The organism is Stenotrophomonas sp. STEN031, from assembly GCF_056759975.1.
The window spans coordinates 1-113,068 of record NZ_JBRREA010000005.1; the positions used below are offsets into that span (position 1 = coordinate 1).

General features: G+C 63.2%; 110 protein-coding genes and 2 pseudogenes (1 of these 112 cut by a window edge). 32 read left to right on the top strand and 80 right to left on the bottom strand.

Translation table 11 applies throughout. The features are described from left to right. On the bottom strand, positions 1-1,336 hold a 1,336-nt coding region (locus ACVOLQ_RS03280), incomplete at its 3' end, for a cobalamin-dependent protein (protein WP_481527052.1). A 304-nt stretch (positions 1,337-1,640) separates the two neighbouring features. Here ACVOLQ_RS03280 and ACVOLQ_RS03285 point away from each other — a divergent pair. Then, positions 1,641-2,738, top strand: a complete 1,098-nt coding sequence (locus tag ACVOLQ_RS03285) for a Glu/Leu/Phe/Val dehydrogenase dimerization domain-containing protein (RefSeq protein ID WP_481527053.1) — start codon at positions 1,641-1,643, stop codon at positions 2,736-2,738. A 79-nt stretch (positions 2,739-2,817) separates the two neighbouring features. Here ACVOLQ_RS03285 and ACVOLQ_RS03290 read toward each other — a convergent pair whose 3' ends face one another. Continuing rightward, the gene (locus ACVOLQ_RS03290; protein WP_481527054.1) at positions 2,818-5,667 is read right to left on the bottom strand and encodes a S8 family serine peptidase; all 2,850 of its coding nucleotides are present in this window, start codon (positions 5,665-5,667) and stop codon (positions 2,818-2,820) included. Positions 5,668-5,859: 192 nt separating this feature from the next. Here ACVOLQ_RS03290 and ACVOLQ_RS03295 point away from each other — a divergent pair, with 192 nt between their 5' ends. From ACVOLQ_RS03295 to ACVOLQ_RS03310, 4 genes are all read left to right on the top strand, one after another. Continuing rightward, positions 5,860-7,035, top strand: a complete 1,176-nt coding sequence (locus ACVOLQ_RS03295) for a thiolase family protein (RefSeq protein WP_313170644.1) — start codon at positions 5,860-5,862, stop codon at positions 7,033-7,035. 121 nt (positions 7,036-7,156) lie between these two features. Next, on the top strand, positions 7,157-7,498 hold the full coding sequence (locus tag ACVOLQ_RS03300) for a hypothetical protein (protein ID WP_057626557.1): 342 nt from the start codon (positions 7,157-7,159) through the stop codon (positions 7,496-7,498). Between the two features lie 346 nt (positions 7,499-7,844). After that, positions 7,845-8,240 carry a hypothetical protein gene (locus ACVOLQ_RS03305; protein ID WP_481527055.1) on the top strand — a complete coding sequence of 132 codons (396 nt, stop codon included), beginning with the start codon at positions 7,845-7,847 and terminating at the stop codon, positions 8,238-8,240. Positions 8,241-8,400: 160 nt separating this feature from the next. Then, complete coding sequence (locus ACVOLQ_RS03310; RefSeq protein ID WP_481527056.1) at positions 8,401-10,098, top strand: diguanylate cyclase; 1,698 nt, start codon at positions 8,401-8,403, stop codon at positions 10,096-10,098. Between the two features lie 213 nt (positions 10,099-10,311). Here ACVOLQ_RS03310 and ACVOLQ_RS03315 read toward each other — a convergent pair whose 3' ends face one another. The 9 genes from ACVOLQ_RS03315 to rlmD form a co-directional block, all read right to left on the bottom strand. After that, positions 10,312-11,970: an acyl-CoA dehydrogenase family protein gene (locus ACVOLQ_RS03315; protein WP_481527057.1), complete on the bottom strand. Its 1,659-nt coding sequence runs from the start codon at positions 11,968-11,970 to the stop codon at positions 10,312-10,314. 62 nt (positions 11,971-12,032) lie between these two features. Beyond that, on the bottom strand, positions 12,033-13,271 hold the full coding sequence (locus tag ACVOLQ_RS03320) for an FAD-dependent oxidoreductase (protein ID WP_481527058.1): 1,239 nt from the start codon (positions 13,269-13,271) through the stop codon (positions 12,033-12,035). Positions 13,272-13,349: 78 nt separating this feature from the next. Beyond that, positions 13,350-13,556 carry a transcription antiterminator/RNA stability regulator CspE gene (cspE, locus tag ACVOLQ_RS03325; RefSeq protein ID WP_057506519.1) on the bottom strand — a complete coding sequence of 69 codons (207 nt, stop codon included), beginning with the start codon at positions 13,554-13,556 and terminating at the stop codon, positions 13,350-13,352. 90 nt (positions 13,557-13,646) lie between these two features. Further along, positions 13,647-14,399 carry an S-methyl-5'-thioinosine phosphorylase gene (locus ACVOLQ_RS03330; RefSeq protein WP_481527059.1) on the bottom strand — a complete coding sequence of 251 codons (753 nt, stop codon included), beginning with the start codon at positions 14,397-14,399 and terminating at the stop codon, positions 13,647-13,649. Between the two features lie 95 nt (positions 14,400-14,494). Next, complete coding sequence (locus ACVOLQ_RS03335) at positions 14,495-15,049, bottom strand: hypoxanthine-guanine phosphoribosyltransferase (protein WP_481527060.1); 555 nt, start codon at positions 15,047-15,049, stop codon at positions 14,495-14,497. Further along, a complete protein-coding gene (nagZ, locus tag ACVOLQ_RS03340) occupies positions 15,049-16,056 on the bottom strand; it encodes a beta-N-acetylhexosaminidase (RefSeq protein ID WP_481527061.1) in 1,008 nt (335 codons plus the stop codon). The genes ACVOLQ_RS03335 and nagZ overlap by 1 nt, the downstream gene beginning before the upstream one ends. A gap of 79 nt (positions 16,057-16,135) precedes the next feature. Beyond that, complete coding sequence (locus tag ACVOLQ_RS03345; protein WP_313401108.1) at positions 16,136-16,828, bottom strand: DsbA family oxidoreductase; 693 nt, start codon at positions 16,826-16,828, stop codon at positions 16,136-16,138. Positions 16,829-17,058: 230 nt separating this feature from the next. Further along, positions 17,059-17,544 carry a CYTH domain-containing protein gene (locus tag ACVOLQ_RS03350; RefSeq protein WP_481527062.1) on the bottom strand — a complete coding sequence of 162 codons (486 nt, stop codon included), beginning with the start codon at positions 17,542-17,544 and terminating at the stop codon, positions 17,059-17,061. A gap of 3 nt (positions 17,545-17,547) precedes the next feature. Next, positions 17,548-18,888: a 23S rRNA (uracil(1939)-C(5))-methyltransferase RlmD gene (gene rlmD / locus ACVOLQ_RS03355; protein WP_481527063.1), complete on the bottom strand. Its 1,341-nt coding sequence runs from the start codon at positions 18,886-18,888 to the stop codon at positions 17,548-17,550. A 124-nt stretch (positions 18,889-19,012) separates the two neighbouring features. Here rlmD and ACVOLQ_RS03360 point away from each other — a divergent pair, with 124 nt between their 5' ends. Then, entirely contained in the window at positions 19,013-19,726 is a 714-nt protein-coding gene (locus ACVOLQ_RS03360; RefSeq protein ID WP_313170629.1) for an Hpt domain-containing response regulator, read from the top strand. A gap of 267 nt (positions 19,727-19,993) precedes the next feature. Here the strand turns inward: ACVOLQ_RS03360 and recO are convergent, their stop codons facing one another. The 9 genes from recO to rpoE form a co-directional block, all read right to left on the bottom strand. Then, positions 19,994-20,719, bottom strand: a complete 726-nt coding sequence (gene recO, locus ACVOLQ_RS03365) for a DNA repair protein RecO (RefSeq protein ID WP_481527064.1) — start codon at positions 20,717-20,719, stop codon at positions 19,994-19,996. 241 nt (positions 20,720-20,960) lie between these two features. Beyond that, positions 20,961-21,863: a GTPase Era gene (era, locus tag ACVOLQ_RS03370; protein ID WP_313170626.1), complete on the bottom strand. Its 903-nt coding sequence runs from the start codon at positions 21,861-21,863 to the stop codon at positions 20,961-20,963. Further along, positions 21,860-22,537: a ribonuclease III gene (gene rnc, locus ACVOLQ_RS03375; protein ID WP_313170625.1), complete on the bottom strand. Its 678-nt coding sequence runs from the start codon at positions 22,535-22,537 to the stop codon at positions 21,860-21,862. The genes era and rnc overlap by 4 nt, the downstream gene beginning before the upstream one ends. Further along, entirely contained in the window at positions 22,527-22,898 is a 372-nt protein-coding gene (locus tag ACVOLQ_RS03380) for a DUF4845 domain-containing protein (protein ID WP_313170624.1), read from the bottom strand. Before ACVOLQ_RS03380 ends, rnc begins: the two co-directional genes overlap by 11 nt. Before the next feature lie 29 nt (positions 22,899-22,927). Further along, positions 22,928-23,731 carry a signal peptidase I gene (gene lepB / locus ACVOLQ_RS03385; RefSeq protein WP_313170622.1) on the bottom strand — a complete coding sequence of 268 codons (804 nt, stop codon included), beginning with the start codon at positions 23,729-23,731 and terminating at the stop codon, positions 22,928-22,930. Positions 23,732-23,839: 108 nt separating this feature from the next. Further along, positions 23,840-25,630, bottom strand: coding sequence for a translation elongation factor 4 (lepA, locus tag ACVOLQ_RS03390; RefSeq protein ID WP_481527164.1), 1,791 nt, complete (start codon positions 25,628-25,630; stop codon positions 23,840-23,842). A gap of 159 nt (positions 25,631-25,789) precedes the next feature. Beyond that, entirely contained in the window at positions 25,790-27,310 is a 1,521-nt protein-coding gene (locus ACVOLQ_RS03395; protein ID WP_313495512.1) for a DegQ family serine endoprotease, read from the bottom strand. Between the two features lie 128 nt (positions 27,311-27,438). Further along, the gene (locus tag ACVOLQ_RS03400; RefSeq protein ID WP_481527065.1) at positions 27,439-28,335 is read right to left on the bottom strand and encodes a sigma-E factor negative regulatory protein; all 897 of its coding nucleotides are present in this window, start codon (positions 28,333-28,335) and stop codon (positions 27,439-27,441) included. After that, positions 28,332-28,952, bottom strand: a complete 621-nt coding sequence (gene rpoE / locus ACVOLQ_RS03405) for an RNA polymerase sigma factor RpoE (protein WP_313170618.1) — start codon at positions 28,950-28,952, stop codon at positions 28,332-28,334. Before rpoE ends, ACVOLQ_RS03400 begins: the two co-directional genes overlap by 4 nt. 236 nt (positions 28,953-29,188) lie before the next feature. Here rpoE and ACVOLQ_RS03410 point away from each other — a divergent pair, with 236 nt between their 5' ends. Then, a complete protein-coding gene (locus tag ACVOLQ_RS03410) occupies positions 29,189-31,252 on the top strand; it encodes a 3-hydroxyacyl-CoA dehydrogenase NAD-binding domain-containing protein (protein ID WP_481527066.1) in 2,064 nt (687 codons plus the stop codon). A gap of 257 nt (positions 31,253-31,509) precedes the next feature. Here ACVOLQ_RS03410 and ACVOLQ_RS03415 read toward each other — a convergent pair whose 3' ends face one another. The 3 genes from ACVOLQ_RS03415 to ACVOLQ_RS03425 form a co-directional block, all read right to left on the bottom strand. Next, positions 31,510-32,484 carry a cation diffusion facilitator family transporter gene (locus ACVOLQ_RS03415; RefSeq protein WP_313170615.1) on the bottom strand — a complete coding sequence of 325 codons (975 nt, stop codon included), beginning with the start codon at positions 32,482-32,484 and terminating at the stop codon, positions 31,510-31,512. Between the two features lie 80 nt (positions 32,485-32,564). Next, complete coding sequence (dsbG, locus tag ACVOLQ_RS03420) at positions 32,565-33,371, bottom strand: thiol:disulfide interchange protein DsbG (protein WP_481527067.1); 807 nt, start codon at positions 33,369-33,371, stop codon at positions 32,565-32,567. Positions 33,372-33,394: 23 nt separating this feature from the next. Further along, a complete protein-coding gene (locus ACVOLQ_RS03425; RefSeq protein WP_481527068.1) occupies positions 33,395-34,192 on the bottom strand; it encodes a prolipoprotein diacylglyceryl transferase family protein in 798 nt (265 codons plus the stop codon). A gap of 136 nt (positions 34,193-34,328) precedes the next feature. Between ACVOLQ_RS03425 and ACVOLQ_RS03430 the strand changes: the two genes are divergently transcribed. The 7 genes and pseudogenes from ACVOLQ_RS03430 (at position 34,329) to ACVOLQ_RS03460 (ending at position 44,942) form a co-directional block, all read left to right on the top strand. Then, positions 34,329-35,762 (top strand): GGDEF domain-containing protein, encoded by a 1,434-nt coding sequence (locus tag ACVOLQ_RS03430; protein WP_313494303.1) that lies wholly within the window; start codon positions 34,329-34,331, stop codon positions 35,760-35,762. Between the two features lie 97 nt (positions 35,763-35,859). Further along, positions 35,860-36,981 carry a metallophosphoesterase gene (locus ACVOLQ_RS03435; protein WP_481527069.1) on the top strand — a complete coding sequence of 374 codons (1,122 nt, stop codon included), beginning with the start codon at positions 35,860-35,862 and terminating at the stop codon, positions 36,979-36,981. Positions 36,982-37,190: 209 nt separating this feature from the next. Further along, positions 37,191-38,600, top strand: a pseudogene (locus tag ACVOLQ_RS03440) (DcaP family trimeric outer membrane transporter). Between the two features lie 106 nt (positions 38,601-38,706). Further along, positions 38,707-40,056: an arginine/agmatine antiporter gene (adiC, locus tag ACVOLQ_RS03445; protein WP_481527070.1), complete on the top strand. Its 1,350-nt coding sequence runs from the start codon at positions 38,707-38,709 to the stop codon at positions 40,054-40,056. A 29-nt stretch (positions 40,057-40,085) separates the two neighbouring features. Beyond that, a complete protein-coding gene (locus tag ACVOLQ_RS03450; protein WP_481527071.1) occupies positions 40,086-42,374 on the top strand; it encodes an Orn/Lys/Arg family decarboxylase in 2,289 nt (762 codons plus the stop codon). 331 nt (positions 42,375-42,705) lie between these two features. Continuing rightward, positions 42,706-43,611: a cation diffusion facilitator family transporter gene (locus ACVOLQ_RS03455; protein ID WP_481527072.1), complete on the top strand. Its 906-nt coding sequence runs from the start codon at positions 42,706-42,708 to the stop codon at positions 43,609-43,611. Further along, positions 43,608-44,942 carry an amino acid permease gene (locus ACVOLQ_RS03460; RefSeq protein WP_481527073.1) on the top strand — a complete coding sequence of 445 codons (1,335 nt, stop codon included), beginning with the start codon at positions 43,608-43,610 and terminating at the stop codon, positions 44,940-44,942. The genes ACVOLQ_RS03455 and ACVOLQ_RS03460 overlap by 4 nt, the downstream gene beginning before the upstream one ends. A 238-nt stretch (positions 44,943-45,180) precedes the next feature. Here ACVOLQ_RS03460 and ACVOLQ_RS03465 read toward each other — a convergent pair whose 3' ends face one another. Then, complete coding sequence (locus ACVOLQ_RS03465) at positions 45,181-45,975, bottom strand: M15 family metallopeptidase (protein WP_481527074.1); 795 nt, start codon at positions 45,973-45,975, stop codon at positions 45,181-45,183. Positions 45,976-46,235: 260 nt separating this feature from the next. Here ACVOLQ_RS03465 and ACVOLQ_RS03470 point away from each other — a divergent pair, with 260 nt between their 5' ends. Both ACVOLQ_RS03470 and ACVOLQ_RS03475 read left to right on the top strand, forming a co-directional pair. Continuing rightward, positions 46,236-48,308, top strand: a complete 2,073-nt coding sequence (locus tag ACVOLQ_RS03470; protein WP_481527075.1) for a YadA-like family protein — start codon at positions 46,236-46,238, stop codon at positions 48,306-48,308. A gap of 290 nt (positions 48,309-48,598) precedes the next feature. Continuing rightward, the gene (locus ACVOLQ_RS03475; protein WP_481527076.1) at positions 48,599-48,754 is read left to right on the top strand and encodes a hypothetical protein; all 156 of its coding nucleotides are present in this window, start codon (positions 48,599-48,601) and stop codon (positions 48,752-48,754) included. 63 nt (positions 48,755-48,817) lie between these two features. Here ACVOLQ_RS03475 and ACVOLQ_RS03480 read toward each other — a convergent pair whose 3' ends face one another. Beyond that, a complete protein-coding gene (locus ACVOLQ_RS03480) occupies positions 48,818-49,405 on the bottom strand; it encodes an ankyrin repeat domain-containing protein (RefSeq protein ID WP_481527077.1) in 588 nt (195 codons plus the stop codon). A 118-nt stretch (positions 49,406-49,523) separates the two neighbouring features. On the opposite strand from ACVOLQ_RS03480, the gene ACVOLQ_RS03485 reads away from it, so the two are divergent. Beyond that, positions 49,524-49,979 carry a GIY-YIG nuclease family protein gene (locus ACVOLQ_RS03485; protein WP_481527078.1) on the top strand — a complete coding sequence of 152 codons (456 nt, stop codon included), beginning with the start codon at positions 49,524-49,526 and terminating at the stop codon, positions 49,977-49,979. Here ACVOLQ_RS03485 and mobF read toward each other — a convergent pair. After that, positions 49,969-52,797 (bottom strand): MobF family relaxase, encoded by a 2,829-nt coding sequence (gene mobF / locus ACVOLQ_RS03490; protein ID WP_481527079.1) that lies wholly within the window; start codon positions 52,795-52,797, stop codon positions 49,969-49,971. The two genes, ACVOLQ_RS03485 and mobF, sit on opposite strands and share 11 nt — an antisense overlap. Positions 52,798-52,860: 63 nt before the next feature. Here mobF and ACVOLQ_RS03495 point away from each other — a divergent pair, with 63 nt between their 5' ends. Continuing rightward, positions 52,861-53,343: a GIY-YIG nuclease family protein gene (locus tag ACVOLQ_RS03495; RefSeq protein WP_481527080.1), complete on the top strand. Its 483-nt coding sequence runs from the start codon at positions 52,861-52,863 to the stop codon at positions 53,341-53,343. Between the two features lie 393 nt (positions 53,344-53,736). Here the strand turns inward: ACVOLQ_RS03495 and ACVOLQ_RS03500 are convergent. The 9 genes and pseudogenes from ACVOLQ_RS03500 to ACVOLQ_RS03540 form a co-directional block, all read right to left on the bottom strand. Then, a pseudogene (locus tag ACVOLQ_RS03500) lies at positions 53,737-55,218 on the bottom strand (helicase HerA-like domain-containing protein); the annotation flags it as partial. After that, a complete protein-coding gene (locus ACVOLQ_RS03505) occupies positions 55,196-55,960 on the bottom strand; it encodes an ankyrin repeat domain-containing protein (RefSeq protein ID WP_481527081.1) in 765 nt (254 codons plus the stop codon). The gene ACVOLQ_RS03505 and the pseudogene ACVOLQ_RS03500, both read right to left, overlap by 23 nt. A 240-nt stretch (positions 55,961-56,200) precedes the next feature. Next, positions 56,201-56,398, bottom strand: coding sequence for a hypothetical protein (locus tag ACVOLQ_RS03510; protein ID WP_481527082.1), 198 nt, complete (start codon positions 56,396-56,398; stop codon positions 56,201-56,203). Between the two features lie 148 nt (positions 56,399-56,546). Next, positions 56,547-57,041 (bottom strand): hypothetical protein, encoded by a 495-nt coding sequence (locus tag ACVOLQ_RS03515; protein ID WP_481527083.1) that lies wholly within the window; start codon positions 57,039-57,041, stop codon positions 56,547-56,549. Positions 57,042-57,152: 111 nt separating this feature from the next. Next, on the bottom strand, positions 57,153-60,104 hold the full coding sequence (locus ACVOLQ_RS03520; RefSeq protein WP_481527084.1) for a TraM recognition domain-containing protein: 2,952 nt from the start codon (positions 60,102-60,104) through the stop codon (positions 57,153-57,155). A 15-nt stretch (positions 60,105-60,119) separates the two neighbouring features. Further along, on the bottom strand, positions 60,120-60,455 hold the full coding sequence (locus ACVOLQ_RS03525) for a hypothetical protein (protein WP_481527085.1): 336 nt from the start codon (positions 60,453-60,455) through the stop codon (positions 60,120-60,122). 66 nt (positions 60,456-60,521) lie between these two features. Further along, positions 60,522-61,715, bottom strand: a complete 1,194-nt coding sequence (locus ACVOLQ_RS03530) for a hypothetical protein (RefSeq protein ID WP_481527086.1) — start codon at positions 61,713-61,715, stop codon at positions 60,522-60,524. 61 nt (positions 61,716-61,776) lie between these two features. Continuing rightward, the gene (locus ACVOLQ_RS03535; protein ID WP_481527087.1) at positions 61,777-62,421 is read right to left on the bottom strand and encodes a hypothetical protein; all 645 of its coding nucleotides are present in this window, start codon (positions 62,419-62,421) and stop codon (positions 61,777-61,779) included. Positions 62,422-62,452: 31 nt separating this feature from the next. Then, positions 62,453-62,851: a hypothetical protein gene (locus ACVOLQ_RS03540; RefSeq protein ID WP_481527088.1), complete on the bottom strand. Its 399-nt coding sequence runs from the start codon at positions 62,849-62,851 to the stop codon at positions 62,453-62,455. 769 nt (positions 62,852-63,620) lie between these two features. On the opposite strand from ACVOLQ_RS03540, the gene ACVOLQ_RS03545 reads away from it, so the two are divergent. Next, positions 63,621-64,676 (top strand): hypothetical protein, encoded by a 1,056-nt coding sequence (locus ACVOLQ_RS03545; RefSeq protein WP_481527089.1) that lies wholly within the window; start codon positions 63,621-63,623, stop codon positions 64,674-64,676. A 58-nt stretch (positions 64,677-64,734) separates the two neighbouring features. Beyond that, entirely contained in the window at positions 64,735-65,604 is an 870-nt protein-coding gene (locus ACVOLQ_RS03550) for an HNH endonuclease (protein ID WP_481527090.1), read from the top strand. Here the strand turns inward: ACVOLQ_RS03550 and ACVOLQ_RS03555 are convergent. From ACVOLQ_RS03555 to ACVOLQ_RS03570, 4 genes are all read right to left on the bottom strand, one after another. Next, positions 65,598-66,164 (bottom strand): hypothetical protein, encoded by a 567-nt coding sequence (locus ACVOLQ_RS03555; protein WP_481527091.1) that lies wholly within the window; start codon positions 66,162-66,164, stop codon positions 65,598-65,600. The genes ACVOLQ_RS03550 and ACVOLQ_RS03555 overlap by 7 nt on opposite strands. Before the next feature lie 35 nt (positions 66,165-66,199). Continuing rightward, positions 66,200-66,775 (bottom strand): ParA family protein, encoded by a 576-nt coding sequence (locus ACVOLQ_RS03560; RefSeq protein ID WP_481527092.1) that lies wholly within the window; start codon positions 66,773-66,775, stop codon positions 66,200-66,202. 120 nt (positions 66,776-66,895) lie between these two features. Then, positions 66,896-67,414 carry a hypothetical protein gene (locus tag ACVOLQ_RS03565; RefSeq protein ID WP_481527093.1) on the bottom strand — a complete coding sequence of 173 codons (519 nt, stop codon included), beginning with the start codon at positions 67,412-67,414 and terminating at the stop codon, positions 66,896-66,898. Continuing rightward, positions 67,411-67,599, bottom strand: coding sequence for a hypothetical protein (locus ACVOLQ_RS03570; RefSeq protein WP_481527094.1), 189 nt, complete (start codon positions 67,597-67,599; stop codon positions 67,411-67,413). Before ACVOLQ_RS03570 ends, ACVOLQ_RS03565 begins: the two co-directional genes overlap by 4 nt. A gap of 254 nt (positions 67,600-67,853) precedes the next feature. On the opposite strand from ACVOLQ_RS03570, the gene ACVOLQ_RS03575 reads away from it, so the two are divergent. Then, positions 67,854-69,848 (top strand): type 4 pilus major pilin, encoded by a 1,995-nt coding sequence (locus tag ACVOLQ_RS03575; RefSeq protein ID WP_481527095.1) that lies wholly within the window; start codon positions 67,854-67,856, stop codon positions 69,846-69,848. A gap of 42 nt (positions 69,849-69,890) precedes the next feature. On the opposite strand, the gene ACVOLQ_RS03580 is transcribed toward ACVOLQ_RS03575, so the two are convergent. From ACVOLQ_RS03580 to ACVOLQ_RS03650, 15 genes are all read right to left on the bottom strand, one after another. Next, on the bottom strand, positions 69,891-70,805 hold the full coding sequence (locus ACVOLQ_RS03580; RefSeq protein ID WP_481527096.1) for a hypothetical protein: 915 nt from the start codon (positions 70,803-70,805) through the stop codon (positions 69,891-69,893). A gap of 87 nt (positions 70,806-70,892) precedes the next feature. Next, complete coding sequence (locus tag ACVOLQ_RS03585) at positions 70,893-71,333, bottom strand: DUF6573 family protein (protein ID WP_481527097.1); 441 nt, start codon at positions 71,331-71,333, stop codon at positions 70,893-70,895. Positions 71,334-71,594: 261 nt separating this feature from the next. Beyond that, on the bottom strand, positions 71,595-72,080 hold the full coding sequence (locus tag ACVOLQ_RS03590; RefSeq protein WP_481527098.1) for a hypothetical protein: 486 nt from the start codon (positions 72,078-72,080) through the stop codon (positions 71,595-71,597). Between the two features lie 68 nt (positions 72,081-72,148). Next, positions 72,149-72,823 carry a hypothetical protein gene (locus ACVOLQ_RS03595; protein WP_481527099.1) on the bottom strand — a complete coding sequence of 225 codons (675 nt, stop codon included), beginning with the start codon at positions 72,821-72,823 and terminating at the stop codon, positions 72,149-72,151. 468 nt (positions 72,824-73,291) lie between these two features. Next, entirely contained in the window at positions 73,292-74,131 is an 840-nt protein-coding gene (locus tag ACVOLQ_RS03600; RefSeq protein ID WP_481527100.1) for an ankyrin repeat domain-containing protein, read from the bottom strand. A gap of 66 nt (positions 74,132-74,197) precedes the next feature. Continuing rightward, complete coding sequence (locus ACVOLQ_RS03605) at positions 74,198-74,422, bottom strand: hypothetical protein (RefSeq protein ID WP_481527101.1); 225 nt, start codon at positions 74,420-74,422, stop codon at positions 74,198-74,200. Positions 74,423-74,564: 142 nt separating this feature from the next. Beyond that, positions 74,565-74,819, bottom strand: a complete 255-nt coding sequence (locus tag ACVOLQ_RS03610) for a hypothetical protein (protein WP_481527102.1) — start codon at positions 74,817-74,819, stop codon at positions 74,565-74,567. Positions 74,820-75,065: 246 nt separating this feature from the next. Then, positions 75,066-75,563, bottom strand: a complete 498-nt coding sequence (locus ACVOLQ_RS03615; protein WP_481527103.1) for a hypothetical protein — start codon at positions 75,561-75,563, stop codon at positions 75,066-75,068. Then, positions 75,550-75,894, bottom strand: coding sequence for a hypothetical protein (locus tag ACVOLQ_RS03620; RefSeq protein ID WP_481527104.1), 345 nt, complete (start codon positions 75,892-75,894; stop codon positions 75,550-75,552). The genes ACVOLQ_RS03615 and ACVOLQ_RS03620 overlap by 14 nt, the downstream gene beginning before the upstream one ends. Before the next feature lie 230 nt (positions 75,895-76,124). Beyond that, positions 76,125-76,328: a hypothetical protein gene (locus ACVOLQ_RS03625; protein ID WP_481527105.1), complete on the bottom strand. Its 204-nt coding sequence runs from the start codon at positions 76,326-76,328 to the stop codon at positions 76,125-76,127. A gap of 32 nt (positions 76,329-76,360) precedes the next feature. Next, positions 76,361-76,858, bottom strand: a complete 498-nt coding sequence (locus tag ACVOLQ_RS03630; protein ID WP_481527106.1) for a hypothetical protein — start codon at positions 76,856-76,858, stop codon at positions 76,361-76,363. Between the two features lie 266 nt (positions 76,859-77,124). Next, entirely contained in the window at positions 77,125-77,619 is a 495-nt protein-coding gene (locus tag ACVOLQ_RS03635) for an ABC transporter permease (protein WP_481527107.1), read from the bottom strand. 134 nt (positions 77,620-77,753) lie between these two features. Further along, positions 77,754-78,065, bottom strand: a complete 312-nt coding sequence (locus tag ACVOLQ_RS03640) for a hypothetical protein (protein ID WP_277434258.1) — start codon at positions 78,063-78,065, stop codon at positions 77,754-77,756. 21 nt (positions 78,066-78,086) lie between these two features. After that, entirely contained in the window at positions 78,087-79,208 is a 1,122-nt protein-coding gene (locus tag ACVOLQ_RS03645) for a hypothetical protein (protein ID WP_481527108.1), read from the bottom strand. Then, positions 79,205-80,062 (bottom strand): hypothetical protein, encoded by an 858-nt coding sequence (locus tag ACVOLQ_RS03650; protein WP_481527109.1) that lies wholly within the window; start codon positions 80,060-80,062, stop codon positions 79,205-79,207. Before ACVOLQ_RS03650 ends, ACVOLQ_RS03645 begins: the two co-directional genes overlap by 4 nt. Before the next feature lie 143 nt (positions 80,063-80,205). On the opposite strand from ACVOLQ_RS03650, the gene ACVOLQ_RS03655 reads away from it, so the two are divergent. Further along, a complete protein-coding gene (locus tag ACVOLQ_RS03655) occupies positions 80,206-80,556 on the top strand; it encodes a helix-turn-helix domain-containing protein (protein ID WP_481527110.1) in 351 nt (116 codons plus the stop codon). Between the two features lie 24 nt (positions 80,557-80,580). Beyond that, positions 80,581-80,922 carry a hypothetical protein gene (locus tag ACVOLQ_RS03660; protein WP_481527111.1) on the top strand — a complete coding sequence of 114 codons (342 nt, stop codon included), beginning with the start codon at positions 80,581-80,583 and terminating at the stop codon, positions 80,920-80,922. Between the two features lie 99 nt (positions 80,923-81,021). On the opposite strand, the gene ACVOLQ_RS03665 is transcribed toward ACVOLQ_RS03660, so the two are convergent. From ACVOLQ_RS03665 to ACVOLQ_RS03690, 6 genes are all read right to left on the bottom strand, one after another. Next, positions 81,022-81,207: a hypothetical protein gene (locus ACVOLQ_RS03665; protein ID WP_481527112.1), complete on the bottom strand. Its 186-nt coding sequence runs from the start codon at positions 81,205-81,207 to the stop codon at positions 81,022-81,024. Further along, complete coding sequence (locus tag ACVOLQ_RS03670) at positions 81,204-81,395, bottom strand: hypothetical protein (RefSeq protein WP_277433441.1); 192 nt, start codon at positions 81,393-81,395, stop codon at positions 81,204-81,206. Before ACVOLQ_RS03670 ends, ACVOLQ_RS03665 begins: the two co-directional genes overlap by 4 nt. Continuing rightward, entirely contained in the window at positions 81,392-81,622 is a 231-nt protein-coding gene (locus ACVOLQ_RS03675; protein WP_481527113.1) for a hypothetical protein, read from the bottom strand. Before ACVOLQ_RS03675 ends, ACVOLQ_RS03670 begins: the two co-directional genes overlap by 4 nt. Then, positions 81,603-81,974, bottom strand: coding sequence for a hypothetical protein (locus ACVOLQ_RS03680; RefSeq protein ID WP_481527114.1), 372 nt, complete (start codon positions 81,972-81,974; stop codon positions 81,603-81,605). The genes ACVOLQ_RS03675 and ACVOLQ_RS03680 overlap by 20 nt, the downstream gene beginning before the upstream one ends. Before the next feature lie 190 nt (positions 81,975-82,164). Continuing rightward, positions 82,165-82,356 (bottom strand): hypothetical protein, encoded by a 192-nt coding sequence (locus ACVOLQ_RS03685; protein WP_481527115.1) that lies wholly within the window; start codon positions 82,354-82,356, stop codon positions 82,165-82,167. A gap of 49 nt (positions 82,357-82,405) precedes the next feature. Further along, positions 82,406-82,612, bottom strand: a complete 207-nt coding sequence (locus ACVOLQ_RS03690) for a hypothetical protein (RefSeq protein ID WP_133320387.1) — start codon at positions 82,610-82,612, stop codon at positions 82,406-82,408. A gap of 388 nt (positions 82,613-83,000) precedes the next feature. Here ACVOLQ_RS03690 and ACVOLQ_RS03695 point away from each other — a divergent pair, with 388 nt between their 5' ends. Then, positions 83,001-84,122 carry a COG3904 family protein gene (locus ACVOLQ_RS03695; protein ID WP_481527116.1) on the top strand — a complete coding sequence of 374 codons (1,122 nt, stop codon included), beginning with the start codon at positions 83,001-83,003 and terminating at the stop codon, positions 84,120-84,122. Positions 84,123-84,131: 9 nt separating this feature from the next. Here the strand turns inward: ACVOLQ_RS03695 and ACVOLQ_RS03700 are convergent, their stop codons facing one another. Then, a complete protein-coding gene (locus ACVOLQ_RS03700; RefSeq protein ID WP_481527117.1) occupies positions 84,132-84,626 on the bottom strand; it encodes a hypothetical protein in 495 nt (164 codons plus the stop codon). Next, a complete protein-coding gene (locus tag ACVOLQ_RS03705; RefSeq protein ID WP_481527118.1) occupies positions 84,599-85,519 on the bottom strand; it encodes a PDZ domain-containing protein in 921 nt (306 codons plus the stop codon). The genes ACVOLQ_RS03700 and ACVOLQ_RS03705 overlap by 28 nt, the downstream gene beginning before the upstream one ends. 184 nt (positions 85,520-85,703) lie before the next feature. Here ACVOLQ_RS03705 and ACVOLQ_RS03710 point away from each other — a divergent pair, with 184 nt between their 5' ends. Genes ACVOLQ_RS03710 through ACVOLQ_RS03720 form a run of 3 tightly spaced genes read left to right on the top strand, consistent with a single transcriptional unit; the run spans position 85,704 to position 90,775 of the window. Continuing rightward, a complete protein-coding gene (locus ACVOLQ_RS03710) occupies positions 85,704-89,102 on the top strand; it encodes a UvrD-helicase domain-containing protein (RefSeq protein WP_481527119.1) in 3,399 nt (1,132 codons plus the stop codon). Between the two features lie 3 nt (positions 89,103-89,105). Further along, the gene (locus ACVOLQ_RS03715; protein ID WP_481527120.1) at positions 89,106-89,957 is read left to right on the top strand and encodes an HNH endonuclease; all 852 of its coding nucleotides are present in this window, start codon (positions 89,106-89,108) and stop codon (positions 89,955-89,957) included. After that, positions 89,954-90,775, top strand: a complete 822-nt coding sequence (locus ACVOLQ_RS03720; protein ID WP_481527121.1) for a GIY-YIG nuclease family protein — start codon at positions 89,954-89,956, stop codon at positions 90,773-90,775. The genes ACVOLQ_RS03715 and ACVOLQ_RS03720 overlap by 4 nt, the downstream gene beginning before the upstream one ends. Before the next feature lie 253 nt (positions 90,776-91,028). Here the strand turns inward: ACVOLQ_RS03720 and ACVOLQ_RS03725 are convergent, their stop codons facing one another. The 6 genes from ACVOLQ_RS03725 to ACVOLQ_RS03750 all read right to left on the bottom strand — a co-directional run bounded on the left by ACVOLQ_RS03725 (position 91,029) and on the right by ACVOLQ_RS03750 (position 95,898). Next, on the bottom strand, positions 91,029-91,661 hold the full coding sequence (locus ACVOLQ_RS03725) for an ankyrin repeat domain-containing protein (RefSeq protein WP_481527122.1): 633 nt from the start codon (positions 91,659-91,661) through the stop codon (positions 91,029-91,031). Then, complete coding sequence (locus ACVOLQ_RS03730; protein ID WP_481527123.1) at positions 91,661-92,056, bottom strand: hypothetical protein; 396 nt, start codon at positions 92,054-92,056, stop codon at positions 91,661-91,663. The genes ACVOLQ_RS03725 and ACVOLQ_RS03730 overlap by 1 nt, the downstream gene beginning before the upstream one ends. A gap of 2 nt (positions 92,057-92,058) precedes the next feature. Further along, a complete protein-coding gene (locus ACVOLQ_RS03735) occupies positions 92,059-92,571 on the bottom strand; it encodes an H-NS family nucleoid-associated regulatory protein (protein ID WP_481527124.1) in 513 nt (170 codons plus the stop codon). A 99-nt stretch (positions 92,572-92,670) separates the two neighbouring features. After that, positions 92,671-92,958: a hypothetical protein gene (locus ACVOLQ_RS03740; RefSeq protein WP_481527125.1), complete on the bottom strand. Its 288-nt coding sequence runs from the start codon at positions 92,956-92,958 to the stop codon at positions 92,671-92,673. 74 nt (positions 92,959-93,032) lie between these two features. Continuing rightward, on the bottom strand, positions 93,033-94,007 hold the full coding sequence (locus tag ACVOLQ_RS03745; protein ID WP_481527126.1) for an SOS response-associated peptidase family protein: 975 nt from the start codon (positions 94,005-94,007) through the stop codon (positions 93,033-93,035). 13 nt (positions 94,008-94,020) lie between these two features. Beyond that, on the bottom strand, positions 94,021-95,898 hold the full coding sequence (locus ACVOLQ_RS03750; RefSeq protein ID WP_481527127.1) for a DUF262 domain-containing protein: 1,878 nt from the start codon (positions 95,896-95,898) through the stop codon (positions 94,021-94,023). Between the two features lie 274 nt (positions 95,899-96,172). Here ACVOLQ_RS03750 and ACVOLQ_RS03755 point away from each other — a divergent pair, with 274 nt between their 5' ends. Then, a complete protein-coding gene (locus ACVOLQ_RS03755; protein ID WP_481527128.1) occupies positions 96,173-96,520 on the top strand; it encodes an HNH endonuclease in 348 nt (115 codons plus the stop codon). A gap of 132 nt (positions 96,521-96,652) precedes the next feature. Further along, on the top strand, positions 96,653-97,225 hold the full coding sequence (locus ACVOLQ_RS03760) for a hypothetical protein (RefSeq protein WP_481527129.1): 573 nt from the start codon (positions 96,653-96,655) through the stop codon (positions 97,223-97,225). Positions 97,226-97,231: 6 nt separating this feature from the next. Here the strand turns inward: ACVOLQ_RS03760 and ACVOLQ_RS03765 are convergent, their stop codons facing one another. Continuing rightward, a complete protein-coding gene (locus tag ACVOLQ_RS03765) occupies positions 97,232-100,168 on the bottom strand; it encodes a UvrD-helicase domain-containing protein (RefSeq protein WP_481527130.1) in 2,937 nt (978 codons plus the stop codon). Positions 100,169-100,361: 193 nt separating this feature from the next. Between ACVOLQ_RS03765 and ACVOLQ_RS03770 the strand changes: the two genes are divergently transcribed. From ACVOLQ_RS03770 to ACVOLQ_RS03780, 3 genes are read left to right on the top strand one after another with little or no spacing between them, the layout of a single operon-like run. Beyond that, complete coding sequence (locus ACVOLQ_RS03770; RefSeq protein ID WP_481527131.1) at positions 100,362-100,823, top strand: LexA family protein; 462 nt, start codon at positions 100,362-100,364, stop codon at positions 100,821-100,823. Further along, positions 100,823-101,668, top strand: a complete 846-nt coding sequence (locus ACVOLQ_RS03775; RefSeq protein WP_481527132.1) for an HNH endonuclease — start codon at positions 100,823-100,825, stop codon at positions 101,666-101,668. Before ACVOLQ_RS03770 ends, ACVOLQ_RS03775 begins: the two co-directional genes overlap by 1 nt. Next, a complete protein-coding gene (locus tag ACVOLQ_RS03780) occupies positions 101,668-102,930 on the top strand; it encodes a Y-family DNA polymerase (protein ID WP_481527133.1) in 1,263 nt (420 codons plus the stop codon). Before ACVOLQ_RS03775 ends, ACVOLQ_RS03780 begins: the two co-directional genes overlap by 1 nt. Before the next feature lie 23 nt (positions 102,931-102,953). On the opposite strand, the gene ACVOLQ_RS03785 is transcribed toward ACVOLQ_RS03780, so the two are convergent. The 11 genes from ACVOLQ_RS03785 to ACVOLQ_RS03835 form a co-directional block, all read right to left on the bottom strand. Further along, positions 102,954-103,760, bottom strand: coding sequence for a hypothetical protein (locus tag ACVOLQ_RS03785; RefSeq protein ID WP_481527134.1), 807 nt, complete (start codon positions 103,758-103,760; stop codon positions 102,954-102,956). A 396-nt stretch (positions 103,761-104,156) separates the two neighbouring features. Next, positions 104,157-106,541: a DEAD/DEAH box helicase family protein gene (locus ACVOLQ_RS03790; RefSeq protein ID WP_481527135.1), complete on the bottom strand. Its 2,385-nt coding sequence runs from the start codon at positions 106,539-106,541 to the stop codon at positions 104,157-104,159. Then, on the bottom strand, positions 106,531-108,501 hold the full coding sequence (locus ACVOLQ_RS03795; RefSeq protein ID WP_481527136.1) for a site-specific DNA-methyltransferase: 1,971 nt from the start codon (positions 108,499-108,501) through the stop codon (positions 106,531-106,533). Before ACVOLQ_RS03795 ends, ACVOLQ_RS03790 begins: the two co-directional genes overlap by 11 nt. A gap of 325 nt (positions 108,502-108,826) precedes the next feature. Further along, complete coding sequence (locus ACVOLQ_RS03800; protein WP_481527137.1) at positions 108,827-109,222, bottom strand: hypothetical protein; 396 nt, start codon at positions 109,220-109,222, stop codon at positions 108,827-108,829. Between the two features lie 207 nt (positions 109,223-109,429). Further along, a complete protein-coding gene (locus ACVOLQ_RS03805) occupies positions 109,430-109,909 on the bottom strand; it encodes a JAB domain-containing protein (RefSeq protein ID WP_478060886.1) in 480 nt (159 codons plus the stop codon). Positions 109,910-110,119: 210 nt separating this feature from the next. Further along, on the bottom strand, positions 110,120-110,395 hold the full coding sequence (locus ACVOLQ_RS03810) for a hypothetical protein (protein ID WP_481527138.1): 276 nt from the start codon (positions 110,393-110,395) through the stop codon (positions 110,120-110,122). After that, the gene (locus ACVOLQ_RS03815; RefSeq protein WP_478060882.1) at positions 110,392-110,898 is read right to left on the bottom strand and encodes a hypothetical protein; all 507 of its coding nucleotides are present in this window, start codon (positions 110,896-110,898) and stop codon (positions 110,392-110,394) included. Before ACVOLQ_RS03815 ends, ACVOLQ_RS03810 begins: the two co-directional genes overlap by 4 nt. After that, positions 110,895-111,287: a hypothetical protein gene (locus ACVOLQ_RS03820; protein ID WP_481527139.1), complete on the bottom strand. Its 393-nt coding sequence runs from the start codon at positions 111,285-111,287 to the stop codon at positions 110,895-110,897. The genes ACVOLQ_RS03815 and ACVOLQ_RS03820 overlap by 4 nt, the downstream gene beginning before the upstream one ends. A 147-nt stretch (positions 111,288-111,434) precedes the next feature. Next, complete coding sequence (locus tag ACVOLQ_RS03825) at positions 111,435-111,653, bottom strand: hypothetical protein (protein WP_254573925.1); 219 nt, start codon at positions 111,651-111,653, stop codon at positions 111,435-111,437. Between the two features lies 1 nt (position 111,654). Further along, positions 111,655-112,449 carry an outer membrane lipoprotein gene (locus ACVOLQ_RS03830; protein ID WP_254573924.1) on the bottom strand — a complete coding sequence of 265 codons (795 nt, stop codon included), beginning with the start codon at positions 112,447-112,449 and terminating at the stop codon, positions 111,655-111,657. Between the two features lie 66 nt (positions 112,450-112,515). Continuing rightward, positions 112,516-113,068, bottom strand: partial view of an ArdC family protein gene (locus tag ACVOLQ_RS03835; RefSeq protein ID WP_481527140.1) — the 3' portion only. 473 nt of this gene lie beyond the right edge of the window; the window shows 553 of its 1,026 coding nt (coding positions 474-1,026); its start codon lies off the right edge, out of view — the gene reads right to left on this strand; it ends in the stop codon at positions 112,516-112,518.

Here is a 113,068-nt window from a genome sequence, read left to right on the forward strand (position 1 = left end):
GGGGGTGTTGTGGGGGTTGCGTGTTGGGGGTGTGTTGATCACGCCGTGTCACTCGTGGTGGTTTTCCACAACATCGGCCCCGCTCCCCGGGTTTTTTATCGCGCTTCTCGCGCAACAAACGGCACAGGTTGGCGAACATCCAGCTGATGCCCGGATCATTGAACTGGCTGGCAATCGTCGGGTACACCGGCACGTCTTCGTCCTTCATGCTGAAGGCTGTGCGATTGCGCTTCCATTGCTTGCGCACATCACGCAGGGCGTCCTCGGCGCCGCGCTTGTCGAACTTGTTCAATACCACCAGTTCGGCGTAATCGAGCATGTCGATCTTTTCCAGCTGGCTGGGCGCGCCGAAATCGCTGGTCATCACATACATCGGGAAGTCGACCAGATCGACAATCTCCGAATCGCTCTGGCCAATACCGGCGGTCTCGACGATCACCAGATCGAAGTGCAGCGACTTCAGGAAACCAATGCAGTCACGCAGCACCGTATTGATCGCCGCATGCTGCCGGCGCGTCGCCATCGAGCGCATATAGACGCGCCTGGAGCGCAGTGAGTTCATGCGGATGCGGTCGCCCAGCAGCGCACCACCGGTGCGGCGACGGGTCGGGTCGACCGAGATCACCGCAATGCGCATCTGCGGGAAGCTGGCCAGGAAGCGATTGAGCAGCTCATCGGTTACCGACGACTTGCCGGCACCACCGGTGCCGGTGATGCCGACCACCGGCGTATTGCCCGCCGCCAGCTGCCACTGCTTGCGCAGGTGCAGCAGCTCCGCCTCCGAATGATTGCCATCCTCCAGCGCCGACAGCACCCGGCCAATACCGATTTCATCCTCTATCGCCGGGGCGTCCGCGCTGTCATCACGCGCGGCGGCCTCGCGGGCCTTGCCCGCGCGCGCCACCACGTCCTCGATCATCTCCACCAGCCCCATCTTCATACCGTCGTTGGGGTGGTAGATGCGCTCCACGCCATAGGCCTGCAGCTCGCGGATCTCTTCCGGAGTAATGGTGCCACCACCACCGCCGAATACCTTGATATGGCCGGCGCCGCGTTCGCGCAGCATGTCGACCATGTACTTGAAGTACTCCACATGCCCGCCCTGGTAGGACGACAGTGCAATCGCGTCGGCATCTTCCTGCAGCGCCGCGCGCACCACGTCTTCCACGCTGCGGTTGTGGCCGAGGTGGATCACCTCCGCACCCTGCGCCTGGATCAGCCGGCGCATGATGTTGATCGCCGCGTCATGGCCATCGAACAGACTGGCGGCGGTGACAAAGCGCAGCGGGGTGGTCTCAGGCTGGGCCTGCGGGAGCTGGGAGGCGGGGGTACTCATGGGCCGTGCAACATCCGGTTTCTGTTGAAACCGATCATAGAACCGCCAGCCCTGCAGGTCAGGTTGCAGCGCAGCGTGACCTTTTGCCGGTTTGCGCTATCGATGGCTACAGCAGGCGCCGTTTCCGGCAAAGCGAGCTACCACCGCGGGTAGCCCCTGCCTGAACATTCCTTCGGCGGGAATGGATTAGAATGGCGCATCCGCGACCCGTCACCACCCCGACGAAGTCGCATTTTTTGTTTTCCGGCCAGCCATTTGGCCACACGATCACTGACGTTGTGGCAAACACGCCATCGGAGCCCGCATGTTGTTCGACACCCTCGAGACCTCCGGCCATGAGCAGGTCCTGTTCTGCCAGAACCGCGACGCCGGCCTGAAGGCCATCATTGCCATCCACAACACCACCCTCGGCCCGGCCCTGGGCGGCGTACGCATGCGTCCCTACGCCAACACCGATGACGCGCTGCGCGACGTGCTGCGCCTGAGCCGCACCATGACCTACAAGAACGCCCTGGCCGGGCTGAATGTGGGTGGCGGCAAGGCGGTGATCATCGGCGACCCCAAGACCGCCAAGAGCGAAGTCCTGTTCCGCGCCTTCGGCCGCCAGGTTGAAGCCCTCGCCGGCCGCTACATCACTGCAGAGGACGTGGGCACCGACGTCAACGACATGGAGAACATCTACCTGGAGACCGGTTATGTGACCGGCGTACACCAGGTCCATGGCGGCTCCGGCGACCCGGCCCCGTTTACCGCTTACGGTGCGCTGCAAGCGCTGATGGCCTCGGTCAAGCGCAAGTTCGGCCACGAGGAAATCGGCAAGCTCAGCATCGCCGTACAGGGCCTGGGCCATATCGGCATGGAGCTGGTAAAGCTGCTGCGCGAGCGCGGCGCCAAGCTCTACGTCACCGACCTGGACCCGGTGCTGGTACAGAAGGCCGTGTCTGAATACGGCTGCGAAGCGGTCAAGCCCGACGCGATCTATGACGTGGCCGCTGATGTATTCGCGCCCTGCGCGATGGAAGGCGCCATCGACATGGCCACGCTTGAGCGGCTCAAGGCCAAGGTCATCTGCGGAACCGCCAACAACCAGTTGGCCAGCCATGCGGTCGGCGACGAGCTGTACAAGCGCGGCGTGCTGTGGGCGCCGGATTACGCGGTCAACGCCGGTGGCGTGATGAACGTGTCGCTGGAGATCGATGGCTACAACCGCGAGCGGGCGATGCGGCTGATCCGCAGCATCTACCACAACCTCGACAAGATCTTCGACCAGTCCGAGCGCGATGAGGTCTCCCCGCAGCGCGCGGCAGATCGTATTGCCGAGGCCCGGCTGGAAGCGATCGGCAAGCTGAAGATGCCGATGGGCCGTTCGGTGCCGCGCATGAACCGCCTGCGCGGCGAGTAAGCCGCACCGTCAAAACACGGAAGGCGGGCGATCCTCTCGCCCGCCTTCTGCTTTTCAAACGGCCAGGACGGCCGCCGGATCAGAACGCCTGTTGCAGCCGCATTGAGACCTGCCGGTTGTCGCCACGCGGGCCGAAACGTTGGTCGTAGCCCAACGACAGCCGCGTATTGCGCGCCAGCCACGAATCCACCGACAGGCCAAACAAGCCGCCCGAACGCGATGGCTGCAAGCCGGCGATCGGCGCCCAGGCATCCACGCCCACGAAACTGGCATCCAGGCTCAGGCCATTTCCTCCTATTGCCTGCTGCCACTCGGCATAGCCGTTGAACGCCACCCGCTTCCACAGATACTGGCCCCGCAGGCCCGCCAAGGCCTGCACGCGGCTGCTGCTCCAATCATCGGCGCGCAGGCCGAAGCCGTAACCGCCCTGCTCGTTGAACGCGCCACCGTCGATGCGGATGTAATCTGCCCCCAGATACGGCGTCAGTTGCGCCGCACCGCGCCCCAACCGATACCCGGCCTCGACGCTGCTGGAGAGGAAGTTGCCGTTGTAACGCGCATGCACGCCACTGCGCCCAGCGCCCAGCAACAGGCCTCGATCCAGTGCGCGCTGGTACTGGCCAAACCCGGCCTGACCCAGCACATAGGCATCACCGCGCTGCCAACCGGCGTAGAGCTGGGACTGGGTCTGACGGTCGCGGCTACGGTCCTGCGCCACACCACCGCTGGCATTGGCGCGGGTTTCACCGAACGCGAAGCCCAGTACTGCGTTGCTGGACAGCGCGGTTTCGCCACCCATCATCCAACCGCCGACGCTGTAGTCGCTGCCCAGATATCCGCCCTGCCCGCCACCGCCAAGGCTGCGCATCCAAACGCCATTGGCTGCCGCCCCTGTGGCGCCCTCGGCAAACTGGCTGGACAACGCGCGCCGGTTCATGTCGATGCTGTCAAAGGTCATTGCCGTGGCGGTGGCATGAGCCTGCCCCGAGAGACTTTCCAGGCTCTTGGCCAAACCGGCAACGCCGCCGCCAACACCTTGCACCGCTGCCGCCGCCGCACCGAATGCCGTGGTCTGCAGGCCGGAATCCGCATCCAGCACTTCGAACGCCTGCTCCACCCGCTGTGCCGCCGACATCGCGCGCAGGCCCACGTTGGCCGTGCTTGCCATCGCGGTGACGCTTACACGGTCCAGCTGCAACCAGGCATTGTTGGCGTCATAGCCATACTGTGTCTGCAGCAAGGTAACGCCGGTGCTGCCGGTAGCCGGGGTCGCGAACTGGCCGCTGATACCTCCACCTGCATGCAGGAGGTCCTGGCGGCGACCATCCTGCGGCACATAGCCAGTGACCGCTCCGTTGACATTCACTCCGCCATCCAGGGTGGCGGTTCCCGTCACCTGCAAGGCGTTGGAACCCAACGCCACCATCAGCTGCGCGCCCGGGCGCTGCACGTAATTGCCCTCGATCGTTGCCGAGCCTTGATTGCTGAGCACGATGACACTGGCGCCGTTGTCCACGTTGCCGACCACACGCGTGGTGCCCCCCATGAACTGAAGCGCGGCAAGACTGGGGTTGGTCTGGGCATCGATGCTGACGTTGGAACGGATCGAGCCACCGTCCTGCAGCGCAAGCGTGCCCTGCTGGATGCGGGTGGCACCGGCATAGGTATTGGCCGCGGCCAAGCCCAGCGAGCCACTGCCGGATTTCACCAGGCCGCCGGCGCCGCTGATCGGATTGCTCCATACCGAATTGAGCCCGAGCTGATTCACATCGACCTTGATATCTCCCCAGTCGGCCTTGCCGGGCCCCTTCACCGCCTTGCCCACGTTGAGCAGGCCATAACCGAACACGGCATCCGGTCCGGCCGCACCCAGGTCGGTCGCAGTACCCAGCAGGGTCTGCCGGACCAGGTCGTTGTTGAAGTAGGGGAATGCCTGCCACACCAGCGCCGCCGCACCGGATACCAGCGGTGCCGCGTACGAGGTGCCGCTGCCATAGTAATAGGTCAGGTTGCTGGCGGTGCTGTTATGGCCGATGAATGCCGATGTGCCCGGTGCCACCAGGCAATAATTCTGGGCCACACCGCAGGCGTTGGAGTAGGACGCCAGGGCCGTCGGGTTGGCCGTGTCCAGGGCGGCCACCGCCAGCCAGCCCCGTTCCAGGTCAGCTGCCGGATAGGTGTTGTTGGCGCCTGCCTTGCTCGGCAACGCCGCCATGTCCGAAGGGTTGGATTTGGATTCGTTGCCGGTGGCGAACACCACCAGCCCGTCATTGTTGTTGATGAAAGGACGGTATTCGTTGGCGATATCCGCCGTTACATTCGGGCGGGTCCAGTACAGGCCACCCCAGGAATTGTTCATGATGCGCATGCCATCGCGGATCAGGTCCGCATGGATCGCAGCCATGCCCAGCGCGCCGGTCACCTCGTTGCCTTTGCCGGAGCCGTCATCGGTTGGCGACTTGTCGGCAATGATGCGCGCCGACAGGATCTGCGCGCCCGGCGCGACACCACCCGGCCACTGCCCGGTCGGCGCACCCGCAGCCAGTTGCGCCACCGTGGTGCCATGACCCACCACGTCATCCACCAACAGGTTGTTCTGGGTCGAACTGATGTAATTGCGGTTGACCAGTACCCGCCCGGCCAGTGCCGGGTGGTTGCGCATCACTCCGGAGTCGATCACGCCGATGCGGTAGCCCGCACCGGTCAGGCCCATCGCGTGCGCGGCCGCGGTATTGGTCAGCGCCAGGTGCGCGTCAAAGGCCGGCTGGGGAGTTGTCGGCGGCGTCACCGGCGGGGTGGTGGGTGGCGGGGTTACCGGCGGGGTCACCGGCGGCGGATCGGACTTGGGACCACTGCCACTGCCGCAAGCGGCCAACGCCAATGCCAACGAACTGGCCAGCGCACTGCGCACCACACTACTACTCACCATTGCACTCCTCATTGCCTTTCTCTCCGTCCTGTGGATGATCCGCCAATTCAGGTACTACCTGTTCCCGGCGTTGCTGCGGCGACCTTCTATACTGCAACGACAATCCATTGTCCGTGGGGATGTGCCGTTGGTCCAATGTGCCCGGCCCTGCAGACGTTCGATAATTGCCGCAAGGTATAACCGAGATTGCTCATGTCTGACATCGTCATCGCCGCCGCCAAGCGTACCGCCATTGGCTCCTTCCTTGGCCAGTTCAACGGCGTTCCCACCCCGACCCTCGGTGCAGCCGCGATCAGCGCGGCCATGCAGCAGTCCGGCATTGCTGCCAGCGACGTATCCGAAGTCATCATGGGCTGCGTGCTGCCCGCCAACCTGGGCCAGGCACCGGCCCGCCAGGCCGCGCTCGCCGCCGGCCTGCCGACCAGCGCCGGCGCCACCACCCTCAACAAGGTCTGCGGTTCCGGCATGAAGGCCATCATGCTTGGCCACGACCTGATCAAGGCCGGTTCGGCCAGCATCGTCGTTGCCGGCGGCATGGAGTCCATGTCCAACGCCCCGCACATGCTCCCCAACTCGCGCACCGGCAATCGCTATGGCAACTTCCAGGCGGTCGACCACATGGCATGGGACGGCCTGACCAATCCCTACGATGGCCAGGCCATGGGCGTGTTTGCCGAGGCCACCGTGGCCAAGTTCGGCTTCACCCGCGAGGAGCAGGACGCTTACGCCATCGAGTCGGTGACCCGTGCCCAGGCCGCGCAGGCCAATGGCGCGTTCGCTGACGAAATCGTCGCGGTCAAGGTTGCCACCCGCAAGGGCGAGGTGGAGTTCAACCAGGACGAGCAGCCGGGCAAGTCGGACATCAGCAAGATCCCTACCCTGCGTCCGGCCTTCAAGAAAGACGGCAGCGTCACCGCCGCCAGCTCCTCCAGCATTTCCGACGGTGCCGCCGCTGTGGTGCTGCTGTCGGCCGACGATGCCGCCAGCCGCGGCGTGCAGCCGCTGGCCCGCATTGCCGCCCATGCCACCTTCTCTCAGGAACCGGAATGGTTCACCACCGCTCCGATCGGTGCGATCAGCAAGGTGCTGGAAAAGGCAGGCTGGAGCGTCGCCGACGTCGATCTGTTCGAGATCAATGAAGCGTTCGCCGTGGTCGCGATGGCACCCATCCGCGAGCTCGGTATTCCGCACGCCAAGATCAACGTCAATGGCGGTGCCTGTGCATTGGGTCATCCCATCGGTGCTTCGGGTGCCCGCTTGGTGGTTACGCTGGTAAATGCATTGCGCACGCGCGGCCTCAAGCGTGGCGTTGCATCCCTTTGCATCGGCGGCGGCGAAGCAACCGCCATCGCCATTGAATTGATTTAATTGGGAAATCTCAGATTTTTTCAAACCTGAATGCGGGACCGCTTGACAGCCGAAATGGGCTTGTCATCATGTTCCCGGCGCGCAATGGCGCGTTGCCTAATTTCACGACGAGGATTCACAAATGAGCATCAACAAGCTGCTGATCGCAATGACCCTGGGTCTGGCCCTGACCGCCTGCTCGAAGCAGGAGCAGGCTGCTGACGCCGCCGCTGACGCCAACCAGGCTGCTTCGGAAGCACAGGTCGCTGCTGACCAGGCTGCTACCGCCGGCGCTGCTACCGCCGACGCTGCCCAGGCTGCTGCTGACACCGCCGCTACCGCTGCTGACGCCGCTGGCGAAGCTGCTGGCGCCGCTGCTGCTGCCACCACCGACGCTGCTGCTGGCGCCGCTGCTGACGCTGCCAAGGCTGCTGAAGACGTGGCCGGCCAGGCCAAGGACGCTGCTGAAGAAGCCAAGAAGTAATAACTTCTGCTTCCAAGTGAGTCTGGAAAAGCCGCTGGTTCGCCAGCGGCTTTTTCTTTGCCTCCGAATCCTGCGCGACAACGCACCCGAACGCGTCGCCAGCCTGCACCTTCCTTCGCCTGCTGCAATCCCGCCCCGCTACCGCGCGGCAAACTTCCCCCACACGCCGCATCGGTCACCGTCAGTCGATGGCAGAAGCTTGCGGCCACGTCTGCGCAAGCCAACGTTCCGCCAGCGCGCCTACAACCTGCCCGGTTGCCCCAGGCTTGGACCGGTGGCGTCTTGACGTGATCTGAATACGTCAGCCCATACGCTGTTTGCATTGGCCCCCTCACAGGAGAATGCAATGAAGCCATTTGTCCCCATGCTGGCCGCAGGCCTGGTCCTGGCACTGGCAGGCTGCAACGACCGCAATGCCGAGCAGGCCAAACAGGACGCCGCCGCCGCGGCAGAACACGCAGGTGATGCCGCTAGGAACGCGGCAGAGTCGGCCGCCGATGCCACCCGCGATGCAGCCGACTCGGCTGCTGCCGCTACCCGCACCGCCGCCGCCGAATCGCAGCAGGCGCTGGACAAGGCCGCCGACGCCACCAGCAAGGCCGCCGAAGATGCATCCGTGGCAGCCAAGGATGCCACTGCCGATGCCAGTGCGGCTACCGCCAACGCTGCACAGAAAGTGGCCGATGAAGCCCATGACGCCGCCAAACAGGCACGCGAAAAAGCGAACGAAGCCAAGCATTGATAGACTCCGCCACGCAGCCGTCCGCGTACGGACGACTGCGTGGCAGTCGCGCGGGAAGCGCGGTGCCACCGGGGGCCGGATGCAAACCATCCAGGCTGGCAGGTGATCAGCGCGACAGGCAGCACGCGCGCCTCACCTTGATCAGGCGGTCAGGGTCGCGATGCAGAAACGCACAAGCAGTAAACTCGCGCTGATTTTTTCCGCGCTGGTATTCGTCGCAATTGGCGTAGGCGTTTTCATCGGCGCACGTCGCTTCATCGCCGATGCACAACTGGTCGCCCATACCCATGAAGTCATCAGCAGCATCGACGAAATCCAGTCGATGGTGCTTGACGCCGAATCTGCCGAGCGCGGCTACCTGTTGACCGGCAGCCAGGCCTACCTGCTCGACTACGACGCGAGCGTGGAGCGCCTGCCACTGCTGTTGAGCAGCCTGTCCAAGGCGGTCTCCGACAACCCCGACCAGGTGCGCAACGCGCGCAAGCTCAATGAGCTGGTCAACCAACGGCTGCAGCAGATCCAGCACGTGGTCGACATCTACGACAGCAACGGCCTGGAGGCAGCGCGGGCAGCCATCAACCAGACCGCCTTCCGCACCACCAGCGCCATCCGCGAACAGGTGCGGACCATGGTCGAGGAGGAACACCAGCGTCTGGTCGAACGCGCCGCCAGTTCCCGCCGCAGCGCCGACCTGCTGCTGGGGCTGGCCTTTGCCGGCATACCGTTCGGCCTGGCCGTGGTCGCCTCTGTCTACGGCATTCTGCTTTCCGAGTTGCGCCGCCGCACCCGCGCGGAAAAACGCGCGGCCCATGCCAGCCAGCAGCTGGCGGACAACCTGCAACAGATCGAGCGTTCCAGCGCCGACCTGCAGACCCTGGGCCGTTACACAGGCCTGTTGCAAAGCTGCGCCAACCCCGAGGAGGCACTGGAAATCAGCGCCCGCACGCTGCAGGCATTGATGCCGAACGTCGCCGGCTCGGTCTATCTGCTGCGCGCCTCCAATGACCGCGTCGAGAACATTGTCAGTTGGGGCAGCCCCTTGGTGGAAACCGCCGCATTCCTCTCACCCAGCGACTGTTGGGCGCTGCGACGTGGACAGCCGCACGTGATCGATGACCTGCTGCGCGACGCCGGCTGCCCACATATCAGCCGACCGGAACCGGGTCACTGCGTGGCCAGCGTCTGCATCCCGATGTCGGCACAAGGCGTGCAGATCGGTTTCCTGTTTCTGTCCGGCCCAGGTCCCGGGCCACTGCCGCGCCTGAACATCGCCGAATCCGCGGTTGAGCAGCTGTCACTGGCGCTGAGCAACCTGCGCCTGCGCGAATCCCTGCGCCTGCAGTCCATCCGTGACCCGCTCACCGGGCTGTATAACCGCCGCTACCTGGAAGAATCGCTGACCCGAGAAATCGCCCGCTGCGGTCGCCGCGACTTTCCGTTGTCGGTGATCATGCTGGACGTGGATCACTTCAAGCAGTTCAACGACACCCACGGCCATGGCGGCGGTGATGCCTTGCTGGCTGCCATCGGCCAACTGCTGGGCTCACGCCTGCGCGGCGAAGACATCGCCTGCCGCTATGGCGGCGAGGAATTCACCGTGATCCTGCCCGAGTCGGACAGCAGCAATGCGCTGCGCCAGGCCGAGGAACTGCGCCTGGCGCTGTCGCAGATGAGCGTCCCCTTCTCCGGCAAGACACTGCCACCGATCACCATCTCGCTGGGCGTGGCAACTTACCCCGTCGATGGCGTGGCCGGTCTTACCTTGCTGCGCAAGGCCGATGCCGCGCTGTACCGGGCCAAGCGCAGCGGCCGCAACCAGGTACTGCGCTTCGACCCGGCACTGGATGGCGCCGGCTGACCAGGGCTGCGGCGGCGCGCGTTGCAGGAAAGCCGTGAGCGGCGTAGATGGCTGCCGTACGCGGCGGCCTTGATTCTGCGTTTGCGGGCTTGCTCGCGGCTTCAATTGCTGTCGGCTTCGCGGCTTACGCCGCCCCCACAAGGCGACGTCTGCAAGCCGGCATTCTGCAGCTGCAAGCTGATTAGCGGCTGCAATTGCTACTGGCTTCGCGGCTTACGCCGCTCCTGCAGCCGCTGCCATCGGCAAGGCGCGGGCCAATATGTCCGCGAACGGTGTATCCGCCTGCAGCTGCCCATACACCGCCTGTGACCGGCGCAGCCGCGAACACACGAAGGCCTGCGCCAAGGGGCTGTCCGCACGCAGCAACATCGCCGCCTGCAACAACACCGCGATATCCACCACCAGCGTGCGCGCATCGGCCTGTAACAACTCAGCCCCTTGCAGCCGTCCCAACAGCGCCTGCAGCGACTGGTCGTAGACGTCACTGCGACCGGCAACCTGCTGCAACTCGGCCTGCAAGGCCACGCGGGTTTCGGGCTCACGCTGCAGCGCGCGCAGCACGTCCAGGCATTGCACGTTGCCGCTGCCTTCCCAGATCGAGTTCAGTGGCGCCTGCCTATATAGCCGCGGCAGCATCGATTCTTCCACATAGCCGGCACCGCCCAGGCACTCCTGTGCTTCATTGACGAAGCCCGGTGTGCGCTTGCATATCCAGAACTTGCCGATGGCCGTGGCAATGCGTGCGAACGCTGCCTCATGTGCTTCCCGCGGCGCACGATCCACGGCGTGCGCCACCCGCATCGCCAGGGTGGTCGCCGCTTCCGACTCGATTGCCAGGTCACTCAGTACGTTGGCCATCAACGGATGCTCGACCAGGCGCTTCCCGAAGCTGTACCGGTGCCGTGCATGATGCAGCGCCTGCGCCAAGGCCATGCGCATCTGCGCGGCCGAGCCGAGCATGCAATCCAGGCGGGTCAGCATCACCATCTCGATGATGGTGGCCACGCCACGTCCCTCCTCGCCGACGCGACGTGCCCAGGCACCGCAGAACTCCACCTCGCTGGAGGCATTGGCCCAGTCGCCGAGCTTGTCCTTCAGGCGCATCAGATGGAAGTTGTTGCGGCGCCCGCAGGCCAGCCGACGCGGCATCAGGAAGCAGCTCAAACCACCCGGTGCCTGCGCCAGCACCAGCCAGCCATCGGACATCGGCGCCGAGAAGAACCACTTGTGCCCGACCAGGCTGTATTCGCCCTCGCCCGCCAGCGGCGTTGCCAGCGTGCTGTTGCTGCGCACATCGGAGCCGCCCTGCTTCTCGGTCATGCCCATGCCGACGGTGATGCCCGGCTTGTCACCAATGGGCAGGTCCCGCGCGTCATAGAACGGGGCCGCCGCCTTGCCAGCCCATTCCGCCAATGCTGGTTCCTGCCGCAGCACCGGCACCGCCGCGTGGGTCATGGTCAGCGGACAACTGGTCCCCGCTTCGGCCTGGCTGTGCAGATAGCTCAAGGCCGCACGTGCCACATGCGCGCCGGGCTGGGGCGTGCGCCAGGACAGGCCGGCCACGCCACGGGTCTTCGCCGAGGCCATCAGGCGGTGGTAGGCCGGATGGAAATCGACGGTATCGATCCGGTTGCCCTGCGCATCGTGGGTGCGCAACAACGGCCGCTGCCGATTGGCATCGAAGCCGATCCGGTACAGCTCGCCACCGGCCAGCACGCCGTAATGCTGCAATGCCGTGGCAAAGGCGTCCGCGCCTTCGCGTTGCACGCACTGCTGCAGGGCCAGGTCGTCCTGCCACAGATCGCGCTCGGCGAACGGTGGCGGCTGATTGTCGACCACGTGGGTTTCAAACGGTGGCGGCTGCGGCAGCATGGCGGCGACTCGTATGGGACCACCCTTGATTCTGCCGCAAGCACCCACCGCCCGCGCGTTGTTCAGTGCTTTTCTGCGACTTCGGCCATTGCCGCGATGAAATCGTCCTGCAGCGCCAGTTTGCCGAACAGCCCGTGCTGGGTGCCGCTCAGCACCCGCAGCATGTGGCCACGGCCGCCGGGCATGCGCCCCATGGGCTTGAACAGCAGGTCGCGACCCGTGGCGATCCAATCGTGGTCGGATTGGAAGATCGGGGTCAGCCAGCGGCTCCAGAACTGGTACAGCCAGACATGCGCCTTGCGTGAATGCTGGTAACGCGCCAACGCCGCCTCGATATCCTGCTCCGCGCGCAGGGCATCGCGCAGCGCCATGGCATCCATCAGCGCCATGTTGACGCCCTGCCCCAGCTGCGGGCTCATCGAATGCGCGGCATCCCCGGCCAATACCAGGCGTCCGCGGTACCAGCGGTCCATCACCGCATCGCGGTAGCTCGCGCGCGCCAGCTGTGCCTGCACACTGACCCCGGCCAGACGCGCGCGCGCTTCCGGCCATAACGTGGCGATCTCATCCAGCCACGGCTCCAGCCCATCGCGTTCCCAGGCCTGGAAACCATCGCGCGGCAGACTCCAGAAGAAACTCAGCCGTTGTTCGCTGTCACCGGGGCGGGTGCCCACCGGCAGCAGGCCTATCATCTTGCGCGCCGCCACATAGCGCTGGCGCAGCTCATCGCCGTGCTGCCAGTCGCCGCGCGGCAGCAGGCACCATAGCGCGCCCCACGGGTAGATCCGGTCGAGCTTGGTGCCCTGCACCTGCGCGCGCAGCCCGGAGCCCGAGCCATCGGTGGCGATCACCAGGTCGAACGGGCCGTGCCAACGCCCATGCTGGTCCTGCACGCGCTGCAGGGATTCATCGATGGCGCTGATACGGCTGTCCACGTGCAGTGCGGGGCCCGCATCCCAGGCCGCATCCAGCAACGAGAACAGCGCCCCGCGCTGCATCCCCACGCCACACAGACGCGCGTCCAGACCGGCATAGGTCATGTCCATCACCGCCCGGCCGCACGGGGTTTCACCGTACAGGCGGCGGACCACCGCGCCATGTTCCAGCACCTGCGGCATCAACTGCATCTGCCACAGCGCCTGCAGGCCGCTGGGTTGCAGCAGGAAGCCGGCGCCTACCGGTCCCGGCGTCGCCGCCTGCTCGAACACCTGCACCCGGTGCCCATCGCGCGACAACAGTACGGCCAGGGCCTGGCCGGCCGTGCCATAGCCGACAATGGCGATATCCAGTGTCCTGTTCATTGCAGTCCCTCCCTGGGTGGCTGCCTTTGCTAAAAAAAAACCCCGCCGAAGCGGGGTTTTTCCGCACAGCCGGGTGGATCACTCAGCCGGCGTAATGTTCGAAGCCTGGGCACCCTTCGGGCCCTGGGTCACGTCATAGCTGACGCGCTGGCCTTCCTGCAGGCTGCGGAAGCCCTTGGAATTGATCGCAGAGAAGTGCGCGAAGACATCGGCGCTGCCGTCCTCCGGTGAGATGAAGCCAAATCCCTTGGCGTCGTTGAACCACTTGACGGTACCGTTCGGCATGGTGATGCGAGACCTTGTTCGATGAATGGATTGATGCACGCTGAATGAAGCGCACTGGCGGAGTATGCAAAGCTTAAGCCGGGATGACAATCACCCCCGGGCCAATTCACCCACCAAAGTCGGCAAACCAGACGAAGCTGCGTCCACATTGGCCAGCACTTCGGCCATGGTGATCTCCCCCGCATCGCCACAGCCGGCGGCCCAATTGGCGACGATGGCCAGGCAGGCGTAGTCCAGCCCCAACTCGCGCGCCAGCCCAGCCTCCGGCATGCCGGTCATGCCGACCAGATCGCAGCCATCACGGCGCATCCGGGCAATTTCAGCATTGGTTTCCAGGCGAGGCCCCTGGGTCGCGCCATAGCAGCCACCGTCCTTGATGGTCACGCCCTTGGCCGCGGCCGCCGCCAATACCTGGGCACGGAACGCCGGGGTGTAGGGATGGCCAAAATCGACATGCAGCACCTCGCTGCCTTCCTCCTCGCTGAGCGTGGAAATCCGACCCCAGGTGTAGTCGATCAACTGGTCCGGGCAGGCCAGTACGCGCGGACCGAAGTCGTCACCGATACCGCCGACGGTGTTCAGCGCCAGCACCCGACTGGCCCCCAACTGCTTGAGGGCAGCCAGATTGGCGCGATAGTTGATCTTGTGCGGGGGGATCGAATGGCCTTCGCCATGCCTGGCCAGAAACGCCACGCGCTGGCCGTTCAGCAGGCCAACCCGGACCGGGCCCGAGGGCGCGCCGTAGACGGTTTCCACTTCATGGGTCTGGACGTCGTCCAGCGCGGCCAGCTTGTACACGCCGGTACCGCCAATAACGGCCAGGGCGATAGGTTCCATGCTCATTCCTGATGTTCTCGTTGGGCACGCGTGGGCCACGCCCTTGGCGTGGCCCAGCCGCGATCAGAGCGAAAGCCGATGACAAGCATCGGCCACCGCTATTACTGCTTCATTGCGTAGATAGCCGGCAGCGAGCGCAGCGATTCGTTGACATCCATGCCGAAGCCGAACACGAAGCGATCAGGCAGCTCGATGCCGGCATAGTCGGCCTTGACGCCCGGCAGGCAGCGGTCGTGCTTCTTCACCGTCAGCACGGCGATGCGCACATCGGTGGCGCCCTGCTCCAGGCACCACTCACGCACGCCCTGCAGGGTGAAGCCTTCGTCCAGGATGTCGTCGACCAGGATCACCCGGCGGCCGAACAGCGCCGACACCGGGCGGTGCTTCCACACCAGCTCGCCGCCGCTCTCACCGTGGTAGCGCGAAGCCTGCATGTAGTCGAACTGCGCGTCCTGGCCGCGCGCGCCCAGTTCCAGCGCCAGCTGGCCGGCGAACGGCAGCGCGCCGTTCATGATCGAAATGAACACCGGCACTTCGCCCTTGTAATCGCGCGCGATGGCGTCGGCGATGCCGGCGATGGCGGTGTCGATGGTGGGGCGGTCGACCAGCAGGTCGGCCTGGGCCACGGCTTGTTCAAGAGTGAGTTTGCTGGACATCAGGCGGTTCTTCCAAGGTTTTCAAACAGATGATTACAGGTATCAGTGTGGCGGGCATCGGCCAGCAGGCCGCCCCAGCCCATCGCCCCGTGGCCGATCAGGCTCAGCACGGCGGCGGTGTTCAGGCGGCGGCTGGCCACTGCCTGCAGGGATTCCTCGACCAGCTCCGGGTGGCAGACCAGCACCACGTCACAGCCGGCATCCAGGTGCGCATCGACGCGGCCCTTGACCCCACCGGCGGCGAACGAGGCCGCCATGCCGATATCGTCGGAGAACACCACGCCGCGGAAGCCCAGCTGCTCGCGCAGGATCTGGTTGATCCAGCGCGGCGAATAGCCGGCCGGTTCCGGCGCCACCTGCGGATAGATGACGTGCGCCATCATCACCGCATCGGCGCCGGCGGCAATGCCGGCCTGGAACGGTATCAGGTCATGGGCCTGGATTTCCGCCAGCGAGCGCGGGTCCACGGCGGTATCGACGTGGGTATCCTCGCGCACCGTGCCATGGCCGGGGAAATGCTTGAGGGTGGCAGCCATGCCCACCGAATGCATGCCGCGCACATAGGCAGCGGTCAGCGCTGCCACCACCTGCGGGTCTTCGCCGAAGGCGCGGTTGCCGATGGCCAGGTTGCCGTGGCCCACATCCACCACCGGCGCGAAGCTCAGGTCCAGACCGCTGGCGCGGATCTCGCTGGCCATCAGCCAGGCATGCTGCTCGGCCAGCGCCAGCGCGCCCTCAGGGTCGGTCGCATAACGCTTGCCGAGGCCATCGAGCGGCGGCAGTTCGGCATAGCCCTCGCGGAAGCGCTGCACACGGCCGCCTTCCTGGTCCACCGCCAGCAACAGCGGGCGGGCGGTAGCGGCACGGATGGCCGCGCTCAGCTCCGCCACCTGCGCGCGCGAGGCGAAGTTGCGCTTGAACAGCACCACCCCGGCCACGGCGTCGTTCTGCAGCCAGTCGCGCTCCTGGGCGGTCAGTTCAGTGCCGGCAACGCCGATCAAAAGCATGCAAGGACTCCAATCCGCCGCAGGCTGCGGCGTAGCTGCGCATTGTCGCAGATGGCGCCGGTCGCGTCAGAGCCTGCGTTCAGATGCTGCAGCCCTCCGGGCCGCAGGCCTGTTCATCGCCGCTGGCGGCGGCCGGCGCCTGCTCGGCGGCGATCTTGCGCAGCACCTGGGCAAACACTTCCGGGGCCTGGCCGCCCTGCACGGCGTATTTGCCGTTGATCACGAAGGTCGGCACCGACTGGATGCCCAGCGCCTGCGCCTGGCCGAGCCCGGCCTGGACCTGGGCCAGGCCCTCGTCGGAGGCCAGCATGGCCTGCACCCGCTCGGCGGGAATGCCACCGACGGCGGCCGCGGCCACCAATACCTGCGGATCGGCCAGGTTGCGGCCTTCGGCGAAATGCGCGCGGAACAGTGCCTCACCGACCTGTTCCTGCACCCCGCTCTGCCCGGCCAACCACAGCAGCCGATGCGCCGGCAGCGTGCTGACCTTGACCTGGCCCTTGTCGAAATCCATCGGCAGACCTTCGGCCTGGGCAGCGCCCTGGGTCTGCGCCAGCATCTGGTTGGTGCGCTCGATGCCACCAAACTTGGCCGCATAGGCCTCGCGCAGCGGCACCGGGGTGGTATCGGCGGTGGGGTCGAGCAGGAACGGATGCCAGTGCACGTCGACCTCCGGTGCGTCCTCACCCAGCAATTCCAGTCCACGCTGGAAGCGATGCTTGCCGATCCAGCACCAGGGGCAGACCACGTCGGACCAGATATCGATGCGCATGAGGGTTCCTAGATTCGAATGTAGTGCCGAGCCATGCTCGGCAGCGGCCTTACCGATAATGCCAATGGTAGTGCCGAGCCATGCTCGGCTGAAGCCTGGCCGGTAATGCCTCTGCCGAGCATGGCTCGGCACTACAGGGTTTGCTTGTTAAGCCCCTGCCGAGCATGGCTCGGCACTACAGGGTTTGCTTGTTAAGCCCCTGCCGAGCATGGCTCGGCACTACGGGCACTTCACCACTGGTTGTACGGCTTCGATGCCAAGGCCAGGTTGTAATAACGCAGCTCGTCGGTGACTTCGGCGCCCGCCCAGTCCGGCTTGTCGAACACCTGGTCGGCACTCTCCAGCTCCACTTCGGCCACCACCAGCCCGGCGTTGTCACCGAGGAACTCATCCACTTCCCACAGCAGGCCGCCGTGCTGCACCAGGTGGCGGCGCTTGTCGATCAGCCCACCGACGCACAGCGCCAGCAGCTCGCGCGCCTCGTTCACCGGCACCGGGTACTCAAACTCCTGGCGGGTATGGCCCAGCTCGCGCGACTTGATGTTCAGGTAGGCCGCCTCGCCCTGGATGCGTACCCGCACCGAGGCCTTCTGCGCGCCGCTGTCCATCGACGCCATGTCATTGATATAGCCCTGCGCCATCGGGATGACGGCGTGCGCAGCCGCACGCCAGCCATCACCGGTCACCAGGAACTTGCGTTCGATCTCGATGCCCATCGCTTACTTCTTCTCGAATACAGCAATGCTTTCCACGTGCGCGGTATGCGGGAACATGTCCATCGCACCGGCCGACACCAGGGTGAAGCCCTGCTCGTTGACCAGGTAGCCGGCATCGCGGGCCAGCGAGCCCGGGTGGCAGCTGACATAGACGATGCGCTTGAACTGTTTCAGCGGCAACTGCTTCAGTACATCGATCGCGCCCGAACGCGGCGGGTCGAGCAGCAGCTTGTCGAAGCCCTGTTTCATCCACGGCGCATTGCTCTGGTCCTGGGTCAGGTCGGCGGCATGGAACTCGGCGTTGGCCAGTCCGTTGCGCTGCGCATTCTCGCGGGCGCGCGCCACCAGGCCGTCATCGCCTTCCACGCCCACCACTTCGCGCACGGTACGCGCCAGCGGCAAGGTGAAGTTGCCCAGCCCGCAGAACAGGTCGAGCACGCGCTCGTCGGCCTGGCCGTCCAGCAGGGTGAGCGCATGCGCGATCATCTTCTCGTTGAGCTTGGCATTGACCTGGATGAAATCCAGCGGACGGAACGCCAGCTCCACATCCCACTGCGGCAAGGCGAACGACAATGCCACGCCTTCGGCCGGCCACAGCGGCGCCACCGTGTGCAGGCCACCGGACTGCAGGTAGATCGCAAAGCCATGTTCCTGGCCGAAGCCGATCCAGGCCTGCTTGTCGGCATCGCTCAGCGGCTGCAGATGGCGCACGGTCAGGGCGATGGCGGCATCACCGGCGATGAACTCGATCTGCGGGATATCGCGCTTGCCGTCCAGGGTTTCGATGAACGCGGACAGCGCGCCGACCTTGCTGCCGATCTCCGGGATCACCGTAAAACACTGCGACAGGTCGGCGACGAAGCGCGGATCCAATTCGCGGAAACCCACCAGCGTCTTGTCCTTCTTCTCGACGCGACGCACCGAGAAGCGGCCCTTGCGGCGATAGCCCCAACTGTCACCCACCAGCGCCGGCAACACCGTGCCCGGGCTGACATGGCCGATGCGGGTCAGGTTGTCGGTCAGCACCTGCTGCTTGGCCACGATCTGCTGCGACTCTTCCAGATGCTGCAGCACGCAGCCGGCGCAGACGCCGAAATGCGGGCAGCGCGGCTGCACGCGTTCCGGCGAAGCCTTGAGCACTTCCACCGTCTTGGCTTCGTCGAAATGCCGGCTTTTGGCGGTCTGTTCAGCCATCACCGTTTCACCCGGCAAGGCACCGCTGATGAAGGTGACCTTGCCACCCTCGCCTTCCCGGCGGGCAACGCCACGGCCATCGTGGCTGAGGTCGAGGATGTCGGTCTGGAACGGGGTTTTGTCTATGCGGGGGGATCTGGATCGGGCCACGTGGCAACAGGCTGCGGGCAAAAGGGCGGCCATTGTCGCAGATGCGCCACTGGAACACCCCGATGGCTTGCAGATCGCCACGCCCCCGCTAATATGCGGGTGACAGCTGACATGGAGGCAGCAGATGAATACGCATCACCAAGGAAACCCGCCGCGCCTGTTGCTGGTCGAGGATGACATGACCAGCCAAGGCTTCTTCCAGTTCGTGCTGGAATCGCTACCGGCCAAGGTTGATATCGCAGAATCCTGCGCCAGCGCGCTGCGTCTTGCACAGAACGGAAACTACGATCTGTGGCTGATCGACGTGAACCTGCCCGACGGCAACGGCGCCAGCCTGTTGCGCAGCCTGCATGAGCAGCACCCGCGCACCGTGGCACTGGCACACACCGCCGACACCAGCCTGGAGTTGCAGCACACACTGCAGCAGGCCGGATTCCAGGAGACCCTGGTCAAGCCTATCAGTCGCGATGCGCTGCTCAAATGCGTGCGCCGTGCGCTGGCCAAGGCACCTGCAAAAGCCGACGGGGTCATTGCCGATGCCGCACCGGACTGGGACGAATCGGCCGCAATGAGCGCATTGAACGGGCAACAGGCGCACGTGCGTGCATTGCGCGAGCTGTTCCTCTCCGAGCTGCCGGGCACGCGTGATGCGGTCAGTCATGCACTGGAAGAACACGACGATAAAACCCTGCACGCACAGCTGCACAAGCTGCAGGCCAGTTGCGGTTTTGTGGGAGCGTCGCGGCTGGCGTACGCGGTGCGCCAGCTGAATCACGATCCCGCATCCATGCAGGCACGACAGCAGTTCGGCAGCGCCGTCAGCGCTTTGCTGCGCTGATTGGATGTAGTGCCGAGCGATGCTCGGCAGGGTTGCTACCGGGGAAGCCTCTTGCCGAGCATGGCTCGGCACTACAGGGGTTGGATCTTGTGCAAAGCCCTTGCCGAGCATGGCTCGGCACTACAGGGGCTGGATCTTGTGTAAAGCCCCTGCCGAGCATGGCTCGGCACTACAGGGGTTGGGTTTTGTGTAAAGCCCCTGCCGAGCATGGCTCGGCACTACTGGGGTTGGGTTTTGTGCAAAGCCCTTGCCGAGCATGGCTCGGCACTACGGTTGCGGACGGACGAGATCACCCAGCATTTCCCAGGACTTGAGCCCGCGCCCGCCCAGATGGTGCAGCAGCACCGCGCGCATCTGCAGACGCAGGCTGGCAACATCACTGTTGCCGGGGGCCTGGTCTTCGGCGAGGGCCAGCAGCGCGGTGCCAGTAGCCAACCCGCGCCGCTCGTTGCTGCCACGCTCGCTGAGCAGGCGCAGCGGCCCTTGCAAGGGGTCAAGCCGATAGCGTGCGGCCGGATCGATCGGCTCACCGTCGGCGGCGCAACTCCAATCGAATCCAAAGCCCAGCGCATCCAGCAGGTCACGCTCGAAGCGGCGCAACGCCCAGGCCAAGCTGTCCACTTCTTGCAGGTGCTGGCGCAATTCGCCATAGGCTTCGTACAGCTCCGGCAGCGGGTCCTGCCGCGGCGTCAGCCGCATCACCAGTTCGTTGATATAGAACCCCGCCAGCATGGCGTGGCCGTGCAGCCGCGGCGCCACGTCCTGGCTTTCGGCCCGGCGCAGCTGCGCCAATTCACCGCTTTGCTGCGCGTCGAACCGGATCGCCTGCAGCGGCTGCAAGGCCGCGCGCAACGCCTGTTTCTTTGGCCCCTGCACACCGCGCGCCAGCAGCCCCAGGCGGCCGTGCTCCAGGCTCAACACTTCGACCAGCAGGCTGGTCTCGCGCCAGGGCCGGGCATGCAGCACGTAAGCGGGCTGGTCTTCGATGCGCATCTCAAGGCGGGGAGTCGGAAATCGAGAATCGGGAGTCGGAGCAGCCCTTCACCTTGAACAAGCCGGCTTCCTTCAGACGCCCTCGCGGGAGGCCATTGCTACGAAAGTGCGTCGTCGCAGCATCGGCCTTCATCGCGCAACCTGACCTGTTACATGCCAACTAACAGCCGGGATCGCAAGTTGCAGCAGAACCAGGCCGTTTCCATTCCCGGCTCCCCACTCTTCATTCCCGGGTCAAGCCTTACTGCTCGCCGTATCCGAAGGCCTTCAGCGCCGCCTCGTCATCCGACCAGCCCTCACGCACGCGCACCCAGGTCTCCAGGAACACCTTGGCACCAAACAGACGCTCCATCTGCAGGCGCGCCTTGCCGCCGATATCCTTCAAACGGGTGCCGCCCTTGCCAATGACAATCGCCTTCTGGCCTTCGCGCTCGACCCAGATCACCGCGCCGATACGCAGCAGCGCGCCGTCTTCGGCGAAGCGTTCGATTTCCACGGTGGTGGCATACGGCAGCTCTTCGCCCAGCTGGCGCATCAACTGCTCGCGGACCAGCTCGCCTGCGAGGAAGCGCTGGCTGCGGTCGGTGATTTCATCTTCGCCAAACATCGGCGGGCCTTCCGGCACCAGCCCGATCAGGTCACGCACCAGCGCATCCAGGCCGTTGCGCTTCAGCGCCGAAATCGGGTGCACGGCGGCGAACTCGCGACCGACGGTGATTTCCTGCAGGAACGGCAGCAGCGCGCCCTTGTCCTTGAGCCGGTCAACCTTGTTGACGATCAGCACGACCGGCACGCCGGCGTCGCTCAGCACATTGAACGCCAAGGTGTCTTCTTCGTCCCAGCGTCCGGCTTCGATCACCAGCAGGCCAACATCCACGCCTTCCAGCGAGGCGCGCGCGGCACGGTTCATCACCCGGTTCATCGCGCGCTTCTGCTGGCGATGCAATCCAGGGGTGTCGACCAGCACCAACTGGCCTTCCGGATAGGTGGCGATGCCGAGCAGGCGGTGACGGGTGGTCTGCGGGCGGTTGGAGACGATGCTGACCTTGGCGCCGACCAGGGCGTTGGTCAGGGTCGACTTGCCGACGTTGGGGCGGCCGATGACCGCGACGCTGCCACAGCGATGAGAGGAGGTGTCGTTCACTTGGAATCCAGTTGCTCTATTGCGGCAGCTGCCGCCTGTTGTTCGGCCAGCCGTCGCGACGTGCCTTCGCCTTCGGTCGTTACGGCAGGGTCAGCCACGCAACAGCGCACATGGAAGTGCTTGGCGTGGTCGTCGCCGGTCTCCGATACCAGCTCGTATACCGGCAAGGGTTTCTGCCGGGCCTGCAACCATTCCTGCAGGCGGGTCTTGGGATCTTTCTCGGGCTTGCCGACCGGCACTGCCGACAGCGAGGCCTCGAACCACGGCATTATGCGCGCGCGACAGGCTTCGAAACCGGCATCCAGGTAAATGGCGGCGACCACCGCCTCGACGGTGTCGGCCAGAATCGAATCGCGGCGGTGGCCGCCGGACTTCATTTCGCCCGGGCCCAGCGTCAAGCGCTCGCCCAGCTCCAGGCTGCGTGCGATCACCGCCAGTGCAGCCTCGCAGACCAGGGCCGAGCGGGCACGGGTCAGCGCGCCTTCGTCGGCCTTCGGCCAACGCGTGAACAGCGCTTCGGCGATCAACATGTTGACGATGCTGTCGCCAAGGAACTCCAGGCGCTCGTTGTGCGGCGCACCGGCACTGCGATGGGTCAGGGCCTGCTTCAGCAAACCCTGATCCTTGAATGAGTGACCGATCAGGTCACCCCGTTGGAACGTTCTAGTCAACACTGCTTCCAGTCAATTCCTGCGAATTCTCGAAGTTGCCGACGATGTCCAGGTTGGCCACCAGCGGACGGCGTACTTCGTACTTTACGTTCATGCGGACGCCGCCTTCGATACGTTCGAACTTGATGTCGTCACGCGTCACCGACTCGGAGCTGTTGATGTCCATGCGTTTGAAGAACAATTCCAGCGCCTTGTTCGGATCCGAACTGCCCGGCTCCTTGGCCAGCGACTTCATCGACGTCTTGACCGCGTAGAACTCCTGGTACATCGGGAACAGCTTCATGCCGATGTACAGCGCGAAACCGACCACCGCCAATACCATCAGGAACGAGGTCAGGGTCATACCTGCTTGCTTGTGCTTCATTGCGATCTCCCCAGAAACGCGTTGTCCACTCATTGAATGCCCGTCCCGATACGTGACGGTTCGAAACTACCCTTGCAGAACCAGCCTTCACAGTTCAGCCAGATCAGGAACGCCTTGCCGCGCAGATTCTCTTCCGGCAGGAAGTGCGTCTGGGTCCAGAAGCGACTGTCCTCGCTGTTGTCGCGATTGTCACCCATCACGAAGTAATGGCCATCCGGCACCACCCAGTCACCCTGGCCGCGCGGGTCGGCACGCCCCAGCAGCTCCAGCACCGTATGGCTGCGGCCCGGCAACTGCTCGGTCAACAGCGAGGCACCGGTCATTTCCGCGCCACGCCCCTTGCCGACGTACTCGCCACGGTCTTCGTAGACCATCGGCACGCCGTTGATCGACAAGGTATCGCCGTGGAAGCCGATGCGGTCGCCCGGCAGGCCGATCACGCGCTTGATCCAGTTCTGGTCCGGTGCATGCGGCGGCTTGAACACCACCACGTCGCCGCGCTTGGGCTCGGCCACCGGGATGATCTTGGTGTTGGTGATGGGCAGGCGGAAGCCGTAGGAGAACTTGTTGACCAGGATGAAATCGCCGATCAACAGGTTGGGCATCATCGAGCTGGAGGGGATCTTGTACGGCTCGGCGACAAAGCTGCGCAGGATCAGCACCACCGCCAGTACCGGGAAGAACGCACGCGAGTAGTCCACCACCACCGGCTCTTCGCTGTCCAGCAGGCTGGCTCTTTCGGCGCGGCGCTTGCGCAGGTACAGCTTGTCCAGCAGCAGCACCAGGCCCGAACCCAGGGTCAGCACTACCAGGATGATTTCAAACCATTTCATTCATGTTCCTTCGGAATGGGAATGGGGAATGGGGAGCAGGCAATCGCGCAGTCCAAAGCGGGTCCGCTCTGCCATTACGATTGCCCATTCCCTACTCTCGATTCACTGTTACTTGTCCATCTGCAGCACAGCAAGGAAGGCTTCCTGCGGAATCTCCACACGGCCCACCTGCTTCATGCGCTTCTTGCCTTCCTTCTGCTTCTCCAACAGCTTCTTCTTGCGCGAAACGTCGCCACCATAGCACTTGGCCAGCACGTTCTTGCGCATGGCCTTGACCGTGGTGCGGGCGATGATCTGTGCGCCGATCGCGGCCTGGATGGCCACGTCGAACATCTGCCGGGGGATCAGGTCCTTCATCTTCTCGCACAGCTCGCGGCCGCGGCGATCGGCGTGGCTGCGGTGGGCGATCAGCGACAGGGCGTCAACCTTGTCACCGTTGATCAGCACGTCCAGGCGCACGAACGGGCCGGCCTCGAAGCGCACGAAGTGGTATTCCAGCGAGGCGTAGCCACGGCTGACCGACTTGAGCTTGTCAAAGAAGTCCAGCACCACTTCGGCCATCGGCAGCTCGTAGCTGATCTGCACCTGGCTGCCCATGTAGTTGATGCCGATCTGGGTGCCACGCTTCTCTTCGCACAGCTTGATGATGCTGCCGATGTAGTCCTCGGGGGTGAGGATGTTGGCGCGGATGATCGGCTCGCGGATCTCTTCGACCTGGTTGACCGGCGGCAGCTTGGCCGGGTTGTCCATCATCACGATGGTGCCGTCGCTCTTGAGCACCTCGTAGATCACCGTCGGCGCGGTGCTGATCAGGTCGAGGTTGTATTCGCGCTCCAAGCGCTCCTGCACGATCTCCATGTGCAGCATGCCAAGGAAGCCGCAACGGAAGCCGAAGCCCATCGCCTCGGAGCTTTCCGGCTCGAAGCTCAGCGCGGCGTCATTCAGGCGCAGCTTGTCGAGGGCTTCGCGCAGGTCCGGATAGTCCTCGGCATCGACCGGGAACAGGCCGGCGAACACGCGCGGCTGCATTTCCTGGAAGCCGGGCAGCGGCTCGGCGGCGGGATCGGCCTGCAGGGTCAGGGTGTCGCCGACCGGCGCACCGTGCACGTCCTTGATGCTGGCGTTGATCCAGCCCACTTCACCGGCACGCAGCGCAGGCATTTCCTTGCGCTTGGGGGTAAAGACGCCGACCTTGTCGACCAGATGCCAACGGCCGGTGGACATGACCTGGATCTTGTCGCCGGCCTTGATCTGGCCCTGCATCACGCGCACCAGCGAGACCACGCCCAGGTAGTTGTCGAACCAGGAGTCGATGATCAACGCCTGCAGCTTGTCACTGCCACGGTCGGCCGGCGGCGGGATGCGGTGCACGATGGCTTCCAGCACCTCCTCCATGTTCAGGCCGGTCTTGGCGCTGACCGCAACCGCGTCGGAGGCATCGATGCCGATCACGGCCTCGATCTCGGCCTTGGCGCGATCGGTATCGGCGGTGGGCAGGTCGATCTTGTTCAGCACCGGCACCACTTCCAGGCCCTGCTCGATGGCCGTATAGCAGTTGGCGACCGACTGCGCTTCCACGCCCTGGGCCGCATCCACCACCAGCAGCGCGCCTTCGCAGGCGGCCAGCGAGCGACTGACTTCATAGGAGAAGTCAACGTGGCCGGGGGTATCGATGAAGTTCAGGAAGTAGGTCTGGCCATTGCGGGCCGTATACGGCACCGACACCGACTGCGACTTGATCGTGATACCACGCTCGCGCTCGATGGGGTTGTTGTCCAGGACCTGCGCTTCCATTTCGCGCGCGGTCAAGCCGCCACACAACTGGATGATGCGGTCGGCCAGGGTGGACTTGCCGTGGTCGACGTGGGCAATGATGGAGAAGTTGCGGATCATCCGCATCGAATCATGTGACATAGGTGGCGGCGGCGGCGCTGCGTCGTCAGGATAACGGGGCATTATCGCATGCCGGAGCCAAGCCCCGCACAGGGTTTGGCCGGCAGCTGAACGAAAGGAGCCGCCCGAAGGCGGCTCCTGTAGGCATTGCAAGGCCTGGCGGGCTTATTCGCCGGCGCGGACCGGAACGAAGGCGCTGTTGGCACCGGCGCGGACCAGCAACATGACCACGTCGCCCTTCTTGTAACCGGCCAACTCCCTGTTCAGGGCGGCAACGCTACCGACCGGGGCACGCCCGACCTGCAGCACCACCATCCCCGGGGCCAGGCGCGCCTCGCGGCCGGACTGGCTGTTGACGCCGGTGATGCGCACGCCCTCGCCCGACTCCAGGCCAAGCTGGCGACGCTCGGCGGCCGTCAGATCAGCCACTTCCAGCCCCAGCAGGGCATTGGCGCCGGCCTGCGGCTTGGCGTCATCGCCAGCGGCAGCGGTGTTACCCGGGCGCGCCGCATCCTCGGCCAGCTCGCTCAGGGTCACGGTGATATCGCGCGGCTTGCCATCACGCAGGATGCTCATCCGCACCTTGCTGCCCGGCGGCATCGCGCCAATCATCGGCGGCAGCTCGCTGGAGGTATTGATCTCGGTGCCATTGACCGCACGGATCACGTCACCCACCTCGATACCCGCCTTGGCCGCCGCACTGTCGGGCACCATCTGGTTGACCAGCGCACCGCGGCTGTCAGGCAGCTTGAAGCCCTGCGCGATGTCGCTGGTCACCTCGCCGACCATCACGCCCAACTGGCCACGGCTGACCTTGCCGGTCTTCTTGATCTGCTCGACCGCGTTCATCGCCAGATCGATCGGGATCGCGAAGCTGATGCCCATATAGCCGCCGGAGGCGGAGAATATCTGCGAATTGATGCCAACCACTTCGCCGCGCGTATTCAGCAGGGGACCACCGGAGTTGCCCTGGTTGATCGCCACGTCAGTCTGGATGAACGGCACATAGCGCTGCTCGTTGCCACCGGTATTGCGGCCCAGCGCACTGACGATGCCGGCGGTAACCGAGTGGTCCAGGCCGAACGGCGAGCCGATCGCCACCACCCACTGGCCCGGCTTGAGCGAGTTGGAGTCACCTACGCGCACGGTTGGCAGGTTCTTGGCCTCGACCTTCAACAACGCCACGTCGTACTGGGCATCACTGCCGACCACCTTGGCGGTGAACTCGCGGCGATCACTCAAGGTGATCTTGACCGACTCGGCACCGTCGATGACGTGGTGGTTGGTCAGCACATAGCCGTCATTGGAGATGATGAAGCCCGAACCCATGCTGCGCCCGCGCGGACCGCTGTCCGGCCCTTGCTGACCCGGCCCCGGCATCTGGAAATCCGGACCGAAGAAGCGGCGGAAGAACTCCGGCATCTGGTCCATGTCCGGGCCCTGCTGGGCAGCGCGCGGGTTGCGGCGGGCGCCGATCACGGTATCGACCTTGACCACGCCCGGGCCGACCTGGTCGACCAGTTGGGTGAAGTCAGGCAGGCCCTGCACCAGCTGCGGCGCGGGGGCGGCGCGGGTAGCGGCTACCTGCGCGGCCGGCGCATCCGGAGCCGGGCTCTGCGCGCAGGCCACCAACGGCAAGGTCATCGCCAGCAGGCCAAATACCTTGTTTTGGATACGTGGGGTCATCAGCTTCGAGCCTCCAATTCAGTCAAAGCGGGAAAGAACAGCCAAGCCCGGTACGCCCAACCACAGCGCACAAACCTGGAATCCGGGGAAAACCGGCCGTCCTGAGGCGGACGACCGGCAAGCAACACTCACTGACGCGGCAACAGCCTGCGCGACTCGGCATCGTCGGCACCCTGTGCCGGCATGCGCGGTTCGAACGGATAGAACGTCGCCCCACCCTGCTCCTGCGCAGGGAAACTTGCGTTGAGCGCCCCCTGCGACAGCGATGGTGCCACGGTCGAGCGTGGCCATGGCCGCGCGTGCAGCACCCCATTGCCGGTGGCAAACGGGTCCTGGCGCAACGCCGGGGTTGCCGGCAGCACCGGTGCGGAAGCAATCGCCCGCTGCGGCTCGGCCAGGCGCGCGGTACCGGCCCGCGCTGCCTGCTGGGTGCGGGTCGCGCTGCCCCGGCGGGCAGCGGCGTCCTGGCGCCGGGTCACGGCGGCAGCAACCGCCGGTGCGGCCGCAACCAGACCAGCAACATTGCCGGCATCCGCCGCGGTGGGGGCCGACGGCTGTGCGGGTGCCGGAGCAACTTCCGCCGTGGTCGCGATGACCGGCGTGGGCGCGTTGGTTTCCGGCAGCTGTTCGCGGGCCATGAACAAGGCCACCGCAGCCACCGAGGCCGCCAGGGCGGCACCGCCGCCCCAACGCCGCCAGCCAGTTCGGGCTGCGCGCTGTTGGGCAGGTGCGGCAACTATTGGCCCATTCTGGCGGGCATCGGCGTCCACCGCCTGACGGACCCGCGCAGTGAAATCCAAGGGAGCCGGTGCGCAGGCCTGGCCGCGCATCACATCACCCAGGACCTGCCAGCGCTCCTGGCAGGCCGAAAGCTCACTGTCGTGTTCCAGCCGGCGCAGCATGAAGCGCGCCTCATCGGCGGCCAGCTCACCATCCACCAGCGCGGACAGTTGCTGGCGATAGTGCTGTTCAAACTTGTCCGGCGCAGCACCGGCCGACACCGGGTTACGGTCTTGCGTGCTCATACGCGACTCCGTTCACGGGTAGCGCTGGGAGTATCCAGCAAGGGACGCAGCTGTGCGTCGATGGCCTCGCGGGCACGGAAGATCCGCGACCGCACCGTGCCGATCGGGCATCCCATTTTCTGCGCGATATCCTCGTAACTCATGCCTTCCACCTCTCGCAACGTAATGGCTGAGCGCAGCTCTTCGGGCAACGCATCAACCGCCTTCATCACGGTTTGTTCCAGTTCCTGGCGCATCAACTCACGTTCGGGCGTGTCGTTGTCGCGCAGGCGGACCCCACTGTCGAACTGCTCGGCGTCACCGATCTCGATGTCGTCGGTGGGGGGGCGCCGGTTGTGTGCTGCCAGGTAGTTTTTTGCGGTATTCACTGCGATCCGATGCAACCAGGTATAGAACTGGGCGTCGCCACGGAAGTTCCCGAGCGCACGGTAAGCGCGCACGAAAGTGTCCTGGGCCACGTCCTGACATTCACTCCAGTCGGCGATGTAGCGCCCGATCAACGCGATGATCCGATGCTGGTACTTGCGTACCAACACATCGAACGCCGCGCTTTCGCCGCGCTGCACACGCCGGACCAGCTCCAGGTCCAGCTCCTGCGGTGTTTCAACCTCGGCCATAACGGGCCGCACTCCTGTCAGCCCAACCGACGTCGGGCAATAAGACCGCTGTTCGCGGCAAAAGTTCAGCACCCTGTCCCAGCGGTACCGCACCAGCTTTTAACTCCCGTTCGGCTAACCTGCAGGGGCGCTGACCAGATAAGCACAACACACTTCCTGACATTGGGATTTGACGGCAGGGAAACAACCTCTGGATCATAGCGGTCTTCTCCATACACAACCGGATGGAACGTCCCATGCTCTCAGGCTTCGACGGGCTCCGCTTCAATCATTGGCAAACCGAGCTGCGCGAGGATGGCGTGGCAGTGCTCAGCCTCGACCGCAAGGACAGCCCGGTCAATGCCATGTCGCAGGACGTGCTGCTGGAACTGGGCGACATCGTCGAGCGCCTGGCCATCGACCCGCCCAAGGGCGTGGTGGTGCGCTCGACCAAGGCGGCCGGCTTCATCGCTGGCGCCGACCTGAAGGAATTCCAGGAATTCGACCGCCGCGGCACCGTCAATGACGCCATCCGTCGTGGCCAGAGCGTCTACCAGAAGCTGGCCGAGCTGCCCTGCCCCACGGTCGCCGCGATCCACGGCCACTGCCTGGGCGGCGGCACCGAGCTGGCGCTGGCCTGCCGTTATCGCGTGGCCTCCAACGATCAATCCACCCGTATCGGCCTGCCCGAGACCCAGTTGGGCATCTTCCCGGGCTGGGGCGGCAGTGCACGCCTGCCACAGCTGGTCGGTGCGCCGGCGGCGATGGACATGATGCTGACCGGCCGCACCTTGTCGGCTTCGGCCGCCCGTGCGATCGGCCTGGTCGACAAGGTCGCCGCCCCGGCGGTGCTGGTCGATGCGGCGGTCGCATTGCTGCAGACCGGCGTGACCCGCCCGTTCAAGCAGCGCGCCACTGCCTGGGCCACCAATACCTTCCTGGCCCGCAAGATCCTCGCCCCGCAGATGGCCAAGCAGGTCGCGCGCAAGGCCAAGAAGGACCAGTACCCGGCGCCCTATGCGCTGATCAGCACCTGGGAACGCAGCGGTGGCAGCCCGATCCAGAAGCGTCTGGACGCCGAGCGTCGTGCGGTGGTCAAGCTGGCCAGCAGCCCGACCGCGCGCAACCTGATCCGCATCTTCTTCCTGACCGAACGGCTCAAGGGCCTGGGCGGCAAGGACTCGGGCATCAAGCACGTGCACGTGGTCGGTGCCGGCGTGATGGGCGGCGATATTGCTGCCTGGGCGGCCTACAAGGGCTTCAACGTGACCTTGCAGGACCGTGAGCAGCGCTTCATCGACCCGGCCATGACCCGCGCACAGGCGCTGTTCGACAAGAAGGTGCGCGATGAGAGCAAGCGCCCGGAAGTGGCCGCACGGCTGAAGGCCGATCTTGCCGGTGACGGCGTTGCCGATGCCGATCTGGTGATCGAAGCCATCATCGAGAACCCGGAAGCCAAGCGTGCGCTGTACCAGACGCTGGAGCCGAAGATGAAGGCTGACGCGCTGCTGACCACCAACACCTCCTCGATCCCGCTGGTCGAGTTGCGTGACCATATCCAGCGCCCGGCGCAGTTTGCCGGCCTGCATTACTTCAACCCGGTTGCACAGATGCCGTTGGTGGAAATCATCCACCACGACGGCATGGCGCCGGAAACCGAGAAGCGTCTGGCTGCGTTCTGCAAGGCGCTGGGCAAGTTCCCGGTGCCGGTGGCCGGCACGCCCGGCTTCCTGGTCAACCGCGTGCTGTTCCCGTACATGCTGGAAGCCGCCACCGCGTATGCCGAAGGCATCCCCGGCCCGGTGATCGACAAGGCCGCGGTCAAGTTCGGCATGCCGATGGGCCCGATCGAACTGCTGGATACGGTGGGCCTGGACGTGGCCGCTGGCGTGGGCAAGGAGCTGGCACCGTTCCTGGGCCTGCAGATCCCGGCCGCACTGGCGACCGTCGAGCCGAACAAGCGCGGCAAGAAGGACGGCCAGGGCATCTACAAGTGGGAGAACGGTCGCGCGGTGAAGCCGGAAGTGGCCAAGGACTACCAGCCACCGTCGGACCTGGAAGACCGCCTGATCCTGCCGCTGCTCAACGAAGCGGTGGCCTGCCTGCATGACGGCGTGGTCGCCGATGCCGACCTGCTCGATGCCGGGGTGATCTTCGGCACCGGTTTCGCCCCGTTCCGTGGCGGCCCGATCCAGCATATCCGCGCTACCGGCGCCGATGCCCTGGTTGAGAAGCTGAAGACCTTGCAGGCCCGCCATGGCGACCGTTTTGCGCCGCGCCAAGGCTGGGAGATGCCGGAGCTGCGTGAACCGGTGATTTGAGTTCTTGCCGGTTGATTGAATGAAAAACGGAGCCGAAAGGCTCCGTTTTTTTTTCACCTGTAGTGCCGAGCCATGCTCGGCAGTAGCCTTACCGGCACGCCTTCCTTGTAGGAGCGGCGTCAGCCGCGCAGCCACAGATCAATCAAATTGCAGTTGTACCGGTAATTTCAGCGCTGCCAGCTTCGCGGCTGACGCCGCTCCTGCAATGCCGGAAAGCCACCGGCAAAGCCCCTGCCGAGCATGGCTCGGCACTACCTCTAGCGGTGCACATGGCCGTGATGGCCTTGATCATCCGGCCCGTGCGCATGGCCTTCATGATCATCATGACCGCCACCCGCCTTCTTGTCCGCACAATCATCACCGCAGTGATCCGCTTCAACCTGCACCGTCACATGATCGATATCAAACCGCTCATGCAGCAGGTCCGCCAGCTGTCGACGCAATACATCCGGCGCCTGGCCGTCATGCATCACCACGTGCACGGTCAAGGCCGGGGTGCTCGATGCCAGCGCCCACACATGCAGGTCATGGATACCGGCTACACCAGCGTGCCCGCGTAGCGCTGCCTCGATATCAGCCAGCACCACACCCTTCGGCACGCCCTCCAGCAACACATTGATCGCATCGCGCAACAGCACCCAGGTACGCGGCAGCACCCACAGGCCGATCAGCACGGCCAGGATCGGATCGACCAGGGTCCAACCGGTGAAGTGGATGATCAGGCCGCCGGCAATCACCGCCACCGAGCCAAGCATGTCGCTCCACACTTCCAGGTAGGCGCCCTTGACGTTGAGGCTTTCACCGCTGCCAGCACTGAGCAGGCGCATCGCGATCAGGTTCACCACCAGGCCGAATGCAGCCACCCACATCATGCCGGTGGAGGCGATCGCCTGCGGCTGCTGGAAGCGCTGAACGGCCTCGAACAGGATGTAGATGCCCACGCCGAACAACAGCAGGCCGTTGGCTACCGCACCCAAGGCCTCCAACCGCGCATAACCGTAAGTGCGTTTGGCATCGGGCGGACGCCGGCTCAGGCGAACGGCGGTCAACGCGATCATCAGGCCGATCGCATCGGTTGCCATGTGCGCGGCATCGGACAACAGCGCCAGGCTGTTGGTCCAGAAAGCGCCGATGACTTCCACCACCAGATAGGCGGTGGTCAGGCCCAATGCCCACCACAGCGGTTTCTCGTGGCGGATTTCGCTGGGCAGATGGTTGTGGTCGTGACTCATGGCTGGCTCCTCATGGCGGGGCCAGCTTAGTCAGCCACTGGCGGCGGAGACTATTACATCGCCGCCGCCCGGTTCAGTGATCAGCGTGGTCCGAGCACCGTCTGCATGTCATCGCCCTGCGGCATGCCCGAACGCATCTGCACCGTGCCGTCGGCATCCTTGAACAGGATGCCCGGCGTGCCCTGGAAGCCCAGATCCAGCATCAAGGCCTCATTGGCACGCAGCTTGGCCTGCACCGCCGCCGGTACCGTCGCCAGCGGCTTGATGCCGCCCTTGGCGAAATCACGCTCGTTCTGGATCAGCGCCTGCTCCGGTGAGGCTGCGCCCAGAATCGCGGCGGCTTTGTTGGCACTGTCCTCGCGGATCACGCCGACCAGGATCTGCCGGATCTGCACCTTGCCTGCGGCCACCCATGGCTGCGCCGCTTCCCAGAAACGGTTGCAATACGGGCAGTTCGGGTCGCTGAAGGAATAGATGACGCGCGGCGCATCGGCCTTGCCATCGCGCACCCAATGGCTGGCTTCCACCTTGGCCCAGGCCTGCTGGCCCATCGGCCCGGACACCAGCTCCTTGAGCTTGGCGGCGCTGACGTCCTCACCCTTGGCGTTGACCAGGGTGCCAACCACCGCGTACTCGCCGTCCTTGGATACATACACGCCCAGCGGACGCTGGCCAGCGACGCCGGCATAGCCGGTCAGGCCAACCGGTGTTTCGAACGTACCCATGAACTCAACACCCTGCGAACGCAGGGTTTTCACCACGGCCGGCTCGTTGACCGCAGCCGGCTTGGCGGCCGTCGCAGCCGGGGCACTGGCGGTCTGTGCGCAGGCCAGCGGCGCCAGCGTCATGGCGGACAACAACAGCAACATCGAACGGGAACGTATCATCGTGTGTCTCTTTCAGGAAAGGGTTATTGCATTTCGCGCAGACGCGCTTCCAAGGTGGCGCGCGACAGCTCGCCCATGTGCACATTGCGCAGGCGTCCGTCGGCACCGAAAAACAGGGTGGTTGGCAGGGCGCGGGCGCCGGTCTGCCGCATCACGCGCGACTCGGCATCCAGCAGCACGTTGTCCAACTGCATGTTCTCGGCACGCAGATAATCGGCGACTTCATCGCGGCTTTCGCCCTGATTGGCGAACACGAACTGCACCTGCGGGTGCGCCTGCTGCGCCTGTGCCAGCACCGGCATCTCGCGCCGGCACGGGCCACACCAGGTCGCCCAAAGATTGATCACGGTTGGCTTGCCAGCGAAAGCGGCCAACGGTGCCGGCCTGTCCTGCAGATCAACCAGCACCGCATCCGGCAGCGGAATCGCCGAGCGCTGCACTGCAAACAGCGCCATGCCGCCGATTGCCCACAGCGCAGCGCCAGCGGCCAGACCCAGCAACACCGGCTTGCGCAGGATGCGTTGGCGGGTCTTCCACATTGCATAGGCCGCTGCGACCAGCAGGCCGGCCCAGATCGAATAGCCACCATCGCCCAGCCGAATGATGGACAGCGGCTGTGCCAGGTAATCGCCGGCATGCAGCGCCACATGCGCCAGGCGTGCGCCAAGCAAACCCAGCAGAAACGCATCCAGCACCACCGCACCAGCGCGGCTGCGCATCCCATCGGCGGCAGGTGCCAATGCGCGCGCGAAGAACCAGCCGATCGCCAGTGCCAGCACAGCAACCAGCGCCATCAACGGAAATGGGCCGGCGCTGATCATCCCGCCAACCCGATACTGCCCAGCACAAGCAAACTTGAACAAACAGTGAATTCAACTATCAACACAAAGTCCTCAAAAACCTGCTGTTGCTGCCGATAATAATCGGCTGCCTCTTGGCACTTTACTGGTCGTACGCATGAATATCGCTCCCGCACCACCCCCTGACACCGACAGCAGCGCTCTGGCCGATGCCTGGAAACAATGCCTCGACGCCGCCGGTGTCGAGGCGAGCCAGATCCTCGCGGGCCTGGCCGACGCGCATGCCGCTGAACTGGCCGCGCATTTTTACAAGGTCATGATGAACGACGCGCGTGCCTCACGCTCGATGTCACATGATCAGGTGCGGGTACGACTGCAGCCGGCGATGCAGCGCTGGGTCAGGGACCTGCTGCGCGCCACATCCGACAACGTCGAGCAGTTGATCGCCAACCAGCGCGTCATCGGCGATGTGCATGCACGCGTGGGCATCCCGGTAGACCTGGTTACCCGTGGCACCCGCGTGCTGAAGCAACGCCTGTTCCAACTGATCGGCGAGCAGGCCGGACACGGCGAGGCCGCACACACCGCCATTGCCAGCCTCACCGCATCGTTCGACATCGCGCTGGAGGGTATGACACTGGCCTATTCCAACGCACGGGAACGTTCCTCACGCACGGATGCCGCCTACCGGCTGTTCTCGCTGGTACAGAATGTGAGCACCGAGCGCGAACGCCAGCGCGCCTTGCTGCTGGATTGGGAAAACACGCTCCTGTATGCGTTGGCAGCGCAGGGCGACCTGGGCAGCTTCCAGACCCTGGCGCGTTCCGAGTTCGGCCTTTGGTTCAACCACAAGGGCATTCCCAGCTTTGGCGAGAGCTCCGAAACCCGCCAGATCAGCGGTCTGATCCAAGACGTCGACCAATTGCTGCAGCACACCCTGCAGCAGGACAGCGATCCGGCCGCGCGTACCGCGCAGCTGCAGGACGTGCGCTCCAAGGTCAGCCAGATCCGCACCTTGCTGGGCATGTTGTTCGAGCGCATCGGCGAGCTGGATGCCGGCTGCGATGCCTTGACCAATCTGCTCAACCGACGCTTCCTGCCCACCGTGCTGCGCCGCGAGATCGAACTGGCGGAAAAGTCTGGCGACAGCTTCGCCGTATTGCTGCTGGACCTGGATCACTTCAAGGCCATCAACGACGAACACGGCCACGAAGCCGGCGATCGCTCACTGCAACACGTTGCCGGCATCCTCAGCCAGTTCACCCGTGGCAGCGACTATGTATTCCGCTACGGCGGTGAAGAATTCGTCGTCGTACTGGTGGCGGTGGAAGAACGCCAGGCCATGGTGATTGCCGATGGCCTGTGTCGACGCCTTGTGGATACGCCGGTCACCCTTGCTGATGGCCAGCTCCTGCCCATCAGCGCCAGCATCGGCGTTGCCTTGTATGACGGCCACCCCGACTACGAGCGGGTGATGGCACGTGCCGACGCCGCCATGTACCAGGCCAAGAAGCAGGGCCGCAATCGCGTCGTACTGGGCAGCGATGCCTTGCCCGCCGCCCCGGGCCGCACCGCGTTGCGTCGCGACTGAGCAGCAGCCAATACCAACCGATAGCACATGCTGCCGGGGCAACGGCGACATAGGCTGCAGACGGGTGCAACCGGTCACCCGTCTTTGGAATCCTGCCATGCCCCTCTTCCGCGCCTTGCTCATCCTGCTGCTGTGCAGTGCCCTGCCCGCTCTGGATGCCAACGCCCGCGAGGTGCCGCAGCCAGCGGCGCATGTGCAGGCCGATGGCCCCTACGTGTTCCGCGATGGCAAGCGTGTACGGGCGCAATGGATCTGCGACGACCAGGTGATTTCGCGGAGGATAAGGGCGAGGCGCGACATCCCCCGTGCTGTCGCGCCGGAATGCGGCTATCCGCATCCCTTGCATATCACCCCACTCGCCACTCCAGCCGCCGCGGTACTGCCCGCGGTGCCGCGCATCGTCGCCGTCTCCGACATCCACGGCCAATACGCGCTGCTGCAGCGGCTGCTGCGCGCCAACGGCGTGATCAATGACGAAGACAACTGGGCATTGGGCCAGGACACGCTGGTCATCGCCGGCGACGTATTCGACCGTGGCCCACAGGTCACCGAAGCCTTCTGGTTGCTCTACAGCCTGCAGCAGCAAGCGGCACAGGCCGGCGGTGCAGTCCACTTCGTGCTCGGCAACCATGAAACGATGGTGCTGTACGACGACCTGCGTTACGTCAATCCCAAATACCTGCGCAGCGCCCAGCTGCTCGGCCGTAGCTATCCGCAACTGTATGGTGCCGATTCGGTGATCGGGCAGTGGCTGCGCACGCGCCCGGTGCTGCTGCGCATCGGCGACACCTTGTTCCTGCATGGCGGCATCTCACCCGACGCACTGCAACTCGCACTCGATCCAGCGGCCACCAACGCCGCTTACCAGGCCTCGCTGGGTCGGCCCAAGGCGGAGGTGAAGGCAGATCCGGTCACTGCACCGCTGTACGATGGCAAGACCAGCCCGATCTGGTATCGCGGCTATTTCAACGGTCAACTGGATACAACCGGCGTGCAGGGAGTGCTCGACCGACTGGGAGTTACCCGCATCGTGGTCGGCCACACCTCGATGCCACACGTCAGCAGTTTCCACGGCGATCGCATCATCGCCATCGACAGCAGCATCAAGGACGGCGAGAACGGCGAGTTGCTGTTCATCGAGGATGGCAAGCTCAGCCGCGGGCTGTTGGATGGCCGTCGCGTACCGTTGGAAATCGGCCGCATCGAAAGCGAAGACTAAACCGCTACCGGCGTCAGGTACGTGCCGTTTATGACATAAGGTTTCATCCTAAATTCACGTAGCCATAACCCAGCCTCGACCATGGTAAATGGGCAGGCTTCACGCAGGCATGAGGGAGGCATCCAGCGCGTCGCCACGTGGGTAATCGGTGAAATGGCGGCTGGGATCCGTCCCGGCCGTGAGAGGTGTTTTTCTCCACGGAACAGGCGATGAAACCACTGACGCTGGCCACATTGTTGCCACTTGCGTTGTTGCCCTGCGCGGCGAGCGCGCAGGACTCCGTCGCCGCGCTGCGCGCGGAGATCGCCCAGGCCCAGCAACACCTGCAATCACTCAATGCGCGGCTTGATGCCCTTGAGCAGGGCCAAGCCAATCCAGCCCCAACCTCCACGGTTCCGGCAGCACGGGCTACCGTTTCATCATCAGCACCGCATACCGGCGCAGCACCGCCGGCCTAGACCATCCTGCCCGCCCGTGATTCGGTTGCCGACCCTTCCACCGCCGCCTCGCGCCCGGACAATGCGCCTTCGCCAAACGACCCCGAGCTGAAGGGTTTCATTGCCATCCCCGGCACCGACACCATGATCCGACTCGGTGGCTACGCCAAACTCGATGCGATTGCAGACCGCAGCGCCGCTGGTGACACCGAGCAGTTCATTCCATCATCGATTCCGGTCGACAGCCCGCATCGCGATGTCTCGCACTTCGGCATGCATGCCAAGCAGACCCGCTTCAGCTTCGAAGCGCGCCGCCCTACCACACACGGCAAGCTGCGCTTCTACCTGGAGAACGATTTCTTCGGCAGCAGCGACAGCTACGAGTTCCGCCTACGCCACGCCTACGGCCAGTTGGGCAACACCTATGCGGGCTACGGCTACTCCACTTTCATGGATGCCGACGCGCTGCCGGACACGTTGGACTTTGCCGGACCGGGTGCCGCCGGTTACCTGCTGGTCGCCGGCATCCATCACAGCTTTGCGCTTGGCAAGGGCAATAGCTTGACCCTGGCTGCAGAAGACCCGGACTCGCAGCTCGCCAACACCGGCGACAACGACAGCAAGACCGAGCACCTGCCCGACATCAGCCTGGTCGCACGCATGGAGCGTGACTGGGGCCACCTGCAGCTGGGCGCGGTGCTGCGCAGCCTTGGCTACGACGGTGATGGCCGCAGCAACCGTACGTTTGGTGGGGGCTTGCAGTTGAGCGGTTCCTACGCGGTAGCCGAGCGTGACCTGCTGCTGTTCGGCCTGATTGGCGGCAAGGGCATCAGCCGCTATACCGCAGACCTGACCGGTTCCAATCTGGATGCCGCCATTGATGCCGACGGCCGGCTGAAGGCGCTGCCACTGCGCGGCGGCTACTTCGGCTATACCCACTACTGGTCGGACCTGTGGCGCTCCAACCTGATCTACGGGCAGTTGCAGATCGACAGCGCTGACGCACTGGCCGGCGACGCGTTCCGTCGCAGCCGCTACGCCGCACTGAATCTGCTATGGAGCCCAGCACCATCCTGGACCATGGGCATGGAACTGCTATACGGCCAACAGCAACTGCAGAACGGCCGCGATGCGGACACCCTGCGCCTGCAGGGCAGCCTGCAATACAACTTCATCAAGTAACAGGCAGCCGACGCCGGCACACGTCCATGTGCAGCTCGCCACCCAACGATTCACGTAATGCCCTTCCCATCGAATTACCCGGTACAGCCGGCGAAAGGAGATAGTCATGGCAGGTCAGAAGAAAATCGGGGTCGTTGGCGCGACCTTCCTGGTGGCAGGCAACATGATGGGCTCAGGTGTCTTCCTGCTGCCTTCAAGCCTGGCCAAGATCGGCACCGCCTCGATCTGGGGCTGGCTGGTTACCACGGCCGGTGCATTGTTGCTGGCATTCGTATTCGCCAAGCTCGGCAAGTTGGCACCAAAGGCAGGCGGTCCTTACGCCTACGCCCGTGACTGGTTTGGCCCTTACATGGGCTTCCAGACCAACACCATCTACTGGTTCGCCAACTGGATCGGCAACGTCGCGATTCCCATTGCTGCCGTTGGCTACTTCAGCTACTTCTTCCCGATCCTGTCCGACCCGGTACCGCGCTGCATCGCGGTGCTGCTGCTGGTATGGGCCTTGAGCTTCGCCAATGTGATTGGCCCATCCTTCGTCAGCCGCGTACAGACGGTGACCACCAGCTTTGCGCTGGTACCGATCCTGGGCATTGCCATCTTCGGCTGGTTCTACTTCGACCCCACCATCTTCAAGGGCGCCTACAACGTTTCCGGCCAATCCAACTTCGGTGCGGTATCCAGCGCCGCTGCATTGACCTTGTGGGCCTTCATCGGCGTGGAGTCGGCCTCGGTCACCGCAGGTGTCGTGGAGAACCCGGAGAAGAACGTGGCGCGCGCAACCCTGGCAGGCGTTTTCCTCGCCGCGATTGCCTACATCGCCAGCTCCTCGGTAATCATGGGCATGGTGCCCAATGCCGACCTGCAGGTCTCCGATGCACCGTTTGCGCTGGCAGCGGCCACCGCGGTCGGCGGCTGGGGCGGCGCGCTGGTCAGTCTGTGCGCCTTCCTCGGTGCAGCTGGCTCGTTGGGCGGTTGGATCCTGTTGACCGCGCAAAGCGCCAAGGCAGCCTCCGATGACGGTTTGTTTCCCAGCGTTTTCAGCAAGATCAACAAGGATGAAGTACCGGTCAAGGGCGTGTTGATCGTTGCCGTGCTGATGACGATTGCGGTGCTGATCACATCGACCTCGGAGACCGCGTCCGCCCAGTTCGACGTGATCACGTCCGCGGCGGTGGTACTGACCCTGCTGCCTTACATCTATTCCTGCGTGGCGTGCTACTTCGTGGTGGAACGCTCGCATACCATCGCCCACACCGGTGCGTTCTGGGTACTGACCAGCATCACCGTCGTCTACTGCCTGTGGGCCATCTATGGCTCCTCCGGCAGCATCGTTCAGTACGCCTTCCTGTTCGTACTGTTCATCACCGTGTTCTATCCATTCTTCAGCGATGAGCGCCGCAAGCAGCGCCTGGCCAAATTCACTCCGACTGGCACCGCCCGTGCCAGCACGAACTGATCCCCCGCTCGGTAGACAGGAACAACACCATGTACTTCAAATCACTCGACTACCCGATCGTCATCATCGATGCCGACTACGAATCGCCGCGTATCGCCGGCATCCTTATCCGCGCCCTCGCCGAAGAGCTGCGCAAGAGCGACCAGCGTGTACTCACCGGCCTGAACCTGGACGATGCCCGCGCCGGCGCACGCACCTACGTGGCCGCCTCGGCGGTACTGATTTCCATCGACGGCACCGAGGACGATGACGACCAGTTCCAACGCCTGCTCGCCTTCCTGCGCGAGCAGAGCCAGCGCCGCGCCGATTTGCCGGTATTCCTCTACGGCGAACGCCGCACCATCGAGAAGATACCGAGCAAGCTGCTCAAGTTCGTGCACGGCTACATCTTCCTGTTCGAAGACACCAAGAGCTTCATCGCCAGGCAAGTGATGCGCGCGGCCGACGACTACATGGCCAAGCTGCTGCCACCGTTCTTCAAGGCGCTGATCCATCACTCGGCCCAATCCAACTACTCCTGGCATACCCCCGGCCATGCCGGCGGTGTCGCCTTCACCAAGTCGCCCGTTGGCCGTGCACTGCATCAGTTCTACGGCGAGAACACCCTGCGCAGCGATCTGTCCATTTCGGTGCCGGAGCTCGGCTCACTGCTCGACCACACCGGTCCGATCCGTGATGCCGAAACCGAGGCGGCGCGCAATTTCGGCGCCGACCATACCTTCTTTGTCACCAATGGCACCTCCACCGCCAACAAGATCGTCTGGCATGGCACGGTGGCGCGGGGTGACATCGTGTTCGTCGACCGCAACTGTCACAAGTCGCTGCTGCACGCACTTATCATGACGGGCGGCATCCCGGTGTACTTCACCCCCAGCCGCAATGCCCACGGCATCATCGGGCCGATCAGTCTGGACCAGTTCTCCGGCGAGGCCCTGCAGAAGATGATCCAGGCCACCCCCCTGGCCAGCAAGGCCGCCAAGCCCGGGGTGAAACCGCGCATTGCGGTGGTCACCAACTCCACCTATGACGGGCTCTGCTACAACGCCGAGAAGATCGCCGACAACCTGGGCACCGCGGTGGACTTCCTGCATTTCGATGAAGCCTGGTACGCCTATGCCGCGTTCCATCCCTTCTACGAGAACCACTACGGCATGGCCAAGGGCAAGCCGCGTGAGCAGGACGCCATCATCTTTACCACCCACTCCACGCACAAGCTGCTGGCCGCGTTCTCGCAGGCCTCGATGATCCACGTGCGCAATGCCGCTACCCGAGAACTGGATGCGGAACGCTTCAACGAATCCTTCATGATGCACACCTCCACCAGCCCGCACTACGGCATCATCGCCGCCTGCGATGTCGCCTCCAAGATGATGGAAGGTGACGCAGGCAAATCCCTGGTGCAGGAAATGCACGATGAGGCCGTCGCCTTCCGCCGTGCAATGCTGCACGTCAGTGAGGATCTGGGCCGCGATGACTGGTGGTTCAAGGTCTGGCAGCCCGACGGCGTGGAGCGCACCCTGGCCAAGGGCGACAGCAGCAAGCCGATGGTCACCTCGCGCCCCGATTGGTACCTGCGCCCGGATGCGCGCTGGCACGGCTTCGACAACCTCGCCGATGACTATGTGCTCATCGATCCGGTAAAGGTCACCTTGCTGACACCCGGCCTGTCGATGGACGGCGAGATGGGAAAACTGGGAATACCTGCGGCAATTCTCAGCAAATTCCTGTGGTCGCGCGGCATTACCGTGGAGAAGACCAACCTGTACTCGGTGCTGTTCCTGTTCTCGATGGGCATCACCAAGGGCAAGTGGAGCACCCTGGTCACCGAGTTGCTGGCATTCAAGGACCTGTACGATGCCAACGCACCGCTGAGCCAATCACTACCCAGCCTGCTCGAAGACAATGCCGCTGCCTACGCCGGTTGGGGCCTGCGCGATCTCTGTGCAGCCCTGCATGAGTTCAACCGCGAGTTCCGCGTAGCCGAGGTGATGCGCGAGATGTACGTGGAGCTGCCGGAGCCGGTGATCACACCGGCCGAAGCCTATAACCATCTGGTGCGTGGTGAGATCGAGCGGGTGGACATCGACCAGCTCAGCGGCCGCGTTGCCGGCACCATGCTGGTGCCCTACCCGCCCGGCATTCCGACCATCATGCCGGGCGAGCGTTTCGGCGCCAGCGACGATCCCATCATCCAATCGCTGCGCATCGCCCGCGAACAGAATGCACGCTTCCCGGGGTTTGAATCGGATGTGCATGGCTTGATCATCGACAACAGCGGGGAGAAGCCGAGTTATCGGGTGGAGGTTCTGAAGGTTTGACCCCGAAGCAAAAGCAATACATGCCTTCGCTTCTCCCGCTCGCGGGGTTGAGAACAGGCACGAGCCTAAGGCCCGTGCCTGTTCGTACGCCCCGCGTGCTACGCGGGGCCGGGGCGGAGCGAGGGGCCCTGCAGGCGCGGATGAGGGGAGCCTTTGGCTCTTGGCTCCCTGCACTTTGGCCTTGGCTTTGGCTCCGCTCTGCTCTGCTCAGATCAAAATCTGCGCCACGTGCTCTCAAAGCGCCCTCGCCCCAACCCCTCTCCCGTAAACGGGAGAGGGGCTTTTAGAGCCTAGCTCCCCTTACATTGCTATCGGGCCGCCGACCAACCAGATGACCAGCACCCGCCAGGAACAACGCGTATTGAAACTTTCCATCGCGGCGACCGTGCTGGTCGCTGCGATCGGCTTCTTTGGTGGCATGCTCGCCCGCTCGCAGGCCATCCTGTTCGATGGCATCTACAGCCTCGTGGATGTGGCGTTGACGCTGGTAGCTCTGGCCGTGCTGCGGCTGATGGCCCGCGAACAGAGTCCGCGCTTCCAATACGGTTTCTGGCATCTGGAGCCGATGGTCGAGGCGCTGGGCGGCGCCATTCTCAGCCTGGCCTGCATCTATGCGCTGGCCAATGCGGTCATCGGCTTCAGCGATGGCGGCCACGAAACCCGGGTTGGCCCTGGCCTGATCTGGGCCGGCTTACTGGCGGTGGTGGACCTGGCAATGGCCATATGGATTGGCCGCCATGCACGGCGACTGCAATCCGGCCTGCTGCGTCTGGACGCACGCGCCTGGCTGCTGACCGGATTGATGAGCCTTGCCGTGGTGCTCTCGTTCGTCATTGCACTGGCATTGCACGGTGGCGCGCATGAGCACTGGATTCCCTACCTTGACCCCTTGGTGCTGGCCTGTATCGCTTTGGCGACGCTACCAGTGCCCTTGCTTGGCGCATGGAAAGCCGCGCGCGAAGTCCTGCAGGTAGCCCCCAGCGAACTGGACCAACTCGTGCAACAGGTGATGCAGGCGTTCGTCGCCAGGCATCACTTCGAAGGCTTCACCAGCCACGTCGCCAAGATCGGCCGCATGCAGTTTGTCGAAATCCATATCCTGACCAGGCCCGATACCCAGCTCGGCTGCATCGGTGATGTCGACCGTCTGCGCGATGAAATCGCATCCCAGCTGGATGCACGCTCGGGACGCTTCTGGCTGACCATCGACTTCACTTCCGACCCGGCCTGGACATGAGCTCACCCACCCCGAAGAAGATGGGCCTGACCATGGCGACCATGCTGGTCGCAGGCAACATGATCGGCACCGGGGTATTCCTGCTGCCGGCCAATCTGGCCACCGTCGGCAGCATCTCCTCGTTGGGCTGGCTGATCGCCACCGCTGGCGCCATCGCCCTGGGGCTGGTGTTCGCCCGCCTGTCACAACTCGATCCGCAGCCCGGCGGCCCCTATGCCTACGCGCGCGACGCCTTCGGCAATTACATCGGCTTTGTCAGCAATTACGCCTATTGGTTCGGCAACTGGATCGGCAATGTCGCCATCGCCCTGGTGGTAACCGGCTACCTGAGCCACTTGTGGCCGTGGCTGCAGGACGTCTATCCGCGATTGGGCTTCACCCTCGCCGTGATCTGGCTGCTGAGCCTGGCCAATGCACGCGGTGCCCGCTGGATCGGCGCGCTGGAGACCGGCACCTTGCTGCTGGCCCTGATCCCGATACTGGGCATCGCCGTGTTCGGTTGGTGGTGGTTCGATCCAGCACTGTTCAGCGCCGGCTGGAACGTCAGCGGCATGGGGGACAGCGCCGCCATCTCCCGCAGTGCCTCCATCGCCTTGTGGGCATTCATGGGAGTGGAAAGCGCGGCGGTATCGGCCGATGTGATCGACAACCCCAAACGCAACATCCCACTGGCCACCCTGCTTGGCTTGGCGCTGGCGGCAGTGATCTACATCAGCTGCTCGCTGGTGATCATGGGCATCGTGCCAATGGCACAGCTGCGCGACTCCTCGGCACCCTTTGCCGATGTCGCGCAGTTGATGATCGGCCCCTGGGGCATGCTGGTGATCGCATTGTGCGCGATCCTCAAATCGGCCGGCGCGCTGGGCGGCTGGATGCTGCTGGTCGGCCAATCGGCGAAGGCGGCAGCCGAGGACGGCCTGTTCCCCCGGGTGTTCTGCCGACTCAACAAGCACGGCATGCCCGGCGCCGGCCTGATGATCGTGGCGGTACTGATGAGCGCGCTGCTGCTGGCCACCTCCTCGCCTACCCTGGCCCGCCAATTTGATCAGCTGACCAACATCGCCGTATTGCTGACCATCATCCCCTATCTGTTCTCGGCGGGTGCACTGATCTGTTCCACGCTGGAGCGCGGTGAACAGGGATGGATGCGCGCCGCCTGCCTGTCCACCGCCGCCGCAGCGGTCGTTTACTGCCTCTACGCTCTGCTCGGCGCAGACGCCCAGTTGCTGGCCTATGCCACCGTCGCGGTCCTGTTCAGCGCGGCCCTGTATCCCTTCTTCCGCCAGCGGATGCTGCAGGCCGGCAGGGGAGCGACAGCCAGGCACGGTTAGTTCCCACGCCGACGGTTCGTGCTGCGACGGGTCAGCCCCTACAATGTTGCCTTTGTGGCAGCCCCCTGCCCGGCAATGGAAGTGGAACCCGCGTGACCGAGAAGAAGCCCGAACATACCCCGTTGATGAAGCATCATTGGCGCATGTTCAGATAAAACTCTTATTTCCCCTGTTTTCTGCATTTTTCTAGGCCTTGCGAATAATCTGGAACTCCCGTCGCAACACCATCGCAACACAATCAAGCCCGCCACGGCGTCCTGAAATCGTTGCTCACCGGGCACTGCTGAGGCTCCTCGAACACGGGCATCGTCCACGACCACCACGCGCTCCAGCCCATCATCGAAGTGGACAGGTTCCACTCCAGCTGACTCCGGCACACGAAACCCTCGCACACCTCAACTGGTGTGATGGCCAGCGGTTCCAGGCCTGGCCAGAGCGGTGGCAAGGGCTCGGGCACCACGGCCGCCACCCTCACCTCCTGCACCACCCTATAAGAACGAATAGCCAGAAGGCAGGGCGCCCGCAGCTCGACGTGGGGCATGTCCTTGAAGTCGGTCCAAGCCCCACCCCACCGGAGCCCAGCCGCTTGGGCCAGCTCCCCATAGCGCTCGTAGCCTTGGCGAACGTGGTCGTTCTTGAGGTTCCAGCTGGGTCGCCCCCGCTTGTAGATGACCATGTCCGCGGCGAAGCCATGGTTGTGGCAACTGCGACCAGGGCCAACCTGGGTCACGCCCTTCTGGCTGGCCAGGAGTTCGGCCTGGCGTTCCTCCGACCGGTAGCCCTCGGCCAGGCGCAGGTCATAGCCCTCCTCTTTCATCTGCTGCTGAATCCGTTCCAGCTTGGCCCGAAGGTCAGGATGGACGCCGTCCCATTGCGGGGCGTCCTTGTGGCGGTGGAACAGCCGCTTGAACAGCCCCGGCTTTTTGCCGTGGACATCGGCGAGCGAGTCGGTGGGAACGTGGGCATGCGCCGGCACGGTGACAACGAAGAATAGGACAGACGCCAGCAGCGCCTTGATGAAGCATAAATACATGAGTAGGCCTCCTTACTCACAAGGGTCTACTCTTCATGCAAAAGGAAAATCGGAAACGCGCAAGACCCCTTGCCAATCCGAAATCCTTGTATAGAAAAGAAGTGGCAGGCCTTCTCCTTGCCTGCTGCTTCCCGGCCCGATGAGGTCTCCTGTCGGTCCCGTAGTCGGGTCGGGAAGCTCTTCTACCCCCCCCTTGCGCGTTTCCCGCTGCGTGTTACTCGTGAGTAGACACCCCTACTCGTATCGGAGGACTCGCCACCATGAAACGCTCTCTCATTCACATCGCGCTACTCGCCTGCCTGTTCTCGGGCACAGCGATGGCGCAAGTCCAGGTTGGCAACAACGCCAACGCGACCGCCCTCGAAACCACTGCTGTGGGCGACGGCGCCAATGCGGTCACGGACCTCTCCACGGCCATTGGTGCCCGAGCCCTCGCGGATGGCGGCACGATCGATGGCAACCCCTGTGTGGGGGCTACCGCGGTTGGCAACGAAGCCACTTCCCAGGGCTGCAGCACCACCTCGGTGGGCTACATGAGCCACGCGAACGGGCCGAGTGCAACCGCAGTGGGTGCGAGAGCAGAATCGACGGGCGTTAACTCTTCTGCCTTTGGCGCAGGCGCTTCCGCCTCGGACAGCGGGACCGCCATCGGCTCCAACACCTCCGTGTCCGGGACCTTCGGCGCCGCCATTGGGTCTGGCGCTGCAGCTGCCGGTGCTCGCGGCACAGCCATTGGAGCGATGTCGAAGGCAGACGCCGATGGTTGCGTTGCCCTGGGCGCCTCCAGTGAATGCACGAATTCGGATGAGGTCAGCGTTGGCAACGTGGGATATGGCATCTATCGCCGCGTGACGAATCTCGCCAACGGGATCAACGACACCGACGCTGCCTCGGTTGGCCAGCTGCGCACCATGGCCGGGGCCATCGGGGGCGGTGCGGGCTTCGTCAACGGAGTGTTCGTCCCGCCAACCATCACCTTGTCGAGCGGCAACACGCACACCAACGTGACCGCCGCCATCTACGACCTCGACGGCCGCCTCCATACCCTTGAGCAGAACCCGGGCGGCGGCGCGCAGGGTCCGGCCGGTCCTGCCGGTGCCAGCGCCTACCAGGTCGCCGTTTCCAATGGCTTCACGGGAACGGAAGCCGACTGGCTGGCCTCACTGAACGGCGACAAGGGCGATCGCGGCGATGTGGGCCCGCAAGGCCCTGCCGGCGCCAATGGTCAGGAAGGGCGTGACGGAGTGGATGGTCAAGAGGGTCCCCAAGGTCCCGCCGGGCAAGACGGGCGCGATGGCGTCGATGGCCAGGATGGACAGGGCACTGGGTCCAACCGCTACTTCCAGGCCAACGGGAACAACGACGGCTCAGACAACGCGCAAGTGGACGCTGACGGACTGGGCAGCGTTGCCGCAGGTCGATACGCGTCTGCGGAAGGAAGTGGCAGCATCGCCATCGGCGAGAACGCCGTCGCGAACCCCGACACCAACCCTGGGGACAATAACTCTGGTGCCATCGCCGTGGGTCGAAACGCCAACGCGCATGGCCCAGCCACAACTGCGATCGGTGAGGATGCGATTGCAGAGGGAACCTTCTCCACTGCCGTGGGCAAGCAAGCCACCGCGCGCAACGGAAGCCTGGCAGCCGGCGCCGGATCTTCGGCCACCGGTCACGTCAGCACCGCTGTGGGCCCGAACGCCCAGGCTTCCGGTCGCGCCTCGTCTGCCTTCGGCAACAACGCGCAGGCCCAGCAGGACAACGCTACTGCTGTCGGCTCTGCGACGGTTGCTCAGCGAAACGGCACCGCGGTGGGCGCTGGCTCGGCGGCTGGGGTGAATGGAACGGCTCTCGGTGTGAACGCCAGCGCCACGCACACCAACTCGGTGGCCATCGGCGCCAACACCCGCACCACGGGATCCAACCAGGTGGCTATGGGCTACCGGCAGGTGACCCAGGTGGCCGACGGCCGAGTAACGCAAGGCTCCACGGATGCCGTCAACGGTGGGCAACTGTGGAACCTCCAGCAATCGCTGGATGACCGGTGGATCGAGATTGATCGTCGCCTTGACCACACCGACAAGCGCATCAACGGCCTTGGTGCCCAGACTGCCGCGATGGCCCAGATGGCAGCGGCCGGTGGCCCTTACGGCCTGGCCGTTGGTGAAGTCGCCATCGGTGCCGGCGTCGGCTTCTACGGCAACGAAGCCGCCATCGCCGTGGGTTGGTCCACCCGCCTGACGGAACGCGTCAACGTCAGTGCCGGCGTGTCCTTCGGCAGCGGCAAGACCAAGCCCATGGGCGGGGTCGGGATTTCCATTCGTTTGGGTCGATAAAAAGGAGGTGATCCGTCTCGGCAGGGGCCCTTCGGGGCCCTTGTTCGTGCCTGCTGGATTTTAATTGAATTGCTATAATTTACAAGCACTTACAGTTGCATTCCGGGCACGAGGGGCGTATAATCGGCCCCAACAATTTCGCAGAGGGGTGGGGGTTCAATTCCCTACCCATCACGATGGTCGTAGCGCCGATAGCCGCCATCGCCTTGGCTCTCACCAAGGGATGGTTCTTCAACCGAAACAGGAATGGTGACACCCGCAACAACAATGACAACACGAAGGAATACGTCATGAAGAAAGCAAACCGTTCAAGCAATACAGGTAATGGCAACAAGGGCAAGACATTCAAGAACGTTATAGGCGCCGTTCTGGATGTGATTTACAACACGACCGTTGGGATGGGAGCAGGGGCGCTCCTCCAGCAACACCAGGTCAGCGAACGGTGAGCCCCGCTCCCTGCTGACCCAAACGAAGAGCCCGGGCTGGTCCCGGGCTTTTCTTTTAAGCGTTTATAGCCGAGCTCGGGTCGCTGGCTCAGGAGGCGGCATCGCCCACGCTTGTGCCAAGCGCTCCGCCTTCTTGGACGCTCGCCAGGCTTGAAGCACTTCCAGCGTTTCCGAATCGTCGGCGAGGTCCATGGCGCCCTCGCCATCCTGGTTGAATGTTTCCAGGTCCGCGCCGTGCCCCAGGAGCAACTGGCACATGGACGGCTGGCCCGAGCGAGCCGCGGCCAGCAACGGCGCGTCCCCCGTCATTCCGTCGACGTCGTCCACGTCCGCCCCAGCCTCCAACAGCAATTCGGCCACCGCGAGCGAGCGACCCCAGACGGCGCGCATCAGCGGCGTGTCTCCGCCCTCCCTGCGCTCCAAGGGCAACGTCAGGGCATCCACTTCCGCGCCATTGGCCAGGAGCAATCGGCAGGCATCGAGGTGGCCCCCGAATGCGGCCAGGTGGAGCGCCGTCACCTGCTCAGCCATCTGGGACACCATGCCCTGATCGACCATCACATAGCGGCCAGGATCCATGCCTGTCTCCAGGAGTTGGCTCAGTTCGTCGGTGTCGCCCACGCGGGCCGCGCGCATCCATCGGTTGTCCATGGCTGTTCCATCTCGAGGTCGATAAGCCACGGTAGATCGCCACGGGGAACGCGCAAGGGGTTGCCAGTCCTCGAATCTGATCTATTCGTGAGTGGGTCGCTTCACTCACGGATAGAGCATGACCCACCGCCACAAACTCGGCCGGAGCGAGAAGTATCACGCCCTGCCCCGCACCCTTTACGCCCTGTTGTTCGACGACGGGGGCTGCTACATCGGCCAGAGCTCGAATCCGAATCAGCGGGAGAAACAGCACCGCTCGCGCCAAGGCGGCTGGCACCGCCCCTTCCAGTTTCATGTGCTGAACGTGGTGACGGCCACCCGAGCGGAAGCCGAAGCACACGAACAGGCCTGGCGAGTGAGGGCGTCGAAGGAAGGCTGGCGCGTCTACGCCAAGCCCCCGGGGATCGTCATTAACCCCCACCGTCGAGCGACGCCACACGTGCGATGGCTGGCCCTCCAGTGCCGATGGACCTTGGGCACGCCAAGCAGGCGTCCCTCGGAACGCATCCGGTGGTGGCCGTGGATTCTCGTGGGAGCCAGCCTCTTGCTGCTGGCCCGCCGCGTCATAGGGTAAGCACGGGCCCTTTCTGCTTTTCCACCGGCACCTGGGGTTTCGGCTTCAACCCCGCCAGCAGTTCTTCCACGTCCCGGACCAGGTTGCGCACGGGAGCGGCCTGGGTCTCGGATAGACCTACGCTCAGCGCCATCTCCTTATGGCGTTCGGTGCCCAGGCGTTCGGTCATACGCTCCATGACGTCGTCCGTCGTATACATTCGGTAGCTGCCCTTGGTCAGGCGCGTGAACGCCACCAAGGCCGATTGTTGGTCAAGCATGCCCATGTTGGTGGCCAGGTGGTAGATCTCTGCCTTGCCTTGCCCTTGGGACTTGTGGACGGTCATGGCATACCGGTGGGCCAGCGCGTTGTGCTCGCTCGTATTGAACCGCACGAGGCGCCCGTTCTCCTTCGGGTTCGAGGCCTCGATGCGCACCACCAGGTCGTAGCCGCCCGCCTTGTCCTTACGGATGCTTTCCACGGTGCCTTCCGTGCCGTTGATGACGCCCAGGTCGTTGTTGGTCGCCGTGAACATCACTCGGTCTCGCCGGGACAGCGTCAAGTCTTCCCATTGTCCCTTCACGATCGACCGGAAGGTGACTTCCTCCTTGTCCAGCACCCCCTGCTCCTGCAGCCCTTTCCGGATGGACATGTTGAGCGTGGTGACCTCGCCCCGTGTGTGGGCCAGAACCAACTTCTCGTCCATCGGGGTGGGGTCTTTCAGGTAGTCGTCTACCAGCGCCTTGATGGCCTGCTTATCCGTGCCGAAGTCATCGATGCATCCGCGATCCTGGAGGTTCTGCAAGATGTCCGCACCCATATCGAGTGAGCCTTGCCGGCTGCGGTGCCCGCGGCGGATGTCCTTGACCCTCCCGTGGTGGTCGCGCTCGTAGAAACTGTTCGCGGTGATCAGGTCACCGCCGTTCTTCTGCCGGCGGATCTCGGTCAGCTTCGTGTCGCCCAAGGCCATCTTCGCCAGTTCGAAGCCGTTGCCCGCGGCGATGGGCTGGAGCTGGTCACTGTCCCCCTGCATGATGAGCTTGGCTCCCACCGACTGGCAGTAGGTCATGAGCTTCAGGGTGTCACCCGTGGCCACCATGCCGGCTTCGTCGAGCACGACCACGTCCTTCTTCGTCAGGGCCACCTTGCCCTGCCGCACCTGGGAGAAGAACTTCGCCACCGACATGCAAGGCATCCCGGACTCCTCTTCTAGCTTCTTGGCGGCTTTACCACCCACCGCCAGTCCCATCAGCTGCTTTCCCTCGGCTTCGAAGCACTGCTTGTAGACCTCGGCCACCGTGGTCTTGCCCGTCCCTGCCAATCCCGACATGACGCCGACACCTGCGGTTCCGTAGGTCAGGTGGCCGATGGCGGCCTTCTGCTCCTCGGTGAGCGTGAACCCCTTGCGCTTCTCATACGCGGCGATCTCCCGGTCCACTGTGGAGCGGAAAAGCTTCAGGTCCGTCTCGTTCTCCCGCTCCTTCGAGCGCCGGATGATCTCGGCCTCCCATTCGACCATCCAGGTGGCGGCGAATCGGTCCTCGCGGTGCTTGCGCGCCAACCGTTGTCCCCGGTCGTCTTCGTGGAGGTGTTCGGCTTTCACGCGCACCAGGTCGTCCTGCTGGGTGAACTCTTCCACCATTCTGAGCACCTCCCCGGCGCTCTTCTGACCAGCGAACTCCATCCCCAGTTCGCGGACCAGGTCGTGTTCGCAGAACATCGCCTCGTTCTCGTGCATGCGCTTCAAGACCTCGTCAAACGTATGAGGGTCGAGGTGACGACCTTGGGTCTGCTTGAGCGATTGGGTGGAGGGCACCAGCCCCGGGTTCTCTTGGTCGATGTTGGCGAAGGTCTGCTTCCAGTCCCTGACCACCTGCTCGAACGGCGGTTCTTCCTTCTTCTTGCGGGTGGCCTTGCAGGCTTCGTCGTGACTAGCCGACGGGTGTTCTTTGACGTAGTCCAGGATTTCCTGGCGGCGGGTCTTCGTCTGGAGCACGAGCTCCCGCTCGATGCCGGCAATGGTGGTGAGAATCTGGCCCGTCTCGCACCCCATCACATCCACCTCGCGTTCCCGCTGAATCCCATAGCCCAACGCTTTCATCGCGGCGTAGAGTTCGGCCTTGTAGAGGTGATCCGCGGCGTGCCTGTGACGGTAGATTTCGATGGCGTCGAAGGTGCCCCATTTGCCGTCCTCGCCCTTCGAGATCCCGTAGACCAGGTGATGGGTGTGAAGGTCGGGCTCCACGTTCCGGTTACTGACGTGATCGGCCGCGGTCCACACCAGGCCCTGTGTTCCGATGACTTCTTTTCCTCCCTTCTCCCGTCGGGTTTCCACCTTGCTCTCGATGTAGCCCATGGCCACGGCGCAGGCCTGGCGGTGGGCCTCCAGGATGGCCAGCTTCTCGCGCTCGTCCGCCAGCGCAAACGCCACGCTCACATCCCCGGGGGCGGAAATGGTCAGATCGAACCCCACCCGATGGCCGCCCTCCCACTTCTCCATCGGCTTGCCGTCGTTGTCCAATCGCACGTTGCCCCAGCGATCCGTCTTGATGACCAGCCGGGGTTCCTCACCCGCGTTTTTGCACAACGGCCTTCCGGTGGGCGAGAAGCCCTTGCCCAGCAGTTCCATCACCTCGCGGGTGACCGCCTGCCCTTCCAGGCCGAGTCCGGCGGCGAGGCTGCCGCCCCAATTGATCGTCTGTCGGGGATCGGGCCCGCTGCCAGCGTAGTAAGCCACCGCGCTGTCGATGGCCAGGCGCTCGGTGGCCAGCATGTAGTCGAACATGTTGCCGTTGCCCTTGTTGCGGCCGCGGGCATCGATACGTGTGCAGTTAATCATGGGGCCTCCGAAACCGTGGGATGATCCAAGGTCCCAGAAATCCACAGACACGCAAGGGGCGCCATGGCCGTCTATTTCGTCGTCGATCCATCTCATGAACTGACCAAGGTGGGGAAGTCCAAGGACATCCCGAGACGGATGGTGGCTCTACAAACCGGCAACCCCACGGCGCTTGAACTCATGGGCTGGCTGGATGTCCATGACGACTACGCCCTGGAACGGGCGCTACATCTGAAATTCGCTAACAAGCGCAAGAGAGGGGAATGGTTTCAGCTTTCGGTCGACGACGTCCTGGCCGAGCTTCAACGCCACCGCGGCTTCATCCCCAAGAACGCTGACGCCTTCGAGATCGTGGGGTATGACAAGGATGGCATTCCAGAATACTTGGGCGTGTGCAAGTGGGCAGATTTCGAGATCGAGGAATGCTGCCCCTTCTGCGGCTGCTTCTGCGGAATGTATTTCAACGAGCCAGCCCAGATGTATCACTGCCTCAACTGCGACACGCTCACTGACTTCTCGGACCAGGATGGGCAAGAAGACGATTAGCGTTTGAACAGCGCGTCGATTTCTTCGGGGGTCATGGCCAGCACGCGCTGAATGTCTTCGACGCCCCCCCTGGGTGACGGGGAAGGCAAACGACCCGCCTGGCAACGTTTCCGACTGCGTCGCCTCCCCTTCAACAGGCCCAGCGGGCTTGGTGGTCCATGCGGCAGGCACCTGTCCTTTCCTCACTTCGGGGTAGCTCCTGCCGGGCCATCCGAGCAACAGCACGTCCCCTCCCATCTGGACGATCGCCTCGACGCCCCACTTCTCCGGCCCATAGCGCTTTCCTATGCGGAAGCCGAGCCGGTCGGTGAGTTCCCCACTGGAAATCAGCGCCCTGCTCTCTTCATGAACCTGCGCCTTGTCCTCGTGCGAACGCCAGGCGATCTTGTGCTTGCCGAGCTGACTGGCCAGCTTGTCGCGGGTCACCCCCATCTGCACCTGGCACACCACATGGGTGCCCACCAGGGATGAAAACGCCTGCGCCGTCTTGTCGCCGTAGACCAATTCGATCTGGGCATGGTCCTGGACCGCCATGACGGCCACAACGCCCTTGCTGCGTCCCAACGCCAACAAGGGATCGATGTTCAACCGTCCAGCGCTGGTGAGCTCATCGAACACGAAGTAGAGCCCCCGCCCGCTTTCGTTGTCCGGCAGCGCAGGCCCGATGAGATCCGGAACCGCCACGTTGATCATGGCCGCGATGTAGGCCTTGGTCAGCGTGGGATCGGGTCCCGATTGAACGATGACCTGTTTGCGGCCGGTGTAGTCGTCTCGAATCCACTCGGTCATCGAGAAGCGGCGCTGGCCCACCTTGGGCCAGGCGGTGGCCAGATCGTCGATGAGGCGGGTGAAGCCCCCCAGCGTGGACAGCACGCTGGCCGTGGTCTGGCTCTCGGCGTTGACGACCAAGGCCGCGCCGCGGGGGTAGTGGTGGCGCATGCCCTCGCACATCACCGCCGCAGGCCGCCGCAGCAACTGGGCCAGCTCTGGGAAGCCCCAGGTGCCCGGCTGCGTGTTCTGCAGTTCACGCACGCACCCGATGAGGAGATCCTGGGCGGCCATGGTCCAGAACTTCGAGCTGCCCTCTCCTTCAGGAATCAGGGAAGCCGCGAAGGCAGCCGCCTGGGTGGGCGTGCGCACGTCAGAGGCCACGTCCCACACGTAGGACCGTGCGTCGAACGGCGACACGATGATGGGACGCTTGAAGATCGAGGTGAAATCCCCCTTGATGTCGTAGAGGAACAGCTTGGCCGCCTTCATCCTGACCAGCTGCTCCAGCATGTGCTTGAGGATGACGCTCTTGCCCGAGCCCACCGACCCCGTGAGGAGCACGTGACGTGCCCACTGCTTCTTCGACAACATCAGGTCGGGATGCAACGACAAGGCGAACGGATCTGCCTCTGCTTCTTTCGGCGTCAGTGAGCGTCGCCTTGCCTCGGCAATGGCCTCCACTCCTTCCAGCAGCTGCGGGCCCGCCAGGTGCCAGGTGTTGCTCACCGGCTTGGCTTCCTTCAGGAACACTCGGACGGCCAGATACCCCGCGAGCAGGAGTGACGCACCAATTCGCGTCCAGGTGGCCAGGGGGTGGTGGTAGGACACCAGTTCGATGAACTCCCGCGCTGGACCACGAACGGAGATTCCGGCGGTCAGGAAGTGGTAGCCAGTGACCAAGCCACCCTTCAAGGCATCGGTGAAGCGGATGAGCTGGCCATCCGGGTTGGGGATGAGCCAGGCAACGCCCATGGCGCCCACGTAGACCACCCCGAACACGAACCCACCGCCCAGCAAAGCGCGGTGCCAGTAGCGAACCGGTTGCGAAGGGGCGACGTTGCCGGGCACCTCGCCCAGGGCGTCATAAGGCTTGGGCTTGCTCATGCCGGTGTTGGTGCTGGTGCATGCGCGTGGGGGTGCGTCCACGCCAGCCGGGCTGCTCAGGATTAGCGCCCTGGGCCATCAGCTGCAGGCAGACGCGGGCGTGCTTGTGGAGCGATGCGAGGTGGAGCGGTGCCCAGCCCTGCTCGTTCAATGTCGAGACGTCCGCACCGGCTTTCACCAAGGGGGTGACCAGGTGGGCGTGGCCGAACCGCGCCGCATGGTGAAGTGGCGTGTTCCCGTTGGGATCAGGCATGCGCACGCTGGCGCCCATGCTGATACAGGCCAACAGCGCCGCTTCGTGGCCCGCTCGGGAGGCGCCCGTCAGCCAGGCTTGCCAGAGGCCATGCTCCTGGAGTCGTTGCGCGTCGGCGCGAGCTACGCCGGCTTCTTCAGCCGCCATGGACAGGTCATGGAACAGCCCCGTGTGCTGGGCAGGGGTGAGGCGCGAAACGTGATCAGCAATGGCGCTGAACGCCATGGGCTCGTTCTTGTCGCCCAACCGCCGCTCGAAGGCCCGGACCATGTCTAGGGTCGAGGCGTTCTCGGGAGCATCGAAGGTCAAGCGGTGAAGCCCCCACCGGAGATCCACCTGGGGAGCTCGGTCGGCGTCGCCGTGGCAAACCTGCCAGACCAGGTCGCCGCGTCGTCCCTCGACGGGCGCCAAGCTCAAGGCGTGGGCGCGGGCCAGGACGACGGAAGCGTGCTGCGGCTCGTTGCCGAACTCACGCAGCAAGGCGTCCACCAGGACTTCCGTTCGGTGGAGACCCAGGGGGAGTAATTGGTGCTGGAGAGATTCACGGGGGTTCATCCCCATGGTTGTAAAGACGAATCCGCGTCCGTCAACCCGGGATGGGGCCGAAGACGATCCAGCCCAACATGTAGACGACGATCGTCGGAAGAAGAGCGGCCATAAACGAGTCGCCCTCGAACCGGCGGAGGCTCCGCCGGAGGTAGATGCGACAACGCCGGTAGGAACTGCTCATCAGTTGAAGGAGCTCCGGGCCACGAATGCCACTGCTACGAAAGCAAATACGCTCATGATGAGCACCTTGAACAGCACGGGCACGGCGGGCGGGTAGAAGGCGAAGGCCGCGGCGAAGGCTGCGATGAGCACGAAAGCAGTCACCACCAGCGGAATCAGGTGGGCGAAGGCAAAATCTTTGAGGGCTTCAATCAACATGTCGGTCTCCATGGGGATGTTCTTGAGTAGGTCGGCCTACTCTTCTTACACCTTCAGGAAACCACACCAGAACTGGGTGTCAAGTCGCAAAAAAGCCCGATTCTGTGAAGAACCGGGCAATTTTTGTCTTTAGTCGGAAGGGGCGGAGTTACTGATTGAAGACGTTCCGCTGGCGCTGCTTCTCGTGCTTGTCCCAGTCGAAGTTCTTCTCATATTCCTTCATGAAGGCAGCCTCCTTCGGGGCCGTGCGGGCATACTCGGCGTAGCCCAAGCGCCCCGGCCCGTTCTCCATCCGATGCTCACGGGTCAGCATGGGAGGGCGCTGCTCTTCCCCCTGACGCTGCTGGCGCCACTGCTGGACGGTCTGAAAGGCCACCTGTTCGTGCTGGTTGTCGGGTTGGCTTTCGGCCCTGGCCTTGTCGGTCTCCTGAATCTTCTTCTGCAAGGCCTCGATCTGCTCCGGGCTGGCCTTCTCGGCCCAATCCAGCAACCGCTGCCGGCGCTCCTCAATGGCCTGCTGGTCCTTGCCCACGGACTGATCGTAGGCCGCCCTGGCTTCTTCTTTCTGGACGGGGGGGCGATCGCCCAACAGCTTCTCGTTGCGCTGTGCCCGCAGGGTGCGCAGGTCGGTCAGGGTTTCCATGGGTTGGGTAAGGGTGTCGCTCATGTGGGGTTCTCCGGTGGGGATGGGATACATCGAGAGTTGATCAAATCGGCGGATTGGCAAGGGGGCGAACCCCCTTGCCGCTCTCCGTCAGTCCAGATCCGGAACCAGCTCGGCCAGGTCGATGCGCTTGTGACCGGCGCGGTTCAAGGCAACGATGGCGTGGCCGCGGGGCTCCAGCAGGGCCTGATACTCCTCAGGCCCGAAGAGAGGCTGGACTTCCCGCTTCCCACCAGTGGGCATGTCGATGTCACGGGCCAGCTCGTCCTGACCAATGACGTCCTCCGCGCCGATCCTCCAGCGGCGACCCGTGGCCGGATCCACACGCAAGGCGGTCAGGCGGCCCGCACCTTCCAGGCGCATCTTGTCGAAGACGGCCGCATGGGGGTGGTTCGGATCGTTGAGGACCGAGTGACGGTAGTTTTCCAGGCCACCCTTGTAGTCGATGCCGCGCGTCTTTTGCTTGAAGGTCGTCAGCATGGCTTGGCCGAACCGCTTGATCAGATACTCCACGGTGTTGAAAGAGCACCTCAGCGCGCCAACCGATTGCATGAGGTTCGCTAGAAGCTCAGCTTTCGTGCGACTGCCAAATGCATCCTCCAGACTCTCGAACCCTTGGGTTGCCAACACGGGCATCAGGCCCAACGAGCGTGAAATGGAGAACATGTCCGTGTCGTCGGCCGTAAGCAACAGGTGGGCCTCATCCATCATCAGCATGACCTCCACCTGGCCTGGCAATGCTTGCCGCCACTTGTCACCGTGCGCACCGCGGGCCTTGATGCCATTCATCACCCGCTGCTTGAGCAGACGCATCATCATCTCGCCCGCGTCGCCGTATTGGGTAGGCGGCAGGAACAGGCCCACCATCTCGCCATAAAGTGCCTTGGACACGTCCACCTCACCCTTCTCGATCGAGTGCCAGGGGATGTCGTTGGCGTCGCGCAGCTTCTCACCCCGCAACAGCTTCTCCAGCAGACCACGGGAGTTCAGCGTGAACGACTGCCGTTGTTCGGCGTTCATGGCCGGAACTTCCAGCAGCGCCCACTCCAGGGAGCTCTGAAGCTGCGACATGGGACGTTTCAGATCCGGGTGGATCGTTTGCGGCTCGTTCTGCTGGCGCTTCCGGTAAGCGTTCAGATACGCGGCATGCGTCGCACGCCCTTCTTCATCCAGGCTGTTGTCCGGCTCTTCCAGTCCCAGATACTTGATCACTTCCATGATCTTCGGGTTGGGCTTGGGGATCGTCCCGGTGGGAATCACTCGCTCGACGTTGGACAGAAGCTTGGCGTGGTGCAAGGGGGTGTAGGCCCAGCCACGATCAGAATCCACCACGCAGGAGTAGAGACCCATTTCCTGGACCACCTCCGCCAACCGTTCTTCCACTTCGGTGGTGTTCTGGCCAAGTTTGCGGAGCTTGCGCTCTTCGAGTTTCAGGAGCAGCTGGGATTCTTCCAACCCATCGAGCTTGGCCATGCACCAAGCACGGTAGGTTTTCTCGTGCTCGACCAAGGCCTTCAAGATGATTCCGGTGTGGTAGATGAACGCATCGCCACCGTCGGACCACAACTTGGACTTTTCATCCACGACGCCACCGGACGCACCACGCAACGCCTTCACGATCTGATCCGGCTCCAATCCCTCATAAGGACCGACGGCCAGACCCGGCTTCACCACGATGTCGAACAAATCCTCCAGGTCGGAGATGATGGCCCCGTCCTTTCCATCAGCGATCAGTGCACCACCCGCCATTCCCTTCTTGCCAGCCTTCCGTGCAATGGCCTCTACCGCCCGCCGATAGCGGCGCGCAATCGGGCGCAGGATGCTGTATGACTTGCCCGTTCCGGGCATGCCAAAGACGATCAGGCCTTGAGTCAGGTCACGCAAGGACAGCCTCATGATCGTCCGCTTGTCAGGAGAATAGCCGTAACCCTTGTCGGTGAGATGGCCGGTGGCGCGGCCGATCGTGATCAGCGGCGTCGTGTCATTCAGCGCGTTCTGAGCCTGCTGCTCACGCGCCTTCACGTGCGAGTTGACCAAGGCCCCTTGGGTGCCCAAGTTGTTGTCGTTGTTCTGCAGGCAGAGGCGAGCACCGGTCTGGACGAAGTTGCCCTCGGTGAACTGCATGGCATACATGCAGGCCAGCACGAAAGGCACAGCATCACCCAGGCCCCAGGGCAGAACCTTGGCAACCAGGAGCGCGCCCAGAATGATGCCCACCCACTTCATCGCCTGGATGAACCGGGCGGCGGTGCCGCCGATGACGCCGCGGTGGGGATGGGAAGCGGCGGCCACCAGGCAGACCACGAAGATCACACCCACCAGGCCAAAGCCGATGACCGCGGCCTTGGTGAAGAAAGCCATGTAAGCCTGGAGCCCAGCCGAACCCGCTGCCGCACCTCCGACTCCTAGAGCGCTGAACTTTGACATGCCCGCCATGCCCATCGGGATCCACTGGAGGAGCACCAGCGCTTTGAGTGCTTCCTTCATGCTCTCGCCCTGCTTCAGGGCGATGAAGTAGGGAATGCTCGTCAGCAGGAAGGCCCAGCCCGCCCAGCCGATCCACGAGACCAGGAACAGCGTCAGCGCCCCGATCGCGGGGAACGCTAGATACATCAGCGGCGTGGCAATGCTGTCATTGCCCTGCCCCATGTCGTTGCCCTGGAGGAAGCCTTCAGCCCGGCGGCCGTCCTTGGTGATAGTGATGCGGGATTGGCTGTCGCGCAGGTCGTCTGGGACCTTGGGCCACCACTCCTGAAAGTCGTCCTCGCTCTTCCCTTCGGGGACCAAGAACGCGCTCTTCTCCTCGTTCCACACGGCGCCGCACTCGGCAGCCAGTTGGGTGTCCTCTGAAGGAACGTCCAGGACTCGGCTGCGCACACGGTCGCTCAGATCGAAGCGCCCCACCAGGTTTTCGAACTGTGCGTTCGATTGAACGATGATGGTTTCGCGGATGGTTGCGGCCTCGCCTTCCTTGCGGCGGAACTTGCGTCCCAGGCCACTCGTCCAGTCGATGGCGCTCAGAATGTTGATGTTCAATGCCATGGTCTTGTTCCTCCCTTAGTTGCCAAGCCAGTGCGACAGGACGGCGAGCACGGCGCACAACGGCGCGATCACCAGGAAGCCCGCCTGGGCTACCCAGCGCTCAGCCACCTGCTCCACCTGGCTCGCGTAGAGCCGATCCTTGGTCCAGGCCTCGTAGGCCGCGTCGTTTTCAACCGGCGGCACGCGATCGGCGCGCAAGTAGTAGAACGAACGCCTCACGGCTTCCGTCAGGTGCCCCATGCCCAGCGACTCCGGGCTACCAATGAGCAGTCGCCCATGAAGGTTCATCCACTTCGAACCGAAGTGGATCTTTCCGGGTTCCCGGTATTGCGTGAACAGCCACTGGAACATGTTCCCCCCTTGAATGATGAGTAGGTCACTTCTTTCTAGATCGAATCCGTGAGTTGGCAAGGGGGATCACTTGATGCCGGATTTCTCCGCCCAAGCGTCGAGGTCATCGCTCGCCTTCTGCTGCCAATCGTTCTTCTGCTCGGCAGCTGGTGCGGGGGCATTCTTTGGCAACGGGGCAGACGCACGTTTCGGCGAAGGCTTGGGCTGAGTCTCTTTCGGCGCGGACACCGTCGCCGTGGGAGCGGCGACAGGCTCGGGTTTCGCGATCGTGGACACTGGCCTGGCCTGCTCTGGAATCACTGCTGGCGCGGGCGCGACCACGGGAGCTTCCACCACCTCGGGCACCAGTTCGGGAACCACCGGAGCGGCAACCGGTGCCACGGGAGCGGACGCGCTCGGCAGCGGCTGGTCGTTCTTCTCTTGCAGGGCGTAGAGCACCCCAGCGACCAATACCACCGCCACCACGCCACCCACGACCCAGGGCCAACGAGAGTGGAGCCTAGATTGCAGGGACACCTGCGGCCCCTCTGGAGCCGTGGCGTCCGGTGAGTGACTAGGCTCCTCAACAGCACCGAGAGACAGCTCGCTCTGCCCAATCGAAACGTCATCGGTCACCTGAGGCTCTTCGACACCATCTGCTGGCTGGTCCGATACAGCGCCCACCTCCGGTGCCAATCCAGGCACTTCCACAACCTGCAATTGTTCAGTCTGGGCTTCGACGAGAACCGCTTCGCCCACCTCAACCGCACCTGCTTCGCCGGGAATTGCGGCGGGCTCCTGGACGGACAACGCTTCGACCACGTCCTCGGATGCCATTTCGTCGGTGGGTGCATTGCCCTCACACACCTCCCCATCAACAAGCACAAGGTCATGAGCCATTCCGTCCGTCACGAGAGAACCCGCTCGTTCGCTCTTCAAGAACTTTGTCGCCACCTCAACTTCAGCCGCTTGGACCGTCGTGGTGCTCGACCCACCTTCTTCCGTAGCTTCAACTCGCTCTTCCGCGGCCTTGGCTAGTCTGGCGTCAACGGTCGCCTTGACGTCCCTTGCCTTCTCCGCTGCGGCAGCCGCCCCCTTCTGGGTCAGCTCGGCGGCGCGCTTGCCGATGACCCCGGCCCAGTGACCGGCGGCTTTAAGGGCTTCCTTGGTGTTGTCGGACACCAGCTTATCCTCCACCGATGGCGCGGTGGTCTGGGCCGCGTTGGCGCGCTTCAACAGCTCATCGCGCTTCCGCTTGCGGATCAGTTCTTCGGGGGTCATGGGTTCTCCTGGAAATGGGGGAAGGAAGCCCGGGTATCGCAAGACACCCGGGCAATCGGTATCAGCGAACGTCGGGAACCGGGGTGACGACGATCACGTGCTCGCCCCTGCCGCAGCGGTCGTCCACCGTCACCTTCGACAGCGCACCGCGCTTGGCCAGCTCCACAATGGGCACCTGGCAGGCGGCCTTGTCGGCGCCCTGGAACACGACCGTGAGCCCGTTGGTCGACTTGGTCAGCAAGCCGGCGAACTTGTCCAGGAACGCCTGGGTGTCGCTGTCCAGACGCTTCATGTCGGCGGGGTTGTAGTTCAAACGCAGCGAATCCAGCACCGTCTCTTGCTTGCCTTCGACCGTCTCGGTCTTCGTGACGACTTCGGCCTTCATGCCAGCGGCACGCGCGGCCTCAGCTGCCTCCTGGGCGTGCTCACGCTGCTGCTTCACGTAGGACGCAGTGGCACCCACGGCCGCACCCGCGGCGCATGCGGCAACGGCTCGGTCCTTCTTGCCGGTCAGGTAAGCCAGGGCGCCGCCGGCGACGCAGCCGATGCCACCGGCCTTGAAGACGCGCCTCTTGTCGGTCGTGGGCTTCTCCTCACTGGAAGCGACCGCCTCCGACGGGTTGGACTGAGCCATGACCTGCAGCGGCATTGCCATCGGCAGGCAGGCGATCAGGCAAAGGGTGATGGGGAGGGTGGAACGTTTCATGGGATGGATCTCCTATACGTGGGGGAGGAAGTCAGGCGCGGGGGGCGAGCATGGGATTGGGTGCGGGCGCCTTGGCCGCACCGGTGCTCCTGGCGGGGTGTTGGGAGAGCGATGTCAGGACACGACGCAGCACGTCTTCGTAGTTCTGAATGGCTTGGGCCTGCTCGGCCCTCATCTCGTCGCGAAGCTGTTGGTGGTCTTGCTGGAGAGAGCGGCGCAGGGTTGCGTTCTCCTCGCGGAGCTGATCGAGCAGAAGCTCCAGGTGGGCGTTCGAGTTCTCCAGCGCCGCCGTCAAAGTGACGCCCGCGTTGTGGCGCTCCACTGCATCGCGAACGTATGCGTTGAACGGAACACCGCTCTCACCTGCAAGACGACGCGCCAACTTCAGTTGCTCTGGGTCGAGGTTTACGTTTTGACGAACGAACGCCATGGGTCGAGTAACTCCGTTTCGGGATTACTCCACCGATACCTGGAATCCGCGAGTTGGCAAGGCCCCACCGCAGGAGCCTGAAAAACATGGGCGAAACGCCCTAACAAGCTCCGACCCTGTCTCCATTGACTGGTGACAAGGTCAGGCCTTGATTGCATTGAGAATTAGCCAGGCGTGATGCCGATTTCTGGGCGCGAAGCGCACACCCACTTCAGTGCGTCATGTGTATGACGAGTCCAGGACACCCTCCAGGCTTCTGCTTCGGTGCCTGGGCCGACACTGCTTCAACCGACGCGAAGCTGTTGCCGTTGCTTTTCGCCACCCCTTGCGATTCCCCAGTGCAGAGGTATTGGTGGTGCATCCCCCACCGGTTCATCTCTCCCCACGTTCACGCCATGCCTTACCAGACCCCACGCTCCCCTGCCCCTCTCGCGTTCCGTGGCCCCTCGCACGGAAAGCCAGTTGCGTTCGTTCGGCCACCCGTTTCTTCTCGCCGGCCAACCCTCGTCCGTGACCACCGCAACCCATCGGCGCTGCGCTCGAAAACCGGTGAGGCAATCGTTTTAGTCAAACCAATTTGGGGACGCTGGATGCACCGCACCGGTCGTTTTAGTCACACGAGAGCAGTCACCCTTGCAACCCGAAACATAGCTGGGAATTCCGCGCGCCTTATCGTTTTAGTCAATCCATTGAAGGAGCTGATGAGGTGCTCGCGCCCCATCTATGACACCCCACTCCGGATCGCTTTCCGTTCGTTGGAGGCAACCCCATGACCACCTCCGACTTCCAGGCATTCGCCCAACGGGTGCTGGAGAAACACCGCGCCCGTGCTGCCGATAACCCCCGGTGGGCCATTGACCTACTGCGGCGACAAGACAACCCGACGTGTGTGTTCTGCTGCTCGCCCATCGACCTGAGCCGGCGGCAGTCGTGGGGTCTGTCACCCCTCGTTCCGTTCAACCAGGGCGGCCCCGTCGAACCGTCAAATTTGCGGATGGCCTGCAAGGCGTGTGCGGTTGAACGCGCCGCGCGCGATCTCTTAGCCTGGGAAGAGTTGGCAGGCCGGGTGCCCGCCGACCACCTGAACGCCCTGAAGGAAGCCCGAGTGGCCGTGCTGCACCGCTCGGACAATCACCTGACGTCTGCGGGCCCCTACGCAAAAGACCGAACCGTGCTGGCCCTCCTACGGGAACGCTGGAAGCATCCCCGCTTTGTCGTATACGTCGAACGCCATGAGAACCGATGGTTCGTTGGATGGCCGTCGGGCCAGCGGACCCTCACGGCCCGAAACGATGCCGCTGGGCTGCTGCGCCAGGTGCACCAAGCCCGGTGGATGGAGCATGTGGAGGTGGTGGGCTTCGACGTGCCGGGAGAAGTTTTTCAAGCCGCTGTATGGCAGCTCATCGGGCACCACGCCCTGGTCATCGACCTGAGCCCGGACAACGCCGCCGACGGCGAGCGGATCGGTTTGAACAGTTGGAAGGCCCAGTATCCGACCTTGCGCCAGGTGCGCCAGCGGCGCAGTGGCGCCCATGAGACTCCGTGGCCGTCTGCACTCGATGGGCAGATCAGGTCATACAGCGAGAAGGCCGGCTCGGTGCGCATGCGGGAGAAGCGGCGAGCGTCGAGGGAGGCGGAAACGAAAGCGAGGTGGCTGGAAGCCCGCCGTCGGCTGGAACTTCGGGATGCCGCAGTGGACGCCGGTCAGGTTCGGCCATGGCTGCCGGGGGAGCGGACGGCCCTGCAGGCTGACGTGGATGATCTGGCGCAGGCCTGGTTGAAAGCCCGCAAGCGTGTGTGCCCTGCACCAACTCCCACGGCCTGAAGAGAAACCCGGCTTGGCTTCCACTACCATGGATCCGTTTTCAATCCCAGACACTGGCATGGACAGCGAGAAAGAACGGATCGCGAAGTGGCGCGCCGAACGGCGGCAGCGCCGGGAGGAGCAGCGAAAAGCGTCTCAGCAGCCCTACCGCAGCCTCTTCACCATCGACAATGACGAGCTGACGGATCCCCCGGAGCTCCAGGAATACCTCGTGCGGCAGAACCTTGCGAAGGGCAATCGCGCCCGCAGGATGAGCTCTGGGGAAGTCCGACTGGCGTTGAACACCTGGGGTCTGAACGAACTGAACCAGCTCTGGGGCATGCGCCGTGAAAAGCTGACTTACCTCGAAGACGCCGCCCTGTTGTTGGCCGAGATACGCCACCGGGCCGGGATCGATCCCCAGTTGCGGCCAGCGGCCGAGTTCCTGTCCCACGAGGCCATCCAAGCCCTCCGGGGAGTGCTGGAAGAGAACGGACGGTTGACGGTGGAGGAGCCATTGCCCCCGACCGAGGAAGCCGTGGCGGCCGAGGGCAAGCGCGTGCAGCAAGTTCTACGGGTGATTCGGGAAGGACAAGCGGAGTTCCGAAAGCGCCTTGTCGCCCACTATGGGGCGGTGTGCATGGTGACGGGGACAGCCCAGGCCAGCGTCATCGACGCCGCCCATATCGTTCCTTACAACGGGGCTTCCACCAACGCATTGAGCAACGGCTTGCTACTGAGAAAGGACATCCACGCCCTCTTCGATGCCGGGTTGCTGACCATCGGGCCTGACCTGATCGTTTACGTGAGCGCGGGGGTGGACGATCCGTTCTACCGTTCCCTCGATGGGAAGGAATTGACGCTGACGGCCCCGCCCAGGATGTCCAGGCAAGCACTGAAGCAGCGTGCCGCCGGAACTGAATTGTCAGAACTGGGTGAGGGTCAGTAGATCTTCCCGTTCTTGGCCTTGCCCCGGTTCCGCACGGCCACCCTGGCGGCTTTCCGTTCCTCGGCGTGCTCGTCTGCCGGCGAGCTCACGATCAGCAGGGTCTTCTCCTTGATGAGCGTGGCCGCAGCGTAGTCCGCCAGCGCCACCATCGCGGTGGTCAGGGCCACTTCCCGGCCGGCGTCCTCGGAGTCCTCGTAGCCGAACAGCTTGGCAATGTTCTCCCGGAGTTTCGGTGGGATCGTCACCATGGCCCGGTGGTGGCGCAGGCCATCCTCGCGCCGGCGGTAATCGTGGAGGGTGACCGATCGGGGCATGACCATGTGAACCCGCTTGCCACCCACCGTGCCCGCCCGCTGGCTGTCGTCGTAGTCGAAGTAGGACTTCCGCTCGGGGTAATCGCCCGGCCCCAGCAGGATGTGCTCGGGAATGTGTCCGATCGCCGGCTCTTCTTTCGTGCTCGTGCGCGATGCTTTGGCGTGAGTGACGTCCTTGACGTCATCCAGCGTGCTCTTGGCAGTCTTTTTCGTCGCCTTCTTGGCGGGAGCTTTGCGAGTGGCCATGGGTAGGTCTGGGAGAGACACCAAAGGAAGATCCATCATGCCGCAGCCCTCCCCTTGCCGTCACGCTTGAGGGTGTGGTGCACCTTCACGGCCAACCCGTGGATCTCTTCCTGGGCTTTCAGTGCCCACCGGTCGGCAGCGTCGAACACCGTCTGGCCCTGCTCGTAGCAGTCCGCGATCAGCGCCCTGTCACGCACAAGAACTGCTCCGGCCATCTTGGGATGCTCGAGCCGGCGACGGTGGGAGGCTCTATCCTTGTTGACCCGATTGGCGATGGGCAGATAACGCTTGCCCTTCTTCTCCAGCACCTCCACCGTCCGAAGGAAGATGAGGAAGCTGGCCCCATCCAGCAACGTGGGGACGAGGTAGAGGTCGGCCTCGGGGATCACCTCATTGTCCGGGAGCCTGGGCGGGGTGTCGGTGATCTCGATGTTGAAACCCGGCGAGCGCGAACGGCCCACCGAGAACGGGGTTTCATCGGACAGGGCCGCAAAGGCGCTGGCGCCGCCCTGGGGGTCCCGGTCGTTGACCAGCACACGCAGCCTGGGGTCACGGGCATAGCACCCGGCCAGGTTGAGGGCCATCGTGGTGCGGCCGACACCTCCTTTCAAGGAAAAGCAGCACAAGCGCATTGGGAAACTCCGTTCGCATGAGTAGGTAGGGATAGCCCAACCGACTCTACAGAGTGTCAATCACAACGCAAGTGCATGTTTTTGCAAACCTTTTAGCCGTTAAGCCGTCGGACGAAGTCCCTTGAACTCAGCGCACTTCCGGGGCGACCTCACGCCATCTCTGACGGGGGGCAGCGTCCGCTGGGTGATCACCGTTTCCGAAGGTGAGGCGTGGAGATCGAACGGCTGCTCGGCCATCCAGGTTTTCAGCGACGGGGGCAGCTCGCGACCCAGTTCCTCGAAGATCGTTCGGCGCTGATTGCCGATACGGTATTCGGCGAAGGGGTCCGCGCCCGCGGCGGCCAGGATGAGTGCCATCTGGTCGAACCCATACGCCAAGTGCGGACTGTCGCGATACGCCTTCCACCCCATGCAGGCCAAGTGGAAAGCGGTGATGCCCTGCAGGCTCACCGGGGCATCAAGGGACGGAAAGATGGCGTTGTCGTCCCCTGACGTCCAGGCGTCGATGCGGGCCTGATGGATGCGGCGCACCAAGTGGCGCAGCAGAAACGGGTTGTTGGCCTGGACCGCGGCGTGGAGCTCGCGGGCGAAGCGCTCTTTGGGGTTGAGGGTGCTCATTTCCATTTCGCCTCCCTCCGGCTCTTCTGCTCGAAGTGGGCTTTCTCTTTGGCCAGACGAACCAGCCGGTGGCGCTTCGAGTTGGGGATGTGGGCGGCTTCAACGTAGCCTCGGCAAGGCTCGTTGGCAGCGCTCATGAACAAGCCCGAGCGGGGTTGGAGCACGGTCAGTAAGATTTGGTGCATGGGGTGATTCCTGTCGGTTTAGGCTTGACCGTTTATGAGTAGGACGTCCCACTCTTTTAATCGGCTTAACCCCATGCAACCACACCGACAGGTCGAGTCAAGGGGGTAAATTGCAGAAAGTCTGACTAAAACAGGGACTTGCCAAACCACCAGTGCATCGCATGCTGAAATGCATGACGACATTTCCTTCTCTGCACAGACATCCCTCCCCCTCTCGCCTTTCCAGCGGGGTTCGCTCTGCGCTGGGCTTCGGCATGGTGGAGACCTTGCTAACCCTGGCCGGGCTGACCGTGCTCTCCGTCGTCGCGTTCGTGAGTTATGCGCACGTGTCCGCAAAGTCGAAGGTGTCGGAGGAGAGCGACAACCTGCGCGAGCTGTCCACACGGGTGGAGAACTCCTTCGGATTGCTGGGCACCTTCGCAGGCGTCAGCGCCGACGCGCTCGTGCGCGATGGCCTCGCCCCCACCCGGCTGACCGATGGCGAGGGTTTGCTGACCAACGCCTGGGGCGGTTCGGTGACCGTCGAGCCCTACACGGTGACTCGCTTCGGCGATGGCTTCTTCATTGTCCACCACCAGGTGCCCGCGCGCTCCTGCGCCGACTTCGTAGCCGTCAACGCGCGCGACCCGTGGGACATCCAGGTTTCCGACGTTTCGGTGATTCGCAACCACGGGGGGCGCCTGGACCTTCAAGCACTGACCGATGCATGCGCGGAAGGCGATGGTCGCATTTCGTTCGTCTACCACACCGGGCTGGTGGCGGGAGCTGCGGTGGCGGCCTCACCGCTGCAGCTCCCCCCCATCCCGACCTCAACCACCCCACCCGGCTCTCCTCCCTTGGGCGGTCCCGTGGGCCCTGCTGGGCCAGTGGGTCCCGCAGCTCCCGTGGGCCCCATCAGTTCAGCTCCTTCACTCCCCCCTCCACCGCCAGCACCGGTTGCGCCGCCGATGGCCACACCAGTTGTTCCGGTCACGCCGCCCGCGCCTCCGGCCACACCTCCACTCCCTCCGCCCACCACCGTGGCGGCGTGCGTGGAGAGTTCGGAGACCCGAACCGTGAACTGCCCTGCGGGATCGGTCGGCCAAGTCTTCCAGTCGCGCCGTCACCACTGCGGGCCCGACCCCTCGGTTTACGAAGCGTGGGCGGGCTCCACCACGGCAGGACCGTGGACGGACACCAGCAACACTTGCACGCCCTGCCCTGGGCCTGAAAGTCGGACCGTGGCCTGTCCGAGTGGCCAACTGGGTTCGATTGGCCAGCAGCGCACATTCGTATGCAGCGGGATGGGCTCATGGAACGCATGGACCTCTATCAGCAACACATGCGCTCAGGCTTGCTTCGCCCCAGCACCGGAGTGGCGCCCGGCGCCTTACAAGGCATCGTGTCCTGCGGGGTGGACCGGCACGGGAAGCAACTGGACCACCGGAGAACGCCGCACCTGGACTTGTCCAAGCCCCACGGGTTCCCCGACGAACACCGGGTGGGTGTGGGACGGCACACCGGGGGTGTTCGTAGACAATGGGGATTGCCATCCTTCCACGCCAGCGTGCACTCTACCAACTCCTAGCACGCAGTCTGAAGCAGAGACCCGGACCACCACGCAACGGCTTGGTTGTCCTGCGGGTCAGCAGGGCGAAATCACCAGGACACGCCAGGAGCAACGCACGCGTTCTCGATCTGCCTATTGCCCCACCGTGACAGGGTCGTTTGCCTGGAATCCTTGGTCGACGTGGTCGGGATGGTCGGCCATCGGTTCATGGACCACTGCGAGCAACACCTGCATTCCCATCACCGGCCCGTCCTGTTCATGGGTCACGGACGTTTACTCGCTGGCCCCCAATTTCGGGAACCTGGACGGTGAAACAGTTTCCTACGACGACGGCCGGGGTGGCGGGTGCAATGCCGCCTGGGGCGGCCGCAGCGGGATCACAGACCAGAGTGCCTTCCACGCCTGCCGCAGCTCGATCCCCACTCAACCGCTTTCCCCTGGCGCCTATTACTCGCTGAGCGAATACACCAACTGGGGCGGCGGAATGGAGAACCAGTTCGGCTATCGCACCCAATGCGTATCGACTGGAAACTACACTGTCGTGAGTGAATCTTGTTGGTCCGAAACCAATTACGCGTTGTCATCTCTTGACCAACAAGCTCGTGCTCTCTGCGCCGGCGCTTCGATAGGGTCAGGTGGCACAATTCACCACTTTCCGGATTACCAGATCGGCTGCTACGCCGATATTCAATGTAATTGAGATTCAGATCACCGGCAGCGCAGCGGCCGACAGGCTCGTAGATCAAGATTTTTCAGCTTCCAGCGGAACCTGCTGAAACCGAACATGCAAGCGCTGGATGAGGGCCCGAGTTTCACTGCTGGGCGCGCGCGTGCAGACCAGGACAGCCTCCCCGTTGGGCACGTGGCGGATCGCTTTCTGCTCGGCCCGAACGATGGCCCGATACTTCACCGCCTGGTAGACGCCCCGCTGGAGCTCGTCCTCGCTACACCGGCTGGTTTTCACTTCCACCGCCAGGCGATGCCTGCCATTGTCAAAGTGCGCATCCAACCGGTCACCAGAACTCAAAATCTTTTCATTGGTGCCTGCGGGGAAGTGACCGTAGTCCACGAACTCTTCGGGATGGTGTGCCACCCACTTCTTCAATGCAATGTGCTCGTCGCTTTCAGGACCACCACCCTGCTGGACCTTCGGCAGAGGGATGACGCGCTGCGCCTCGTCCTGGGGTTTCTCTCCCCTGTCAGGCTCCAGGATGGGAGCCCCCAGGGCGCGGGCGACCCGGTCCCAGTGGGGATAGGTGAAGACATCCTGCTTGGCTTCTTCGAACTGTGCCTTGCGATCCTCTTCTGTCGCCATGGGCTTGCCAACGAAAAACGCCGAAACAATGGTCACCGCCCCGTCACCCGGAACACCCTTGTTCTTGTTGATCACGATGGCATGCAGGGGAGGAATGGGCTCCCCCCATTGCTTGCTCAACCATTCGATGGCCTGTGCCACCCCACCTGCCACTCGTCCGTAGTTCAGGACGTGCTTGATGGAATGGCCGTTGCGGTCGTGGAGCTCACGGGCCAGGTCGGTGTAGGTGTGATCGTCGCCCTCCTTGGCCCACCGGAGAAGAATGGGCAAGGCATCGGGGACCAGCGGCCCCAGCTTCTCGCTCTGCGCCAACGGAATCCGTTTCCAGCTGAACTTCTCCATCCCCTACCCCCCTCCCTTGTCGTCCCACCATGGTAGCCGCGGGACCCGTTACGGAGAACGAATAGGGCCGGTTTCCCGGCCCCCTCGTCAATCCTCGCGTGGCAGCAAGATCGTCACCACGGGTTCCAGGTTGTCCCCCGGCCCGCACAAGGCTTTCAGGGTGACCAGCCGGTGCGTCGACCGGGTCAGGCCCGAGCGATCATCCGGAATTGCTTCGTTGGGCTGCCAGTCGCCACCATCGGGCATGGCCACCAACAGCTGGTAGTGGATCTCGGACGTGTTGCTGCTCTCGCGCTGGATCGCCACGTGAAGCAGGAAGAGCACGTCCCAGAGCCGGCCCTCCACGGACTGCCCCCGCAGCTCCAGCCCCGCGGGCACTTCCACGTAGCGTGCCCATGCGGCGTGGGTGATGGCCACGGGCAGCTTGAAGCCTGCTTCCTTCGCCACGTCGGACACGTCCACCAGGACGCCGTCCTCAATCGCTTGGGCGCGGGTGTAGGAATGGATGAGATCGGAAGGCTCGAACATGTTGTTTCCTCGCTGGTGAGTAATGGCCCGGTCCAGGGCATCCGGTCCGGATGACTTGGAATGGGAAACCCACTGCCCCACCGCACGACGCGGTCAAGCGAGGAAATGGAAGGGCTGGTGCGGCCCGCAGCGCAGCGAGGACACGGGCCCTGGAATGGCCCTTGACCGGAGAAGGCGGGCGATGGGGCCGCGCGGAGCGCACGAGGCCTTGATGACGTGCCGTGTGCGGCACACCGATTCGGAGTTGAAGCAAGGATTCTTTCAGGCCTGGGAGCAGACTTGAGGAACGCGGTCCATCCAACCGCTCTGCCCCGCCGATGCCCGAGCGGTGAGTGGGCCAAGGCCATGAACGAACGTCAGGCGCGCAAGGTCAACGTCGTCTTGCGGCCAATACGGACCATCCGGGGAAAAGACGTAATGATCGCCCTGAAGTGCCCCACACGTGGTGCAGTGGTGGGCAAGGTAGGTCTGGCCGGAGGTCCGCGTGGAGGCGTAGCGAAGCCAGGGGGCGTGGCTGGTCACAAAGGCCAGGACGCCGTCGTCGAGGTGCTCGATGTAACGCAGCAAGGCGCCCTCCCCTTGGTCCACCAGGCCATCTTCGTCACTCTCTTCGAAAGACGGCACCCACACCGCCACCGTGGGGGTCTGGGCGTGGCAGAAATGACAGGTGGTCTGCCCGAGCAACAGGCCGTAGGCCGGGGCGCAAAGGAAGGACTGGTAGGGATCTGGAACGGCGGACTGATTCATGAACCCATTGTGCCCCGCCAGCGTGTCAGTAAGTGAGACAACTTCGACGCACACGTTTCATGGAGAAGTCAGAGACGGGGTTTCGCCATCATCGGCTGTTCTTGCAAGGTCAGTAGCACTTGTTGTAGATCGGCCGCCCGCTTCTCTGCCGCCCACTGGAGGAGCAAGTCGATCATCGTAGGCGCTCCTGGTTCCCAGAAATTCTCTGTATCGGTTAGGTAATGGCCAGGCAGCTGCTCCCTCATGAAGGCAATCAGCTCAGGACTACAATCCCCGCCCGCCATCACCATGGCCCTTGCCATTTCGACGTCTCGACTATCGTAATCCCGTTCGTAGGCAAGAAAGTTCCAGAAGGCATTGTGACGGTTCACATCCACTCCACGGGCAATGAGGTGGCGTGCGACCTTGTATCGACCTTGGGAAACAGCGAAACCAAAGGCGCCCTCCCCAGTTGTATGCGGCATTTCCACATACAGGTCGGCGCCGGCGTCGATCAGCATATCCATTACCTCAAAGTCAACCTCCGTCTCGTCGCCCTGACAAATGACCTCATGAATCAAGAGGGTTGGATACTTGTAGTCGTCAATGTCGCAATCGGGATCCGCACCTGCGGCCAGCGCCTGACGAACCAAACTTCCGCGATTTGGATTAGCCCTGACTTCGCACGAAGCGATCAGCCGCTGATTTGGGGAGACCGTGGATTTCCTCCCCTGAAAGGAGAACAACCGGTTCATCGCGATCATTGGTGGGCCGCCAAGATCTCCCTTTCGTCGAGCCAGAACGCAACATCCTGAAGCGTTCCCAGGCCCCTGACGAAGCGCCGAGTGCGAGGGCAAACAATCGCCCAGCGGTTGGGCCCGGGTTGATTGCCGTCGCTCCACACCTGGTTTGGCCCTGAAGCCCGTCGCAGTTCGTAGCCAAGGCGCTGAGCGAAGTGTTCGAGGGTGGTCCGGCTGGGTCGTGGTTGCTTGATCATGGTGGCTTCCTAATCGTGGGTGGGTCGACGCGAATGCCCCCCCCTACGATTTCAAGGTAGATCGCCATACCGAATTGTCCATGGATTTCATGGACACTTTCTTGACTAAAGTGAAATTCTGCGGCTTTCACTTCGCACTTTTTCATAACAACGCTTTCGCGCCGAAGGCGTGGTGCCTTCCCCGCCATGGGATGCTTTTCAGCCGCTGTTGCTGTTGTTGCTGTTGACTCTTCGACTAAAAGCCAAACCCGCGATCGCGCTGCCGCGCCTTACCCCGTGCCAAGTCAGCGGGTGTCCTTCCGGTCACATCGACGCGATCCATGTCGGCGCCAGTTTCCAGCAGTTCGATGCACGACGCCTTGTCGTGGCGTGCTGCCGCAAGGTGCAACGGAGTGCGGCCCTCGAAGTTCACCGCGTCTACCCACGCGCCGTTCTCCACCAGCCACGGAATGAACGATGAGTATCCGGCGAGCACCGCCCGATGCATAGCGGTGTTTCCGTTCTTATCGGGCCGGTTCAGCCCAGCGCCCAGCTGGATGGCAGCGGAGGACACGCTCCGATCACCCGCCGCGATGGCATCGTGAAGCATGGACTGGGCACCGCATTCGGCCCGAATGGTGGCCGCGTCGTTCAGCCGCTGGCCCATTGCGTGGGCGTCCTGGGCCATGCGCTGCCATGCGTCTTCGCGGTCCTCGTCATTCAGCTGCTCTTCGAGGTAGTCCGTGACCATCGCACTGTGAGGCAGCGCGTCCTGAAACTCCCGCTGAAGGGATTCGGGCGAGTGCGGGGCCACTGCACCGAAGGCCGTCCAATCGTCATCCCCCTCTCGGTGGAGATGGACGTTGACCCATGGCAAGCCGTAGGGATGGGGCCCAATCCGCCACACCAGGTCTTGGAAGCTGCAGGTGCCCACGACGGGGGCCTGGCAATGCTCCACCGCTTTGGCAAGCAGCTCCGCGGGGTGGAGCTCTTCATCTGGCAGGATGGCATGGACGCGGTCGGCCAAGCCCTCGCGGTCGTGCAGGTCGAACGGGGCCAGGGCATCGGCGATGGTCTTGAGGGTGGTCGTGGTCATCCCTCTGGTGTATCTCAACCTTGGGAAAAGTCGAGTCGGAGAGAAGTAAGCCACAACGAATCATTGTTACGCTGCGGCCACGCGCCTGGCCATCTGGCGGTTCGTGCCCATCCACCCCATGGCTTTGTATTGCTCGGGCGTCAGCAGTTTGCTCACGCCCAGCCATTGCGTCAGGTGGTAGTGCCCGATGGTGTGGGGATAGCGCTGGATGCCCTCGTGCAGAAGTTTGGGCAGGTAGCACACCTCGCCATCGGTGCGCTCATAAGCAAAGTAGTAGTGCCGAGCTGCCATGGTGACCTCAGACCGCCCAGGCGGCGTTCTCGATGGTGTCCGAGATGCGAGCCCCGAGCAGAACGCTCACGGGCAGCACGATGGGGGCGAGGGAGAAGAGAATGGAGAGGGTCATGGCTGTCGGTCCTGGTAGCGTTGTCGGTTAGGCGTTGGCGAGGACGTCAATCAGGCCCTCGTCGTCTTCGCCATAAACCGGTTGGACCTGGCCATCGTCGGCGGTGATCCAGAACGGGGCTTGGGTGAAGTCATGCACCTTTTCACCCTCCTGCATCCAATCGACCTGATCCGCGACGATGTTCTCCTGAGAGCTCAAATGGACGCCGCTGGCAATTTCGATGCAACCTTCAGCAATGGCGGCATGGAGGGCTTCGGCGGGGGTGTAGGTCTTGATGTTCATGGTGGAATTCCCTTGTTGTCCGGTCGGCGTTGTTGCGTCCCTATGACTCCAAGGTAGATCGCCTCATGAAAATGTCCATTGCTGCAATGGATCTTTTCAAGACTAAAATCAAGAACTGCTGAATCTCACGCAAATATTCCTAACATCGAAAATGCGACGAAGGCGTTGCTTCCCTTTCTCCATCGTTCGCTTCTCAGATCGCCGGGCGCGCAGCGGCCGGTGGCGGCGTCGTGCAGTTGCTCTTGCTTAAAGACGCGGCCGGCTTACCGTCGGCGTGTAGGCTACGGTCACCAGCCTGTCCTGCAGCAACTCCTGCCGCAGTTCCGCTTCCACTTTCGCCACCACCTTGGGCATTGCATCGCGCAGGGTTCCTGTCCGCCAGAACGGGCTGGCGCGGTAGGCGTTGCCGCCAAGCCTCATCAGCAGCCGTGCCGTCTGCTCCATGCGCCCCCGCTCCACCGGATGCTCGCTGGACTGGTAGTCCGCTGCGAGCTTTTCCAGCGGCCGTTCACTCCAGAAGTTGCGCGCGTGAGGTTCCGCCCCCGCTTCGATCAGGGCTTCAACGATGCGCGGCCAGGCCAGCGCTGAGTGGATGGCTGGGCCCTCGTTCTCCCGCCATGCGTTGGGGTTCGCTCCATTGCGGAGCGCCTCGAGCACCCCCACCAGGTTGCCCTCGATACACGCGTGAATCAGTTCCGCGCTGGGGCTGCCGGGCGGTGGCGGGGTGCGATCAATCACGGCCACGGTGCTTCCTCAACGTGCCCCGAATGATCTGACGCAACACTTCGCCGCGGGTGTGGCCCAACGAAGACGCCAGAACAGCAATGCCTTCGACAATGTGGCGCGGGGCCACCATCTCGGGCAACCGGTCGGTCTTGCTGTCGCCCATTCGCTTGCTTGAAAGTGGGAATGGCTGGCGGAAGTAGAGCGTCACAATCTGTCGCACGGCTTCGTTGAACGGGATACCGTGATGCTCGGCCAACCGCCGGACCTCGTCGGCATCGCGGGCGTTGATGAAGGACGTCGGTAAACGCCCCATGGGGTTGTCCAGGCGGGGGTTGCGCAGGGACAGCATCAGTAATCCTCCAGGCCTAGTGCCCGATTGCGCTCGGCGGCAAAGCTTTCCGAACGTTCGTTTGCGTCTGCTCCAGAGAACATCACGAAATTCGGGTTGCACCGATCTTCGTCAACAACCAGAAAGACTCCTGGTGTCCATCCACCCTCACGATGACCGTCAACAACAATCTTTCGCGGAGGGATTTTCTCTCCAACAGGGATTGGAGCATTCGCTGAGCGTCTCATGATTCAAGCCGCCGCGGCTTCGCGGACCGTGGCGATAGCCTTCCAGCGGTTGAATGCGGCGCCCGCGTAGTAGAGCGCGTCCACCAGTTCTTCTGCAGCACCTTTGGTGCGAAACTCGTCGTTGCCGCGGGCGAAGCCGGCCAGGATGGCGTAGCGCTCCTGGTCATCGTTGGCGTTGTTCATCGATTGGGCGATCTGGACGTTCATGTGGGTTCTCCTGATTGTGGGGATGGATGCGTTTAGAGGCGCATGCGCTGCTGGGGGACTTCCTGACTGGCCACTGGCGTTTCCTTCTGCGCTTCTACGCGCGGGCTCCACACCTGGCCGCCGATGACCATGCTCGGACCGCTGGCGGCAGGAAGCGCCTGCGAAAGCTTGGCCTGCGTAGAACGCGCCTTAAGCGCGCCCATGGTTTCCTGCGACATGTCCTTGGCCTCGTAGATCACTGACCCTTTCAGGTGGTCCCGCGCCTCGTCCACCAGAGCGGCGAGGGTTCGACCGAACTTCGAGTTCGGACCCTGGTTGCGAGCATCAGCATCCCAGCGCTCGATCACTTCGAACGTCTTCTCGTGACGATGGCCAGACTTGTTGAGCTCATGGAACACCGCTTCGGCGTCTTTTACATCGAAGCGAATGGTGGAGAGCTTCACCGGGTGAGCGTAACCACCGCCACTCGATGCAGATTGGGTGATGGCGACCGCTTGGATTCCGTCGCTGACGAGGTGATGAATTTTCATGTCGATTTCCTTGATGGTTTCGGAAGGCGTGATTGCCTCCTACCATTTCAAGGTAGATCGCCATGCGATTTTGTCCATGCGATCCATGGATCTTTTCTTGACTAAAGTGAAAATCTGCGGCCTTGGGAAGCAAATATTCCTAACATCGAACCCGCGCCGAAGGCGATGGGCTTTCCACCGCCAAGTGGTGCTTTTCAGATGCTTTTCGCTGGGCACAAAAAAGCCCCCTTTCGGGGGCTTCTTGCCCTGACAATCACATTTTCTTGTCAAATGCTGGTGGATCGCCAGAGCTTTCCCACAATCCCACCCAAGACAGGAGCGATCGGAAAAACCGTGTAGAGGGCAGTCAGGTAAAAGGTCGGAACCGAGAAGAAGAAATTGCGCTCCCCCTGCTCGAGACCAGGATAAAATAATCCAATGAGCACACTGGCTATCTGGAGGACTACAACAAACAGCGTGCCGATGATGGCACCCTTCAAGAACCCGCCCTTACGGGGGCGGATAAAGGGGTTCACGGCCATTGCGGCTCGGACACCCGCGGCCCGCCAGTTGAGCACGTAGAGAAAGGCTAACAGCCCCCAGATACCAAACGCTGCCGACAAAGCCAAGGCGCCCCCCCAGCCAGAAGCACCGTTCTGCGCGTGCTCTTGGGCACCTCCAAGGAAGACCAATCCCGCACCACCCAAAATGACGGTGGCTGGAGCCAACAAACCCCATTGCATGTGACTGGATCTGCTTTGCTGTTGCGGCGTGTAGGTCATTGCCCCCTCCATTTCTATCGAATTACCTCATCCTATTTCATCCTGGCAAACTGACAAGAGCCGATAAGGCTTGATTACCCGGCTGGAAACACTTCTGCGCGCCGCTTACCTTTCGGAGGTCTTCGCCTTTGGAGTCATTGCGCGTATGCGCGCCAGCTGCCATCGACCTTGGCGTAGCGGAAGTTCTTGTTGACCGGGAGGGGAGCGGTGCGCCCCATGACGCTGATGGTGAAGGTGCCACGAGTATCGCAGCGATACCCATCCATTCCGTCCGCTTTCGTGCATCCGGAAATCTCGAAGTCCTGGATGTCAGCCACCTCCCCCGCACCGCTTTGCTGAAGAAGCGTGGAAAGCGCTTGCTTGGCATCCCCGTTGGACGGCTTGCCCCCGCAAGCGGACAGGACGAGCGCAGCGGCCAACGCCACCGCAAGTTGCTTGATCTTCATGTTTGTTCTTCCTCCAAGGGGTCAGTGCTGGGCCGGCGGTGCCGTCAGGGTGAATTCGGCCAGCGGTGTGTATCCCTCGTTGCTGGAGTAGGGATTCGTGGTCTCAAAGAGCGCCAGGTCCATGCGGTGAGCCTCGGCTTGGATCTCGCCACCGGGAGACCGCTCGTCGGTCAATCGGAAGTAGAGAGTCTCTCGGGTCTGAAGCTTGTAGTTGGCGCGGGCTTGCTCGATGCGCCGGGCCACACCCTCGTCCTCGACCTTGAATTGGCAGGCCGGCTGCTGCATATGGCCCCAGGGCAAAAAGTGGTAGCGCATGCCGCGCTCCTCATACTGCATGGAACCGTAGCCTTCGCCCATCAGGCATTGTTGGCTGGAGAACGGGAACGCTTTGACTTGGAAGTCGTAGCCCTGGACGCTGACATCCCGCCCCACGAAGTCGTCTTTTGTTGCTCCAGCCACCTTGCCCACCATGCGCTCCGTCGAAATGGAGGACATCCGGAAAAAGCGCGTCTTGGCGAGGTTTGCCAGCCGCTCTTTGACAGCGGGAAGCTTTGCTTTCAGGAGGTCCTGCTTGGCGAAGGCGTCGCTTGCCTGGCTATAGCCCTCCACAAAGACCTGGGCCAGGTTCTCGTCCGTGATCTGGCCAGCTAGACGCGAGGCCAGCACCCAGGCTAAGTCGTCCGGATGGAGCTCGAGATAGCCGTCAGGTGAGGCCGGCCAGGCCACCTTTTCTTGCGCCTGGGGAGTTGTCGCTGGGGCTGCTGGCTCGCCGTTGGCCGCTGCCGTTTTCTGTTTCGCGCTGATCGGCACCCAAGCGTTGCCTTGCTTTGCAAAGGTGAAGTCGAATTGCGCCGGCACCGGAACCGGCTCCGGCTTCAACTGCTTGCCACCATGGAAACCCACCATGTCCACGGTCCCACCGGTCACGCAGGTGACCCGATCGGGGCCGCTGGCACTGCAGTCCACCTCCAGGTCGTCCCAGCCGCGAATCTCAATCCGCTGCCCAAGCTCCGGAACAAGGTTGGCATTCATGTGCATCTCGTAGGCCTTGGCCACCTGCTCTGCCGTGGGCATGTCCTTCTTGCTTCCACACGCTGCCAGCGCCATCGTCAGGAGTGCCAGTGCGATTGCTGCGTTCTTCATGCGCCTTCTCCTTGCTTGTTGGTGAGATCCACTTCGATCGTTTCGTTGCGGTAGCCGACGCGCACCCGCTCGACCGTCACGTCCATTTTCGGCACGGTGTTCTCGACCCAGACGCGGTTGACCGTGAAAACGACCAGGTCACCGCGCGCGTCGCGGCCTTGCCGCGCAAGGTTGGCCGCCTCCGCCGAATCCATCCTGATCAAGAGCTGGTATCGGCCGGCCCACTTGGGACTGAAGACCACCCTATCGGTTCGCTGGGACCACGGCACGAACCCTTTGCCAGTCACGGACAGCCCACCGGCGGAGATTTCCGGCAGGGGAACGTAGACCTCCATGGCTCCGCGAGCAGCGTTGTATTCGACCCCGCCCCAGGATACAAGATCGGGCCGCACGGCGAAGCGGCGCGTGGTCTTGAACTTCTCCAGCCGTGCATCGAAGGCCGGCCCATACCGACGCTCGATGGCGTCCGTTTGGGTCTGCTCGATCCCGTTCGGTCCGTTGATTCTGGTGTCGGCGAACCACCATTGGTAGAGGCACCATTGCCGATCCTTGGCATCCAGGCGGTAGCTGGAGTGCGCCATCGCAAGCAGCTTCATGTCGCACATGTCCGAACCACCACTGGCGGTCGCGGTCAGGCCCACCCGGAGGTGCTGCGCCCCCTCCAGCATCTCCTGATCCAGATCCCAGTAGGTCCCGGCCGGTTCCAGGTAAGGACTGCGCGCCTTCTCTGCCACCACCCGAGGCGTGTTGCCCAGGGCCCGCCCGATGGTCTCCAGCAACCCCTTCCCGTCCCCGGCCTGGGCCTGGAACGCCAAGGCCAGCGCCAGCGCGCCGGCCCACCCTTTGCTTGCCATAGAACCCCCTGTCGGCTCCTTGCCACGAACTTACGTGGTGCGTAGAGTCTACCCGGGGCGTAGGGCCTGGGTCATCCTGTCGGCATGCCTGCATTGCATCCGTTCAGCCCGTGAGCACTCCCCCGCCGGTCCCTCGGGCTGTCGTGGCGGCGCGCCTGCGCCAGGCCCGCCAGCTGCGAGGCCTGAGCCAACGCGAGGTCGGGGTGCGCATGGGGTTGGACAAGGACACCGCGTCCGCGCGGATCAGCCGTTATGAAAGCGAGAGCATGGCCATCAGCCTGGAATCGCTGTTCGAGCTGGCCGTGGCCTTGGACGTCCCACCCGCTTATCTGTTGGCCAGTTCTCCGGCCATGGCCAGCGCCATCCTGGCCCTGGGCGAACACAACGAGGCCCAGCAAGTCCGGTTGGCGGAGGTTTTGGAGAAGCTTTCAGAGTTGCCACCGAAAAAGCGCAACGTGCTCATTGAGCAGTTGTCACATCTCACCAAGGAATAGCAGTCACAACAAGGAATGATCCCGATGTGGAAATGGATTTCCCGTCTGCTGCGCCCCACCCCCACCGATCAGGCGCAACCCTCCCCCAGGGTCGATCTCGCCGCACTCGTTGATCTGAACATGGTCGAGCTCAATGCGGCCGAAGCCCGGGCATTGCTCGCCCAGGACCTCGCATTGCCGGACCGGCTCCGTCAGCGCCTCGTTGTGTTTTCAAGCACCGCTGACGCGCTCCTGGACAAAGCACGGACGATCCCTGCGCAGGCCCCCGACTGGGAGACCATTCGGAGAACAGCCCGCTTACTCAACGGCGAGTTTGAGCTTCTGCGAAGCGATCTTCACCGCTCTCTTCGACAACTCGCTTTCTAGCGCCATGTAAGGCCGGCAAGCGCAACACGGCTTTGGCGACGTGCGAAGGATCGGCCAGCCATACGTCCGCCACTTCGGGGAACTTCGTTCGCCCCCTGCTCAATCACCGGATCGTGAAGGCACCGGCGGCTTGATGGGGGCTCCCCTGTCCTTCAGACCCTCCGTCAGCAGTTCACGGACGAGCTCGCTGACGTGCCTGCTCTCCTCCGCCGCCAGCTGCTCCATCCGCGCTTTCAGATCCTTGGGCACGCGCACGGCCATTTGAACGTAGGCCGGCCGGGTCATGGCATCGCCAAGGACAGCACCACCGCCACGGCCAGGCCTGCAATGATCGCGGCCTTCAGGAGCGAACGGCGGCGGGCGACGCCCGCCTGTCGCTTCGCGCTCTTCCAGTGAATGCCAGCGATGCAGAAAACGATAAAGAGGAACAGGACCACCCAGACGGTGGTGGCGATGGCACCGAAGGTGATCATGCAGCACCTGCCAACAACACCGTGGGCACCATCACCCACGCGCTCATCACCGCATACGTCGTGACCAATCCGCCCACGCCGATTGCAAGGTCGGGCAGCCTAGCGCTCGGATTGACCAGCGTTTGCGCGCAAATCTTGAGCATGGTCCATCCGCACATGAACAAGGCCAGGTCGCGCCAATCGCGCAGCGTGATAGGCGCCAGAGGTTTAATCGGCATAGCGGTCATAAGGGCTCTCCAGTTGTTGGGCGGCGCCGTAAGGCAAGGGTTGATCAGGGGTGGTGGACGCGTCAGCCATGCCGGCCACGCTCTTGAGCACGTCCAGCAAGGATCGACTGTTACGGGCGTCCGCTTCAGCACGCGCCACGAACGCGTCCAGCTCGCTGGGCAAGGTCGAACGCATGTCGGAGACGGCACCGCGCACCCCACTTGAGCCGGGCATGCTGGCTCCCGTCACGCGATTCCAGTCGCTGGAGAAGCGATCGACCCCGTCCATGCCCATGAAAAACAGACGGGCCAAGATGGCTGCGACGATGATGTTGACGACCCATCGGCGCGTCACTCTGAAACTGATGAACATGTCTTTTCCTCCCCAAGCGTTTCGTTTGTCGGTGTATGACGCTCGTATCCCGTTCGTCATGCCTCTGGGATACATCTGCACGACAAACGCGCAAGGGGGCGTTGCAGACTAAAGTTGAAAATCGCGAAGCACCGCTCGCTTCTTTGTTAGGCAAGTAAACGAAGCGGGGCCCGAAGGCCCCTTGCGTGTATCAGCGCCAACCCCGGTCGACTCGGTCCAAGTCGTAGTCCTCGCCGAACTGCAGCGCGGCTTCTTTCGGTTCCAGATCAGCGAAGCGGGCCAGCTCGGTGTCGGTCAGCCCAGCGTCCTGGATCGTGATGGCGAAGTGCGCTTGAAGCGCGGTGTTGAAGGCGTCGCGCCATTGGGCGTTGAGGGTCGTCATGGTGTTCTCCTTGAGGAAGAGAATGGGGCCCCGAAGGGCCCCGTGGTGGTCAGTCTTCTTTCGGCTCGGGCAGGCGCAGGACGACCACCCCGTTCACCGGCACCGCGTTGAGGACCAGGCGGTAGCCCTTGCCATCCTGGTGCGGCCACGCCGCTCCGATCTTCGACCAGTTGCTGCGCTTCTCGCCCTGGACTTCGTATTCCTCCACCAGAAAGGCGTCGAGGCGGTCGTTGGCGGGCTGGTTCTTCTTGGCCATGGTCTTTCTCCGTTGGGTTCGAGCGGATTGCTCGCGAACCGATCCGGGGAGACGAAAGGCCGTGCAGCACCTCGTCAGCGACGAAGCGGCAGCGCAGGAGCCCTTAGAGGCCGAAACACCGTGGAGGAGTGCAACGCACTTGCGCCCGGACGCGTGGACCCAAGGTTTCGCCTCAGGCAATCGCGCCCAATGGAGCAGTGGCCCACGTCCCTCCCGCCGTCGCCTCGCTCTGGTGGAGGATGGTCCGGGGTGCTCGGCGGCCGAAATCGGTGTGGCCGCACCGGGAAGGGAAGCCGTGGCCTTGCGGTGCTGGCGCGGGGGTCACCGCCCCACCATGCGACCCCTCGGGGCCTCGGGTATTCTTTCCCCATCAGGGGAAGAACACTTTATGAGCCAACGGATCATTGGCCTGGCCCTCGTGGCCATGCTCGTGGGATGCAACGCGCCCACACCACCCTCGCCACCCGTGGCGGCACCGACTCCCGCTCCGGTCTTACCCGAGCCGATTCCCGAACCGGAAACGAAGCCGGTGCCGGTCGAAGAGCCCGCTCCCGTCGCCGAGGAACCGAAGGGGCACGTCGATGATCCGGCAGTGGTTGCCCGACTGCGCAAGCTCATCGACGAACGATCCGCCTTGGGCTCTAAGGTCTTCGACGCCGGCGTGGCAATCGATGGCCACACCCACGCGGGAACGGCCTTCAATGAGATTCACATCCCCGAGCACAAGTGTTACGTGCTTGGCCAGTTGCTCGGGAAGGCCGACCTGGTCAGCTCCTTGGCCATCGATTACGAACCCGACTACGACACGCAGACCACGGAGAACGCCTCCGACCTGCGAATCATGAGCAATTCGCTCCACAACTTCGCCAGCGTCGCCAAGCACATCCTGGGGATGCCATACGACGAACGGGTGGTCACCTGGAACCTGGATTGCGCTGGACAGATGGGATTGCCCCGTGCCTTCATCAAGCAAGATGGCCAGTCGTCCTTCTACGTGGTGACCAACGACGGCAAGGCGCTGAAAGTGCTGGGCGACATCGAGGAGGGGTTTGCGAAGAAGATCCGCGATGCCATCGAAGCCAATCCCACCGTGGAGGTCGTTGCCTTGGGGAGCGGCGGTGGCTACGTTCACGAAGCCATGACAGCGGGGGCCTACATCCGCTCCATGGGCCTAGACACGACGTTGTTCAACAACTGCTATTCCGCCTGTCCCTTGGTGTTCATGGCGGGGGTCGAGCGTCAGAACTGGTCGCCCTACCCCAAGTTGGGTTTTCACCAGATCTACACCTCGGATGGCCAGCCCATTCCGTTCGACAGCGAGCCCTACCGCCAGGTGTTCGGTTACCTGATGCGCATGGGCATCGAACCCCGTTACGTGCTCCAGAAAATGTGGTCGGCCCCACCCACGGGCATGACCAACGTGGATGGGGAAGACTACGATCTTTGCCGGGCCAACATCACCACGTGGATTCAACGAGGATGCTCGAACCGGGACTACGGCCACCGCTGAAAGAACGGCTCATCGCTCGATTCGCGCGGCAGGCCCATCACGGGTCCATGCTTCGAAGAACCGAATCGCCTCATCGAAGCCAGTTTCCTTGGCCAGGGCGTAGGCACTGATCAGCCGCTGATTCTGGAACAGGCCTGACTCGTAAGGGCTGACGTTTTCATGGAGCACGCACCGCTCCACCTCGGCCCGGTCGCGATGCTCGACGGCCACCAGGAGTGACGCCACGCCCCGTTCGCGTTGCTGGCGGGAGCGTTGCCACCGCCGTTCGTCCCGGGGGCTCAATTGTCCCGAAGGCGGCGGCACCGGGAGTCGAAACAATCCCATTCTCGCCAGTAGCCCGGCGACCTGCGCCAGCAAGACCAAGCCCACCACGATCCAGACCACGGCGGTGAAGGCAGTCTCCCCGATGGCTTGTAGCAGCCAGCCGGCGGCCAACAGCACCACGATGAGGCCCCACCCCACCCCTCGCATGGCGATCAGTCGCCCTGCTTCTGTTTCTGCCACCAGCCTTGTCCGCTTTCCTGCGTTGGCGTGGCAGGTGCGGACGCCGCGGAGGGCGGAACTGCGGCAGCGGCGGGAACGGCGGTCGTTGCGGGTGCAGGAGTGGCGATGGCTTGAGCCACTGCAGGGGCGTTGGGCGCTGGACGCTTGTGGACGATCACTTCGCCCTTGTTGAGGACTTGTAGCTTTGCCTCGCCGATCTGCAAAAAACCGAGCAATTGGATGGCGGCCGGGCTCTGTTCGGCCAAGGGGACCCCACCAATGTGGGTGATGACGTCGCCGGGGCGTAGTCCGGCCTGTTCGGCGGGCGCGCCCGGCACCAGGGTTTCGATCACAGCCCCTACCTTGCGGGTCTTTCGGGTGGGTTTCTCGTAGGCCTGAATGCCCAGCGCGTTGTGGTCCCCGGGCACCATTCGTCCCTCGGCGAAGGCCGCTATGAGTTGCAAGCCCAAGTGGTTCTCGTTGTAGACCACCGGGTTGGTTATCTCCACCGAATTGCTGGCGTTGAACATGTTGGTGGCCACGGTCTCGAACTTGTTGCTCACCATCACGTCGGGACCCATCTGGGCCATCGTGAAGGTCAAGCGCCCCTTGGGCTCCTGCCACCCGCTGTTCCCTTGCGCCATCTGCACGCCAATGGATTGCCAGAACGAGAGCGGGAACTCATAGACCATGACGTTCTGGTCCTGCCGGGTCGGGGTTTTCCCCGCCGGCAGCATCATCGCCACGATGGCGTTCTGAACGTCCTGGACGCTGCGCCCTTTCACCGTCACCACCGGTGCCGGCGTGGCCCCCAGCTTGGCTGGATCGGCGTAGGCCTGGCCTGCAATCAATGCCAGCGCCAACGCGCCGGCCCATACACGGTGCTTCATCCCTTCCCCCTTGTTCGGACCCAAGGCCCGTTCCCCGGCCCAGTTTATGGGCGCCAGCGTGCCCGTGGGCGCTCTCACGGGCTGAGACGGCGCCCCAGCATGTAGGGCCAGATCAGGCATTACCGCAAGAGCCCATGCCATTTACCATGGGACAGCCGGTTGTCGCGGTCTGTCACGCCGGCATTCCAAGGGAAAGGTGGGGCAAGAAATGGCAAAGGAATGGGCCCCCTCGTGGTGGGGCCAACATTTAACCGGATCATCGGATTGGCGCTTGCGCCTGGAAGGCTTGGAGCTCACCTTGACACTGGAGGGCCGGACCCACCGGGTCAACGTCGAGGACGAGGCCACTTACCGTGTCCACACAGGCACGTTCTGGACGGATATTACTTTTCACACCGGGCACGGCCAGGAGGTGAAAGCCGACGGCCTGCCCAACGCTCAGGGCGCCGCCCTTACCCACGCTGTGAACCTGGCTTTAGCGGACAAGCGCCTCCGAGAAGACGTGGCATTCCTCGAAGGCGAGCAGCGCTTGATTGACGCATGGCTAAACTACAAGGCAGAACAAGAGCGAGCCTGCCTCGAGCAACGCCGATGGCTTACCCACGAACAACAGGGCGATATTCAGGCGGCCCGCCCCAAAGTTGATCCGGCCGCACTTCGTTCACGCCTGAAGAATCCAGGGGTGGCAATCCGAATGGGAACGGTGGCTCAAGCGATCGAGCGCTCGCTGGTGGAATGGGAAGCCAACCACCGCCCGGCCTGGGCTGCACTGAACGCAGCCCACATGGAACGCGAATTGGTGGCCTGCAAAGACTTACTGGACCGGGTGGAGAGCAAACCGCTTACGCCGGAACAGGCAAGGGCCGTGGTGTGCTTCGACAACCGCGTGCAGGTGGTGGCCTCGGCCGGCTCGGGCAAAACCTCCACGATGGTGGCCAAGGCGGCTTACGCCATCCACCGCGGATTTGTGGATCCCAAGCGGATTGTTCTGTTGGCCTTCAACAAGCAGGCCGCTGATGAGCTCAAGGAGCGCGCTACCAAGGCCTTCGAGCGACTGGGCATGGTGGATGTGGCGGTGGAAGCATCCACCTTCCACGCCTTGGGCCTGCGCCTCATCGGGAAGGCCACCAGAGAAAAACCCGATATACCCGAGTGGGCCACGGACGCAGCCGGAGGGGTGCGCAAACTCACCGAAATCGTGGACGAGTTGAAGGATCGCTCCTCCGAGTTTCGCAACCAATGGGACTTGTTCCGTTTTGTTTTCGGGAAAGACCTGCCGGCCTTTGGCGCCCCGGAATCTGCCGACGTCTGGGATGCGCAGGGCAAGGGTGCGCTCGTCACCACCCGGGGTGAGCGTGTCAAAAGCCAGGAGGAAGTGATGATCGCCAACTTCCTGTTCTTGAACGGTGTCGACTACCAATACGAACCCTCCTACCAGCATCGCACAGCCGACGAATCTCACCGCCAATACAGACCCGATTTCTACTACCCCGAGCTGGACCTCTACCACGAGCATTTCGCACTCAACGCCCAAGGCCTTCCCCCACCCGACTTCGAAGGCTATCTGGAGGGCGTCCAGTGGAAGCGACAGCTGCACAAGGACATGGGAACGACGTTGTTCGAGACCACCTCCCACGGTCTTCGGTCCAAGGTTGATCTCCCTCGCCTCGAGGCCGAACTGACATCCCGTGGAGTGGTGATGGATCCCAACCCCGAGCGGGAGATTCCCCAGGGCGGGCAGAGACCCATGGATTCCGTGGAGCTTATCGGGCTCGTTCGCACGTTCATGAGCCATGCCAAAAGCAACTGCCTCACCATTCCCATGCTGCATCAGAAGCTGAGCTCACTTCCTGCAGATGCCTTCAAGCACCGCTATGAAATGTTCCTCGACATTGCCGCACCGATCATGGACGCCTGGGACAAGGCGTTGGCCGCGGAGGGCGGAATCGATTTCGAGGACATGCTCAATCAAGCCGCCGAGCACCTGGAGAGCGGTCGCGTGGAATCGCCCTACGACTTGGTGATGGCCGATGAGTTCCAGGACGCGTCACGGGCGCGGGCCCGGTTGTGCCGCGCCTTGGTCCAGGCGCCCGGCCGCTTCCTGTTCGCTGTGGGCGACGACTGGCAGTCCATCAACCGGTTTGCCGGCGCCGACGTGTCGGTGATGACGGGCTTCCGGCAATGGTTTGGCCACGGACAGGTGCTGAAGCTGGAGCAAACGTTCCGTTGCCCGCAGGCGTTGTGCGACGTGTCCAGCGCGTTCGTCTCCAAGAACCCCGCCCAGATCGCCAAACGCGTGCATTCGACCACCCCCGGCCACGGCCCGGTGCTCCAGGCGTTCCAGGTGGACAGCAAGGACAAACTGGCCGATGCAATCGACCGCTTCATGGTGAACCTGGCCGAGGGCGTGCGCGACGGCACGATCCCACCGGGGCGCAACGGCAAGGTGTCGGTTTACGTGTTGGGCCGCTACAACGCTGATCGGCAGTATGTGCCCACGAGGCAAAGCCGGTTCAACCGCTGGGTGGACGTGTCGTTCCTGACCATTCATCGCTCGAAGGGCAGCGAAGCCGACTACGTCATCCTGCCTGAGATGCTTTCCGTCTTGAAAGGGCGCAGCTTTCCCAACACCCGCACCGACGATCCGGTGCTCGCCTTGGCCATGCCCGAGGGAGACACCTTCCACCTGGGCGAGGAACGCCGGCTGTTCTACGTCGCCCTGACCCGTGCCCGGCGAAGCGTGGCGATGTTCACCGCCAAGGGCCAATGCTCGACGTTCCTTCGCGAGCTCGAACAAGACGGCGCCGTGGTGCTCACCGACACCGAGGGCAAGGCCGTCCAGGAGGAGGCTTGTCCGGCCTGCAAACAGGGCGTGCTGGTGTTGCGCACGGGGCCTTATGGGGAGTTTCGCTCCTGCTCCAATTTCCCTTTGTGTAGCTACAAGCCGAAGCGGCGCGGGGTGGAACCGTCTCCGCTGGCCCCACAACGCACCGCCACTCCTGTCCGAGCCGTGTCACCCCGCGCCCCCCGTGTGGCGACTCCAACCCGCGCAACCCCTCCCCCAGCAGAACCCACGAAGGCCCCGGTGTCGTTCCTGGGCAAGGTCAACCACGCGTTGGGGGAGATCTCGCACTCCTTTGACCGCTCCCTCGCGCTGCAATCCGCGACGGCCGAGTTGTCACGGCACCTCCATGCAGAGCGGCGGGCGATAGAAACCGCGCTCAAGTCGTCCCAACAGGCCTTGGATCTGGAGAAAGAGCTCGCGGCCAGAGGTCCCGAGTTTCGGGCCCGGTTTGAACAATCGTATGCCGAACTCCTGGGCGTCCAAGCCGCCGAACCGCAGGCCGAGGCAACGCCGATCGAGCGTCACCCTTTGCCGAATTTCGAGCGCGTCGGTTCCCACCACCATCCGGAGATACAACGGGCGATCACGGCCAAGGTGGAGGGATTGCGCGAGGACCGCGTAGCCTTCCTGTCCACGGCCCACGCCCAGTTGGCCCGCAACCCGGCGCTCCTGGCGTCCTTCGGTGAAACGCTCAAGCAGCTGAACGGTGTGCACTACTGGGCCACGCTCGACCCCCGCGGAACACTGAAACGAAGGACGTAGTCGATGCCGCAGACACGCACCAAACGCGACGGGGTGAAGTATTGGCGGGCGGTGGATGCCATTGCCGAACTGGGGAGCGCCACCCTGGCCGAGGTGGAAGCCTGGGACCGCGAGCGCTTTCCACAGGATCCCCTGGGCAACGCTCGAGCCGACCTGGAGCTGTTCACGGTCAACAGCCCCAGCCGTGTGCATTACAACTATTCGCGCACGAACTGGCGAAGCGACCAGGACCATCCCCACGACCGTCTCTTCAAGGTGGTGGACATGGGCCCACCGCGACGAACTCGCTATGTGCTGTTCAACCCGGCCGCCCATGGCCACTGGAACCTGCTCCGGGGTGCCGATACGAAGTGGCAAGCCGCGCCCCTGGCCCTGGACGACCAAGCCAGGGTGGAAGCCGAGGCGCAGATCGATGCATTCGACACCCCGCTGAACAGCGCCCACGACGCTCGTGTGTGGGCGATGCGCGCCGTGGCCCAGCGCCGTGGTCAACCGCTCTTCCGCGCCAAACTGCTGGACGCCTACGGCGGACGATGCGCCATCACCGGGTGCTCGGCCGTGGAGGTTCTGGAAGCGGCGCACGTGCTCCCCTACAAGGGCGAGCACACCAACCGGTTGGACAACGGCCTGCTCTTGCGTGCTGACCTCCACACGCTTTTCGATTGCGGGCTGCTCTGGATCACCCCCGAGCACACCGTGGCGTTGGCACCCTCGTTGCTCGCCACCGATTACGCGGCCCTGGAGGGCAGGTCTCTGGCCCTGCCCTCCGCGCAGGCCCATCGGCCCAACCCGGCCCACCTTACCGAGCACGCGGCGGCGTGCGTGGCCCGTCATACCCAAGGTTCGCACCCATGAAATTGTTCGACCTGATCAAGGTGTGGGAACCCACCTTCGAGGCCCAAAAAGCGAAGGTCCACCTGGCGCGCTACAACGGCAACGAGCGCCCACTGGACGTGTTCCTGGAGGGTCAGTTCGACGAATGGCAGCGCTGGCAGAGCAAGCGCAACTTCCAGCGCGAGTTTGTCGTGGCCTTGATCAGCACGGGCTCGCCCACCCGCTGGCTCTATGCGGGCCTTTTCCGCTCCCTTGACCATGTCGAGGAGGGCGATCCCAAGCCTCATTACTACTACACGTTGGAACGGGTGTCCTCGTGCGAGGAATGGGTGGGCCGCCTCTTCCTGGAAAGCCGATACACCGAGCGCCACTCCTACCCCAAGGGGGAAACACTGGCCAAGGACCTGACGGTGACTGAGCTGTTGGCCGAACGGCTGTCCATCTCAGACTTCCCAGGATTCAAGGCGGTAAACCTGACCAAGGCACAGTTGGACATCGTTGTGCGCCAGCAAACCGCGGCATGGCGCGCGGCCTTGTCCTCCGTGAAGGGAATCTACGTCATCACCGACACGACCACCGGCCAGCTCTACGTCGGCAAGGCCTCTGGGGCCGACGCGATCTGGGGACGCTGGTGCGCGTATGCGGCCAATGGGCACGGCGGCAACGTGGCGTTGCGCAAGGAATTCGGCATCGAGGCCACGGAAGAACGCCGGCACGCGTTGCGCTTCGCTGTCCTGGAAATCGCTGACCTGTCCGCCACCGAGGACGACTTGTGCGAGCGGGAAAGCCACTGGAAATCCGTGCTGCTGTCGCGCGAACACGGCTACAACCGCAATTGAAAAGCCCCGGCCTGACCGGGGCTGTCGCTCCTGCGCTTCGTGGCGGGGTCTCCCTACCGCCGGCCCCCTTCCCGGCCGCGCCTGACTTGCGAGCAAGTCGGCCGCGGTGCTTCCGTTCTGATTACGCGTTTTGCGGGTGCAATGGCTTGGGCGACGGGGACAGAATACACACAAGCCCAAGGCCGGAAAATCGGCGTGGAGCGCAGCGTGGGGACAGGAAACCCCCGCGTTTCCGCTCGGACTTCTCCGACATTCAACGGTCGATCCAGTCTCCCAAGGTTTCCCCGCGCGCTTGCACCACCAGCTCAAAGGTGTCTTTCGAAGGTGCTTCGTCCATCAACGTCTCCAGGTTTACCAGGTGAGGGTCGGCACCATTGGCCAACAGCCACTCGCACACCTCATAGTCGTATCCACCACGCACTGCTGCAGCCAGAACGGTATCGCCCTCATCGTTCATCGCGTTGAAGTCGGCGCCGTGCCGTTTCAGCAACGCCATCTGTTCTTCGGTCATCAAAGCTTCGTGGGAAGGCGTTTCCCCCATGTAACCTGCGGCGTTGACATTGGCACCGGCAAGCAACAGCAGCTCGGCTACCGCCAAGTGCTGCTGTTGCAAGGCCGCGTGCAGCGGCCGATCTCCAGGCTTATCCATCGAATGGTGCCAATGGCTTTCGCTCTCCACCTTGGCGCCAGCAGAGATCAGTGCCACACAAGCTTCCAGGTGCCCCTGCTGCGCCGATCGATGCAACGGCATCTCGACGCCGACAAACCAGGTGTCTTCCACCTCAACGGCGACGTTGGGATCCGCGCCCCTACGGAGGAGTTTCCGAATCTCCTCTGCCCGCCCGGATTTGGCCGCGTCGAAGAGCTGTTCTTGCAGATTGCGCACTATCCTCCCCCTCTCTGTTCAGCCAACCATTGATCAGCTGTCTTCCCCTTCAGCTCCTCTGCCAGGTGGCTGGCGCACAGCATCGTGCCGTCGGACCTTAGGTTGGCCACGGTGTGGGCCGCCAGCACCGATGCAGCAAAGGCATGGCGCTTGGTCCGCCCTTGCTCTTCCCATCCAACGGGCAGCGACTCAATGGCAGCCAATGCTTCTTTGCCCGAGAGGTATTGCATGCACGTTAGAAACGACCAGTTGAGCCCCACCTGCTCACGGAGCCTGGCCGCGGCGGCCTTCTCGTCCACTTTTCCCTCGACGGTGTCGAGCAGGGCATGCATGGCGGCCACCGCCTTGCCCTGCGCCGTCAGCCTGCTCTTCCGCTTGGGGAACAGTCCTCGCACGGTCAGGCTTTCTCCGCCGCTTTCTTCGCTACATTCTTCAAGGGCTTCTTCACGACCTTTCGTGCCGCCTTCTTCGCCCCCTTGGCCACCTTCTTGGTCGCCTTCGCGGGTGTCTTCGTCGCCCCGCTGGCCGGCGGGAACTTCGCGCCAGGGTTGGCCTGGGCCCAGGCCTTGCCCTCGGCGGACTTCGCCCACGCGGCAAACGCCTTGGGGGTCAGCCCACGGCCCGCCCAGGTTTCCCCGGTCGGCAGTCGATACTTCGGGGCCACCTTGCCGAGCTTGCGGCCTTTGCGGGACGCGGTGGCCGCCTTGGTCGCGCGCGCCGGCTTGTCCTCAAGCGTTTCACCGATGAGCTTGGCCACCTGGCGACGTTGGGAGGGGCTCAACACCTTGGCGAACTTCTGGAGCACGGCCAGCGCCTTGGGCACTTCGCCGTCGCGCTTCTCGACCAGCTTACGCTGGGCTTCCAGCTGTTTGATTTCCGCGTTGATGGACTGAAGGGTGGTCAGGGCCAAGGGGCATCTCCGTTACGAGGAACCAGGGGTTATAGCCCATAAGTCTAGATTTCGGCCACATAGTGGCCAAAATCTAGAGTAATCCCCGGCCCCTTCCGATCAATCGCGCTCGACCACGACCGTCCACGCGAAACTGGCCTGCGGCAACCCGGTGTTCGGGTCCGTCCCCATGGTGGCCTGCGGCAAGACGCTGATGACCCGCCACCCCTGGGCGTAGAGCTGCGGGATGGTGAGCGAGCCGGCGGTCTTGCACTCGAACACGGTGTCGTTGGTGAGGGTTCCGTCCTTGAGCACGGGCTTCGAAGAGCAGACCTCTCCTTGCTTGGCGAGAACGGTGGTGGACGCGGCCAACAGCACGGCGGCCAGACCCAGCTTTTTCAAGTGCATAGGCAATCCCCTGTAGACCGCCTTCCTGGCGGCCTTTGAACGATAGCAACAAATGGCGTGGCCATGAATCACGCCTACGCGGCTTCCTTGACCAACTCGTAGTAGGGGTGGCGCTTGTCGTCGAAGATGGCGAACAAGGCATCCAGGTTGTTGGGATCCGGGTTCAACCAGGCATCCACGTGTTCGGGCTTGATGTTGATGATTGTGCGGTCGTGACCGGCCGCGGCCACTTCGGGTTCGGGCTCGTCGGTGATGGCGGCGAACGACCACAAATCGGGCTCCTCCCCCTTCGGGTCCACCCAGTGGGAGTAGAGGCAGGCGATATACATGGTCTCCCCGGTGCGGGGACGGAACTGGATTTCCTTCGATCCGCCCTTCCCGTCGTCCACGTTCTCGTAGAACGTTTCGGCCAGCATCAGGCCGTGGGTGTAACCGAACTGGTTGCGCCAGAAGCGCTGGAGGTTGTCGCGGCGCGCGTTGTAGGTGCCCGACACGCGCCCATCCTTCGTCCAGTCGATCGACGGATCCATGCCGGCGGGGCGGCAGTGGTAGCGCATGGGCCGCACGACCTTGCGCCCGTTCTCCGAGATCAGGACGGGGACATACCAGTCGGGGAAGATCCGGTTGTCCTTGGCCGGTTCCAACTTGGTGCGCTTCGCGTCGGCGATCCAGCGCTCCATCTGTTTGATCTTGTTCCCGGCGATGCGCTGATCGTTGAGGGCGGCCTTGGTTTCCTTCTTCGCCAGCTTCGCCTCAGCGGCGGCCAGGCGTGCCCTCTGCGCGTCGAGCTCGGCCTCGCTCTCAGCGAGCTTGCGCCCGTTCCACTCGGAGATGAGCTCCTGGATCTGCCGCTCCAGGTCCGACTTGGGCGGCAGGAAGTTCAGATCCATGCCCTTCGGGATCTTGGGGGTGAACTTGGCCGGCTTGTGGACGCGGTAGGCCTCGTCCCGCCGCAAGTAGATTTCCCAGAACGCCTTGATGTCGATTTCGGAGTCCGTTTCCCTTCGGAAATTTTCCAGCAACGTCCATGCTTCAGCGGAGTAACACATGTCGTTCCCCCTATCAGGCAACCTTGCTGGCGTCAGGCCAAACCTGGAGCAGCAATTTGAACAGGTGCTCGGTGCGCTTTCGAATAGCGGCCTCGTCCCACTCGTCCGCCTCGGGGCCGTGGAAATACTGAGTGAGATTGATCTTCGAATACTTCAAAAGTTCGGGACGCTTGGCACCCCAGGCTGCATTCTGGAGCGATGAGTTGAACGGACCGGTAATGAGCGTGAGGTTGCCCAACGTGTTGAGGATCACTTGGCGCTTCGCGATTGCCTCTCGTTCGGCCACTGGATCGTCCTTCAGTTCAGCTGGCAACGGCCAGTGCGTTTGCCAAGTTTGAGGCAGCACGTGCTCGATCGTCAGGTTGCTTGGAATTGATAGCACAGGACTTTTTGTAGACTGGGACGCCGCGTCCAACGCCTCAAGGACTGCCCGAACCTTGTATTGCGCGATGCGCCCATACAGTGGCCACTCAAACACGGCGGTGAGCAGCTCCATGTCTGAGGGGAACTTGGTGCTTTCGCCGGTTCCCTTCCCGAGTTGTTCAGCCACGGCTTTGGCCGACACCGTGCCCGCGCGCTCAATTGCTTTGATCAGGTCCACGAACAGCCGGTTGTAGTTCTTGCCGGTATAGTTGGTGATGAGCCGACGCATCAGGAAGGAGTCGAGCACCGCCAACACCTTGTCGAACTCGGCGCGGTCGTCGGGCACCAGCTCTGCGTGAGCATGCAAAAGGAAGGGATACACCGTGCTGGTATCCACCGCCTCCAGGTTGCGCAGGAACCGGGCCAACGCTGGATGCCCTTCGGCGCGGTGGAATGCCTCGAACACGTCAGCGTAGTGGGCCAATTGCCGGATGTGCCCCGCCGCGTCAGTGGGCACTGGGATTCTGGATTCTGGAGTCGGCTCACCACTTTCCACGAACGCCTTGAAGGCATTGAAGAGGTGGGTAGTCCTCACCTCATCCCGCGTCATGAGCGTCAGGTAGTGGTTGATGAACAGATCGATGCGGGGCCGCTTGATCCGACCCTGCTGGACCTCCTGCCGCCAGAACTCCGTTTCAAACCGGCTCCAGTTGTCCTCGTAGAGCGCTTCAACGTCCGCGTTCTGAACAAGCGCCTTGCGGAACAGGTAGTTCTTGATGAGGTCTGCCGGCAACAATTCCGTGCCACGGGCGTTGAGCGTTTCAAAAATGACCTGGGTTTCGTCATCGCGATCGAGGTTGATCACCACCAACTGGAGACCTCCCTTGACCACCTGCCACAACGCTTCAATGCGATCTTCAACGGTCTTTCCCGCCAATTCGGCTTGGTCGTCGACGTCGTCTTCTTTGCCCGCTATCCAAGCATCGAGCTTGCCGTGGAAGTAGCGATAGGCACCCACCAGGTTGCTGCCCGCCAGCGCGGGCTTGCCCTTGACGGCCTGGTCTAGCTCTTTCAGTGAGGCACAGCCGTGGATGGTCTTGAAAGGAACACGATCGCTGTTGGTGGGCCAGAGTTTGAACTTCTCGATGGGATCCTCCACCCGCGATGGGTTGTTCTCCACCAGTGCCGAGAACCGTTCTGCATACTTATCAGCACCCCTTCCCGCCGCCAGATTGCGTGCCGCGATGAGAAACAGCTGCAACGTGGTGAAGCGCTGCTGACCGTCGATGACCTGGCGCGTCTCGATGGACCCGGCAGAATGAGGCAACTGTTCAAGCACGATGGCGCCAAGGAAGTGCGCCCGGGTTTTTCCGGTGCGCAGCTGCTTGTCGAGCAGCGCATGGATGTCTTCCCAGAGGTAGTCCCAGTTCTCCGCCTCGTTCCAGACATAGGGCCGCTGAAAAAGTGGCACCTGAAAAAAAACGTTCGGGTCGAAGATAGCTTCCAGCTGACGGGTATTCGCGTCCAAGTTCCCCCCTGATCGGTTGCGGCCGGCTCCAGCAGCCAGCTTAACGTGCCGCATGGTGCCCCGGTTCCGTCTCACCACGCGAGCCTGGATTTTCGCCTTGTTCGTCGTTCCTGGGGGCACCCTTGACACCACCCCCGGCCCGGCGCGATAACTCCCCTGCCGCGTGGGAACTTACCCCCGGTGTATTGCCTGCTTAGCTCAAGGCAACAGGTGCCCGAAGCGTTCTCGCCTAGAGACGTCGGGAAGCTATTTCCTGTTTTTCCCGAGACTAAGCATGCCCAAACTCCAACGCCTAAGAACCGATGCATTCCACGCCCAGAAGGGCCGCTGCTGCTACTGCAGCCTGCCCATGTGGAACGCCTCACCCGATGAACTGAAACCCTTCGGCCTGCCCGCACGCACGGCCAATCCGTTGCGCTGCACCGCCGAACACCTGGTGGCCCAACAGGACGGCGGCAAGGACGTGGCCGGCAACATCGCCGCTGCTTGCTGGCTCTGCAACACGCGTAGACACAAACGGAAGTCCCCGCCCTCCCCCGAGGCCTACCGCGCCTTCGTTCAGAAGCGCCTAGCCAAGGGGAAATGGCACCCTCCGGGGGTGGCCAAGGTGCGACGCCGATAAGCAGTCAGACACCGCAATGGAGAACGAAGGGAGAATGACAGCTCTCCCTTCGTTGCCGCTCCATCATTGCTGCCCGGCAGGGGCGCCCGTGGAAAGCTGCGGGGTAGCAGTAGGCTGGGCTACGATGTGGCCATGCCCGTATCACCCGACAATGCCTATCGGCTGTTGAAAGCCTTCGGAATGCTTGAGTTCCAGCTCAAGCAGACCAGCGAATTCTTTCAGGCGAGGACTCCCAAGCCGCCCATCTGGAAAACATTCAAGATCGGCTCACTGGAGATCGATGTGCGTCTCAGCGCCTCGCCATCACCTGCCGCCGTTCCGGTGGTAGACGTGGACTGGAACAAGGTGGATCGAGCGGTGGCGCGGATGGGGCAAGCATTCGTCGCACTCGTTCCCGTTCCCGCGCAGAGAATGCTGCTTGCACCACCACGCAATCGGCCGAAAAGGGAGCGAATCGAATTCGACCAGGCGGGCCGACCACGAGCGGCCTACCAGCCCGTCAACCTACCCCACAACGACGCCGAAGCCTTGGCCGTTGCGATGCGACGCGTTAGAAACAACCTTTTCCATGGCGGCAAGGAAGACCCGCTGGAGGAAACTTATCTCGGCGAAGACGACGACTGGGCCGAAGCTGCATCCGCTGTTGCTGAAGTGCTACTGGATCTTCTCGACCACCATGCGCTGCGACCCGTTCACGCGCCCTGATACACGTCAATCTTCCTTGGTCGGCGGGCACCGGGGAAAACGACTGCAGGAGTAGAAGATTTCCTTCGTGGTGCGATTGACGCGTTCCACCAGCACGCCCTGACCACACACCGGGCAGGCTTCCGCAGGCTCCCCTTCCGCCCTTACGATTTCCACGCCGTGATTTTTCTGGAGCTCCACCAGGAACTGGGAAGGTTGGTGCTGAGTGGTGTAGACCACGACCGAACGCTTCGCACGGGTGAGGGCCACGTAGAACAGGCGGCGCTCTTCGCCGAACTCGAAAGTCTCCGGCTCGGGCATGGCCAGCTGGAGAATGGGATCGTCCTGGACCTGGCTCGGAAATCCTAGAGTGCCTTGAACCACGTTGAGCAGCATCACGAAATCTGCTTCCAGGCCCTTTGCCCGGTGGACCGTCAGGAATCGGAGATCCAATTTGTCGCCGAACCTCCGTCGCCATACCTCCAGCTCCCTGGGCTTGTCGCTGCGATAGCGGCCCAGGATAAGCGCGGACCACAGAGGCCTCGTGTCGCCAGGCTCGGGCAGCTTGTCGTAAAGCGCCTGGAGGCTGGCCTTCAACCGTCCGGGGATGTTCTCCACCGTGGGCAGCGCGATCACACTCACCCGGGGTCCCTTCAATGGGTTGCTGGTGGACACCTTCTTGGCCAACTGCATCGGGTTCTTTGAAACGAACTCCGATGTGAGATCACACAACGCCTGAGGGCACCGGAACGTCTGGGAGAGGTGCCGAACGGCCGCGTGGGGATGGGCCTGCTGAAATCCCGACATGATCGCCAGGTCGGCGCCGGCAAACCGATAGATGCTCTGCCAGTCATCGCCCACCGCCGTGAACTGCGCACCGCTGGCGTCAACGATTGCCTGGAGCAAACGCATCCGCGCGCGGGAGGTGTCCTGGAACTCGTCCGCCAAGACCATCTTGACGCTGCAGGGGAAGCGGCCAGCGATGATGTGGTCGGCGGACTGGTTGAGCATGTCGTCGAAGTCCACCAGACCGTCCGCGGCCAACCGGTCTTCCCAGCGCTGGGCGACTTCTTCGTAGAGGTCGAGGAACAGTTCCATGCGCGGCACGAAAGCACCCGGTAGGGTGTCGATGCGTTCACGGGCCTGCTCGGCCGATTGCCGCGAGCCCTTCATGTGCTGCTGGAACACGCGCAAGACTTTCGCGATAGCCTGAGGAGACACTGGGTTCGTGTCCGGAGGGACGCGGTCAGGATCGAACACCAGGTCGATGCCCTTGGACTGGAACAAGTCCTTGAGCGCGGCCAGGGCGGCGCCGGTGCGCAGGCCGTGCGCGGTTGTTTCGAACAGTCGCGTTCCTTGGTCACGGTGGAGTTGCCGCTTCCAATGCACGCCCTCCAGGTAATCCTTGAAGGCCGGAGGCGCCTCGCCCTTGGCATTGAGCGCGAAGTGTTCGTGGAAGACGTCGATGTCGGGGTAGTAGAAGTCCGGGCGGTATTGCCGCTTGGTGGAGGTGCGGGTGTCGTGGGGATACGGCTCTTCGTAACGGTAGTTCACACCGTGGAGGAACAGCCAATCCGCGATGAGGCGCTCGGACTTGCTCTTGACGATCTCCCCGCGCAGCGTGCGAAAGCCGCGCTTTCGCTGGCTCTCCGGGTCGTAGTCCTCCGGTTCCTCGCGCGCGTCCCATCGCCCCACGTCCTTGAAATAGAGCAATCGGAAGAGATCCCACTGCGCCGCGAACGTCGGATTTTCAGCGCAGAGCTCATCGGCCAGGTGACCGATGAAGGCCTCGTCCTTGCCACTGCTCAACCAGGGCGCCGGGGTAGGCATTTTTCCCGTCGCCGCGCCGATGACTTCCAGACCGAACGCATGGAAGGTCTTGGCAGTGATGCGTTCGGCCCCGTTCAGGTGACCCAGCCGCTTGGCAATCCGTTGGCGCAGCTCGTCGGCCGCGTCGGCGTTGAAAGCTAACAGAAGAATTTCTTCCGGTGCGCAGAGCCCCTCCTCCAGCGCGTAGCCGGCCTTGGCCACGATGGTGGAGGACTTGCCCGAGCCGGCGGCGGCCACGACCAGCAGCTCGTCGTCCATGCAGACCACTGCCTTGGCCTGCTCCTCGGTCAGGGGGTTGGACTCCACCCGCTCGAAGAACGAGCGCTTGGCCTCCATCTGGTGTGCCTCAAAAGCGGCGTTGTGCGCGTCCACCAACCGGACCAGCCAGGCCTCTGCCGTAGGGTGGTAGGACGGTGGCGTGGCATCGATCCACTGCACGCCTTGGAGCACCGGAGGAGCATCGTCGGCCAGGCGCGCTCGCCGGCGGCGACGGCCAATCCAGCCCTGCTCGCCTACCCACGCGTTCTGCCGCTGCGCCCAAGCTGCCAAGGCCTTGGTGAACACGGCACGGCGGCGGCGCTCGTCCACGCCCTCTAAGTAAGCCTCGGGGGTTTGGTCGAGCGTCGGGTAGAAGCTGTTTTTCTTCTTGCGCTCCTTAGCCAATGCCGGGTGATCGAGCAGCGCTCCCCAAGTGGGCAAGCCAATCGCCGCTGGCGAAGGGATGGTCGCCTTAAGTTGCTCCAGCAAGGCCGGATCCACCTCATTCACCGCTTCCAACCGCTGATCCACCTGCCGCTGCCAAGGGTCCAGGATCTTGATGGCGCGGGATCCGTAGTGAGCCAGGCTGCCAGTCACTTCCTCCCGCACGAACTGCTGGAGCTCCTCGGCCTTGTCCTCCCCCAGACCTTCCCCGACCACCCAACCGGTTCCGATGATGTGGAAGTGGCACTCGAGCGTCGTGGAGAAGTTGTGCCGCGGCTTGCACTCCAGCGAGTGTATGAGGATCAAGGGGCCTTTCACGACGCGCCGGCCACGATCGAGGGACAGCTCGAACGCGTCCCCGTCTGAGTTGAAGATCCAGCCGCTCCCGCTGAACAACCAGCTCCGCAGCCGCGATGGCTTCCAAGTTGGCATCCCCTCTCCCTTTCCCGCGCGTGGAACCGGCCCCGCGCACCGCCCCATCGGTTTCACGGCCCCGCCCACCCTCGCAGTGACAAGGGGTTGGGCCCGTTCAGCGAAATACTAAATGACGAGGGTCTGGAAGCGGGGCTAGCCTGTCTCCCCGGTGCGTCTCACCGGGTGATTCTGACTTGTAGAGACTACCGCCATGCTCGACACCACGCTTCCGCCCGGTTACCTGGGCGCCGCCAACCTCCACGCGACTCCCCTGCCGCTGCTCCTGCTGCCGGTGCGGGTCACGTGCGGTTTTCCCTCGCCTGCTGAAGACTTCTACGGCTCGCAGGACGTGCTGGACCTCAACCAGCGCGTGGTGCGAAACCCAGTGGCCACGTTCTACGTCGAAGCGGACACGGGCACCTCGATGGTCGAGTTCGGCATCTTCCCGGGCGACACCCTGGTGGTCGATCGCTCCCTCACCGCCCGCCAAGGGGACATCGTCATGGTGTGCTGGGAAGGCGGCTTCACGGTGAAGCAGCTGCGCCTGCGCGCCGGGCGCTACGAGCTCCATTCGGGCAACCCTGCCAACGCCCCCATCGTCGTCCCGGAGGACGTGGAGCTCGACGTGTGGGGCGTTGTGACCTGGTCCTTCCGCAAACAATGGCGCCGGTGATGGATGGCGCACGCCCCAAGGCACCGCACACGTTGCGGCTCGCCCCGGTCGGCACCTGCATCTACTGCGGGACCACCGGTGTCAACCTGACTGAAGAGCACATCATTCCGAAAGGCCTAGGCGGCACCCTAGTGCTGCCCGAGGCCAGCTGCCAAGCCTGCGCCAAGCTCACATCGCAGGTCGAAATGCGGGTGTTGCGCGGCTTCATGGACCGTGGCCGACACGCATTGGGCATCAAGGGGAGAAAGGCGCACAAACGCGAGCGCCCTGCCACGGTTCCCATGACACTCATTCACCCCGACGAGACGCTCGCGGAAACGGATGTTCCGCTTCATGAGGCCATGCACGTGATGCACTTGCCGGTTTTCGTGTTGCCGGCATTCCTCAATCCCCAGAGGCCACCATCACCCACTGTAAACGACGTTGAGGTGTTCGCCATCGATACCCTCACCTTTGGAGTCGGACAGTGCGACGTGCTGCGCGAGCACTCCGCCCTGGGGGTTCGGTTCCATGACCGCATGGATATATGGGCGTTCGTGCGAATGCTCGCCAAGATCGCCCATGGCCACCACGTAGCCATTCACGGCATGTTCCCTCTGGAGGAAAGTCCCTTGGTGCCCATCATCCTAGGCACGCGCTCCGACGCCAAGAACTGGATCGGATGCACAGAACAAGATCCCCTACCCTCCGACCGCCCTTCAATGCACCTGCTCCAGGACATCCCACTGGAAGGTGAGGATGGCAGCAAAGGGATGGCCGTTCGAATCAAGCTCTTTGCCCCGCACAACGCCCCAACGTATGCCCTGGCCACGCGCTTGCGCATCGAGTCTCTTGAGAACGCGTGATGTTCGGTTTGGTGGACGGCAACAATTTCTACGCCAGTTGCGAGCGGGTTTTCAACCCGTCGTTGCGCGGCCAGCCGGTGTGTATCTTGTCTAACAACGATGGATGCGCGATCGCCCGCAGTCAGGAGTGCAAGGATCTGGGGGTGAAGATGGGCCAGCCCATCCACGAGGTGCCGCCCCACATCCGCCGGCAGCTGCGAATCTTCTCCGCGAACTTCGGCCTCTACGGCGATCTATCGGGTCGCGTGGTGTCCGTGCTGCGGGAGTGGTTCCCGCGCGTGGAGGTCTACTCCATTGACGAATCGTTCGTGACGTTCGACGGTGTGCCGGCGCAGCAACGCGAGGCGATGGCCCGCCAGGCGCGTGCCCAAATCCTCCAGTGGGTGGGCATCCCGTGTTGCGTTGGCATCGGTCCCACGAAGACCTTGGCCAAGCTGGCCAACAAGTTGGCCAAGAAAACCCCGAATGGGGTGGTCACGGCTCTGCCCGGTTCGCCAGAACTGGAAACCTATCCGGTGGAAGACGTGTGGGGCGTGGGGCGCAAGTTGACGGCCAAGCTGGGCGCGGAAGGCATCCTCACCGCGGCCGACCTGGCCCGCGCTGATCCTGACACCCTGCGGGCACGATACGGCGTGACCCTGGCGCGCACCCAACGGGAGCTGCAGGGGGTTGTCTGCAGCGACCTGGAGGAAGTGGAGCCGGAGCGGCAGCAGATCGTGGTGAGCCGTTCGTTCGGCCAGGAAGTCACCTCGCTGGAAGACCTCCAGCAAGCGGTGTCCACGTTCGCCCAGCGGGCATGCGAGAAGTTGCGGTCGCGCTCGCTGCAGGCCAGTGGGGTGTGGGTGTGGCTCAACACCAACCCTTTCAAGCCCAGCGCGGCGCAGTATCACCCCTGCAAGGCGTTCAACTTCATCGGTCCCACGAGTGACACGCGCGAAGTGCTGCTGGTCGCCCAAGGGTTGGCCAAGGCCATGTGGAAGACCGGCTACCGTTACAAGAAAGCCGGCGTGGGGTTGCTCGACCTCACGCACGGAGACGTCCACCAGGGCGACCTCTTCGCCGGCATCGACCCCCGCTCGCAAGCGCTCATGAAGGTCATGGATCAGGCGAATGCGAAGTTCGGCCGGGGCACCATGGGCATGGCGTCCTCGGCCTGGCGATCGAAGGGGCCAGCGCTGGCCAAGCCGGTGTGGGCGATGAACCAGAAAAACTTGTCGCCGGCTTACACGACCCGGTGGGATCAGTTGGTGCGGGTCAGATGACCTGTTGGCGCGCGGACTCGGAGCTAAGCCGCCACGGCGGGGAAGCGCTCCGCGTCGTCGGGATACAGATCTACCATGAAGAACTCTCGGCGAAATCCTTCAAAGATTCCCGGGTCGCGGATCATGGCCTCAATCTGAGCTTGTGCCCAAACCGCGCCATGCGCGGCAGCGCGGGCTCGCAGACGTTCCGCCTGCTGCTGAACCGCCTCTTGCGTGAGGTGGCGTTCTGCGTAGCCCTCCACTATCAATCGATAAATGGTTTGCGCGCTCAGCTGCCAGAATTCCTGCCCAGAAGGGGTTGCGCGGAGGGCGTCCATCGCACGCTCTGACGATCGTGTCATGAGCAGTGCTTGATAGAACGCAGACAGAGCCGCCTCCAGATCACCTGCAGATATCTGTCGCTTCGGAGCCAGGAATGCCCAGAAGGGCGCGCGGTGCTCGGCGCGAACAAAACCAGCAATCGCGCCGCCATGGCATGCGGCGACCACTACAATGAGGTTCAAGCGGGTGGCCACATTGAGGGTGACGAAAGCCGGCTTCACCTCGTCCCACGTCAACCCGGATCCGTCTGCGAACTCCAGCCCTTCTTCCCGGCCGTGGCACTCGATGTGCAGCAAAGGAACGTAGGCATCCCTGGCCGCTTGCTGAGCCAGCTGGGCCAACAGATCCAGGAACGCTCCACTGGAAGGGATGCGAACGCTGGCGATGTGAGGAACGTCGCCGATCACCCGCGCCCAGTCTTGGGCATCCGCGAACAGGCGGGCTGCGGTGTTGAGTTGGCCTTCCGGGAGGGAATCCACGATCAGAATTTGGTTGAAATTGGCTGCCATCTTCACCTTTCAGATCGCCAGAGCAGGAAACAACGGCCGCATGCAGGTTCTACATTTTTCGACGAGGCTTCTCATTTGGATTCGCTGCAGCACCGCCGAGCACCTCCAAAATGCGCTTGCGCTGCCGCTCTGGCTCCTCGAGGATCGGGCGCAGGACCTTCAAAACGTGGGCCCACTCCGTCTCAGACATTTCCGGATCCCAAAGCTTGGCAAGGCCCACTCACGCTCGGTAGGGCAGTTGAGCCACGGACGTTCCTTCTTTTGCTTACCCATAAGGTCACGCAGTTCGCGCCTCACCCACTCGACGCTTTCGCATACAAGATCCGCTTCACTCATCCAGCATTCTCCAATGTGAGACAGCATTCCCTAGTCCTGGGACATGTCTAGGCCAGATTACTAAGGCTTCAAACATTCCTTCACAGCTTGGTCGAGATTAGACACATGGATCGGAGTGGGCGACCCGTTCTTCATCTTCCAGACGGTGTAGCCATCCTTTGTTGCCTTGCCACCGATCGCGGTTTGCTTGCCCTCGGAAATGAAGCGGGTCAACAGCTTGGTCGCCCCCTCGTCTTGGATATCGAACAGCTTGCGAGCCACGGCATCGGTGAGCAGGTGCGAGCCCTTGGTGTCCAGGCAGAACACATACTTGCCCTTCCAGACCAGGAAGTCCGGCGAGAAGGAAGCACTGTCCCCCTCCGACAACAGCGGAATACGGAAACCGCCATTGCTTGGGTTCCGGTGCCATGTGTGTCCGGCCTTGTCCAAGGCGGCGGCGAACGGTGCTTCAAACTTGTTGAGGCCTGCGTATCGCGGATAGAGGCCGTTTTCGAAGGCCTGCGCCTTCTTCGGCACGCGCATGGTCGAGAACGTGAACTCCAGCTCGGATTCATACACCAGCGAGGTCAGCTGGTAGTAGGTGGACACGATCTCCCTAGCCAGGGTGTCAGCTGCAGCTGCGGCGTTGCTACCGGCTTCCACCCTCACGTCAAACTTGGAAGCCTTTAGGTCTACCACGGCCAATGCGGACCTAGAGCGCCCACGGATGGCGTTGCTCACCAGCCAACGCAGCCGCACCCGGTTCGCGTGCCCACTGGCCGTCCAGTCGTGGCCGATCTCCTTAGCCAAGTCAGAGATGTCCACCGTCTCGGTCTTGCTGTGCGCGTCGCCCTGAGTATCGATCTCTCCTTCCTTAAAGGTGGGGAACTGCGCTACCAACTGGGCAATGGCACCCACTGCGTCGTCGGCATCCGCATGGACCTGGTGAAGGAGCACGGAAACCCCCTCTTTGGGGGCGAGATCTTCTGAGCCGCCATCCCCACCGCCATAGGTATGAACGATCTCAATGGCTGCTCCAGATTCCTGGAGCTTGGCCCGCACGGCCTCGATCGATTCGGTGAACACGTTCTTCTTGTCCACACGCAAGAAAAAATGGGCGCTGTTGAGCAACGGTGAATCGTAATGCTTGGCGTCGTATTGGCGCAGAACGCGGCCAATGATCTGCTCAACCTTGATCTGAGAACCCATCGACTTATCGATGTAGCCAAGGTAGCAAGCAGGATCGTCCCAACCTTCCTGCAAGCCTTGGTTGAAAATTATGTGCTGAAAGTCGCCGGCCTGGAACTCGTCGAAGTCGCTCTCGCCCTTTGAGAACAAATTCAACTCATCTGGCTTGTTGCCATCGGAGAACTTCAGGTCGGCGTAAATGGCCACCTTGGCCGGATCCACTTTCTTCTGTTCAACCAGATAGCGCCAGATGCGGATCGGCGGCGCATTACGGTGTTCAAAGGGCTTGGTGTGATCGTCCTTATCACCGTCGTCGGTGATGTTGGTCTTGCACACATAGATGGCCTTCGGTGTGAACCCCAGCGCCCGGCCCTGAATTTCTTGCTCAATCAACTGAAGCCGATCGTGGAGATCGTCCAAGCAACGTTCCATCGGCGCAGTGGTGCCGTCGAACTGAATGGAAGTCTTGATCAGCTCAGCCTTGATGACCGCGTTGCTGTCCACCTCGGTGATGGCAAATGCAGTGGCGTCGGCAGCGCCCTTCCCGTCAACCGCTGCCAACAGCGCAAAACGCTCAAGACTGGCTTCATCCTCGCCCGCCTCATCGACCCAGCTTTCCTGGGGCGCAAGCACCGTTTTGGCAAAATTCGCGGGAAGCTTGAGCGTCGCGCTGGCCAAGAGGTAGGCCTCCGGCTCCAGCTCGGCCAAGATCTGGGTCTGCTGTTCGGACAGGTTGTGGCCTTCATCGTAGACGACGACCAACGGCCGCCGAACCCCACCGGCGTCACGGGCGATCAAGCGCTCCCAAGGCGATTGGTCACCGAAAAGATCCTGATCCTTCTTGTAAATGTTCAACGCCCCGTCGGCTTGCTCTTTATTGTTAAAGAGCCCAGTCGTGGCCATCACGATGAGGGGAGAACTCCCATCCGAGATCAGGTTGGGTTCCAGTTGCGCCGCCCGGATGACACGGAAATCGTCAACGAGCTCGGCATACTTTCCGCCGCCAGAAAAATTTGTATACGTCTGCTGGACAACCGACTTGGCTTTGCTCATCCAAAACACGATGGGCTCAACGGCCATGTGCATGCGCATCAACGTGACGGCCTCGGCCAGCACCGGCGTTTTACCTGCGCCCGTGATAGCCGACAGCGCCTGATAGAACGGACGAGGAAGCTTGCCCTTGTAGACCGGTCGGTAAGGGTGGCCCGCAAAGAAGGCGTATCGGCCAGCGATTTGCTGGGCTGCACGCACCTGGAACGGTTTCAGCTCAATCTGCATCCATGCCACCATCGTTGTTGTAAGCGTCCGCGCGGGCGTTAAAGCCAATGTGCTCCAGAACTTTGTCCGGGATCTGATAGAACTCGATGTCGCTGCCCGTGTAGGGCGCCAAGGCGGCGTAGACGTGATAACGCCCCGCCAAACCGACCGCCTTTGCTTCTTGCACAATCTCTTTGAACACAGTCCGCGTCAGGATGGAGGGCTGATCTGGAGCGCTCCACACCAAGAAGAAGCCTTCGTTGCGGCTATTCACAGCAAAGAGGTGCTTGTGCCCGCCGACAGGCAACCTACGAAGATAGGATTTGGCCTTGTCATTGCGATCCCAATAGCTGACCAAAAGGAGATCCATCATTTCTTCGCGCGCCAGGGCATTCACGCCGTTGGCGTCCACTTTTTCACGCTTAAGCGTGAAGTAGCGGAAGCCTCCACCCAACGGCTCACGATCCCCAGACTTCCACTTCCCAGTGATCACGCGCCGGATGCGGTCAGCCGTAAGGGTCTTGGCGTAGTGATCGCCCTTCTCGTCATTGCCCTGCTCTACAAGAATAAAGCGGCGGTTGGCGTCGGATTCCTTGTTGAGCTCCAACACCGCATTTGCCGTGGTGCCAGAGCCAGCAAAGGGATCCAACACGATTCCGTCCGGCTTGCACCAAATCTGAATAATCTTCTTCATCAGACGCAAGGGTTTCACGGTTCGGAACCCATGACCTTTGCCCACAATAGAATCCAGCTCATTGATACCAGCCTGGCTATGGCCGGATTCGGCGTGATCCCATGATTGGACGCCCAAGTCTAGAAGACCTTCATAGTCCTCATTCGCCCAGTATGTGAGCGGCACTTTACCCTTCTTCACTTTGGCAAGGTATTTTTTTGCTCGAGGCCCACCTTCACCGCCATCCGTGAAAACGAGACCCGGCCAGACACTTCCATTCCGAATAGCAAACGCCTTCTCTCTTGCACGCTCAAGGCATACCTGATCAGAGACCGGCTCGCCATTTGCAAAGGCACAACCTTTAATTACAAGAGCGCTCGCCTCGCACTCGTCATCCAGTTTGTGGGACACGTATTGACTACCCCAGCCTTGGAGCAGGCGCTTCATTTCGGCTCGTTCGAAGACCCAGTGTCCTCTTGTGGGGTAGTAAAGCTTTCCTGTGAAAGGCGATTGAATGGCGTAGGTTCCGGTCGTTCGATACTCGGGGGCAGTGGCGTCAGCAGCAGTCCAATCCCCTTCCGGATCACCATCGTCATTTCGATAGCGCGAATTCATCTTCTCAGTTCGGTCGAGAAGCCCAGTCTTCGCCCGCTCAATATCCTTCGCATAGACAAGAACGTATTCCGTCGCGGTGGAGAGGCCCCCCTTCTTTCCACCTACGTCGCTCTTGGGAGAGTATGACTTCTGCCAATTGATGATGCCAATGCGATTCTCCTCGTGGAAAATCTCATCCATCAACATCCCCAGCCTGTAGAGTTCTCGATGATCGATGCAGATGGCGATGACGCCACCAGGCTTGAGCATTTCTCGCATCATCCAAAGACGAGGCGTCATGAATCGCAGCCACTTGCTGTGGCGCGAACCATCGTCTTTGGCCACCAAATCGCCCATATCCGGGTCGTTGGGATCTTTGTCCCACTTGTCGTTGTAACGGAAGTCCTCGCCGGTGTTGTATGGCGGGTCCGTCAGCACCAGATCCACTTGGCCACGATATTTGTAAAGCGTGACCATGGTGGCGAGATTCTCGCCATCCCAGAGTTCGTTAACGCACTCCTCGTCAGCGCTGCCCACGGAAGCGCGCTTGTTGAAGTCAAACATCCGAGGCTTGACCTGACGAACGATCTGCCAAGGAGCTGTGCGCCCACTGTAGGTCAAGACGATGCCATCTCTCCCTGCTTCAGCGCGTTCGGCATCGTGCTCTTGCAGCAGCTTGATGAGCGCTGCCCTGGACAGCTCTTCGTATTTCATCTGATTACCTTGTGTTCTTCGATCGCGGACCAGCCGCAAAAATGGCCCCTTAGGGCCATGGGAAGCCTGTGCGCTGAAAAAGCCCTAGGACGACGCTTCGGAACATACCCGAACTCCGTCTCATGGGCTGCGCCGCCGCACAGCCGTTGCGACTCCGAAAGGTCGCAACTCATCCCCTTCGCCATTTTCGCCTCGACCAATACAATCAGCAAGTTAGCCCCTCCGCGCATGGATGTAGGACCCGCAAACCGTTGAGCTGCAACGAAGGCGCTAGGGGACCATCTGTGCCATCCAACTCGCACTGCGCAGACAGCGCTTTTCCCACTCACCGGCAAGCCACCTCAGCCACCGTTTGCGCAGCCCCAAGGTCCGCAGGCAGCTGGGCCTTGCAGACCCCTTCCACCTCCACCGTCAGGCCGGAGCGCGGCTGCTCCAGGTAGAGCACGCCGTCGTAGCCCACCTGGGTGGTCTCGGTCGCCGTCTTGGCCACCGTGCCCGCTTCGATGGCCGGGCCCGTGAGGCGGAAAGTTCGCGCGGTCTCGGTCAGGACGGGGAAGGTCAAGTGCATGCCGGATAGGCGGCCCGCGGTGGCGGTTTGTTCGATTTCGGCCAGCTGGGTGCCCAGCGGCAGCGCCCTGTCGTCCACGCGAACCTCGGTGGGCACCATCGGGGTCACCTCGCCCACCACCAGGCGGCCCTGGGCGTTGGTTTTCCCCGCCAAGCGGCCGCCCACCCTCACCGGCACCCCAGGTTGGCCCGGGACGTCCACCACCAGGAAGGATTCGGGCTGGACCCAGGAACGTGATTCCTAACATCGAATCCGCGTCGAAGGCGTTGTCGCCTTTCTTCCATCGAGTGCTTTTCAGATCACCGGTCGCGCAGCGGCCGGTGGCGGCGACAGGCCTTTCCTGAGTGATAAAGGGGGTGGTCACACCCACCCCCGAGCAGCCATCGACACGTGCGAGGTTCCCGCAACCACCAGATGGTCCAGCACTCGAACGTCCAGCAGTGCCAGCGACTGCTTCAGGCGGGCCGTCAGGGCACGGTCGGCCGCGCTGGGCTCCGGGTTTCCGCTGGGATGGTTGTGAAAGAAGATGACCGCCGCGGCGTTGTGGTCCAAGGCCTGCTTGGCCACGATGCGGGGGTGAACTTCGCAGCCATCGATGGTGCCCTGGAACAGGTGCTCGGTGGCAATGATGCGGTGGCGGGTATCGAGGAAGACCACGCCGAACACCTCGTGCGGCAGTCCGGCGCAGCGGGCCTTGAGGAAGTCGGCGGCGTCGCTGGGGTCGGTGATGGCGCCTTGGCGCTGCAGGCGGCGCTCCAGGATTTGCGAGGCGGCCAGGAGGATGCCTTCCTCGTCCATCGTCAGTTGATACTGGGCCCGGATGTCGTTCGCTCGCTTCATCTGCTTTCTCCACCGGCGCGGGATGCGCCTCTGGGAACCGATGGGCGAAGCGATCAGCACCTCCCGCACCCGGGAGCGAGCACCGCCAGGCGCACAGCGAAGGGCCGGAACACCGTGGAGGAGGCCTGCCCTTGCGGGAGGGGGAAGCGGAGCCAAGATTCCCAGTGAAGAGGCCACTGCCCGGTGCATACTTGAAGTGAACGGCTGGCTTCAGCGACCGAAAAATAGAGTGAGGACCAGTAGGGCCGCCATGAAGAAGACGAAATAGCGCAGCCCAATGACGGTGAGAATAAGCAGAAAATAAAGCACCTCCTGCACAATGCCACCGCGATTGAACCAGCCCGGTGCATTTTCAGCGCCCCGAGCCAGACGATTCTTCCGCCAACGCTCCTTATCAAGGTTGCGCTGCTGCTCGTCGAATGTCCTTTGAAGCGAAGGGCTTCGGCGTGCGTTCCACCAGGACGCGGCGCTACGAATGAGGTTCATGGGGAGCTCCCAGGCAACCCATAGGGATCGTCCGCCACCGCTTCCCACAAGGCCTCATAGGCAGCTCGGGCTTCCGGCCCCAAGCGAGCCATGTCCGCCGTCATCGCGGCCAGGCGACGTTGAACTCGACCCCGCGCAAGCATGTCGGCGGGGAGATCCCCGGCCTCGACCAGGACGTGGCAATCGGCTTTGATGGTGTGAACAGGGACCCTCAATCTCTCGGCCAGGGACTGGACCGACTCCCCCGCGAGCACGCCCTTCTTGACCTCCATTCGGCGAGCCTTGGTCATCGCCCTCACCCTTTCGGTGCCCGATTCGGGCTTGAGCCCGAGCGCCTTCAGATCGGAATGAATGGTGGTGTCCGTGAAGCTGTAGCCCAGTTCCATGGCGAGCGCGTGCGATGCCTCAATGGCCGTCATCCCGTGACGGAATACCTTGGCCAACGTTTGGCGTCGCAGTGCTCGCATGTCCTCCCGCGCCACGTGGTAAGCAGACAGGCTCATGCGCTCATCCCCAGGGTCTGCGAGGACAAGGCGCGCTCCCTCTGGGTGACCGGATTCCAGGCGCGGTGTTCCTCCAGGTAGTGCTGGAGGCCAGCGTCGCCAACGCACCCATCGCTGCTCATCAGGGGCAATGGCCGGTCATGTAGGCCATCCCGCTGCTGGGCGTAGGCCACCTGCTCCGGTTCGCCGTAAGCCTCCCGATGCTGGTCCAGCAGCCGGTCGATGGCGTCCACATCGCGTCGGTGGACCAGCGAGGTGGTGTAGAGGGCCTGGAGCAGTGGGTCGCGCTGCCCGTCGGTCTCGAACAGGAAATCGATGGGATCGCGCAGGTCGACCGGGTCGGGGCGAAGATGGACGTGGGATCTGGGGCTTTTCCTTTGCATGGTCATCGGGGCCACCGGTCCGAGCGGCCGCGCGAAACCTGCGGCCCGTCCACGTGGGCAGGAGGAAGGCGGTGCATGCCAGCACTGCCAGCCAGCCCGCGAACGCGACCGTGGTCCAAAGGGCGAACCACACGGCGGTCCAGTCCGGGCCCATCACTTGCCGCCGGTGCGGGCGCACCATTGCCGCGCGACGGGACGCAAATGGCAGTTGGTCATACCGGTGCGGCTGACCCCCCAGCCTCGAGCCTGACGCAGCCGGTCGATTTCCGCCTTTGCATCGTCTGACAAGCCCGCATCACCAAACTCGTCGAGAGGACGACGGTCCGCTGGGATGCGGCGCGGAGTGAGCAGACCCTTCAGAAAGGCCCACATGTCAGCGAGCCACGCAACCAATGCGCGTCTGCGTCTCTTCTCCGCACGCGCCAGCTGCTTGCGTGGGGCCGCCAATGCCCGTTGAACCCACGGGCGTGAACTGCGGGTTGCTCATGGGCGGTGCTGCATCCATCGCGTGGATGCGACGTTCGAGCGCGGCGAGTGCCCCGGACGCCTCAATCGCCTCTTGGACGGTCATTCCATCAGCAATCAGCGTTTCGAGCCCTGTTCCCACACGGGTAAGTCGAGGGGCAGGGCAAGCATCGGGGTCCCAGGTCCCTACGCTGGCGTCGCATGGAGCCATGCGGGTGGGGTCCAGAAGCGCTTGGGGAATCACGGGCACCACCCGCGTCTTCTTGCCCTTGCCCACCAGGAACACGCGATCCCCTTGGCGCACCATCACGTCCCCCTCCTGGACGATGGCGATGACCCGGCCGCGGCTGTCGCTCAAGTCGCGCACGTAGATCTCGATGGCGCGTCGGCCGGAGAAGCCGTTCTGGATGGCCGTGCCGGCCACCCCACCGATGACCCCACCGGCCACACGGGCGGCGTTGCGGTGGTCACCGTCCACGTTGCGGGCCGCGCCGTATCCCACCGCGGCTCCGATGGCCGAACCGGCGTTGACCTTCTTGTCGCTCTTGAGCTGGACGGGGCGCACCATCAGCACCTCGCCCAATCGGGCGTCCTGAACGGACAGGGCTTCAGAGGTGCCGTAGCGGCGTGAGGAGGTGTTGTCGGCGGCGAATGCCGAGGGGATGGCGGCAACGAGAGCAATGGCGAGAACGATGGGTTTCAAGGGACACCTCCATTTCGTGAGTAGGTATCCCTATGCATAACTCGAATTGGTGAACCCGCAAGGGGATCAGGCCACCATCACGTGTTCCCGCTGCTTGGTCTTCGAACGCCCCTTGGTGCGAGCCTTTTCGACGTTAGGTTTTTCAAGCTCCTGCTGGTTGGCCGCCACCGGCTGCCGTTCCTGCTCCACCTTCGGCAGTGGCTCGTGGACGAGCTCGGGCACCTTCAGAAACTCCACCACCCGATCGGCCGATGCAGCGGCTCGGAAGAGTTCGCGGGGGTCGTTGCGGAGGATCTGGATCCAGTGCTGGATGTAGGCCGCGTGCTGGGTGGGGTCGTGGCCGATGCCCAGGCGCTCGCCCATCAGCATGGACGACACTTCGGCCACCAGCTCTTCCTTCGCGTAATCCACGGAGCCGAAGCCGCCCTTCATTGGGCGATTCAAGCGGGAGGGGAAGCCGGTCCAGTGGCCCAGTTCGTGGAGGGCGGTGGCGTAGTAGCCGCTGGCCGAGTGGAAGGTGTTCCGCTCTGGGAGGTGGATGCTATCGGTCATCGGGCGGTAGAACGCTTGGTTGCCCCCGTCGTGGCTGATCTTGGCCCCACTGTCTTGGATGACCTTC

Coding starts and splice junctions, on each gene's coding strand:
- ACVOLQ_RS03285 (WP_481527053.1), top strand. CDS start 1,641: ATGTTGTTCGACACCCTCGAGACCTCCGGCCATGAGCAGGTCCTGTTC.
- ACVOLQ_RS03290 (WP_481527054.1), bottom strand. CDS start 5,667: ATGGTGAGTAGTAGTGTGGTGCGCAGTGCGCTGGCCAGTTCGTTGGCA.
- ACVOLQ_RS03295 (WP_313170644.1), top strand. CDS start 5,860: ATGTCTGACATCGTCATCGCCGCCGCCAAGCGTACCGCCATTGGCTCC.
- ACVOLQ_RS03300 (WP_057626557.1), top strand. CDS start 7,157: ATGAGCATCAACAAGCTGCTGATCGCAATGACCCTGGGTCTGGCCCTG.
- ACVOLQ_RS03305 (WP_481527055.1), top strand. CDS start 7,845: ATGAAGCCATTTGTCCCCATGCTGGCCGCAGGCCTGGTCCTGGCACTG.
- ACVOLQ_RS03310 (WP_481527056.1), top strand. CDS start 8,401: ATGCAGAAACGCACAAGCAGTAAACTCGCGCTGATTTTTTCCGCGCTG.
- ACVOLQ_RS03315 (WP_481527057.1), bottom strand. CDS start 11,970: ATGCTGCCGCAGCCGCCACCGTTTGAAACCCACGTGGTCGACAATCAG.
- ACVOLQ_RS03320 (WP_481527058.1), bottom strand. CDS start 13,271: ATGAACAGGACACTGGATATCGCCATTGTCGGCTATGGCACGGCCGGC.
- cspE (WP_057506519.1), bottom strand. CDS start 13,556: ATGCCGAACGGTACCGTCAAGTGGTTCAACGACGCCAAGGGATTTGGC.
- ACVOLQ_RS03330 (WP_481527059.1), bottom strand. CDS start 14,399: ATGAGCATGGAACCTATCGCCCTGGCCGTTATTGGCGGTACCGGCGTG.
- ACVOLQ_RS03335 (WP_481527060.1), bottom strand. CDS start 15,049: ATGTCCAGCAAACTCACTCTTGAACAAGCCGTGGCCCAGGCCGACCTG.
- nagZ (WP_481527061.1), bottom strand. CDS start 16,056: ATGCTTTTGATCGGCGTTGCCGGCACTGAACTGACCGCCCAGGAGCGC.
- ACVOLQ_RS03345 (WP_313401108.1), bottom strand. CDS start 16,828: ATGCGCATCGATATCTGGTCCGACGTGGTCTGCCCCTGGTGCTGGATC.
- ACVOLQ_RS03350 (WP_481527062.1), bottom strand. CDS start 17,544: ATGGGCATCGAGATCGAACGCAAGTTCCTGGTGACCGGTGATGGCTGG.
- ACVOLQ_RS03360 (WP_313170629.1), top strand. CDS start 19,013: ATGAATACGCATCACCAAGGAAACCCGCCGCGCCTGTTGCTGGTCGAG.
- recO (WP_481527064.1), bottom strand. CDS start 20,719: ATGCGCATCGAAGACCAGCCCGCTTACGTGCTGCATGCCCGGCCCTGG.
- ACVOLQ_RS03380 (WP_313170624.1), bottom strand. CDS start 22,898: ATGAAGCACAAGCAAGCAGGTATGACCCTGACCTCGTTCCTGATGGTA.
- lepB (WP_313170622.1), bottom strand. CDS start 23,731: ATGAAATGGTTTGAAATCATCCTGGTAGTGCTGACCCTGGGTTCGGGC.
- lepA (WP_481527164.1), bottom strand. CDS start 25,630: ATGCGGATGATCCGCAACTTCTCCATCATTGCCCACGTCGACCACGGC.
- ACVOLQ_RS03395 (WP_313495512.1), bottom strand. CDS start 27,310: ATGACCCCACGTATCCAAAACAAGGTATTTGGCCTGCTGGCGATGACC.
- ACVOLQ_RS03400 (WP_481527065.1), bottom strand. CDS start 28,335: ATGAGCACGCAAGACCGTAACCCGGTGTCGGCCGGTGCTGCGCCGGAC.
- rpoE (WP_313170618.1), bottom strand. CDS start 28,952: ATGGCCGAGGTTGAAACACCGCAGGAGCTGGACCTGGAGCTGGTCCGG.
- ACVOLQ_RS03410 (WP_481527066.1), top strand. CDS start 29,189: ATGCTCTCAGGCTTCGACGGGCTCCGCTTCAATCATTGGCAAACCGAG.
- ACVOLQ_RS03415 (WP_313170615.1), bottom strand. CDS start 32,484: ATGAGTCACGACCACAACCATCTGCCCAGCGAAATCCGCCACGAGAAA.
- dsbG (WP_481527067.1), bottom strand. CDS start 33,371: ATGATACGTTCCCGTTCGATGTTGCTGTTGTTGTCCGCCATGACGCTG.
- ACVOLQ_RS03425 (WP_481527068.1), bottom strand. CDS start 34,192: ATGATCAGCGCCGGCCCATTTCCGTTGATGGCGCTGGTTGCTGTGCTG.
- ACVOLQ_RS03430 (WP_313494303.1), top strand. CDS start 34,329: ATGAATATCGCTCCCGCACCACCCCCTGACACCGACAGCAGCGCTCTG.
- ACVOLQ_RS03435 (WP_481527069.1), top strand. CDS start 35,860: ATGCCCCTCTTCCGCGCCTTGCTCATCCTGCTGCTGTGCAGTGCCCTG.
- adiC (WP_481527070.1), top strand. CDS start 38,707: ATGGCAGGTCAGAAGAAAATCGGGGTCGTTGGCGCGACCTTCCTGGTG.
- ACVOLQ_RS03450 (WP_481527071.1), top strand. CDS start 40,086: ATGTACTTCAAATCACTCGACTACCCGATCGTCATCATCGATGCCGAC.
- ACVOLQ_RS03455 (WP_481527072.1), top strand. CDS start 42,706: ATGACCAGCACCCGCCAGGAACAACGCGTATTGAAACTTTCCATCGCG.
- ACVOLQ_RS03460 (WP_481527073.1), top strand. CDS start 43,608: ATGAGCTCACCCACCCCGAAGAAGATGGGCCTGACCATGGCGACCATG.
- ACVOLQ_RS03465 (WP_481527074.1), bottom strand. CDS start 45,975: ATGTATTTATGCTTCATCAAGGCGCTGCTGGCGTCTGTCCTATTCTTC.
- ACVOLQ_RS03470 (WP_481527075.1), top strand. CDS start 46,236: ATGAAACGCTCTCTCATTCACATCGCGCTACTCGCCTGCCTGTTCTCG.
- ACVOLQ_RS03475 (WP_481527076.1), top strand. CDS start 48,599: ATGAAGAAAGCAAACCGTTCAAGCAATACAGGTAATGGCAACAAGGGC.
- ACVOLQ_RS03480 (WP_481527077.1), bottom strand. CDS start 49,405: ATGGACAACCGATGGATGCGCGCGGCCCGCGTGGGCGACACCGACGAA.
- ACVOLQ_RS03485 (WP_481527078.1), top strand. CDS start 49,524: ATGACCCACCGCCACAAACTCGGCCGGAGCGAGAAGTATCACGCCCTG.
- mobF (WP_481527079.1), bottom strand. CDS start 52,797: ATGATTAACTGCACACGTATCGATGCCCGCGGCCGCAACAAGGGCAAC.
- ACVOLQ_RS03495 (WP_481527080.1), top strand. CDS start 52,861: ATGGCCGTCTATTTCGTCGTCGATCCATCTCATGAACTGACCAAGGTG.
- ACVOLQ_RS03510 (WP_481527082.1), bottom strand. CDS start 56,398: ATGTTGATTGAAGCCCTCAAAGATTTTGCCTTCGCCCACCTGATTCCG.
- ACVOLQ_RS03515 (WP_481527083.1), bottom strand. CDS start 57,041: ATGGAAACCCTGACCGACCTGCGCACCCTGCGGGCACAGCGCAACGAG.
- ACVOLQ_RS03520 (WP_481527084.1), bottom strand. CDS start 60,104: ATGGCATTGAACATCAACATTCTGAGCGCCATCGACTGGACGAGTGGC.
- ACVOLQ_RS03525 (WP_481527085.1), bottom strand. CDS start 60,455: ATGTTCCAGTGGCTGTTCACGCAATACCGGGAACCCGGAAAGATCCAC.
- ACVOLQ_RS03530 (WP_481527086.1), bottom strand. CDS start 61,715: ATGACCCCCGAAGAACTGATCCGCAAGCGGAAGCGCGATGAGCTGTTG.
- ACVOLQ_RS03535 (WP_481527087.1), bottom strand. CDS start 62,421: ATGAAACGTTCCACCCTCCCCATCACCCTTTGCCTGATCGCCTGCCTG.
- ACVOLQ_RS03540 (WP_481527088.1), bottom strand. CDS start 62,851: ATGGCGTTCGTTCGTCAAAACGTAAACCTCGACCCAGAGCAACTGAAG.
- ACVOLQ_RS03545 (WP_481527089.1), top strand. CDS start 63,621: ATGACCACCTCCGACTTCCAGGCATTCGCCCAACGGGTGCTGGAGAAA.
- ACVOLQ_RS03550 (WP_481527090.1), top strand. CDS start 64,735: ATGGACAGCGAGAAAGAACGGATCGCGAAGTGGCGCGCCGAACGGCGG.
- ACVOLQ_RS03555 (WP_481527091.1), bottom strand. CDS start 66,164: ATGGCCACTCGCAAAGCTCCCGCCAAGAAGGCGACGAAAAAGACTGCC.
- ACVOLQ_RS03565 (WP_481527093.1), bottom strand. CDS start 67,414: ATGAGCACCCTCAACCCCAAAGAGCGCTTCGCCCGCGAGCTCCACGCC.
- ACVOLQ_RS03570 (WP_481527094.1), bottom strand. CDS start 67,599: ATGCACCAAATCTTACTGACCGTGCTCCAACCCCGCTCGGGCTTGTTC.
- ACVOLQ_RS03575 (WP_481527095.1), top strand. CDS start 67,854: ATGGTGGAGACCTTGCTAACCCTGGCCGGGCTGACCGTGCTCTCCGTC.
- ACVOLQ_RS03580 (WP_481527096.1), bottom strand. CDS start 70,805: ATGGAGAAGTTCAGCTGGAAACGGATTCCGTTGGCGCAGAGCGAGAAG.
- ACVOLQ_RS03585 (WP_481527097.1), bottom strand. CDS start 71,333: ATGTTCGAGCCTTCCGATCTCATCCATTCCTACACCCGCGCCCAAGCG.
- ACVOLQ_RS03590 (WP_481527098.1), bottom strand. CDS start 72,080: ATGAATCAGTCCGCCGTTCCAGATCCCTACCAGTCCTTCCTTTGCGCC.
- ACVOLQ_RS03595 (WP_481527099.1), bottom strand. CDS start 72,823: ATGATCGCGATGAACCGGTTGTTCTCCTTTCAGGGGAGGAAATCCACG.
- ACVOLQ_RS03600 (WP_481527100.1), bottom strand. CDS start 74,131: ATGACCACGACCACCCTCAAGACCATCGCCGATGCCCTGGCCCCGTTC.
- ACVOLQ_RS03605 (WP_481527101.1), bottom strand. CDS start 74,422: ATGGCAGCTCGGCACTACTACTTTGCTTATGAGCGCACCGATGGCGAG.
- ACVOLQ_RS03610 (WP_481527102.1), bottom strand. CDS start 74,819: ATGAACATCAAGACCTACACCCCCGCCGAAGCCCTCCATGCCGCCATT.
- ACVOLQ_RS03620 (WP_481527104.1), bottom strand. CDS start 75,894: ATGCTGTCCCTGCGCAACCCCCGCCTGGACAACCCCATGGGGCGTTTA.
- ACVOLQ_RS03625 (WP_481527105.1), bottom strand. CDS start 76,328: ATGAACGTCCAGATCGCCCAATCGATGAACAACGCCAACGATGACCAG.
- ACVOLQ_RS03630 (WP_481527106.1), bottom strand. CDS start 76,858: ATGAAAATTCATCACCTCGTCAGCGACGGAATCCAAGCGGTCGCCATC.
- ACVOLQ_RS03635 (WP_481527107.1), bottom strand. CDS start 77,619: ATGACCTACACGCCGCAACAGCAAAGCAGATCCAGTCACATGCAATGG.
- ACVOLQ_RS03640 (WP_277434258.1), bottom strand. CDS start 78,065: ATGAAGATCAAGCAACTTGCGGTGGCGTTGGCCGCTGCGCTCGTCCTG.
- ACVOLQ_RS03645 (WP_481527108.1), bottom strand. CDS start 79,208: ATGAAGAACGCAGCAATCGCACTGGCACTCCTGACGATGGCGCTGGCA.
- ACVOLQ_RS03650 (WP_481527109.1), bottom strand. CDS start 80,062: ATGGCAAGCAAAGGGTGGGCCGGCGCGCTGGCGCTGGCCTTGGCGTTC.
- ACVOLQ_RS03660 (WP_481527111.1), top strand. CDS start 80,581: ATGTGGAAATGGATTTCCCGTCTGCTGCGCCCCACCCCCACCGATCAG.
- ACVOLQ_RS03665 (WP_481527112.1), bottom strand. CDS start 81,207: ATGACCCGGCCGGCCTACGTTCAAATGGCCGTGCGCGTGCCCAAGGAT.
- ACVOLQ_RS03670 (WP_277433441.1), bottom strand. CDS start 81,395: ATGATCACCTTCGGTGCCATCGCCACCACCGTCTGGGTGGTCCTGTTC.
- ACVOLQ_RS03675 (WP_481527113.1), bottom strand. CDS start 81,622: ATGACCGCTATGCCGATTAAACCTCTGGCGCCTATCACGCTGCGCGAT.
- ACVOLQ_RS03680 (WP_481527114.1), bottom strand. CDS start 81,974: ATGTTCATCAGTTTCAGAGTGACGCGCCGATGGGTCGTCAACATCATC.
- ACVOLQ_RS03685 (WP_481527115.1), bottom strand. CDS start 82,356: ATGACGACCCTCAACGCCCAATGGCGCGACGCCTTCAACACCGCGCTT.
- ACVOLQ_RS03690 (WP_133320387.1), bottom strand. CDS start 82,612: ATGGCCAAGAAGAACCAGCCCGCCAACGACCGCCTCGACGCCTTTCTG.
- ACVOLQ_RS03695 (WP_481527116.1), top strand. CDS start 83,001: ATGAGCCAACGGATCATTGGCCTGGCCCTCGTGGCCATGCTCGTGGGA.
- ACVOLQ_RS03710 (WP_481527119.1), top strand. CDS start 85,704: ATGGCAAAGGAATGGGCCCCCTCGTGGTGGGGCCAACATTTAACCGGA.
- ACVOLQ_RS03715 (WP_481527120.1), top strand. CDS start 89,106: ATGCCGCAGACACGCACCAAACGCGACGGGGTGAAGTATTGGCGGGCG.
- ACVOLQ_RS03720 (WP_481527121.1), top strand. CDS start 89,954: ATGAAATTGTTCGACCTGATCAAGGTGTGGGAACCCACCTTCGAGGCC.
- ACVOLQ_RS03740 (WP_481527125.1), bottom strand. CDS start 92,958: ATGCACTTGAAAAAGCTGGGTCTGGCCGCCGTGCTGTTGGCCGCGTCC.
- ACVOLQ_RS03745 (WP_481527126.1), bottom strand. CDS start 94,007: ATGTGTTACTCCGCTGAAGCATGGACGTTGCTGGAAAATTTCCGAAGG.
- ACVOLQ_RS03755 (WP_481527128.1), top strand. CDS start 96,173: ATGCCCAAACTCCAACGCCTAAGAACCGATGCATTCCACGCCCAGAAG.
- ACVOLQ_RS03760 (WP_481527129.1), top strand. CDS start 96,653: ATGCCCGTATCACCCGACAATGCCTATCGGCTGTTGAAAGCCTTCGGA.
- ACVOLQ_RS03765 (WP_481527130.1), bottom strand. CDS start 100,168: ATGCCAACTTGGAAGCCATCGCGGCTGCGGAGCTGGTTGTTCAGCGGG.
- ACVOLQ_RS03770 (WP_481527131.1), top strand. CDS start 100,362: ATGCTCGACACCACGCTTCCGCCCGGTTACCTGGGCGCCGCCAACCTC.
- ACVOLQ_RS03775 (WP_481527132.1), top strand. CDS start 100,823: ATGGATGGCGCACGCCCCAAGGCACCGCACACGTTGCGGCTCGCCCCG.
- ACVOLQ_RS03780 (WP_481527133.1), top strand. CDS start 101,668: ATGTTCGGTTTGGTGGACGGCAACAATTTCTACGCCAGTTGCGAGCGG.
- ACVOLQ_RS03785 (WP_481527134.1), bottom strand. CDS start 103,760: ATGGCAGCCAATTTCAACCAAATTCTGATCGTGGATTCCCTCCCGGAA.
- ACVOLQ_RS03790 (WP_481527135.1), bottom strand. CDS start 106,541: ATGCAGATTGAGCTGAAACCGTTCCAGGTGCGTGCAGCCCAGCAAATC.
- ACVOLQ_RS03795 (WP_481527136.1), bottom strand. CDS start 108,501: ATGAAATACGAAGAGCTGTCCAGGGCAGCGCTCATCAAGCTGCTGCAA.
- ACVOLQ_RS03805 (WP_478060886.1), bottom strand. CDS start 109,909: ATGAAGCGAGCGAACGACATCCGGGCCCAGTATCAACTGACGATGGAC.
- ACVOLQ_RS03810 (WP_481527138.1), bottom strand. CDS start 110,395: ATGAACCTCATTCGTAGCGCCGCGTCCTGGTGGAACGCACGCCGAAGC.
- ACVOLQ_RS03815 (WP_478060882.1), bottom strand. CDS start 110,898: ATGAGCCTGTCTGCTTACCACGTGGCGCGGGAGGACATGCGAGCACTG.
- ACVOLQ_RS03820 (WP_481527139.1), bottom strand. CDS start 111,287: ATGACCATGCAAAGGAAAAGCCCCAGATCCCACGTCCATCTTCGCCCC.
- ACVOLQ_RS03825 (WP_254573925.1), bottom strand. CDS start 111,653: ATGTGGGCCTTTCTGAAGGGTCTGCTCACTCCGCGCCGCATCCCAGCG.